73 protein-coding genes, 1 tRNA gene and 2 pseudogenes are annotated in these 94,249 nt (G+C 48.7%); 17 read left to right on the top strand and 59 right to left on the bottom strand.

What is annotated here, in order from left to right; genetic code table 11:
• Positions 1 to 205, top strand: a pseudogene (locus A3GK_RS11580) (group II intron reverse transcriptase/maturase); the annotation flags it as partial.
• A gap of 320 nt (positions 206 to 525) precedes the next feature.
• Here A3GK_RS11580 and recA read toward each other — a convergent pair.
• The 23 genes and pseudogenes from recA to A3GK_RS0100275 all read right to left on the bottom strand — a co-directional run bounded on the left by recA (position 526) and on the right by A3GK_RS0100275 (position 24,828).
• On the bottom strand, positions 526 to 1,554 hold the full coding sequence (gene recA / locus A3GK_RS0100390) for a recombinase RecA (protein WP_018027546.1): 1,029 nt from the start codon (positions 1,552 to 1,554) through the stop codon (positions 526 to 528).
• Complete coding sequence (locus A3GK_RS0100385; RefSeq protein WP_018027545.1) at positions 1,554 to 2,036, bottom strand: peroxiredoxin; 483 nt, start codon at positions 2,034 to 2,036, stop codon at positions 1,554 to 1,556. Before A3GK_RS0100385 ends, recA begins: the two co-directional genes overlap by 1 nt.
• Positions 2,033 to 3,229 carry a saccharopine dehydrogenase family protein gene (locus A3GK_RS0100380; protein ID WP_018027544.1) on the bottom strand — a complete coding sequence of 399 codons (1,197 nt, stop codon included), beginning with the start codon at positions 3,227 to 3,229 and terminating at the stop codon, positions 2,033 to 2,035. Before A3GK_RS0100380 ends, A3GK_RS0100385 begins: the two co-directional genes overlap by 4 nt.
• Before the next feature lie 72 nt (positions 3,230 to 3,301).
• The gene (locus tag A3GK_RS10200; RefSeq protein ID WP_018027543.1) at positions 3,302 to 4,195 is read right to left on the bottom strand and encodes an endonuclease/exonuclease/phosphatase family protein; all 894 of its coding nucleotides are present in this window, start codon (positions 4,193 to 4,195) and stop codon (positions 3,302 to 3,304) included.
• Between the two features lie 246 nt (positions 4,196 to 4,441).
• Positions 4,442 to 5,590, bottom strand: a complete 1,149-nt coding sequence (locus tag A3GK_RS0100370; protein ID WP_018027542.1) for a DegT/DnrJ/EryC1/StrS family aminotransferase — start codon at positions 5,588 to 5,590, stop codon at positions 4,442 to 4,444.
• A 9-nt stretch (positions 5,591 to 5,599) separates the two neighbouring features.
• Positions 5,600 to 5,782, bottom strand: a complete 183-nt coding sequence (locus A3GK_RS11790; RefSeq protein ID WP_018027541.1) for a Fic family protein — start codon at positions 5,780 to 5,782, stop codon at positions 5,600 to 5,602.
• Positions 5,783 to 5,906: 124 nt separating this feature from the next.
• Positions 5,907 to 6,488, bottom strand: coding sequence for a sugar transferase (locus A3GK_RS0100360; protein ID WP_018027540.1), 582 nt, complete (start codon positions 6,486 to 6,488; stop codon positions 5,907 to 5,909).
• A 4-nt stretch (positions 6,489 to 6,492) separates the two neighbouring features.
• Positions 6,493 to 7,497: a glycosyltransferase family 2 protein gene (locus A3GK_RS0100355; RefSeq protein WP_018027539.1), complete on the bottom strand. Its 1,005-nt coding sequence runs from the start codon at positions 7,495 to 7,497 to the stop codon at positions 6,493 to 6,495.
• A 4-nt stretch (positions 7,498 to 7,501) separates the two neighbouring features.
• Entirely contained in the window at positions 7,502 to 8,035 is a 534-nt protein-coding gene (locus A3GK_RS11745; RefSeq protein WP_018027538.1) for an acyltransferase, read from the bottom strand.
• Positions 8,036 to 8,048: 13 nt separating this feature from the next.
• Positions 8,049 to 9,110 (bottom strand): glycosyltransferase family 4 protein, encoded by a 1,062-nt coding sequence (locus A3GK_RS0100345; protein ID WP_018027537.1) that lies wholly within the window; start codon positions 9,108 to 9,110, stop codon positions 8,049 to 8,051.
• A gap of 3 nt (positions 9,111 to 9,113) precedes the next feature.
• Positions 9,114 to 10,211, bottom strand: a complete 1,098-nt coding sequence (locus A3GK_RS0100340; RefSeq protein WP_018027536.1) for a glycosyltransferase — start codon at positions 10,209 to 10,211, stop codon at positions 9,114 to 9,116.
• Between the two features lie 2 nt (positions 10,212 to 10,213).
• Positions 10,214 to 11,599, bottom strand: a complete 1,386-nt coding sequence (locus tag A3GK_RS0100335) for a hypothetical protein (protein WP_018027535.1) — start codon at positions 11,597 to 11,599, stop codon at positions 10,214 to 10,216.
• The gene (locus tag A3GK_RS0100330) at positions 11,596 to 12,672 is read right to left on the bottom strand and encodes a glycosyltransferase (RefSeq protein ID WP_018027534.1); all 1,077 of its coding nucleotides are present in this window, start codon (positions 12,670 to 12,672) and stop codon (positions 11,596 to 11,598) included. Before A3GK_RS0100330 ends, A3GK_RS0100335 begins: the two co-directional genes overlap by 4 nt.
• Positions 12,669 to 14,189, bottom strand: a complete 1,521-nt coding sequence (locus tag A3GK_RS0100325) for a lipopolysaccharide biosynthesis protein (protein WP_018027533.1) — start codon at positions 14,187 to 14,189, stop codon at positions 12,669 to 12,671. The genes A3GK_RS0100330 and A3GK_RS0100325 overlap by 4 nt, the downstream gene beginning before the upstream one ends.
• A gap of 469 nt (positions 14,190 to 14,658) precedes the next feature.
• A complete protein-coding gene (locus A3GK_RS0100315) occupies positions 14,659 to 15,699 on the bottom strand; it encodes an ATP-grasp domain-containing protein (RefSeq protein ID WP_018027531.1) in 1,041 nt (346 codons plus the stop codon).
• A 15-nt stretch (positions 15,700 to 15,714) separates the two neighbouring features.
• Complete coding sequence (locus A3GK_RS0100310) at positions 15,715 to 16,992, bottom strand: nucleotide sugar dehydrogenase (RefSeq protein ID WP_018027530.1); 1,278 nt, start codon at positions 16,990 to 16,992, stop codon at positions 15,715 to 15,717.
• Between the two features lie 38 nt (positions 16,993 to 17,030).
• Positions 17,031 to 17,999, bottom strand: a complete 969-nt coding sequence (locus A3GK_RS0100305) for an SDR family oxidoreductase (protein ID WP_018027529.1) — start codon at positions 17,997 to 17,999, stop codon at positions 17,031 to 17,033.
• Between the two features lie 57 nt (positions 18,000 to 18,056).
• Entirely contained in the window at positions 18,057 to 19,433 is a 1,377-nt protein-coding gene (locus A3GK_RS0100300; protein ID WP_018027528.1) for a Coenzyme F420 hydrogenase/dehydrogenase, beta subunit C-terminal domain, read from the bottom strand.
• Positions 19,430 to 20,887: an MATE family efflux transporter gene (locus tag A3GK_RS0100295; protein WP_211205451.1), complete on the bottom strand. Its 1,458-nt coding sequence runs from the start codon at positions 20,885 to 20,887 to the stop codon at positions 19,430 to 19,432. The genes A3GK_RS0100300 and A3GK_RS0100295 overlap by 4 nt, the downstream gene beginning before the upstream one ends.
• 118 nt (positions 20,888 to 21,005) lie before the next feature.
• Positions 21,006 to 21,143, bottom strand: a pseudogene (locus A3GK_RS11115) (NAD-dependent epimerase/dehydratase family protein); the annotation flags it as partial.
• A 13-nt stretch (positions 21,144 to 21,156) separates the two neighbouring features.
• Positions 21,157 to 21,609, bottom strand: a complete 453-nt coding sequence (locus tag A3GK_RS0100285; protein ID WP_018027525.1) for a hypothetical protein — start codon at positions 21,607 to 21,609, stop codon at positions 21,157 to 21,159.
• Positions 21,606 to 22,862, bottom strand: coding sequence for an AAA family ATPase (locus A3GK_RS0100280; protein ID WP_018027524.1), 1,257 nt, complete (start codon positions 22,860 to 22,862; stop codon positions 21,606 to 21,608). Before A3GK_RS0100280 ends, A3GK_RS0100285 begins: the two co-directional genes overlap by 4 nt.
• Positions 22,825 to 24,828, bottom strand: a complete 2,004-nt coding sequence (locus A3GK_RS0100275) for a nucleoside-diphosphate sugar epimerase/dehydratase (RefSeq protein ID WP_018027523.1) — start codon at positions 24,826 to 24,828, stop codon at positions 22,825 to 22,827. The genes A3GK_RS0100280 and A3GK_RS0100275 overlap by 38 nt, the downstream gene beginning before the upstream one ends.
• A gap of 689 nt (positions 24,829 to 25,517) precedes the next feature.
• On the opposite strand from A3GK_RS0100275, the gene A3GK_RS0100265 reads away from it, so the two are divergent.
• The 4 genes from A3GK_RS0100265 to ccsA all read left to right on the top strand — a co-directional run bounded on the left by A3GK_RS0100265 (position 25,518) and on the right by ccsA (position 32,227).
• Positions 25,518 to 26,822: a hypothetical protein gene (locus tag A3GK_RS0100265; RefSeq protein WP_026161603.1), complete on the top strand. Its 1,305-nt coding sequence runs from the start codon at positions 25,518 to 25,520 to the stop codon at positions 26,820 to 26,822.
• 50 nt (positions 26,823 to 26,872) lie between these two features.
• Positions 26,873 to 28,048 (top strand): imelysin family protein, encoded by a 1,176-nt coding sequence (locus A3GK_RS0100260; RefSeq protein ID WP_018027520.1) that lies wholly within the window; start codon positions 26,873 to 26,875, stop codon positions 28,046 to 28,048.
• A 326-nt stretch (positions 28,049 to 28,374) separates the two neighbouring features.
• The gene (locus A3GK_RS0100255) at positions 28,375 to 29,955 is read left to right on the top strand and encodes a di-heme oxidoredictase family protein (RefSeq protein ID WP_040575659.1); all 1,581 of its coding nucleotides are present in this window, start codon (positions 28,375 to 28,377) and stop codon (positions 29,953 to 29,955) included.
• 40 nt (positions 29,956 to 29,995) lie between these two features.
• Positions 29,996 to 32,227: a cytochrome c biogenesis protein CcsA gene (ccsA, locus tag A3GK_RS0100250; RefSeq protein WP_018027518.1), complete on the top strand. Its 2,232-nt coding sequence runs from the start codon at positions 29,996 to 29,998 to the stop codon at positions 32,225 to 32,227.
• A gap of 118 nt (positions 32,228 to 32,345) precedes the next feature.
• On the opposite strand, the gene A3GK_RS10915 is transcribed toward ccsA, so the two are convergent.
• Together A3GK_RS10915 and A3GK_RS0100240 are read right to left on the bottom strand one after the other, a co-directional pair.
• Positions 32,346 to 33,425 (bottom strand): hypothetical protein, encoded by a 1,080-nt coding sequence (locus A3GK_RS10915; RefSeq protein WP_018027517.1) that lies wholly within the window; start codon positions 33,423 to 33,425, stop codon positions 32,346 to 32,348.
• 51 nt (positions 33,426 to 33,476) lie between these two features.
• On the bottom strand, positions 33,477 to 35,828 hold the full coding sequence (locus A3GK_RS0100240; protein ID WP_081605290.1) for a TonB-dependent receptor: 2,352 nt from the start codon (positions 35,826 to 35,828) through the stop codon (positions 33,477 to 33,479).
• Between the two features lie 546 nt (positions 35,829 to 36,374).
• Here A3GK_RS0100240 and A3GK_RS0100235 point away from each other — a divergent pair.
• The 5 genes from A3GK_RS0100235 to sov all read left to right on the top strand — a co-directional run bounded on the left by A3GK_RS0100235 (position 36,375) and on the right by sov (position 44,886).
• Positions 36,375 to 37,391, top strand: coding sequence for a hypothetical protein (locus tag A3GK_RS0100235; protein WP_018027515.1), 1,017 nt, complete (start codon positions 36,375 to 36,377; stop codon positions 37,389 to 37,391).
• The gene (locus tag A3GK_RS0100230; protein WP_018027514.1) at positions 37,384 to 37,857 is read left to right on the top strand and encodes a Fic family protein; all 474 of its coding nucleotides are present in this window, start codon (positions 37,384 to 37,386) and stop codon (positions 37,855 to 37,857) included. Before A3GK_RS0100235 ends, A3GK_RS0100230 begins: the two co-directional genes overlap by 8 nt.
• A 162-nt stretch (positions 37,858 to 38,019) precedes the next feature.
• Positions 38,020 to 38,090: transfer RNA gene (locus A3GK_RS0100225), tRNA-Cys, on the top strand.
• A gap of 133 nt (positions 38,091 to 38,223) precedes the next feature.
• Positions 38,224 to 38,832: a Holliday junction branch migration protein RuvA gene (gene ruvA / locus A3GK_RS0100220; RefSeq protein WP_018027513.1), complete on the top strand. Its 609-nt coding sequence runs from the start codon at positions 38,224 to 38,226 to the stop codon at positions 38,830 to 38,832.
• Between the two features lie 15 nt (positions 38,833 to 38,847).
• The gene (sov, locus tag A3GK_RS0100215) at positions 38,848 to 44,886 is read left to right on the top strand and encodes a T9SS outer membrane translocon Sov/SprA (RefSeq protein ID WP_018027512.1); all 6,039 of its coding nucleotides are present in this window, start codon (positions 38,848 to 38,850) and stop codon (positions 44,884 to 44,886) included.
• Here the strand turns inward: sov and mnmA are convergent.
• The 12 genes from mnmA to A3GK_RS0100155 form a co-directional block, all read right to left on the bottom strand.
• The gene (mnmA, locus tag A3GK_RS0100210) at positions 44,875 to 45,948 is read right to left on the bottom strand and encodes a tRNA 2-thiouridine(34) synthase MnmA (protein ID WP_018027511.1); all 1,074 of its coding nucleotides are present in this window, start codon (positions 45,946 to 45,948) and stop codon (positions 44,875 to 44,877) included. The genes sov and mnmA overlap by 12 nt on opposite strands.
• 2 nt (positions 45,949 to 45,950) lie before the next feature.
• Entirely contained in the window at positions 45,951 to 48,005 is a 2,055-nt protein-coding gene (gene metG, locus A3GK_RS0100205) for a methionine--tRNA ligase (RefSeq protein ID WP_026161602.1), read from the bottom strand.
• Between the two features lie 1,105 nt (positions 48,006 to 49,110).
• Entirely contained in the window at positions 49,111 to 50,115 is a 1,005-nt protein-coding gene (locus A3GK_RS0100200; RefSeq protein ID WP_018027509.1) for an ROK family protein, read from the bottom strand.
• Positions 50,116 to 50,129: 14 nt separating this feature from the next.
• Entirely contained in the window at positions 50,130 to 50,726 is a 597-nt protein-coding gene (locus tag A3GK_RS0100195) for a nuclear transport factor 2 family protein (RefSeq protein ID WP_244860704.1), read from the bottom strand.
• A gap of 469 nt (positions 50,727 to 51,195) precedes the next feature.
• A complete protein-coding gene (locus A3GK_RS0100190; protein ID WP_018027507.1) occupies positions 51,196 to 52,017 on the bottom strand; it encodes a purine nucleoside phosphorylase I, inosine and guanosine-specific in 822 nt (273 codons plus the stop codon).
• Between the two features lie 14 nt (positions 52,018 to 52,031).
• A complete protein-coding gene (locus A3GK_RS0100185) occupies positions 52,032 to 53,315 on the bottom strand; it encodes an amidohydrolase (RefSeq protein WP_018027506.1) in 1,284 nt (427 codons plus the stop codon).
• Positions 53,308 to 54,687 carry a dipeptidase gene (locus tag A3GK_RS0100180; protein WP_018027505.1) on the bottom strand — a complete coding sequence of 460 codons (1,380 nt, stop codon included), beginning with the start codon at positions 54,685 to 54,687 and terminating at the stop codon, positions 53,308 to 53,310. Before A3GK_RS0100180 ends, A3GK_RS0100185 begins: the two co-directional genes overlap by 8 nt.
• Before the next feature lie 104 nt (positions 54,688 to 54,791).
• The gene (locus tag A3GK_RS0100175; RefSeq protein WP_018027504.1) at positions 54,792 to 55,469 is read right to left on the bottom strand and encodes an RluA family pseudouridine synthase; all 678 of its coding nucleotides are present in this window, start codon (positions 55,467 to 55,469) and stop codon (positions 54,792 to 54,794) included.
• A complete protein-coding gene (locus A3GK_RS0100170) occupies positions 55,469 to 55,972 on the bottom strand; it encodes a dihydrofolate reductase (protein ID WP_018027503.1) in 504 nt (167 codons plus the stop codon). The genes A3GK_RS0100175 and A3GK_RS0100170 overlap by 1 nt, the downstream gene beginning before the upstream one ends.
• The gene (locus A3GK_RS0100165) at positions 55,969 to 56,763 is read right to left on the bottom strand and encodes a thymidylate synthase (RefSeq protein ID WP_018027502.1); all 795 of its coding nucleotides are present in this window, start codon (positions 56,761 to 56,763) and stop codon (positions 55,969 to 55,971) included. Before A3GK_RS0100165 ends, A3GK_RS0100170 begins: the two co-directional genes overlap by 4 nt.
• Entirely contained in the window at positions 56,760 to 57,791 is a 1,032-nt protein-coding gene (gene thiL / locus A3GK_RS0100160; protein WP_018027501.1) for a thiamine-phosphate kinase, read from the bottom strand. The genes A3GK_RS0100165 and thiL overlap by 4 nt, the downstream gene beginning before the upstream one ends.
• 7 nt (positions 57,792 to 57,798) lie before the next feature.
• Complete coding sequence (locus A3GK_RS0100155) at positions 57,799 to 58,746, bottom strand: HU domain-containing protein (RefSeq protein ID WP_018027500.1); 948 nt, start codon at positions 58,744 to 58,746, stop codon at positions 57,799 to 57,801.
• Between the two features lie 164 nt (positions 58,747 to 58,910).
• Here A3GK_RS0100155 and A3GK_RS0100150 point away from each other — a divergent pair, with 164 nt between their 5' ends.
• A complete protein-coding gene (locus A3GK_RS0100150) occupies positions 58,911 to 59,414 on the top strand; it encodes a hypothetical protein (RefSeq protein ID WP_018027499.1) in 504 nt (167 codons plus the stop codon).
• 260 nt (positions 59,415 to 59,674) lie between these two features.
• On the opposite strand, the gene A3GK_RS0100145 is transcribed toward A3GK_RS0100150, so the two are convergent.
• From A3GK_RS0100145 to A3GK_RS0100080, 14 genes are all read right to left on the bottom strand, one after another.
• On the bottom strand, positions 59,675 to 60,688 hold the full coding sequence (locus tag A3GK_RS0100145) for a S24 family peptidase (RefSeq protein ID WP_018027498.1): 1,014 nt from the start codon (positions 60,686 to 60,688) through the stop codon (positions 59,675 to 59,677).
• A gap of 12 nt (positions 60,689 to 60,700) precedes the next feature.
• The gene (locus tag A3GK_RS0100140) at positions 60,701 to 61,078 is read right to left on the bottom strand and encodes a VOC family protein (protein WP_026161600.1); all 378 of its coding nucleotides are present in this window, start codon (positions 61,076 to 61,078) and stop codon (positions 60,701 to 60,703) included.
• Positions 61,079 to 61,096: 18 nt separating this feature from the next.
• Positions 61,097 to 61,588 (bottom strand): alanyl-tRNA editing protein, encoded by a 492-nt coding sequence (locus A3GK_RS0100135; RefSeq protein ID WP_018027496.1) that lies wholly within the window; start codon positions 61,586 to 61,588, stop codon positions 61,097 to 61,099.
• Positions 61,589 to 61,602: 14 nt separating this feature from the next.
• The gene (locus tag A3GK_RS0100130) at positions 61,603 to 62,496 is read right to left on the bottom strand and encodes a hypothetical protein (protein WP_018027495.1); all 894 of its coding nucleotides are present in this window, start codon (positions 62,494 to 62,496) and stop codon (positions 61,603 to 61,605) included.
• 12 nt (positions 62,497 to 62,508) lie between these two features.
• A complete protein-coding gene (locus A3GK_RS0100125) occupies positions 62,509 to 63,180 on the bottom strand; it encodes a DUF3256 family protein (protein WP_018027494.1) in 672 nt (223 codons plus the stop codon).
• On the bottom strand, positions 63,180 to 64,592 hold the full coding sequence (locus A3GK_RS0100120; RefSeq protein ID WP_018027493.1) for a glycoside hydrolase family 125 protein: 1,413 nt from the start codon (positions 64,590 to 64,592) through the stop codon (positions 63,180 to 63,182). Before A3GK_RS0100120 ends, A3GK_RS0100125 begins: the two co-directional genes overlap by 1 nt.
• A 1-nt stretch (position 64,593) precedes the next feature.
• Complete coding sequence (locus tag A3GK_RS0100115) at positions 64,594 to 66,006, bottom strand: PDZ domain-containing protein (protein ID WP_244860703.1); 1,413 nt, start codon at positions 66,004 to 66,006, stop codon at positions 64,594 to 64,596.
• Positions 66,007 to 66,088: 82 nt separating this feature from the next.
• Positions 66,089 to 66,616: a chromate transporter gene (locus tag A3GK_RS0100110; RefSeq protein ID WP_018027491.1), complete on the bottom strand. Its 528-nt coding sequence runs from the start codon at positions 66,614 to 66,616 to the stop codon at positions 66,089 to 66,091.
• Complete coding sequence (locus A3GK_RS0100105; RefSeq protein ID WP_018027490.1) at positions 66,613 to 67,203, bottom strand: chromate transporter; 591 nt, start codon at positions 67,201 to 67,203, stop codon at positions 66,613 to 66,615. Before A3GK_RS0100105 ends, A3GK_RS0100110 begins: the two co-directional genes overlap by 4 nt.
• 53 nt (positions 67,204 to 67,256) lie before the next feature.
• The gene (gene murI / locus A3GK_RS0100100) at positions 67,257 to 68,108 is read right to left on the bottom strand and encodes a glutamate racemase (RefSeq protein WP_018027489.1); all 852 of its coding nucleotides are present in this window, start codon (positions 68,106 to 68,108) and stop codon (positions 67,257 to 67,259) included.
• A complete protein-coding gene (locus tag A3GK_RS0100095; RefSeq protein WP_018027488.1) occupies positions 68,108 to 68,482 on the bottom strand; it encodes a YccF domain-containing protein in 375 nt (124 codons plus the stop codon). Before A3GK_RS0100095 ends, murI begins: the two co-directional genes overlap by 1 nt.
• Before the next feature lie 18 nt (positions 68,483 to 68,500).
• Entirely contained in the window at positions 68,501 to 69,436 is a 936-nt protein-coding gene (fmt, locus tag A3GK_RS0100090) for a methionyl-tRNA formyltransferase (protein WP_244860702.1), read from the bottom strand.
• Positions 69,437 to 69,443: 7 nt separating this feature from the next.
• Positions 69,444 to 71,258, bottom strand: a complete 1,815-nt coding sequence (locus tag A3GK_RS0100085) for a chloride channel protein (RefSeq protein WP_244860701.1) — start codon at positions 71,256 to 71,258, stop codon at positions 69,444 to 69,446.
• Entirely contained in the window at positions 71,233 to 71,817 is a 585-nt protein-coding gene (locus tag A3GK_RS0100080; RefSeq protein WP_018027485.1) for an L-threonylcarbamoyladenylate synthase, read from the bottom strand. The genes A3GK_RS0100085 and A3GK_RS0100080 overlap by 26 nt, the downstream gene beginning before the upstream one ends.
• A gap of 583 nt (positions 71,818 to 72,400) precedes the next feature.
• Between A3GK_RS0100080 and A3GK_RS0100075 the strand changes: the two genes are divergently transcribed.
• The 3 genes from A3GK_RS0100075 to trxB are packed head-to-tail and all read left to right on the top strand — an operon-like array spanning position 72,401 to position 76,565.
• Positions 72,401 to 74,968 (top strand): DNA translocase FtsK, encoded by a 2,568-nt coding sequence (locus A3GK_RS0100075; RefSeq protein ID WP_018027484.1) that lies wholly within the window; start codon positions 72,401 to 72,403, stop codon positions 74,966 to 74,968.
• A 2-nt stretch (positions 74,969 to 74,970) separates the two neighbouring features.
• Complete coding sequence (locus A3GK_RS0100070) at positions 74,971 to 75,585, top strand: hypothetical protein (RefSeq protein WP_018027483.1); 615 nt, start codon at positions 74,971 to 74,973, stop codon at positions 75,583 to 75,585.
• A gap of 29 nt (positions 75,586 to 75,614) precedes the next feature.
• Complete coding sequence (gene trxB / locus A3GK_RS0100065; RefSeq protein WP_018027482.1) at positions 75,615 to 76,565, top strand: thioredoxin-disulfide reductase; 951 nt, start codon at positions 75,615 to 75,617, stop codon at positions 76,563 to 76,565.
• 278 nt (positions 76,566 to 76,843) lie between these two features.
• Here the strand turns inward: trxB and A3GK_RS10910 are convergent, their stop codons facing one another.
• The 7 genes from A3GK_RS10910 to dacB form a co-directional block, all read right to left on the bottom strand.
• Positions 76,844 to 77,380: a 4'-phosphopantetheinyl transferase family protein gene (locus tag A3GK_RS10910; protein ID WP_018027481.1), complete on the bottom strand. Its 537-nt coding sequence runs from the start codon at positions 77,378 to 77,380 to the stop codon at positions 76,844 to 76,846.
• Positions 77,377 to 78,717, bottom strand: a complete 1,341-nt coding sequence (locus A3GK_RS0100055; protein WP_026161598.1) for a hemolysin family protein — start codon at positions 78,715 to 78,717, stop codon at positions 77,377 to 77,379. Before A3GK_RS0100055 ends, A3GK_RS10910 begins: the two co-directional genes overlap by 4 nt.
• A gap of 40 nt (positions 78,718 to 78,757) precedes the next feature.
• Positions 78,758 to 79,201 (bottom strand): single-stranded DNA-binding protein, encoded by a 444-nt coding sequence (locus A3GK_RS0100050; RefSeq protein ID WP_018027479.1) that lies wholly within the window; start codon positions 79,199 to 79,201, stop codon positions 78,758 to 78,760.
• 236 nt (positions 79,202 to 79,437) lie between these two features.
• Positions 79,438 to 80,796, bottom strand: coding sequence for a RagB/SusD family nutrient uptake outer membrane protein (locus A3GK_RS0100045; RefSeq protein ID WP_018027478.1), 1,359 nt, complete (start codon positions 80,794 to 80,796; stop codon positions 79,438 to 79,440).
• Positions 80,797 to 80,811: 15 nt separating this feature from the next.
• Positions 80,812 to 84,117, bottom strand: coding sequence for a SusC/RagA family TonB-linked outer membrane protein (locus A3GK_RS0100040; protein ID WP_018027477.1), 3,306 nt, complete (start codon positions 84,115 to 84,117; stop codon positions 80,812 to 80,814).
• A gap of 19 nt (positions 84,118 to 84,136) precedes the next feature.
• The gene (locus A3GK_RS0100035; protein WP_018027476.1) at positions 84,137 to 86,674 is read right to left on the bottom strand and encodes a zinc-dependent metalloprotease; all 2,538 of its coding nucleotides are present in this window, start codon (positions 86,672 to 86,674) and stop codon (positions 84,137 to 84,139) included.
• A gap of 48 nt (positions 86,675 to 86,722) precedes the next feature.
• A complete protein-coding gene (gene dacB / locus A3GK_RS0100030; protein ID WP_018027475.1) occupies positions 86,723 to 88,159 on the bottom strand; it encodes a D-alanyl-D-alanine carboxypeptidase/D-alanyl-D-alanine endopeptidase in 1,437 nt (478 codons plus the stop codon).
• Between the two features lie 55 nt (positions 88,160 to 88,214).
• Between dacB and A3GK_RS0100025 the strand changes: the two genes are divergently transcribed.
• A complete protein-coding gene (locus A3GK_RS0100025) occupies positions 88,215 to 89,381 on the top strand; it encodes an AI-2E family transporter (protein ID WP_018027474.1) in 1,167 nt (388 codons plus the stop codon).
• Positions 89,382 to 89,992: 611 nt separating this feature from the next.
• Entirely contained in the window at positions 89,993 to 90,490 is a 498-nt protein-coding gene (tpx, locus tag A3GK_RS0100020; RefSeq protein WP_018027473.1) for a thiol peroxidase, read from the top strand.
• Positions 90,491 to 90,566: 76 nt separating this feature from the next.
• On the opposite strand, the gene A3GK_RS0100015 is transcribed toward tpx, so the two are convergent.
• A complete protein-coding gene (locus tag A3GK_RS0100015; RefSeq protein ID WP_018027472.1) occupies positions 90,567 to 91,700 on the bottom strand; it encodes an AAA family ATPase in 1,134 nt (377 codons plus the stop codon).
• A gap of 1,345 nt (positions 91,701 to 93,045) precedes the next feature.
• Here A3GK_RS0100015 and A3GK_RS10185 point away from each other — a divergent pair.
• Positions 93,046 to 93,750: a lysophospholipid acyltransferase family protein gene (locus A3GK_RS10185; RefSeq protein WP_018027471.1), complete on the top strand. Its 705-nt coding sequence runs from the start codon at positions 93,046 to 93,048 to the stop codon at positions 93,748 to 93,750.
• The last annotated feature ends 499 nt before the right edge of the window (positions 93,751 to 94,249 follow it).

The raw sequence follows: 94,249 nt of genomic DNA, 5'->3' as shown, positions 1-94,249 counted from the left end.
TCCACACAAACGAGCCTGGGGACTACGCAAACTTGGTGTCTGCAACGACTTAGCCAAGCTTACATCCTACTGCGGAGACCGCTACGAATGGGTGGTGAGACGTACATGCGTGGTACGAGCTATATCGAAAGATGTACTTGCCCGCAGAGGCCTTGTAAGTTGTTTGGACTACTATGCGATTAGACACTCTTTGAAAACGAATTAAACCGCCGTATGCCGAACGGCACGTACGGTGGTGTGAGAGGGAAGGAAACGAAAGTAGGTCAGAAAACTTTCGTTTCCCGACCTACTCGATTTATCCTCTTAAAACGACAAAAGCTGTACTTCGCGTACAGCCTTTGTCGGTCATTCCACAATATATTAGGATGTTAGGTAAGAAAGATTGATTAGGTTATGCTTTTCTGACAACACAAAGGTCATCAAATCTTAACATCTTACCAAGTAAATCCCTATGCTTTATAACACTAGTTTCTTGAATATATATTTAATAAACGGTGGTATGTATAGCGTCGTTAATAAATATATTTACTTGACTTTTGCTCCAAGTTGCTCATGGATTTGATTCTCAATGAGTTCCAATAAGTCGGGATTTTCATTGAGGACTTCAATCGCTTTGTCTCTACCTTGTCCCAATTTGGTATCTTCATAGCTATACCATGAGCCGCTTTTGCGTATGATATCTAGGTCTGCACCTACGTCAACGATCTCTCCAACCTTGGAGATACCTCGGCCAAACATGATATCAAACTCAGCGCGACGGAAGGGAGGGGCAACCTTGTTCTTAGCCACCTTTACCTTGGTGAGGTTACCGATCACCTCGCCATCAGCATCCTTGATAGGAGTGCTCTTGCGGATATCTAGTCGCACCGAGGCGTAGTACTTCAGAGCATTACCACCGGTAGTGGTCTCGGGGTTGCCGTAGGCACCAATCTTCTCACGCAACTGGTTGATAAAGATACAGGTGGTCTTGGTACGATTGATGATACCGGCGAGCTTACGCAGAGCTTGGCTCATCAGTCGGGCATGAAGACCCACTCTATTCTCACCCATATCGCCCTCAATCTCACCCTTTGGGGTCAGTGCCGCCACGGAGTCGATCACGATGAGGTCCATTGCCGACGAACGGATTAGGTTCTCAGCGATATCAAGTGCCTGCTCTCCCGTATCGGGCTGAGATATCCAAAGCTTGGAGAGGTCTACCCCGAGTGCCTCGGCATAGCTGCGGTCGAATGCATTCTCCGCATCGATGATGGCAGCGAAGCCACCTTGCTTCTGGCACTCTGCGATAGCGTGGATGGCTAGTGTGGTCTTACCTGACGACTCTGGGCCGTAGATCTCCACAATTCGTCCCTTGGGGTATCCTCCTACGCCGAGGGCAATGTCAAGGTTGAGGGAGCCGGTAGGGATCACCTCTATATCCTCGATTTCCTGCGACGCCATATTCATGATGGAGCCTTTGCCGAAGGTCTTCTCAATCTTATCCAGCACCGACTTAAGTGCCTTCTCCTTCTGCTGTTGCTCTGCCGATTGCTCCTTTGTCTCTTCCTTTGCCATTACTCTTTATCTTCTTCTAATTGTTCGATCAATTTAAGTACCTGTGCGGCATGCTCCTTGGTCTTGATCTCCCGGCCGGAGAACTTACCTCTCACCACACCCTCCTCATCGATGAGGAAAGTGGTACGCTGCGTGCCCATATACTTTCGGCCATACATGCTCTTCTCCACCCAGACGCCAAAGTCTTGCTGTAGCTCAGTCTCGGTATCCACGATAAGGGGGAAGGGGAGGCTATGCTGCTCAATAAACTTCTGGTGGCTCTTGGCACTATCCTTGCTCACTCCTATCACTTGGTAGCCAGCATCCTGTAGGTCGGCCATGCCGTCACGGAAACTACACGCCTCGGCAGTGCAACCACTCGTATTATCCTTAGGGTAGAAATAAAGTACAAACTTCTGCCCTTTCAGTCCCTTGCGGGTGTACTCCTTACCATCTTGGTCCACACCAAGAACTTCGGGAATCTTATCGCCAATCTCTATCATAGCTCTAGATCTATATCGTGAAGCTCATGCCATGGGAGCCCTTGCTTTGCCACCTCCTCTAGGAATGGATCGGGATCAAACTCCTCGACGTTGAAGACACCATGCCCACTCCAGAGGCCTTTGAAAAACATCATCGCCCCAGTAGTAGCTGGCACGCCAGTGGTATAGCTAACGCCCTGAGCACCAGTCTCCTTGTAAGCTGCCTCGTGGCTACAATTATTATAGATGTAGTAGGTACGCTCCTTGCCATCCTTGATACCACGGATACGACAGCCGATAGAGGTCTGACCGGTATAATTCTCGCCTAGCTCCTTAGGATCGGGGAGTACCGCCTTGAGGAATTGGATCGGTACGATCTCCTTCCCCTCATAATTGATTGGCTCAATACTTGCCATACCGATATTTTGGATCACCCTGAGGTGGGTGAGGTACTCCTGCCCAAAGGTCATCCAGAAGCGTGCCCTCTTGAGGCTTGGGAAGTTCTTCACCAAGCTCTCCAGCTCCTCGTGGTAGAGGAGATAGCTCTCACGTGGACCTACCTCGGGGTAGGTGAGCGGCTTGTGGATAGATAGCGGTTCGGTCTCAATCCATTGGCCATTTTTCCAATACTTACCCCTTTGGGTCACCTCACGGATATTGATTTCCGGGTTGAAGTTGGTGGCAAAAGCCTTGTGGTGGTCACCAGCGTTGCAATCCACGATATCGAGATAGTGGATCTCATCGAAATGATGCTTAGCTGCGTAAGCGGTGAAGACACTAGTTACCCCAGGGTCGAAGCCACAACCTAGGATAGCAGTCAGCCCAGCCTCCTTGAAGCGGTCCTGGTAAGCCCACTGCCAGCTATATTGATATTTCGCCTCGTCCTTTGGCTCGTAATTGGCAGTATCGAGGTAGTTGACCCCGCACTCCAAGCAAGCATCCATAATGGTGAGGTCTTGGTAAGGAAGGGCTACATTGATCACCAACTCAGGCTTAAACTCATTAAATAGAGCTACTAGCTCCTCCACGTTGTCGGCATCCACCTGTGCGGTCTTGATCTTCGCCTCCTTGATATTATTGGCTATTGCGTCGCACTTCGCTTTATTGCGGCTAGCGAGCATAATGTCGGTAAAGACATCGCTATTCATCGCCACCTTCTTAGCTACTACAGTGCCTACACCTCCGGCACCTATGATCAGTACACGTCCTTTCATATTACTTTTATTCGTCTTAAGGGTGTTACTTACTAAATACTCATTCACTCAAAGATACCACTTTTTTAGCTATTATAAGGTGGAGCAAGTTGGCGCCATCATTTTTCTTTCCCTATTATATCCAAAGGTGACAACTACAGGGGTGTGGTCGGAAAGAAAGCATACCCCCTCTTCATTATTGGGGTGGATGCTCTGATAATTGATGGGTGCGAGTAGGGGTGAATAAAAGATGTAGTCGATCCGCTGACGCTCAGGCAGAGGGATTCGCCCAAAGTTGTGAAAACTCCAGCTGGGACCCTCCTTCACAGGGCTCTCTAGGTAACTATCAAGCAAGGGTAGAGGGTGCTGCATCAGCTCTTCACTCGGTGCCGCATTGAAGTCGCCCATCACTATCACAGCTATTTGCGCTTGGATAAAGGGCGCAATATGCTTAGTGAGGAGCGCTAGACTCTCTCTGCGAGCCACCTTTCCCACATGGTCCAGGTGGAGGTTGAAGCAGACCAATTCCTGCTGAGCCTCACGGTCATAGAAGTAGCCCCAAGTGACGATGCGAGCACAAGCTGCGTCCCAACCAATACTCGCCACCTCTGGCGTCTCCGACAGCCAAAAGTAACCGCCCTCTTTCAGCTGAAAGCGGCGTGTGTCGTAGAAGAGTGGGGCATACTCCCCTGCCTCCTTCCCATCGTCCCTTCCCACACCGATGAAGTTGTGGTGGGGAAGCATTGCGACAAGGTCCTCCAGCTGATTTTTCAGCACCTCCTGAGCGCCCAGTAGGTCCATGGTTTGGCTGTTGAGTAACTGTGCCACACCAGCTTTCCTGAGGCTCCACTGCTGTGCCGAATCCCCTTTATTGTCATAACGTATATTGAAGGTCATCACCCGTAGCTGCTCCCCCTCCGCCAAAAGTTGTGGCGATACGAAAAGCAGCAAGAGTGCCGCTACCATGATCGATCTTAGCTTCCTCATATCTTCCTTTTTTGTAGCAAATATAACCAAATTAGAGGTGGTATGGCTAGTGGCTTCTACATTGTATTCATCCGAGTGCCTATAGATAAGGACCTCCGCGAGGAGGTCCTATTTGTCGTAGCCCTCATTCGAGGCTCGCAGAGCCGAAGAATGGGGGTAAATAAGGCGACCAAAACCCACGACCCCTTGTGGGTCGGACAAAGCCATACCATGATCAATAGGCAGATCGCCTTCGTGCAACAGTCTCTATTTTCCAACAATCGTTGCAATCGCCCTATCCAGGTCGGCGGAGGTGAGGGCAGAGCCCGATGGAAGGCAGAGCCCCACATCAAAGAGTTGCTCCGAGATCGCCTTGCCCTCCACCATGCTGTAGAAGGGGCAGTCGGCAAAGACAGGTTGTAGGTGCATCGGTTTCCAAAGAGGGCGGCTCTCGATATTCTCCGCCTCCAACCGCTGGCGAAGCTCTTCACGGTCGTAGCCAGTCACCTTGCTATCTATCGTGATGCAGGTGAGCCAGTAATTGCTATTGAAATCGCTAGATGGGGCACTCATCACCTCAATCCCCTTCACCTTAGAGAGCGCCTCACGATAGTAGGCGTGGTGGCTCCTACGGGCATCGACATGCTCCTGTAGCACCTCCATCTGACCGCGACCGATACCGGCCGAGATGTTCGAGAGGCGGTAGTTGTAGCCGATATGCTCGTGCTGATAGTGGAGAGCTGGTTCGCGAGCTTGTGTGGCAAAAAACATCACCCGCTTTGCCTCCGCTTCGCTGTGCGTCACTAGTGCCCCTCCGCCCGAGGTGGTGATGATCTTATTACCATTGAATGAGAGTGCTCCATACTTCCCTAGCGTACCGCACTTACGCCCTTTGTAGGTAGAGCCAAGTGCCTCCGCAGCATCCTCCACTACAGGGATATCATACTCACGGGCGATCGCTAGGATCTCATCCATCTTCGCCGGCATACCATAGAGGTGCACAGGGATGATCGCCACCGGCTTCTTACCCGTCACCTTGATCCGATCCTCAATCGCCTTTCGGAGCGCTTTCGGACACATATTCCACGTCTCCGGTTCGCTATCCACAAATACAGGACTCGCCCCTTGGTACTTGATCGGATTGGCACTTGCCGAGAAGGTAAAGCTTTGGCAAAGCACTTCATCACCCGGCTTCACATCAAGCATCACCAATGCCAAGTGAAGTGCCGCTGTGCCAGCACTCAGTGCCACCACATGCACATCTTCATTGAGGTAATTGCGTAGATCCTGCTCAAAGGCATTGACATTCGGACCCAGCGGTACCACCCAATTGGTATCAAACGCCTCCTTAATATACTTTTGCTCCTCGCCCCCCATCTGGGCCAGCGATAGCCATATTCTCTTCTTCTCTTCCATATCACTATCTCACACTTTAGTCCTATACTTCTGTTTCGGGTGCCTCGGCATATCAGGGTACGTATACTCCAGTTCCCCTGCCTCCAACAACTCCTTTAGGTATTGGCTTTGTAAATATTTACTATCCCTAAGTAGCAGTCTGCTAAGATTCTCAGCCGAAGTCGGTCTAGCCCTACATATATCCAAAATCATCTCCCAAACAGTAGAGCAAAATTACCAATAACTTCCAAGCAACCCCAATCATTCTGGTCGCTAGAAGAGACATCATCGCCTTTCAAGTCCTTCAAAGCCCATTCCTCGTTCTCCCTCCACCTCCTTACCCCAGCACCGTCTTGAATATGATCCGGATATCGCCCCAAAACGACCACTCCTCCATATACTCCCTATTGATCCTCACCTTATCCGGGAAAATCACCTCATTATTGTAGCGGATCGGATCCTCCACAGAGGCGAGTATCTCCTCCTCATTGCGGTATTTCAGCGAAGCTGGTCCCGTGATGCCTGGTTTTAGTTGGAGTATCTCACGGTCCTCTCCCACCAGTTTGTCGGCATAGCCCGGCACATCGGGGCGTGGTCCCACAAAACTCATATCTCCGATCAGTACATTCCATAGCTCAGGGAGCTCATCGAGCTTGTACTTTCGGAGCTTAGCCCCTAGAGGCGTGATCCGCGACTCCCCCGCTACCGAGATAGAGCTACCACCGTGTGCTACCGTCATAGAGCGAAACTTCACCATCGTGAATAGTTCGCCATATTGTCCTACACGCTTCTGCCTAAAGAGTACTGGCCCACCAGGCATCTTAATCGAGACCAGTATCGCCACCACAGCCAGCAAAGGCGAGAGCACCACTAGCCCCACCAGCGCCATCACCCTATCAAATACCCACTTCACCCACATATTACTATCTATTGTATTGGGCAATAAATGACTTCTTCATGCGAATCCTTATGATCCCTTCAATATATCCTACTCCGTAATTGATATGAATTACAGGGTAGATATAGAGTAGCCAGAGGGCTACAGAAGGCCTAGAAATCTCTTTTGCTGCAAAGATGATGTCAAGTATCAAGTATAAGAATAATGGAATGGCGAACCAAACCGCAGCCGAAGGAAAGAGGCAACTCAAGAGTAAAAGTGCTATAAGGTAGAGCACAAAGAATAGTGGAATCATACGCCTGAGTGAGGTAAACTGCCCTAGCTTCTTATCCACTAGTGGATTGAATAAGCCATATTGGTAAAACATTTTCCCCGTCTTCTTGACAGAGTCACGAGCGAAGTAGTCAATCACCAAGTCAGGGATTAAGTAGATCGTGCCACCGTAGATCTTGAGTCGACTATTCAGTTCGTTGTCTTGGTTGCGGATCAGCTCCTCATCATACCCTCCAATCTTCTTGAATATCTCTCTCCTATAGCATCCAAAGGGCACGGTATCCACCTCTTTGATCTCTTTCGTACCCACCCGGAATTCAGAATTGCCCATACCAAATTTAGAGCTAAGGGCAATGGCTATAGCTACTGCCTCTGCCGATTCATTAGCTGGTAGTGTACGGCACACACCCCCCACATTGTCTGCGTGGGGTAGCGTGGTGATGTAGTGGATAAGCCGGCTAAAGTAGTCTGTAGGATAAGTGCAGTGTGCATCTAACCTAATGATATACTCCCCTTTCGCTTCCTTGATCCCGATGTTCATAGAGATTGGTACAATACGCTGAGGGTTATCAATGACCCTCACCTCAGGAAACTTTTCCTTGATGATCTCAACAGTCCGATCACTACTGTGACCGTCCACTACAATAATCTCAAGATAATCTTTATCGTAATCCTGCTGGTATACAGAGCTGAGAAAAGGCTCAATAAACCGCTCCTCATTATATACAGGAATTACTACCGAAACAAATGGTGTCATGATATTAAGGTCTGTTTTTTATGAATCTTGCAGGAACTCCTCCTACTATAGTATATGGGTCCACATCTTTTGTGACTACAGCACCAGCCGCAATAATAGCACCACTCCCGATATGGACCCCTGGTAATATCATTACACGTTGCCCTATCCATACATCATTTCCAATGGTAACTTGTGAAAAACTACCTCCTTGAAGTCTAATGGGAATATCTCTTCGTCTAAAATTATGGCTCGAAGTTAGTACAACTACATCTGGCCCCATTAATACGTTATCTCCAATTGTTAATGGGCCACGGACATACGCATTCACTCCTATTCCACTATTGTCGCCTATTGAAATATCGGATCCAGTCCCAAAATTTGCGCCTTTTTCAATATTTACATTCAATCCAATGTGCTGAAAAATATGACTGACAATTAATCTTCTAACTTTTCTAGGCCATTTAATATATTGTCCATTGGTCGCAGGTAAATGTTTGGCAAAACCATAATATAGGGCTAGCCAGATTAGCTTAATTAGACGTTTTTTCTTTTTCATAATATATCCTTTATTAGACAAAGTATTGCTTCAAGATTTTCCACGCTGACTCTGGTGTATAAAGAAGGCTTTCCTTTAATGCTTGTTTTTTGAGATACTTCAACTTCTCAGGGTTATTGATTAATAAGTCAACTTTTTTGCACAGTTCACCCTCTCCATTCTTAAAGGGGACAATGCATCCAGTTTCTCCATTTCTAACAAATTGCTTTGCATGTTGCCATTCTGTTACAATTACTGGAATTCCAGAGCGATAAGCATCTAGTATACTACCAGGAAACCCTTCCGTGTAATAATGAGTCGGAAGCACAAGCACATCATATTCGGACAGAGTCTGTACAATCTCTGAAGGATTCAATGCTCCCTTGTAATTCATTGTCAATGGATGACGTGAGAGCATCTCAGAAAAGAACGCTTTGTCACCTTCAAATAATGGTCCATAGAAATCTATTATTACCTTTCCCTTGGCATAATTATCTTCAATATGCGATGCTAATTTATCCATCCAATCTAGCCCCTTTTTTTTATTTATTCGTGCCATAAAAACTATTCGAAAAATGGAGGCTCTGTTTAAATCATGGGTTTTAGCAGAGGGTGGACTATAACTGTCTACTCTAAAGTTGGGAAATACCAACACATGATGAAATCCAAATTGATGAGTTAGATGTTCTTTATCAATTTCTGCTTCTGTTAGGATTACTTCGTAATTTGATACAGCGTATTTAGTGAGCGAATGCTTTTGTAGAAAGTTAGTTAGCCACCCACCTACAGTAACGTGAATAACTTTAAAATGAAATAGTATTGATAATATATAGAGAGGAAAGGCGAAATACTTTAGATTGTTTTGAGCAGGAATATAAACAAGTTTATGACATCTACAAACGAGCTTCAGCATAGTGAAAATGGAAGATTTGTTGTAGTGTAACTCTTCTGTGTCAAAGTATTTTACTGAGTTGGGGCGTAGTTTGCTGTTAAGTAAATGAAGTATGTTTCGAGTCTTAACCGTTTGGCCATCAAGCTGGTTTGTACGATAGCCAAAATATCCAAGAATAAGTGTTTTATATGTTTTATTTGCCATTTGTCAAAGTGATTCGATTAACTCTTCCCATTTTTTTATGATCACATTCGGGGAAAAAAGCATTTCTGCTTTCTTGAGGGAATTCTTTCCCATAATCATTATTTCCCTTTTTGAAAGATTTATTGCTATCTCAATTGCATTTTTTATGCTTAATTCATCATCCCATTCACATAGAAGTCCATTGTTGCGATCAACTAATATATTGTAATCGGAAACTCGACTCATAATAATAGGTTTCCCAAGCATCATGCCTTCACATATAGCATTGGGAAGACCTTCAAGTTGACTAAATAGAGCCACGAAATCAGCTTGTGACATTTTATTGTGAATGTCCTTTGTCGGTTTATGAAGGTGGACTACTTCTTCAAGATTGTTATGTTCAATAAGACTGCAGGCTTCTTTATATATATAATCTTTCTCTGCTATTCCTACATAGGTTTCACCATACCAATCAATCCTTAAACGTTGTTGCTCAGACGGAGATAGAAGTGATACTGCTTGAATAAGCTTGATAGGATTTTTTAGACGCTGGTAGCTAGCTGCTACTACGATATGTAGCTTTTCATGCTGTTTTGGAGTGTATGCATTGTAGGTTGGTTCTACTTCAACGGCATTATATATTATCTTTAATTTATTCCTATATTTCGGATAGTATTTCACCCACATATTTGTGGCGTTATAACTATTACAGACAATAGCATCTGAATAACGCTGAAACCAACCGAATATCCTTCCCTTCTTTGATATGAGAAAACTTTCTTTATTGCTTCTTTCACTAGTAACAACCTTCCAGTTTCTACGTGAAATAAGTGTAGAGAGGTTGTTGATGAAGTTTGGTGTGTCAAGAAATGATATCACGGTATCGTAATGACCCTTATGAATTTCTTTATAGATCAATAGTATTCTTCTAATGTAATTGGAGCTATAACATCTAATAATTGGGATGCCTAATGCTTCAAGATCTTTACTAAAAAAATCCTCAGGGCTGTATGTTAGGATAGTAACATCATGGCTGTTTCTTGCCATAAGAGTGGATAGTGTCTTGACTTGTCTTTGCGCCCCACCCGAACCAAGATTGTCAATTAAAAATAGGATCCTCATACTTACAGTAGCATTAATATGTATATAAATGATAGTGCAACTATTGCTCCCACGCTGAATAAAAAGTGCTTATTCCGTTTTTCTTGTGATTGGTTGTGGTATACGATTAAGAATGTAAGCATTATGATAGGATAGACATACATGATTCTTCTAGTCGTCATGTTTGAAACGTTGCTCGCAATGTATAAGAAGGATAAAATAAATAGGTGGAGTAAAAGTCTGTTTTTTTTATCAGATAGAAGATCCCATAATGGTTTGGCGAAGAAGAAGAGTCCAGATACAATAAAAAACCATCCAATATTTGATATGGTAGAGTAGGTAAGCATTAGATACTCCGTAGCATCTAAGCCCAAATCAATATGTCCCCAAAAAGGATAAGAGATCAATCCATTTAAGATAATAGCAACTTCTTTGATTCCAGTAGGTAAGCTGTATAGCTTCTTACCGACACCACTTGTCGCATCTACGAAAGCACTAGTTCGATCATTGTAGTTTTCTAATCTAGAGACGGTTGTAGAATATAAATCAGATATCCTAAGTGCAAAATAAAAGGAGCAAGCAATAAAAGCTATAATGCAGACATAGCGTACGATCTTAGATGCATTGCCATTAAAAAGGAAAATCGCCAACATTGCAATTAATAGAAATAGATTGACAATTCTCAGACCTGCAACAATTGGAAACATAATGATGATTCCAATAATTCTTGGCAGTGTGACTTTTCTAACAACCCAAAATAATACAATTGAAAATACTAGTGTTAAGTGAATATCACGCAAAAGGTACCCAGAGTATGCAATGATTGGTGTTGCTAAAGCAAGATATAGACTTGACTTAAATGATGAGCTGCGAGGCAGATATATTTTGACTGTGTGATAAAAAAAAGTTGGAATCAGAGCAGTAAAATAGGCTACTGAAAATAAAAGTGGAAGGAGGTTAACTTTCCCTGTAACTAGTCGATCAGTGTAGCCAAGAATGCCATTAAGTATATATATTGATTGATACTCACGGTAGTTGTCTAACACATACTTTATACATTTCGTTAGATTTTCTTGAGCTGATACTATCTTAGCCTGCTCATAAAAATGAATTTGGTCTGAATAAATAAACGGGACTCCATTTTTAATATAGTTCAAATAGTTGGCAAGTACTAATATAATACTTGCAGTTAAAGTGACTAAGAATGCTGCAATTGTATCTTTACTTTCCCTTCTATCTTTGTTAACGGCGGCAATTACAATTATTGTGGCTAATACACCTATAAAATAAAAAAGTAATACAGGGGTTACTAGCCAAGAGAGTACGAAGTGGCACGTCGCTATGGCACAAAAAAGTGCCATATTTAAGCTCTGTCTTCTGTTCTTGACTTTTAGAATAACATCTTTCATATTATGTCGTTAATTAGTTCTGCCCATTTTTTTGCGATAACGTCTTTATCAAATCTTTTACTGTTTATTAGACCATTGTTTGATAGATCTGATCTAACTTTATCGTTAGAGTGTAGATATAGGATGGCTTTTGTCAGTTTTTCTAAGTCTTGATTTGGAACCAGAATGCCGTCAATATTATTATTGATGATTTCAGCAGGTCCATAAGGACAATCAAAGCTAATTATTGGACACCCCATAGATTGTGCCTCTACAAGAATCATTGAAAAACTCTCCATTTCTGATGCGGAAATGAGCATTTCGGCTTTTTTATACCATGGACTTAAGTCATCCTGAAATCCTTCTAGTATCACAGAGCTCTGTAAGCCAAGATCCGCAATTAATGATTGGAGTTGTTGTTGATTCGCTTCATTACCACCACCTAAAATATGAAGTTTAAAATTAGGGGCTTCTTTTACAATGGCTTGCCAAATGCCAACTAATATATGTATCCCTTTTTCTTCATATCTATCTAAGCTTCCTACGCATATGACATATGCCTCTCTCTCCTTATTATTAATTGAAGGAGCTTTAAAATGGGATGGATTATGTATAATAGAGACATTCTTGTTAAGCTTTCGTAGCTCATTATAGTCGTGATGATTTAGGCAAACAATATGATTAATACGCTTGAAAACAAAACTTCTTAGCCAATTAATAATGGTTCCACGATCTCTAAAAACTCCATGCTCTGAAGCAATTTGAGGATATGAGCCTTTTATCGCTAAATAAACTAATATAGAGGTCTCTGTCATAAATGGAATAACGATATCTGGATCGTATGAATCAATGGATTTCCTTATTGATTTGATGAGGCTTAGTGTTCTTCCTATTTTAGTCCAATTGGTTTTCTTTTTTTTGAGTGTAAGTAGTTTTACATTGCTATCTAGAGTGTATGCCTGCGAACAATTGTCAAGTAAGAGTATTGAAATCTCCAAGTTGGAGTAAGTGGATAATTCATTTGCTAATACAGAGAGAACACGTTCTGCTCCTCCTCCTCTTAGAGAAGAAATAACAAATAATACTTTCTTCATAATGCCTTTATTTTATTTGTTATCATGCTTTTAACCGTTGCTCGCTCTGATGATGTTAGCCCTATCATAAATGAGACTAAGCAAATGATTATAAATGCTAACGAACTTGTTGCTATCCAGTGCATAGTATTAACTAATGGAACACAGCTGGCACAGTTGTATATGATAAATAGTACTACCACAACCTTTCCTATCGGGACGAGCACTATATTAAGGTAGGCTTGTATGTCAAAGTTAAACTCAATTCTTGCTACAAAGATAATTATAAAAGTGTTGATCAACTCTGTGCAGCATAGGATAACATAAACATAGTGGGGAGGTAAAGCGGACATTTTTGCAAAAAAGAAAGCAAGGATAACAGTAGAGGTCCGTATTATGAGTTCTGTTATTTGGTATTTTTTCAGTTTTGCTGTGGCAAAAAAGAGGGAGTTTAACGGACTATGGAACGTCCTCAAAAAGCCATAGGTTAGCATCAGAATAACCATTTCTTCCGTGTAGGGAGGAACCTCTTTTAACCAAAGATTAAGGATCGGTGAAGCACTTATTATTATTGGCAATGCAACAGCAATGTATATGTAAGTCAAACTACGAGAAGATTGAGAAAATAGTCTCATCATAGACTTAAAGTTGCCTTCTGCATAAAGTTTGCAAATCTGAGGATCAGAGGCGGTCATAATATTGCCAGTAAATGTAGAGACCCCAGACTGAACTTGTAAAGCTATACCTCTTGCCGCATTTAGTGCAACACCCCAAAACATATTAAGAATAAAATTTAATCCTTCACTTACTATGTAGAATGAGGTATTCCCTAAAAAGTTCCAGCCAGCGAACTTTGCCAACTCTCGAAGGATAAAAGAATCTCTTAGAGGGTTAAAGTTTACCTCAGGGCAGTGTTTTTTCGCATAAAGAACAACTGCCATTCTTATAAAGAGAACTAATACGGCATATGTGCAACCCCAAAATATGAGCTTATCTATGGACGTGTAAGGAATGCAAAGGGCTATAATTAATCTACCTACTACATCAATGATGGAAGTGAGTGCAAAAAATCCCATTCTCTCGTGAGCTATTATAGCAGCATCGAAAGGAGTGGTTAAAACACTAATAACAGAAGAGAGTAGAGATGCTAAGAAAATAACATTCGCCTGTGTAATTGCTTCATTTGGAATAGTGAGAACATTATTGATAAGATAGGTCCCTATTCCTCCAACAAGTAATAAGAATATAAGGGCAATAACTATATGTATGAATAAGCTATTAGAAAAGATTTTATAACTGTAGCTCTTGTCTTCATTTACACTTGCAACATTTAGGAAGCGTTGAGTAGAAGAGGCAAAAAGGCCTCTGAGGGAGCCCCATAAAACGATTACACTTCCTACTATACTATATATGCCAAAATTGGTCTCTCCTAAATTTAATAACAAAAGCCTACTAACATAAAAGCTCAAGAAGACAGTAAAAAGAGTTCTGCCTCCTAGTAGAATCGCATTTTTTGAAACTTTTCTTGTGTCAAGCATAAGTCTACTTTAGTATTACGTAATACTTGTCAGACAATGTCATTAATGAGATGTCTTCAAAGTGTTCAAGTCCAATGACACGAGATAGATAAGGGAGGGTAATCAGAGGTAAAATAAAGCTCAAAAGGTTCAAAGCTCTTAAAGAGATAAAATTCCCAATAAGAGCCTTAATATCCTTATTGTGACGTATCCTGTTTGTCAACAGATTGAGCTTGTTTTTTGCCATTGTTTAACGGAATATAACTCTGAGAATATTCTTAATTATTGCTTCTGTTTGTTTTCCTATATCAATCAGAGAGTTTAGTTCAACTGTATCAATAGACTTTACAAAGCTTACTTCTGGGACGCCTCTACTTGGAGCATGTTGTCTTCCTACTTATATTGATTGATCTACATGATATATCTCCTAGACCATTAACTAGATTCTTCAAAGAAGTAAAGCAGGAACCATCACGTAGAAGTGAAGGTATTAGCTCATTGTCCTTTTATTTCTGATCTCATTAATTACCTCCTCAATCATCCAGTATATACCGTTAAATGGTTCATTGTGGTATTGGCCATCTCTTGTCCAATAACCATGGTCAAACTCATCTTCATCTATTCCATAGCAGTATGAAACTTCGATGAGATAGAGTTCGTTAGTTGTTTTAGAACGAACAATATCTAATGCAACTGACTGTGCTCCTATTTTATCGTAACAGTCAAATGCAAATTTGATGACATCTTCTTGGATTAATGATGGGTCAAAACGGTCATCATGCCCTCCAGAAGCTCTGAAGTCATTATCACGACACATTCGTATTAATGCTATTGCTTTATTGTCGGATATCTCAATACGATAATCGAATCCTTCATTAGGTATAAACTCTTGAAAATATATGTATCCCCATTGCCTAAAGCTTTTACTGTTCCCATTTAGCCTCGGGAATAAAAAAAGGCCGATATATTTAGCGACATCGTAAAATCTACTTTTGCCTTTAATGAACCTCCTCCATTCTGTTTTTATAGAAAGCAAAGGGTTGCCAGGAGAGATCCCTCTTCCGAATGCTTTTCGCACAAAAGATTTCGCTTTCTTTTTGCTCTTTGCAAGTTTTACATTAGAGGATCCTGCCCCACCTCTCAACTTAAATACTTTGGGAAACTCTGCAGTGTCTATCCATTCGTAGGCGCTCTTCTTGTCATAGAAAGCCCATGCTTTAGCTGCTTTTATCCCTAAGGCCTCAAATAGATACTTCTGTCCAAGCTTGTCATCAAAGTGCCATCCAGTTCTAAAGTTTGGAAATACCACCTTTCCAGACTGCTCTAGTGAGAATAGTAGTTGTTTAGCAAATAGAGCATCTTTATAGATCCCATGATGGTGGTGCCACAGAAAGGCATCACAATCCTTTACTTGATCAATGATGTCAGAGTCATAGGGGTTGACCCTTATGAATGGTATGTTATTTTCTTCGCAGTAGGTTATCCAATAGTCGGAGTAGCTTCCCTTGCGATCTGCTATTGCTATCTTCATGGGGGCTAGTGCTGATTACAATCGTTTATCGTAATTGCCTTCTTGTAGGATCGCTTTGACATCGTAAACGACGGAGGTGTCCTTTTTGAAGGTGTCGATGTTGAGGGTCTTGAACTGGTCGTGAGCTACGGCGAGGATGATGGCATCATACTTGCCTTGAGGGCATTGGTTGTGGAGTGCGACACCGTACTCACGCTCTGCAATAGCTGGGTTGGCCCATGGATCGTAGATGGTGACGTTGGTATTGTAGTCAGTCAAGGTATGATAGATATCTACCACCTTGGTATTGCGTACGTCGGGGCAGTTTTCCTTAAAGGTAAAGCCAAGGATGAGGATATTGGAATTGAGTACTTGGATCCCCTTCTTTAGCATCAACTTCACCACCTGCTCCGCCACATACTCTCCCATGCCGTCATTCATCCGACGCCCAGCAAGAATAATCTCAGGATTGTATCCGTACCTTAGTGCACACTGTGCTAGGTAATAGGGGTCTACTCCGATACAGTGACCACCGACCAATCCTGGCTTGAAGGGTAGGAAATTCCACTTCGTGCCGGCTGCCTCCAATACATCTTGGGTGTCAATGCCCATACGGTTAAAGATCTTTGCCAGTTCATTCACAAAGGCGATGTTGATATCCCGCTGAGAGTTTTCGATCACCTTGGCGGCTTCAGCCACCTTGATAGAGGGGGCAAGATGGGTGCCAGCAGCGATCACAGAGCTATAGACGCTATCTACATACTCACCGACCTCTGGGGTGGATCCTGAGGTGACCTTTTTGATGTGCTCCACGGTATGCACCTTATCGCCTGGGTTGATACGCTCCGGGCTATAGCCAGCGAAGAAGTCGTGATTGAACTTTAGACCAGACACCTTCTCTACCACCGGTAGGCAGTCGTCCTCTGTGACGCCAGGGTATACGGTACTCTCATAGACTACCACATCACCACGAGCGATCACCTTTCCCACAGTGGTACTTGCACCAATCAGGGGTGTGAGGTCGGGGTTGTGGTTTTCATCCACTGGGGTGGGCACCGCCACCACGTAGAAGTTGCAATCCCTGATCGCTTCAATATCACTGGTGCAGATAAAGCCGTGACGCTCTATTGCCTCCTTCAAGATGGCATTATCTACCTCGAGGGTGGAGTCAATTCCCTTCATCAGCTCCTTGCACCGAGCTTCATTAAGATCGAAGCCAATGGTTTTGAACTTAGTACTAAAAAGTCGAGCTAGTGGTAGTCCTACATATCCGAGTCCTATGACTGCTATTTTTGTCTCTGATAAACTTCTCATGATCACCTATTATTGTCTTTATTTGATTTCCCTTTCTTTTATAGGTTTTCCCAATACCACTGGCAGCACTCCTTAAGCCCTTCTGCCATACTGTACTTAGGGTTGTAGCCAAGGAGTCGCTTTGCCTTGTCGATACAGGCCAAAGAGTGTGGAATATCTCCCACCCGATTAGGCCCATGTGTGGGTTCGATCTTTGCTATCTCTGGGTCAAAGATAGCTAAATTATCCTTTAGAGATGCTACAAGGTCATTAAGAGTAGTTCTTTCTCCAAAGGCGGTATTATAAACTTGATTCACTGCCTCGGGGTTGGTGGTAGTCAGGGCGAGCTCATTCATCTGTACCACATTGTCGATATAGGTGAAGTCGCGACTATAGGTGCCATCACCATTGATAGTGGGTGCTTCGTGAGCCATTAGCTTCTTCACAAAGAGGGGGATCACCGCTGCGTATGCTCCATGTGGATCTTGTCGGCGTCCGAATACATTGAAGTATCTAAGCCCTATGCACTCCATGCCATAGGTGCGAGCAAAGACATCGGCATATAGCTCATTGACGTACTTCGTCACCGCATAGGGGGAGAGCGGGCGACCTATCACCTCCTCTACTTTCGGTAGCTTCTCGCTATCACCATAGGTGGATGAACTGGCCGCGTAGACAAATCGCTTCACTTGGGCATCTCTCGCAGCAATCAGCATATTGATGAAACCAGAGATGTTTACCTCATTGGTGGTAGCTGGATCCTTGATAGAGCGTGGCACAGAGCCCAGTGCTGCTTCGTGAAGGATGTACTCTACTCCTTCGCAGGCTTTGCGACAATCCTCTGGTTTTCGGATATCTCCTACTACCAATTCAAATGTTTGAGGATATTGCTTGATGAGTGGGAGGATATTCTCGGGTTTACCGGTTGCGAAGTTGTCTAGGACACGGACGTGGTGGCCTTGGGTTAGGAAATGTTGGGCGAGGTTGGAGCCTATAAATCCGGCACCTCCTGTGATTAGTATCTTCATATCTATTATTGGTCTATCGTTTTAATGTTCATTGTCATGCTAAAGCAAACAAACTACCTATCTTGATTTTGAAACAATTGACTTTAGCTTATTGATCACTCTTGCTGGTAATCTATCATAGTGGTATAGCTCGGTGCTCACTGTGAGAGCTTTTCTGTACTTTTCGCATTTCTGCTCAAAGAGGGTGGCATCTTTGGTCTCCTTCCAAATCTTCAGGCTCATAGCTCTTGTTTGGAGCCTTTTCCTTTGGACGTTTTTGAAAAGGAGCTTTGCTGGAATATGATCGTGGCGCTTTGGCGGCACTGGCTGCCCTTTTCGCTTTGCTAGGTTGATCCGGTATTTAAGTCCGCTGTGTCGGTGATTGAAACTTCCTCTTTGCGACCGTAAGAACCTATCAAAAGGAAGCTCCTCTACACTTAAATCGCCATTAGAGATCCCTCTCCTAATGAGTTTATCAGCCGTTTTGCTCCTTGTAACGATCACATTATTACCTCTATCATCACTTTGGTACTCTGGTAGCCAAGCATCTCCTAGGGAGATGTCGGCCAGTTCGGTGGTAACATCATCACAAAAGTCGCATGCATTGGCCTTGAAGTAACCTGTTCCCCACATATCGCCGACGGTCCTCATTCGTAAAAAGCGCTTTTCGTCGGTGTGAGCATCTATACATGAATAGGAGTAGTCTAGTGCGTTACCGTTATCGGCTTTGACACGAAATTCAGGGTACTTGTAGCCCTCTTTACACCCCGCTTTATTTGCTAGGTAGTCGGAGAAGAAAGCGCTCTTCATCCCTCCACAGATGATGCCAATGGTAAAAGCTATTTTGTCTCTAAACGTGGGGTCATAGTATTGCAGCAATCTTATTGCTTTTATAAAGCAGCCAATTCCACTGATGGCCACTTTTCCTGGGTAATTCTTTATTTCTTGTAGGATCTCAGCATAGGTGACAGGGTAGTATTTTGTCTTAGACCCTTTGGTGAGCTTCTCTTGGTTTGTCACCAACTTAAATTGAAATCGATTGGAGCTGTCATCGAAAGCATGGACCATCGCTACTGCATCTACCACTCCTTGCTGTAAAAGCATTGACGAGAGGTAGGTGGCAATACCTCCGGATGATGAGGTCATTCGGAATTGATTGGAATATCCTACGTAGGTATTGATATACCTACCCACCTCAGCATGGTGGTGTGTGGATGTCTTGAGAAAGAGCTCAGCAATCTCATCTTCTGTACGGACCTCCTTTTCTGGGTCAATATTGAATGGACACACTTTCTCCTCCCCATTTGGTACGTAGGTGGGGGTGATTTGTGGGGTGAGGAAGCCATATTCATTCCAAGTCATTTTCAGTCCACTTGGATTGATTGCTGTACACGCCCCGCATCCCACACAGAGGTCGGCATTAAGAATGTTGAGTATTTTATTATCAGTCATCATCGCTTTAGCACTTTCATTTTAATAAATATCCGCTCCTGCTTTGTTAGACCAAGGAGGGCCGTAAAAGTTACTACTGTAATCACGGTACAGAAGAGCATGAGTAAGGAGGCATAGATGCTCTGCCTAGGTAAGCTGTGTTTTATGGCCAGAGAGGTAGCTACCGACGCAGTGGCTACCATCAAAGAGGGGAGGATAGAGTTGCTTACGAACTTTTTTGCTTTTAGTCCTACTAGGGGGGTAATAATCCTCAATCTAGAATATAGAGCAACCAAGGAGATAAGTATTGCCACATACATTGTCGCCATGGGGTCGGCACCTAATTTGAGAGCTACATAGGATAGTGGTAAATTAAGGATTAAGAGTCCGCCAACCACACTCTGATATACTTTGATCTTTCCTGATGCTTGAGCTGCTACCATTAGTGATCCTGAGAATGAATCAATACAGGATAGAGCCATTACCAATATGGTGAATTGTGTGGCATAAGTGGGAACCTCTTTCAGCCAAATGGACAGTAAAAATTCTGCCTCCATAGATACTGGGAGTGCCAATATGAAAACAAGGAAAAATGATAGCTTGGAGCCTCTGATGATGAGGTTATGCATATACTCTAGGTCTCCTGCTGCATAGGACTTTACGATTTGGGGGTTCATGGCTAGTTGAAAGTTGCCCACCAATTGATTGACCGCCCCTTGGACTTGGTATGCAATGGCACGAGCAGCGTTGACTGCAGGGCCAAAGAATAGATTGATCAGAATGTTGACCCCTTGATTCATAATCACCGCTGCGGCATTGCCCCAAAGGTTCCACCCCATATAGCCTATGAGAGTTTTGAATAAGGCTTTGTTTTTCTCCTTGATGTACTTTACATACTTGAACCTCGTGCGAGTGTAGATAATATACGCCGCCAAGGTGAGGAGCGCCACAAAAAATAGTAGCCCAGCATAGATAATTAGTTTGTCGTAGGGTGCCCATGGAAGTGCAATGACTATTAGGAGCTTTAGCAAGACTTCAGAAATGCTAATGTAGGCATAGGCGTCCATACGCTCATGCGTTATTATCATTGCGCCAAAGGGTACTTGCAGCATTGAGACAATGAATGTGCAGATGGCAAACTGATATACCCATATGGCAGCTGTGAGCCTCTCCTGAGGAATAACTAAGTAGTTCTTGACAAACCACAGCCCTACTGTCTCAGCGAGTAAAAAGATGAGCAGTGCCAATCCCCCTTGAATAACGAGAATGGTAGAGTAGTTGAGGCAGAGCTGTTGGGTATCATTTTGCCCAATGGCGTATGAGAAGAAACGCTGAGTGGAGGAGACCATTGCTCCATTGAAAAAACCCAGCATCGTGACGATACCTCCTACTACATTATATACACCATAGTCCTCAACTCCTAAGACCTCCAGTAATACGCGTGAAGTATATAGCGCTACACCTAGAACAAATATCATCCTAATGTATAGGACAATAGTGTTCTTTGCAATGGTTTTGGATCTATTTGTGGTGTCGGCTGCCATATAAATGCGTCGGGAGCTTTATTGTAAGTTGCTCATTAATCATGGGGTACTAATCAATGAGTGGGAGGATATTCTCGGGTTTGCCGGTTGCGAAGTTGTCTAGGACACGGACGTGGTGGCCTTGGGTTAGGAAATGTTGGGCGAGGTTGGAGCCTATAAATCCGGCTCCTCCTGTGATTAGTATCTTCATATCTATTGTTGGTCTATATCTCTTCTTGATAGGGTGTATTCTTGCTTATTACTTCTAATCCTTTGTGTTTGCACTTCTTTACAAGATCTTTGAATTCATTGCTTCTTAGTGCGGGGGTTCGTGTCTTCTTCAGAACGATTCTTGCTTTTGTAGTGCAATTATCTAGGCAGTTATTTGCGTTGAGATCGTCAAATGTGGATGACACTTGTTGGTATGCCCGCTTTATGTCACTTCCTTTGAGCTCTATAAGGTAAAGTATTTTATCTTCGATAAGATACAATGCGTCATCCACGCATGGGCGGTTATCAAAGAACTCCTGCTTGTCTAAGTGGTGGTATTCATGGCACACCTTCAGCTGAGAGTTGATGGCGATGTATTGCTTCCCTTTCTCTTTGAAGGAAAACCTAGACTTCTTTTGCTCCCTTTTGTTGGTAGGAACAATATTTATCGGGTCCAGTATATTCATCGCTCCAGTTCTCTATCGACCAATTGATCCCAGACATCGCCGATCTCCTCTGATACGGAGTCTAGCTCCTTGATGTCTATCCCTAGTGATGGGTCACTGGAAAGAATGTTGGTAGCAGTGCCATTTTCGAGGAGATAGGCAGATACCTTATCCCTATCCATCATTAGCTCGATGGGTATCAAGTCGGTTACATCTATTCCTTTAGCATGCTGCAGATAGTAGGCATATATATAATTGCCTAGAAAAGCTAGAATATAGGGGCTGTGAGTAGTAATAGTCAGTGCGTTGTCCTTTATTGAGTTGATCGACTTTATTATCTCCTTAAAAAGTTCATTCTGAAGTTTCGGGAATAGATTGAGTTCTGGCTCCTCTATAAAAAAGCTTGTTCCCTTAACCTTGGTAAGGTTTTCAAAACGGCGCTTGAGGTCATCAATATGCTTCCCCTCTATCTCTAGGCTCCCGTCTTTTTTGACTTCAAAAGATTCAACTTTTCCCATCTCATCATTTCCCTCATACGACTTTACATATTGTATCACGTCCGAAAGGTTTTGCTGATCAAGGAGAGAGTAGTGCCTTTGAAATAGGGTGGGTCTGCTAAAGTACGATGTTAATGCCGTCAGTGGTACAGAGGCTTGAAGCCCACTAGCAACGTATGGTAGCAGTAACTTCTTACCATCTGCAAACTCTATGAAGTCGCTAGGGTCCTCCTTCGTGGAGTAATACTTCGCGCCAAAGGGGAGCAGTGGCAGAGGGTTGCCTATAGAGTAAGTAAGCCTAGCATTTTGCCATGCACTCAGAAAGCTCCTAAGGTTGGTATTGGGAAGTTTGATCTCAAACCAATTGGGTATGGCTGCCACCATACTTCTCTCAGAAGGTACGTATAGAGTTTTTAGTCTGCAAAAGGAGTCGAGATCTCTACGAAGCGTATAGGAGAATGCTGTTTCGCCTTTTGCATTATCAAACTGGAAAGTAAGAAAAGCACCCTGATACTCAATATAAGTATCGGGCTGTAGGTAGCCATTTAGATTATGGTACTCTATCAGTTGATTGATATATGTGGTCGCTGTACAGATCTCCTTTGGTCTTTCTTCATTAGAGACGATCAACTCCTTTTCGAGCCACTGTGCATTACAAATCACCTTGGCAAGCGTTGACTTCCCCGTTCCTGAGTTGCCAATAAAGATATTGTACTTCTTTATCGGAAGTGCAATATCCTTAATCGGACCAAAGTTGCGTATTGTGATGTGTGACATGGTCTAAATATTTTACTTTTTTGTTGAGGGGAGCGTAGGGGGAGTTGGGGGCGGGGGTGTACTCTGGGATGAGGGAGAGGAGCTGTCGGATACAGGCGTCGATCTCAATTTTGCGAGCGTGGTCGCGTAGCGCCTCGTAGGTATCGTAGAGGTCGGCATAGTTGTGCTCCCGCACCTTGGCGATATGTATCTTGGGGATATTGGTGGGGATGGTGTTTTCACCATCGGCTAGCTTCTCCTCGTAGAGCTTTTCGCCTGGTCGTAGGCCGGTAAATTGGATGTCGATATCGCTGTAGGGCTCCATGCCGGCCAGACGAATCATATTCTCAGCTAGGTCTACAATCTTATGGGGTTCGCCCATATCAAAGACAAAGATGGTGGTCCCCTTAGCCACTGATGATGCCTCCAGTATCAGTGAGCAGGCCTCGTGGATACTCATAAAGAAGCGGTTGATATTGGGGTCGGTGACGGTTATCGGTCCGCCCTTAGCTATTTGGTCGCGGAATAGGGGGATCACCGAGCCTTGCGAACCGAGGACGTTGCCAAATCGGGTAGTGATAAAGGTGGTCTTTCCAGTCACCTTACCCTCTTCTACCGCTTTTCCGAGGGCTTGGACGTAGATCTCCGCAGCTCGCTTGGTGGCACCTAGCACATTGGTAGGGTTGACCGCCTTATCGGTAGAGACCATCACCATTCGCTCCACCTCGTACTTGAGGCAGAAGTCGGCAATATTCTTAGAGCCTTGCACATTCACTAGCACCCCCTCGCAGGGGTTCTCCTCTAGGAGGGGTACATGCTTGTAGGCGGCGGCGTGGAGCACAATATTGGGTCGGTACTTTGCAAATAGGGCGTCTAGTCTATTCTGGCTACGGATGTCCCCGAGGATCGGCACGAAGTCAAGGTTGGGGTACCACTCCTTGAGCTTTAGTCTCACATTGTGGAGTGGGGTCTCGGCGATATCGAGTAGTAGGAGTTGCTTGATCGGTAGCTGAGCTATCTGCATCACCAGCTCCGACCCGATACTTCCGGCGGCACCGGTGACCATCACCACCTTGTCGCGGTACATCTCCTTTACCTTTTCGGGCTCGTGGTGGATCACCTCCCGCTTGAGGAGGTCCTCCATCTCTATCTTCTGTACGCTATCACGAGCAATGTCGGTAGGCGAGGTTTCGCTGATCTCGGGGGCTAATAAGCTCTTCACGCCGAGAGAGGCGAGTTGGTAAATAAGGGTCTCTCGCTCTTTGAGGAGATCGCTACGGTCTGTGAAGATAACCGCATCGAGATTGAGCTCCTGTGCCAATTGCTTGAGTTGCTCCTCATCCTTGAGATGGTAGATATTATAATTGGAGACGGTTGCACCGCCCTTGACACTCCCTCTATTACAAAAACCTACCACCTTGTACTTGGGGCTCTCCTCCAGCTGCAAAGCTAGATCGCTACTGGCGTTGCTCACACCATAGAGGAGTACCCGCTCGCGTTGGTGATTGGTTGTGGAGACGCCCCAGAAAGCACGTGCTGCCAATACTGCTACCGATCGGTAGAGCACGAATAGCACGAAGAAGGTACCAAAGTAGGTGATGGCGATCATCAGGAGCATCTTACCACCGTAGCCCAATGGAATCCAGTAGTTGCCAGCAAGGAGTATCCCATAGAATAGCAGGGTATTCAGGAAAAACATCACCAGCAGTCGGCGCCCAATGGAGAAGTATTGGTACCTGAGAAGGGGTCGGTAGGTACCTAGTAGGTAGGAAGAGAGAAGGGTGGCGACGAGACCAGCTATTGCTATCGTAGCCAACATCTGTGGCGTAAAAGTCACTAGCCCTGTGACGGTGTAAAAAGCAAGTAGCGACGCTACTGCCGCTACAACGCCCACCACCATATCTACCAAAAGTATCAGATACCGACTGAGGGTTGGAGTCTTACGCTCCTTGTGTCGTGTGGAGGCTTCTATGTTGTTTTTAGTCATGATTACTGCCTAATTCTTTTATCCTTTTAGTAATATGAAATACTACTATTTCACGCTGTGAGCACTTGCAAATGTACCCTAAATATTTGATATTTGCTATGATTTGCATTAAGCTTTATTTGGACAGCTGTAGACAGGTCTGGAATGTGAAAAACACTGTTTTTTGGGGGTGGCTTATCGGACAAGTCGGACAGGTCAGACGGGTCGGACAAGTCGGAAAAACCGCTTTTATATCTTGCTATAAATCAGGGGGTTAGAAGGGCAAAAACTGAGATGCAACTAAGCAATTGCTTAGTTGCATCTCGGCAATTGCTTAGTTGCAACTCGCCGATTGCTTAGTTGCATCTCCACTTTTGCTCTGCTACGGGAGGGGCTTATCGGACGGGTCGAACGCCTCTGCCGGGTGGAGTAAGATGCCTTATCGGATAGGTCGGGCTTGCTCCTTTGTATCACAAGATGTAGGTATATTATTTTTGATATTATTTCCTTAATAATACAAAAGTGCTTGTTGTTCAGCTTGGAGTTGAGGGCGAAACTAATAGGGAAGTAGTGAGGTGGTAAGCGTCATGTTTGCCTTTACGGAGAGTTGGGAAAAGATTTTAAAAAGGCCTAAAAAATCATATCAATTAGGTATTGACAATGGGTACCCATCTCCATAACTTTGCATCAAAAATAACAATATAGATATGATGATAAGAAAGGTTTTATTCAAGACATCGTTACTCTTCGTGCTTTCTGTGAGTTCGCTAAGCTTTGCCAATGCACAATGTTGCAAGACGGATAGTGTAAAGCCAGCACGAAGTCGTCTAACGCTAGGAGGTTATGGAGAGGCCGTAGCAAGTCGCTACTTTTACTCTGATAATGTGAATCGGTACAGCAAGGCGGATCGCTACAAAGATGTGCCTAGCCGAGGTGCTGTAGATTTGCCTCATGTGGTACTGATGCTAGGCTATGACTTTGGACACGGCTGGTCGCTCAATACCGAGCTGGAGATAGAGCATGGCGGGGTAGAGAGTGCCATGGAGATCGAGGATGAGGAATTTGGCGAGTGGGAGAAGGAGATAGAGCGTGGAGGTGAGGTAGCCCTGGAGCAATTCTGGCTACAGAAGTCATTTAACCCCCACTTTAATATCCGATTGGGTCACGATATTGTACCTGTAGGCTATACTAATGCGCACCACCTGCCCAATGAGTTTTTCACGGTGTACCGACCAGAAGGTGAAAACCAGATACTGCCTTGTACGTGGCACCAAACGGGTATTTCGCTTTGGGGCAAGTGGCGTTTTATGCGCTATCAAGCGATGCTACTACCTGGGCTCAATTCGCTACTTTTCAGTAAGGATCAATGGATTAAGAATGGCTCTGCAAGTGCCTTTGAATTCACTCCCTCCAATAAATACGCTGTAGCTCTACGCCTCGATTTTTATCCCATTAAAGGACTACGTATCGGTCTGAGCGGGTATTATGGAGAGTCGTTTAATAACACACTTCAGAGCGATGAGCGAGGCAAATATCAGGGCGTGCGTGGTGCTGTAACCATCGGCTCTGCCGACTTTAGCTACAATGGCTATGGATTCCGTGCGATGGGTAGCTTTGATTATGGTCACCTAGGCGATGCCGGTATCATTTCGCAGCACAATCGCGCGCAGAGTGCATCATCGCCCTACAAGCGTACACTCGTGGGGGATCGGGCACATGCAGCCTCGATACAGGCCGGTTATGACCTCTTGTATCTATTCCCCTCTAAGCGAGATGGGCGTCAAAAGCTTTATCTCTTTGGTGCCTACGAAAATTATGATGCCTACCATCCAGTCAAGGGCAATAGCGATTACACTTGGACTGATAGACAGCGAATTGCGGCAGGATTCAATTACTACCCAATGAAGGAGCTGATGATCAAGGGCGAGTACAGCATTAGACTCTTGAAGAAGGAGTTTAATAATGAACCTAGCATATCACTTGGCGTGGCTTACTCGGGATTTTTCTTGAAGTAGCATAACCTCTTTATTCAGAAAACAAAATAATAAAATAAAAATATACAGCGATGAACAAGTTATTTTCTTATGCCTTAGTGGCATCAATCGGATTGCTCTTTATTGCACCCCTATCATCTTGTAATCATAGTGAGGTAACCATATCCGATGATGAGCAACGCGACAAAGCCTATCAAGAGATTGCCGAGACTTTCGTCAATAAGACGGTAGTCCCTACCTATACTAAGATGGCCATAAAAGCTGCTGACTTAGTAGAGGACTTACGGACTTATAGAAAGGACCCCACCCAGGAGCACCTCAATAAGGCGTGTGATGATTTTATCACCTCTCGTAGTTGGTGGGAGCGCAGCGAGGCATTTCTCTTCGGGGCAGCAAGTGATTTTGGTATCGACCCACATATCGACTCTTGGCCTCTTGACCTACCAGCTCTGCAAAAATATCTAGACAAAGCAGCAAATATCAAGGAGCTAGATGGAGAGGACTCCGACATAGTAGCAAGGACTAAGCTTGGTCAGGAGCTTCTCGGTTTTCACGGAGTAGAGTATATCCTCTTTGAGAAAGGCAAGCCTCGCACTGCTGGCTCTATATCTGAAGAGCACCTGATATATGCCATTGCCGTAGCTGGTGACTTGCGTAATAGCTGCTGGCAATTGCTAACCGCGTGGGCTGGTGAGGAGCATGCCTCTAAGCTCAATAAGGAGCTAGTGAAGCATATCCTGGAAGATGTGGAGCTACAAGTGCTAGTAGGTGGCCAGTTCTCCTATGGAGAGAATATGGTTAAGGCCGGACAGCCAGGTTCGATATACCGCTCTTGGATCAATGCTATGGAGGCCATTGTCTCTGGATGTAATGATATTTGCGATGAAGTAGGTACTTCTAAGATTGGTTCGGCGCACACTGGTGAGGATATATCCTATATTGAGTCGCCTTACAGCCAAAGGTCTATCCATGACTTTTATGACAATATCACCTCCGTAGAGAATGTCTACCTTGGTGGTATCGAGGGAAATCGTGGGGCTTCACTCCATCAGTATATGCAAACGCATAATAAGGAAATGGATGCTAAGGTGATCAAGGCGATAAACGATGCCAAGAAAGCTATTATAAGCATGAAGGCTCCTTTCGTTCTCAACTATAAGGATGCAGGATGTAAGACCGCTATGGATGCCTGCAAGGCACTCGATGAAACGCTTAGCGAACTCAAGCAAGAGCTGGCTAAGAAGTAGTATTGCTCTCTATGTGGTACCTCTTTTGAGACTGTTGCACGAAGGCGATCTGCTTCGTTGCTTTCGGAATTCGGCCTAGGTCACGTACGTGAGTACGCTCCCTTCGGCCTCACCCTCAGCGCCTTGCATATCATCCTTCGTGCAAAGTCTCGGCACATTTGGAACAAATGTGCGAGAATGGCACTTCGTGCAACATTCTCTTTTTATACCAGTGAGGTGCCAGCAGAATCTCATTGAGTGCCCTGGGAGAATAAGCAATTGTTCCCTGGGCACTCAATGAGCACTATTAAAATGAAACAACAAACCTACATATATCAATGAATCAAATGAGGTACAACACAAAAGCCCTATTCCTGTCTGCAGCAGGGATACTATTGGGATTACTCTCCACATCATGCCAGAAGGACCCTGGCTGTGACCCGAAAGGAGAGGAAGAACTAGCCGATGAGTGGTATGCTGGCGGACGATTGGGCACCACCTTTAATTCCACTGCTAGTGCATACGAAGACCCTACACCAGCCATCGAGGAAGCTGGGCTTGAGTTTCAATTCAAAATGGGCGAATTCTTTTTTGAGCGCCCCTTTAATTCAAGTCAACGGCCTTTCAATGGTCGAGGGCCACTCTACTCACGCCCTTCTTGCGAAACCTGCCATATTGGCTATGGTCACGGATGGCGTATCACCAAGTTCGACCCTAAGGAGTGGGGTAATTCTACGGAGCTGGAGATCTGTAATGCCGATGGCGACTTGCTCTCCTTCTTCAGCCCAAAATTCCAAGGTATGCCCCCATTCAAGTCTTATCTAGACCCCTCTAAGGTGGAAATTAATTGGCTGGAGTACACTGACGACTGGGGCAATACCTTCCCCGATGGTGAGAAGTATAGCCTCATCTATCCTGAAGTGAAAATACCTGAGGATGCTTACTATGTCAAGCCTTCGCACCATGGGAAGCCTGTCGCTGTAGAGGATATTATGATTCGGCTCAAGAATGCGATTCCTTTCTTTGGCAACGGCCTGATAGAGGCTATTTCTGACGAAGATCTCCTCGCCCAGTGGCAGCATGAGGCACAGTTTACGGAGCTGGACCCAAGCAGGTTTGCCAATGGCCAATGGACTGCTATTGACTCCATCACCATGCGTCCATTTAGGTTCGGACACTTTTTGGAGCTGAGCACCTTTACCTTTGATACCCAGCACTGGGCCAACTTCAATGTTACTCGCCCCGGCCTTACTTCGGTCAATGTAACGAAGGAATACGCCCTCACTGCGAGCAAAGACCCTGAGGTGCAGGCAGAGTTCTACCGCTATTACCCTGAATGGAATAAGACGGGTGACCCTGAAAAAGATATCTACAATTACTTTATGAGCAATGATCACCCCGAAGAGATGCAGCTAGAGGACTATGTCAATTACATGACGTGGCTGCGAGGCCTCGCTGTACCGGCTGCCCGACACATGGATGATCCAGTGGTGCAAAGAGGGAAGAAGCTCTTCACGGAGATTGGGTGTGCTACCTGCCATAGACCTTCGTGGACAACGGGTGAGGACCTACTTACCTACCCAGGCGAACCAAACTACACCCCCAACGACCCACGAATGCCACACTATCCACACCAGACCATCTGGCCATATACCGACTTGGTATCGCACCGTCTCTATATGAAAAACGATGTACGTAAAGGCTGGATCCGCACTCCTCCGCTTTGGGGTAAAGGGCTAATGAGGATATGTACTGGCCATGATGATCGGCTCTACGATGCTCGTGCCCGCAATGTGATTGAGGCCATTATGTGGCATGGATGCTCACGCGAGGGAGGTGTCTCTCAGGCTCGTTGGACCACTGAGAAGTTTAGGGAGCTGAAGCGAGAAGACCGTGAGGCAATTGTGAAGTTTATTGAGGCGATTTAACCCTCCCTAATTTATTACTTTTATTACTACATCGGATCTAATGAAGAGACGATTGACTATTATTTCTTTTGGGCTATTGATCTTGACCATTGTGGTCTTGATCATAGCCACTTTTATTGAAAAGGTAGAGGGAGCAGCCTTTGCCCATCAGTACATTTATGGGTCGTGGTATTTTGTTGGCCTCTGGTTGCTACTTGCCATCTCAGCATTGGCGCTACTACTGAGATACCATCGAAAGGGTTGCCACATGGGAGCTCTGCTCCTTCACATCGCTTTTGGCGTAATCCTACTGGGCTCCGGGCTCACTTATTTCTTTTCCCAAAGGGGCGACCTTTACCTCTATAAGGGAGAAGCCGCTAGCTCCTTTACCACTAAGGAGGGGAAGAGTGTGAAGCTCCCCTTTACCGTAAATTTGGAATCGTTTGAAATACTCTATTATACCGGTACACAGTCGCCTATGGACTTTGTGAGCTTGCTCCGCTTTGATTATGGTGGGGCAGAACGGGTCTCAATGAATCACATTGGACATCATCGGCAGTACCGTTTTTACCAAAGTGGCTATGATGAGGACCAAAAAGGGGTGCGGCTCAGCGTTGTCTATGACCCCTGGGGCATTGCTTTTACCTACTGTGGCTATGGGCTGCTCTTAGTGGCCATGATCCTAGTCTTGATAGATCCGAAGGGCGAATTCCGTCGGACGCTAAGGCAACTATCTCATGCACGAAAGGTGGTGCCGATGCTGCTCCTTCCTCTCCTATTGCTCTGTACTTCGCAGAGTGCTTATGCATCTAGTGACCGTGCCCTTCCAGGCGTGATGCCACCGACACAAGCGGAGCAGTTCGGTCAATTATATGTTTACCACAATGGGCGTATCTGCCCCATGCAATCGTTCGCTCGTGATCTTGTGACCAAGCTGTATGGCAAACCCTCTTACAAAGGCCTCACTGCCGAGCAGGTACTCACTGGGTGGCTACTCTATCCTTCCGATTGGATTGAGGTGCCTATGATTCGAGTGAAGGGCGCTCCGATGCGCTCCCTTTTGGGTACGGAGAAGAGGTATGTCAGCTGGCAAGATTTCTTTGATGAAGCAGGGGAAATGAAGCTATCTAAAGCACTCGAAGCACTCAATACAGGTCATCTACCCGAGTCTGAGGCAAGAGACGTGCTGGCACTCTACGAAAAGTACAATATTGTCGGCTCTCTACTCTCAGGGCAAGCGATAAAGATGTTTCCAATACCAGAGGGAGGAAGCATCCGATGGATGGCACAGGCCGACCGTTTGCCCACCGACCTCCCTGAGGAGGAATGGCTCTTTATCCGTCGCTCCACAGATTATCTCACCGAGCTTACCCGCACCCACAATTATGATGGACTCACTAAGACCTTAGAGAAGATACGTCTTTACCAGCAAAAGAAAGCGGGTGAGCTATTACCCTCTGAGGGTCGCTTCCAGAGTGAAAGGCTCTACAACCAACTATCCCACACGCTACCACTGGCGATTACCTTGATATTGCTAGGGGTTTTCTATTACATCCTTATATTGAGCAACCGTCTGAGGGAGCAAAATGCATTTCGGTTGCTGAAAAGGATAGGTCAGTCACTTATCGGCTTAGCAGCTCTATACTTGATAGTTTGCAGTACACTGAGAGGGGTATCAGCCGGACATATCCCTCTAAGTAATGGATTTGAGACGATGCAGTTCTTGGCACTCACTATCCTGCTTATAGCCTTTTTCCTCAGTTGGCACTCCGACCTCTTCCTCTCTTTTGGAATGCTATCCAGTGGCCTGGCACTTATGGTCTCTGTGATGGGGGAGAGCAATCCGCAGATGACCCCACTAATGCCAGTGCTCAGCTCTCCGCTCCTGAGTATCCATGTGATCGTGATGATGCTCTCCTACACTCTCTTCTGCTTCCTTTTCTTTAATGGGATTACAGGACTGGTGCTACTGAGGAAGGGAAAGCCCACCGAGCAACTGACTCAGCTCAGTCGCTTGCTACTCTATCCCGCACTCTTCTTGCTCACCGCCGGTATATTTATCGGAGCGGTATGGGCCAATATCTCGTGGGGTAGATACTGGGGGTGGGACCCCAAAGAGACCTGGGCACTCATCACGATGCTGGTCTATGCCTTACCATTACACCAAGGTGTCCTCAAAGCTTTCAGAAAGGAGAGATTCCTACACGCCTATCTAATAGTAGCGTTTATGACCATCCTGATGACCTACTTTGGCGTTAATTTTATCTTGGGTGGCCTCCACGGCTATGCCTAGCCCACACTTCACCCCCTCCCCACTAGAGTATATTGGAAGCCCGAAATAGAGCGAATAAATAAGTGCCCCCCTTTTCTAAAAGGAGGGCACTTACCATTATAAGCTATTATACCTCAATTTAGAGGTTAGAAGATACGTGTAGTGTGCTACCAGATAGCTGTCCTAGGATATCTACTACCGCTTGATCTAGTGTGCAGCCCCACGCCTTGGCATAACGACGTACATAGTCTCTTTGCTCATCAGTCTTGAGGTCGGCAAAGGTCTTCATACTATCATCCATGAGGTACTCCATACGGCTACTGAATACCACGAAGTGTATCTTCGTATCTAGATCCCATACATCCACTTGGAGCTGGGCTGTAGATGGCTTGTTGTAAGGTGATGGAGTTTCGGTCTTTGAGAAGGTCTTTTTAGGATCCTTCTTATTGGTAAGGGAGTGCATCAGTTTCACTTGGATATCACAAGAATAGGTCACGGGAATAACCCCTTCTTCAACCGGCTTAAATGGATTAAATTGAAGGATACCCTTAAAGCCACGTGGATCCTTGATGAATTTAGCCTCATCGTCAGATGCTAGCTTGTCGTGTGGGTCAGTATCCATATACCAGTACTTAAAGAGGTCAGTTACGCCATTTTCATCCTTTGGAAGGTTGGTCATCAGCTCCTCTTTATCAGTTGCATCCCAAGTTTTGATAGAGTTATTTACTGGGATAAAGAAGTGCTGGTGAATATGCTCTTGCCCATTAGTTACAAATTGATGGGTGATGTCTTCTCCTTTAGCATTATAGTACTTGATTACTAGGGAGTAGAAATTGCCGCCATTGCCTGGCTTTGAAAGGCTCTCTCCATAGTCAAGACCGGTACGTACATAGAAGGCCTTTGGGCTATCCTCTGCTGGCCCCCACTCTAGTGTTGGTCTCCCATTGCCATCCTTCCCCTTTTTCAGCTTATAGGTAATCTTCTGGAAGGTTTTGAAGTACTTAACTTGGTCTGACACCCCATTGCCGTGCCAAGTTGAAGGGCCGTGCGTGTGGCACTCTTGTAGGATAAACTCTGCAGTAGTAGGATCCTCATGAAGCTTTTTGAGCTTTTGGTCTTCAGGCTCTGGAACCTGATTGACAATCCCATTCTTGCATCCAGTAGCCATCATAGCTACCATCATAGCCACCATCACGGTGAATAAGCTTTTTAATTTCATAAAATTGTTGTCTATAAAAATGGTTATTGTGTTGAAAAATAGTTGTTGTGATCAGAATGTCCACATTAGGCGTAGCTTCACACTTCTACCTAGATTGTGGAAGTAGTATCTGAAGCGATTGGTGTAGTCTTTATACTCTGCGTTGGTGAGGTTTTCAATACTCACCTCCCCCTCTAGGCTTTTCCCGAAAGTGACAGGGGCTTTTGCCTTTAATGAGAGGTCGAAGAGTGTATAGGCTGGTGGGGTGAAGTCCACTAGGTCTAGCTCTGGGCTAAAGAGCGTTTGCTTTGCGACATAGGTCATCTCGAAGTTGCCTGATAGCTCTATAGAGGTGCCGGGAATGGTATACTCCGACTCTATCCAGTGACGCCACCTGAATGGGGCGATATTAGGGACATGTAGCATATTCTTTAGGTGTCCCACCGTGATGCCTGTTTGGAGCCCGTATGCAAGTAGTTTTCCTATGATATTGGCATTGGCTTTGAAGTCTGCACCGCAGAAGAAGGCGTTTTCTTGCCAGAAATCAAACACGGGGTACTCTCCTGCTTGAGTCTGAAAGAATGTGCCACGTTTAGTGGCCTGATAGATATATCCATTGACGTACTGTAGAAATCCTTCAATAGAGCAGGCAAGCTTGTCCCCACTGTACTCTATGGAATTGACCCACTTATAGCCAATCTCTGGGGTTAGGTTGCGGTCGCCTCGGGAGAATACTCCTGCTGCTTTATCTACTCCGAGGGAAAAGCGTTCGTACACGTGTGGTGGACGCTGGAGGATAGAGAAACTACTAATGACCGAAAGCTTGTCGGTAGGAGTATAGCCTACGCCTATTTGCCCTCCTAGTAGAGTGCGGTGATCGGCATCTGAGAAGTATTCACTTGCTAAGTCGTAGCCAGCTACTCCGATTGTATAATCTTCATACCTAAAACCCCAATCCATGTAGAAGTGCTCCCATACTTTTTTCTGCCAAGCAAATAGACTGAACGTATAGGCCTTATAGTTTGGAATCATTGGTTGCACACCGGTATCTTCGGGATTGTCATTGGTGGAGATTTGAATCTCCGCCCCCACTTCAGCTTCCGTACCTAGTAGGTTGTAGTGGTTCCAGGTTAGGAGCCCATCAAGTGTAGAGAGTCGCATGCTGTACTCTGGCACGTAGGATCGGTAATTGCGTCGATTGTGGTAATCCTTGTGTATATCTAGCTGGTAGGATAGATTGAGCCGAAGTACTTGCTCGGTGGTAAGATCGTAGCGAGTGCGCGAGTTGATAAGGTGATGCCACACTTTGGAGTAGGGGTATTGGATTTTCCTTGTGAATGGGTAGATAAGCTCTGGTTTCCCTATTTTCAGTCTCTGTTCAAAGAGATCACGACTTCCTATTTGCCAAGCAAACATGCTGGCTTCATGAGAGTGAAAAAAGGAGTAGTACAATTCGGAGGCGAATCGACTTCCACGCCTATAGCCCAATTGCGCAGTGGTACTCCATTGCCTACTACCCGTATTATTGAGTAGGTAGTGGGCAGTAGACTTATCGCCGTAGTTTTGATAAGAGGCGGCTATATTCCAAGCCCAATGATTATTGTGTGAGCCATTGATCCCGATGAGGCCAACCAGCCCACGCCCATTGGTGATATATGAGGTGGCAATCTTTCCCCCAATGCCCTTTTGTTGATATTCAAGCAATGGAGGGTCTATTTCTACTACACCACCTAGGGCTCCCGAACCATGCTTTACCACCTCTGCCCCCTTGAGTACTCGGACATTTTGCGCCATACTAAAGTCGATCTCTGGTGCCATATCGATGCCCCAGCCTTGACCTACGTGGCGTATGCCATTATTAACAATCATCACCCGATTACTGTGCATGCCGTGAATGACTGGTTTGCTCGCATTGGGACCCGTCGATAGCATAGATACTCCTTTTACTTTGGAGATGGCTTCAGCAAGCGAGCTCCCTAGATTACTAGAAATATCCCGGCTACTGAGTGTTTCTGCTACTGTAACACTCTTTGTAGTGGCTTTACTTTTTACCACTACTTCATTGAGCGAAAAGTTGGATGCATAGAGGGAGATATAGAGTGGGTGACCACTAGATGCCTCTTTCGTAGCATTCCTGATCTCAACGGCTTCATACGCAATGTGAGAGAACTTAAGGGTCGCACTGTGGGGCACCAATACGGTGATTTTTCCGCCCCTTGCAGTGACTCCTGTTTCACGGTCGTTGATTGATACAACCACTCCATCTATTGGTTCTTGCGTAATGGCATCACGCACGATGCAAGAGATGGATACTCCCTTGCTCTGCTCCTGTGCAAAAATGTCTGTCTTGGAAAATGTAAGCGATAATAACATCACTATACACTTACAGATGGCAAGACAACAAGGCTGATGACTCCTCATCATAAACTAGGATTAATGATTAAACTTGCAACTGGGTTGCAAAGGTAGCTAATGTTTTTTAGTTAGGCCATAAAAATGGGCAGCTAATCAGGGCTTACGCATTAGAATAGCCTTGTGAGTGGCTTTTATCGGGGTGTCTATGGATAAGGAGACTGTTACACGGTGTGAATAATTAACATCCACGGACAAATCCATCCCACAAATAAGGGTGCAGATGGTCTTTGAATAACAGCCTAAAAAAGCAACAGCTAAGTGACCAAAAGTTTAGTTGCAACTAAGCATTTGCTTTGTTGCATCTCGGCAATTGCTTAGTTGCAACTCGCCGATCGCTTAGTTGCAACTCAGTTTTCGCTTTTATATGGTTTTGAATATCAGCTTGTTATAAATTGGATTTTTGGGTCACTCCTTTCTCCTATTTTATAGGGTCATTAACTTATGCATTTACTCCTAATGCGTAACCCCTGCAGTACAAAAATCCAATGGCTGTCTGGTTGGAAAATAATATGTAAATTGCACTAGTAATTTGAAACTACGTAATCGTGAAGTGATATGAAAGATTTGACCATCTCAAACATAGAACGGCAGAATGTACTTAACAATCGTTTTGCGGTCAGTAAGGTACAAGAGCATCTTGATATAGAAGGAATGCTCTTTGAGGGCGAATACCGCTTTACAAAAAAAATGGTTGCCGACTTTTATCAAGTTGACACATCTACAATAGATCGTTACCTGCAATCAAATTCTGATGAATTGAAGCATAACGGATATATTTTATGTAAGGGTAAACAACTGAAAGAGTTTAAGTTAGAATTTGCTCACCTTATTAATGAGGCGAGCAAAACAACACAACTTGGACTGTTTAATTTCCGCTCTTTCTTGAATATGGGTATGCTACTTACAGAGAGTGAAAAAGCCAAGAAAGTCCGTAGCCTCATCTTGGATTTTGTGATTACCACTATCAATGAAAAGACAGGTGGAGGAACAAAATATATCAACCGCAGGGATGTGCATTACCTTCCTGCCGCAATTACAGAGGAAAACTATCGTAAAAATCTCACTTCTGCCATCAAACAATACGTGGAGGGACATCCCACATACAAATATTCTCAAATTACAGATTTCATTTACAAGGCTGTATTCAAGGAGAATGCTAAGGAATACCGGGAAGTGTTGAAGTTGGATTCCAAAGACAATGTTCGACACACGCTGTATTCAGAGGTTTTATTGGTTATTTCTTCTTTTGAAAACGGTGTGGGTGCAGTTATCAATGAACGATTCAAGGAAAACGGTGGCAGAAAACTTACTATTGACGAAGTGAAGCGTATTGTAAACGAACTTGCCGAACATCCCATGCAGAAACCTTATCTGAATGATGCCAGAACAAAAATGGCTTCAAGGGATTTTAGTTTCCGGGATGCGTATCATGGTAACATTGCAGACTATCTACAAGCTGTTACTCCTGAAGAGTTTGAACGATTCATCGGTGACCAGTCTATTGATTTTGACCAAATTTTAGCGGACAATAAAGATGTACTGAAACGCTTAAAACAGGCAGAGGATGAGTAAGGAAATTATTTACATAGATTACGATGAAACTCTAAGCATCTATAGCAAAATGATTGATGCCAGTGATGGTGGCTTTGAAGGAGTGCGTGATGAAGGCGGTATTCGTGCTATATTGGATTTTGTGCAAAACGATTTATACTATCCTACCTTTGCCGACAAACTGACCTATTTGATGTATAGATTTTGTTCCGGGCACTTCTTCAATGATGGGAACAAGCGTATTGCACTGAGTTTGGGTGCGTACTTCTTACATAAAAATAATTACTATTGGCACGCTTGTATCTGTATGCGTACATTGGAATCTATCATTTATCACGTGGCAGCATCGAACATCGACCAAGATTTGCTGCTACGCATCGTCAATAGCTTTCTAACCAGTAAAGATTATGACGAAGAGCTGAAAATAGATATTGCCAATGCCATGAGCAAAGGTGAGTTAGGAATACAAGGCGAAGATTACGAATAACTGAATATAATTATGGCGAATGTACTTGAAATCATAAAACGTAGATTTAAATTACTAGTGTAATTTACTTATTATTTTCCAACCAGACAGCCATTGGGGTCTTGTGGACTTTTTTTGTCAGTGTCAATATTTTTGGTATCTTTGCCAATGCTTAAGGCAAATGGTTCGTTGGCCGAGTGGTTAGGCAACGGTCTGCAAAACCGTGTACGGCGGTTCAAATCCGCCACGAACCTCTATAGTTTTTTCATAATAATTTAAGGTTTAAGTAGGTACCTTAAGTCGAGAGACTTGAGGTATTTTTTTGTATCTTTGGGGAATATGAGAGGTGGCACTTTTCTTTGCCACTAGTAATTAAGATAGAACGACATGATAGAATACTTGAGAGGGAAGGTGGTAGAGCGTACCCCCACGGCTGCGATAATAGAGGTGGGCGGAGGAATAGGCTATTTACTCGCTATCTCCCTCAATACCTACAATAAGATACGCGAGGGAGAGGAGGCGAAGCTCTTGGTGCATGAGGTGCTGAGGGAGGATACCCACGACCTTTATGGCTTTTGTGAGGAGGCGGAGCGGAAGCTCTTTCGTCTGCTGATTACGGTGAATGGCGTTGGTCCTGCCACGGCTCGTCTGGCTCTCTCCAGCTTTACCCCAAGTGAGCTCACCCGACTGATTAAGGAGGGAAATGAGGCGGGGTTGAAGTCGATCAAGGGGGTAGGGGTTCGTACCGCTCAGCGAATTATTGTGGAGCTGAAGGATAAGATCGAAGCGGAGATGGGCACCTTCAATATCGGTATTGATAGTAGTAAGGACCCACTTGCCACGGAGCACCAGGCTATGTACGAGGAGGCGGAGAAGGCGTTTATTGCCCTCGGCTATCCTGCTGCAGCTGCCCGTAAGGTGGTGGCAAAGCTGGCAAAGTCCGATCCCAATATGAGTATTAATGATATGATCCGCAAGGGTCTGCAGATGCTATAGCGTGTGTGGAGAGCGATGCGACGGTGCTACGTGGCATTGACCCTTGTACTACTCTTCTGGGGTAGTGGAAGGGCGCAATCTCTCCAGACCGATTCGGTGGGGTATCTCCCGGCGACGGGCTACTACCTCCTCTATAGCCGAGATAGCTTGGGGGCGTGGCAATTGCGGGAGCTACTCACCTCCGAGGAGTATTTCCGTGCGAAGGCACTACAGCAAACGGGTGAAGTCTTTTATGAAAAGGGGAAGCCTCCACTTCCCAAGCCCCTTCCCCAGCGTCCTAAGCTGGGATTAAAAGCCAATGGCTATCTCTCCCTCAATCTAAGTCATACCACTACTGAGGAGGATAATCCTCTGCTACCAGTGGGGCTACGTAAGCGAAGCCATTTCACCATTCTTCCAGAGATGAATATTCACCTCAAGGCCAACTACTCCGAGCGATTGCAGCTCGACCTTAGCTACACTACCGAGCCAGTGATGGCGGATCGCCGAAGTAGAGTGCGGCTGAGGTATGAGGGTGAAAACTACGACTTTGTGCAGCGACTACAGGCGGGCAATGTGCGAATGGAGAGTCACAATCCGTTGATTGATACCGGCGGGGAGCTCTTTGGCGTACGGGCGGACTTGCTGATGGGCCCTTTCTCGCTTCAGGTGGTGGCCAGTCGGCAGTATGCCGAGGAGCGTAAGATTGTGGTGCAGGGCGGACGACAATTGATCCAGACGGAGCTCAAGGGGAGTGACTACGACTTTGCTCAGCACTTCTTTCTCTCGGAGTTCTTTGCCGCCCAATATAGCGACGCACTCAAGCACTTGCCCCTTGTGGAGAGTGACCTCTACATAGACCGAGTGGAGGTGTGGGTCACCACCCCACGTCAGATGGATAATCGGAGCCGTTCGGAACCGATTACTGCCTTCAAAGGGGCTTCGACTGCTCAACAACTCCCTAGTAGCAACCTTTTTGAGGCAAGTGGTATCGAGATCACTTCTGCCCGAAAGCTTCCGCCATCGGCCTATACCCTCCACCCGACACTCGGATTTATCTCTCTTCAAAGTCGGCTCGGAGATGGGCAGATACTGGCGGTTGCCTACAGCTATCATTATAAAGGAAAGCGGTACCAGGTGGGGGACTTGGTGACTGCGGAGGGGGGTAGTCGGCGTGTAGCACTGCTTTCAGAGCAAGATCGCTCTCCTCACTCACCGCTTTGGGGGTTGATGATGAAGAATGGCTACTCTCTCTCGGGGGCAAGGCCAGATATCCAGAATGACGAACTACAGGTGTCGCTAGTTTTTAAGGACGAGGAGGCGGGGGTAGATAAACCGATTGTGGAGAGAGGAGCGGATAGTGGTCGCTCGTGGCTCGACCTATTTGCCTGGGACCGAGCCGATAGCTCTGGTCGGGGTGGGGCACCCGATGGGCTCTTTGACCTGATTGATGGGGTCACTTATCTCAAGGCGACTGGCACCCTCTTTCTACCTCAAAGGTATCCTTTTGTAGAGATACCTCGGGATGGCTACCCTACCTTTCAAGTACTTTATACCAAGAGCCAACGTGAGGCAAAGGAGGCTCAGGAGCTAGACCTCTTTAGAATTCAAGCGGAAGTGACGGGGAGCCAGACGCAGTCGGTGTCGCTAGGTCATCAGAAGATTGAGCCAGGGAGTGTGCGGGTAGAGGCGAGTGGTCGACAGCTCTCCGAGGGGGTGGAGTATGTGATTGACTACCTTTCGGGGAGGCTTACGCTGACCACCAATACCACGGAGACGATCGAGATTACGGTGAAGGAGCGAGAGCAGCAGCGACGCAAGGAGAAGTCTCTGGTGGGTGCGGAACTGAATTGGACGCCCTCACCGCGCCTCAATGTCGGCGGTACGTTGCTCGCCTATTGGGAGGATAGCCGACGGAATAGGATACGATGGGGTGAGGAGGTGCTACGCAACCATATGTGGGGGGTGCATGCTAGCTACCATTGGGAGAGCCCATCGGTAATTGAGTGGTTCAATGAGTGGAGTGGACTAGAGGTACGCGAGCCGCTGAAGCTCTCTCTGCAGGCCTCTTATGCGGAGTTGCTTTCCGATTATAATCGTTCGCGCAGTGGCAGTGATAAGATCGTAGTGGAGGACTTTGAGGAGGGCAATAGATACATTGAGCTCGCCTATCCGCAGGGGTGGTCTCTAGGGCATTTGGAGCGACCTGAGAGCCGTGCCCAACTGGCGTGGTTCAAGGTGGATGCTCTTCTGGTACGGGATGGTGCACCGCACCAACCAACACACTTAATGAAAGACCAAAGCCAGCGTCGCCACCCTTTGGTTCGAGAGGTGCCCCTCGAGGAGTTCTTTCCGCAGCGTGACCGTTCGCCCATCGGGCTACAGACGCTCTCCACCCTCAACCTCTCCTTCTATCCCTCCGAGCGGGGTCCCTACAACCCTCAGGCCCCCACTGCACCGCAGGAAATGTGGGGCAGTATCAGCTATCCCCTTTCGACCAATGACCTAGAGAATCGGCGCTACAGTTACATTGAGCTCTGGATGCTTGACCCCTTTACCCTTGATCCCGATGCCCCCGATGGGATGCTCTACCTGGATCTTGGGCGAATGAAGGAGGAGATTCTCCCCGACGAAGGTATCTACTACGAGGGAAGTGAGGCGAAGCAAGAGACGGAGTGGGGGCGGAAGGCACTCACCCCGCCACAGCTCTACGGCTTTGATACTACGGGAAAGGTACCGATCAATCAGCAAGATGTGGGGCTGGATGGACTGACCTCGGAGGAGGAGCGGAGCCACCCTCGCTATCAATTGTTTCGTGATGAAAAGGACCCCGCAAAGGACGACTATCGCTTCTTCTTGGGCGATGAATGGGACGAGGTGGAGGCCTCTATCTTGGAGCGTTATCGCTATATCAATGGTATGGAGGGCAATTCCACCCCTCGCATCATTCAAGGGGTGGAGAGTGCCCGGACGTGGGACCCCGATACCGAGGACCTCAATAGGGATATGATTCAGGAGCAGGAGGAGGGCTATCTGAGGTATGAGCTACCGATCACTCGTCAGGGACTGAGTGGTGAGCAGATTGTGGGGGAGAAGCGACTGAGCGAGCGAGAGCGGTGGGTGAAGCTACGGGTGCCTTTGCACTCCCCTTCAGAACAGATTGGGCAGCGAGTGTCGCTACAAGATGTGCGGACACTTCGGTTGTCGCTCACTCGTTTTAGCAAAGAGGCACAGCTCCGACTAGCACAGTTTAGGATCGTCTCTACCTCGTGGAGTAAGTTTCAGAGCAGCATCGAGCCGAGTGATATGCGTAGTGCCGAGATGCAGGTGAGTACCCTTTCGCTAGAGGAGGATAGCCAAAGGGCACCAATCCCTTACCTCTCTCCGCCCGAAGTGGAGCGAGATGAGGTGGCAAGTGACTGGGCAGTGCGTGCCGAGGATGAGCAGGCTTTGGCGATGAAGATAGCGTATCTAGCACCTGGCCAGCCGGTGGCTATCTACAAGGAGCAATCGCTCGACCTTCGCCACTATCAGCAGTTGGAGCTCTGGAGTCACTTGGAGTCGGAGCAGATGATTGCAAGGGGTGAGTTGGAGCTTTTTATTAGGGTGGGGCACGACTTTACTCGCAATTATTATGAGTACCGCCTGCCACTTGAGGCAACTCCCATCGGCGATTATTCGGCACTCGGTGAGGAATTGATAAGGTCCGAGGTGTGGCGACCCAATAACCTCGTCCAAATCTCCTTGGCTGATCTGACCGAGCTCAAGCACCAGCGACAGTTGGCAGGAGGCGAGGACCACATCCCCTTTGTGCAGCCCGACCCTGCCCATCGTGGGGCTACCATGGTGGTGAAGGGGCAGCCCACACTGGGTGAGGTGACGGCCGTACTGATTGGGGTGCGGAATAAAAGTGACCGCCGACTCTCTGCGGAGGTGTGGGTCAATGAGATGGCGGTGAAAGGAGCAAGGGCTGTGGGCGGAAAGGCAGCCCAAGGGGCGATGCAATTGCAGTTGGGAGAGCTAGCATCGCTTCATCTGGATGGGCAGTATCGGACCGCTGGCTTTGGTGCTATCACCTCGGATAGTCGCAAGTACGAGCTACAGGATATGCACTCCTTCCTCCTTCGCACCGAGCTAGAGCTGGGTATGCTACTGCCCAAGCGGTGGCAACTGAGGTTCCCTATTCGTTACTCTCTAGAGCGACAGAAGTCTACTCCCTTCTACGATCCCTTTGATAGCGACCTCCGCAATGAAGGTGGCATCGGTGCCACCTTTAGGCAACAGGAGAGCCTAGAACTCGCCGATATGCGTTGGCTCAATTCTGCTGATAAGAGGCGTCCGTGGAGCCTCTCCAATTGGCTATTCAGCTACCGCCTACATCGCCAAAAGGGGTATGCCCCCGACCTACTTGAGGAGCGAGAGCGTAGCTCCGAGAGCGAAGTGACCTACCAATTCGATACCTCGCAAGGCAGTTATATCCGCCTCAATAGTCTCTGGAATCGCTACTTCAAGTACCAGCAGTTCCCCTCCGACTACTCGGCCCTCACCACCCTTCGTAGTCGTTGGGACTGGGTCAGGGGGTTGCAAATCAAGCAGAGCTACAAGGGGCTCACCCTCTCCCTACAAAGCACCACGATGGCACTCATCCACGAACCATTTGAGGCACGCCACCGCGAGAGTCAAGCGAGCCAATTTGAGTGGATGACGCGGGAGATACTACGAGACCTTACCGCGCTCGGCAGCACGGAGCATTACTTCGGCCAGTTGGAGCTCGCCTACCGCCTACCGCCGATGTCGGCTCATTGGCTCCAGCCACTCACGGGGCAAGCGACATGGCGAAGCAATTATCAGTGGCAACTAGGGGCAAGGAGCGCTCAGTACCAGCAGGGCAACAGATCTGAGAATGGCACTTACCTCGACCTCTTGCTCCAGTATCACTTCAGCACGCTACCGATCAAAGTACTACAAGACTTCTCTCTGCACCTCCGCCGAACCACAGGTACTAGTTTGCCTGGGTTGCTCGCCGATGGGGGTAAGGTGATGGGGCTTGGCTTTGTCAACCGACAGCTGATGCCAGGATTCGCCTTCCGACTCGGTATGGACCACCCACTCTCCACCTTTGAAAAGATGCAGGAGCAGAGCCTCATTACCCAGAAGGGAGGCAGTCGCCAGCCTCTAACCACCTTTTGGCGAAATGAAATGGAGGCACGGCTGAGGTTCGAGCCTCTGAAGGGACTCGAACTCACCTTTACCTACGAAAACAACCGGCACCACCACACCTCGGTGACCCCTTACCAAACCGAAGGGGCCAAGATAGAGCGGGGCAACCTACGCTATAGCACCATCGCACGACTGCAGAAGCACCCCGAGGTAGAGCACTTTGCCCAGCAGTCGAGCCTCCTTTACCTTGAGCGTGAGGGGCTACCAAGCCTTTTGGCAACTCTGCCCAATTGGCAAGTGTCGCTCAATATCTCTCAGTGGCACTCGTGGCTAAAGGAGCATATCCCCACCCTCAAGCTGACCCATCAGTATCGGGCTTATGTGGAGGTGCCTACCTACTACATCACTGCCGAGCAGAATGACCTCCAAAGCCTAGTGGTGAGTGAGGAGCTGAGCCCGCTCATCGGGCTAGAAGTGAAGAGCCAGCTCGGCATCTCGCTAGAGGAAAGGTACAATCAGCGCCACTCCCAAACCCTCCAAACCACCGCCAAGCGGATACTCGACCAGACCGACCATGAACTCTATAGTCGGCTAGGCTATTACGTCACCTTCGCACCCCTCTTCACCAGTAAGATCAGCCTACTTAGGAGCGAGCGACAGAGCCTTCGCCTACAGCTCCACCACACCTATACCTATAGTCTTCTCCGGAATATCCAACAACAGGAGAGCGACCTTGCCCTACAAGGCATGAAAGCCCATACTCTGCAATTTTCAGCAGAGTATGGGCTTTCTGATGCCATTAGCGTTAGGGCGTTTGTGGAGCGTCAGCAACGCCGACCGCTCGTCTCCAATTATAGCTTCCCCTTCAAGCGAACCACCTACGGACTACTCTTCCGGCTGCAACTAAAGCCTTAGCCCACGGGCAATCACTCCCGAGCCGTAGCAGAGTTGCTGTGAACGGTCGTAGATAGTACAAAACTGCCCTGGGGCAATCCCTTGAATCAATTCAGTAGAGTGCAGAGTGTAGATTCCCTCAGCGTCCCGCTTCAGTTGTCCCACGGTAAAGTCGGGCGTGTGGCGTACCTTGAAGGTCACCTCTAGCTCCTCCCCCTCCATCGGGTCGAGCGTAATCCAGTGCATCTCCGGCATCTCCACCACATTGCCATACTGCGTCTCGGGGTCGTAGCCGCGGCTTACATAGAGCCTATTTTGCTCAATATCCTTACGGATCACAAACCACGGGCCACCCGATAATCCGAGCCCCTTCCGCTGACCGATGGTGTGGAACCAATAGCCCCGATGCTCACCGACCACTTTGCCTGTTTCCAGCTCAATGATTTCGCCCTTCTGAGTACCGAGATAGCGCTCCAAGAATTGATTATAATCTACCTTACCGAGGAAGCAAATCCCTTGGCTATCCTTTCGCTGTGCCGTGACTAAGTGCTCCATTGAAGCGATCCTCCGCACCTCACTCTTCGGCAACTCCCCAAGGGGAAAATAGGCCTTCAGTAGCTGAGGATAGGTGATCTGAGCGAGGAAATCGGTCTGGTCTTTCACTGGGTCTACCGCCGTGGCGAGGAACTCCTTATCGCCCACCACCTTTTTACTCGCATAGTGACCCGTTGCGATCTGATCGTAATCCCGCCCCGCATACTCATTGAAGTAGCCAAACTTGATGATCCGATTGCAGAGCATATCGGGGTGAGGGGTACGTCCCTCCCGCACCGTATCAATGATGTATTGCACCACATAGTCCCAGTACTCACGATGCAGATTGATCACCTCCAGAGGGCGACCGTAGTGCTTGGCGAGCCACTTCACCATCTCCATATCCTCCTCGCTAGGGCAGTCCTCATAGCCTGCCTCATTAGCTCCGATATAGATATAAAAGAGGTCGGGCGCCTCGCCACGCTCCATCATCAGATGGAGTGCCACGGAGCTATCCACACCGCCCGAGAGCAATAGTGCACGTCGCATAGTTAGGATACCTTACTGCCTGGCTTCACCTCCTTGCTCGTGGTGAGTACGGAGAGGGAGCCATCGGCCTCCATTACGGAGAGAATCATCCCTTGGCTCTCGATTCCTCTCATCTTACGAGGGGCAAGGTTGGCCACAAAGATCACCTGCTTCCCTACCAGCGTCTCAGGCTCGTAGTGCTTAGCCAGACCCGAGATGATGGTCCGCTCTCCAAAGCCATCATCGAGGGTAAATTGCAGGAGCTTATCGGTCTTAGGCACCTTGGTACAAGCCTTGACCGTAGCCACACGGAGGTCGATCTTCTCAAACTCCTCAAACTTAATCTCAGGGGCAATCGCCAGTGGTTTCGCCACCTTAAGCGCTGCCTCTGCATTGCTCTTCTTGATCGCTGCAAGGCGGTCGAGCTGAGCTTGGATTGTTGCATCCTCTAGCTTCTCAAAGAGTAGCTCAGGCTTCTCTAGCTGGTGACCTGCCTCCAATAGGTCGCTCCTACCGATCTCCGACCAGGTGAGAGCACCCTCCATATTCAACAGATGGCGTAGCTTCTTCATAGAGAAGGGGAGGAAGCTCTCCATTAAAATAGCCAGATTGGCACTGATCTGTAGTGCCACATTGAGGATGGTAGCTACCCGATCCATATCTGTCTTGGCCAACTTCCAAGGCTCCATATCGGCGAGATACTTATTGCCTAGGCGAGCCAAGTCCATGGCTCTACGCTGAGCATCACGGATATGGAAGTTATCAAGAAGGTTGGCCACATCGTCGCGGATGGTGCCAATCTCGGCAAGGACCGCCTTATCCTCCTCCTGAAGGGTGGTGATGGCAGGCACCTTCCCCTCAAAGTACTTGTGGGTTAGTACCAAAGCACGATTCACGAAGTTACCAAGCACTGCCACCAGCTCATTATTGTTGCGAGCTTGGAAATCACTCCACGTAAAGTCATTGTCCTTGGTCTCAGGAGCATTGGCGGTCAAGACATAGCGGAGGATATCCTGCTTGCCAGGGAAGTCGTGTAGGTACTCGTGGAGCCAAACCGCCCAATTCCTACTGGTAGAGATCTTATCGCCCTCGAGATTGAGAAACTCATTGCTAGGCACATTATCGGGGAGGATAAAGGAGCCCTCAGCCTTGAGCATCGCAGGGAAGACGATGCAGTGAAAGACGATATTGTCCTTACCGATGAAGTGGATCATGCGGGTCTCGGGATCTTTCCACCAGGTCTCCCAACTATCGGGGAAGAGCTCTTTGGTATTGGAGATATAGCCGATAGGGGCGTCAAACCATACGTAGAGCACCTTGCCCTCAGCGCCCTCTAGCGGTACCGGAATACCCCAGTCGAGGTCGCGGGTCACCGCTCTAGGCTGTAGCCCAAGGTCGAGCCAACTCTTCACCTGTCCGTAGACATTAGGGCGCCACTCCTTGTGCCCCTCGAGGATCCACTCGCGAAGCCACTGCTCGTACTTGCCGAGAGGTAGGTACCAGTGCTTGGTCTCTTTCATCACTAGCTCCGAACCGCTGATGGCCGACTTTGGATTAATCAGGTCGGTGGCATTCAGACTGCTACCGCACTTCTCACACTGGTCGCCATAAGCCCCTTCGTTGCCACAGATAGGACAAGTACCGGTGATGTAGCGGTCGGCAAGGAATTGCTTTGCCTCCTCATCGTAGTACTGCTGAGTGGTCTGCTCTATAAACTCGCCCTTTTCGTAAAGCGTGGTGAAGAAGTCCGACGCCATCTGGTGGTGCGTTTCGCTCGTGGTGCGAGAGTAGACATCAAAGGAGATGCCAAACTCCTCAAACGACTCTTTGATCAGCTGGTGGTAGCGATCCACAATGTCTTGTGGCGTTACCCCCTCCTTCATCGCTTTGATCGTGATGGGCACACCGTGTTCATCCGAACCACCGATAAAGGCCACCTCCTCGCCCTTCAGACGAAGGTACCTCACATATATATCTGCTGGGACGTAGACCCCTGCCAGGTGTCCAATATGGACCGGACCATTGGCATAAGGGAGGGCCGTCGTCACCAAAGTACGCTTAAATTTTCCGTTACTCATATCCTTCTTATTTCTATCCATTGTATATTTGGCACAAAGTTACAAAAATCAAATGACAGCGAGATAAATAGTGCCATTGGAGGCAGGGGTTCGCATTAGAAAGAACTTGCCGTATGGCATTCATAGGTGCGTCTATAGGAAAGGACCCCGGCTGAGGGGTCCGTGTTAAATAGGCACAGGTCAAGGCACGCAGTGCCGTAGACCTGTGTATAACGATGTGCAAAACACCCCTACGACCCCGGCTGAGGGGTCGGACAACCTTATCTAGGTCTGACCCCTCAGCCGGGGTCATTGAGGAAGGGAATATGCTCTTACACACAGGTCGTTCGGGGCTACGCCCCTCCGACCTGTGCCTATTTAACACGGACCTCTACCGAGGTCCTACGGATACTAGCCACCGCGTCAGAGGGGGCAAAGCCCCCGAACGACTGGGGGATTAATGGTTGTTTTTTTCCTCTCCCTCCCCTCCCTACCACCTCTACGACGTCTCCTCGCGGAAGGTCGGACAACTCAATGTGTCTACTCTTTCAGGAATAGAGGAGGCTGAGTGTCTACACTTTTAGGAATGCGATGATATACCGACCCCATATTCCGCATAGGGGGCGGAATGCATTCCGTATGCGAGCGGAACGTATTCCGTAGCGCTGCGGAATCCATTCCGCACGCATACGGAATATAGGGTTGATACAAGAAGAGACTGTTGCACGAAGGCGATCTGCGGCGTTGCTTTCGGGATTCGGGCTCGGTCACGTACGTGAGTACGCTCCCAGTGCCCTCACCCTTAGCGCCTTGCATCTCATCCTTCGTTCAAAGTCTCAGCACATTTGATTCAAATGTGCGAGAATGGCACTTCGTACAACATTCTCAAGAAACGATTGTAGAAGAAACGAATGGCACCACTTAGGGTAGGAGAGTCGGTTGAGATGCTTTCCCCATTTTTCGAGACTTGGTCTCGGCCAGTGCTTTAATAGTGTTTTGTATTTCAGTGGATTACAACTTGTCGTTATGGGTCATATCTAGGGTGATGACTCTTGGGTTGTAATAAAAAAAAATCACCTAGAGGGGAGCCCCTAGGTGATTTCAAGATGTATTGGTGAGGTTTTGGTTACTCTGTAAGCAGAGTGAGTAGCTTGCGGTCGGCCTCCCAGCCTAGTGCACTAGCACCGAGGACTGCGGCATCGCTCTCTTTGAGTTCGCTCACGAGGATCTTCACCTTGTCTTTGTAGATATTGAGGAGGTTTTGCTCCATGTGTCGCTTCACTGGCTCTAGTAGGATATTGCCAGCTTTGGTTAGTCCTCCAAAGAGGATTATTGCCTCTGGACTGGTGTAAGCTACGGCGTCGGCGAGTGCTTCGCCTAGGATGGCTCCAGTCGTCTCGAATACATCAAGTGCTAGCTTATCGCCTTGCACAGCAGCATCGTAGACATCCTTTGAGGTTATCTCATCGATATTGAATGTGCGAAGGAGACTATCATCTTCACGAGCGGTGAGGAACTCCTTAGCAGTGCGTGCTACACCTGTAGCGGAGCAGTAGGTCTCAAGGCAACCAAAGCGACCGCAACCACAAGAGCGCCCGTTGCGACGGATAATGGTGTGCCCGATCTCGCCGGCAAAACCATCGTGACCGTAGACGAGCTTTCCACCCACTACGATACCACTCCCTAGCCCTGTGCCGAGGGTGATCTCGATGAAGTCTTTCATACCACGAGCAGCTCCATAGGTCATCTCTCCGATAGCGGCAGCATTGGCATCATTGGTGAGTGCCACAGGGATGCCCTTGAGTGCTTCGCTAAGGAGGAAGGCCATAGGGATGCGACCCTTCCAAAGGAGGTTGGGTGCAAAGTCAATGGAGCCGGTAAAGAAGTTGCCATTTGGGGCACCTACGCCTACACCGTGGATCTGGTCGATTCCCCCTGCGTCATTTGCAAGGTCGGTGATGGCATCTGCCAATTCCTTGATATAATCCTCTACTTTGATATGATTGGTACTCTTGATCTTATCGCTTCTGATAATGGTACCTCTCGCATCTACAATGCCGAAAACGGTATTGGTACCCCCTACGTCTACCCCTACTACATAGGGCTTGTTGTCGCTTGTTACGATTGCCATGAATTATCTATTTATCAATTGTTTTGTACATACACTGACTTTACCATACGGGAATTGACCTGATTGGCAAGGTCTAGAAATACCCTCCACTCATCGCCTTCGCGCTTTAGCTTGAGACTTCTGTCGTAGCTACGAGTGGGCACGCCATCTTTCTTCACAGACTCCTTGATCTTATTCTGGATCTCCTCGGGTAGATCTTTGAGTCGGTGACTCTTCATTGAGAGGATGGTCTTGGCATCTTCTAGTGAGAGGTTGCCAATCTTCTCTAGGTCGGGCAGGTAGATGAAGTAGGTGACAGTGGCGGTTTCGCCATTAACGCTACTGGTAAACTTATCTACCTTGATGGACTCCTTCACCTCGGGAATCAATTCGATGGCATCTGCTAGCTCATCTGGGATGGTGTAAAAATGCTTGAAGTTTTCGAGCGTCATCGCATCTTTATCCTCCTGTGTGAGTAGGTCGTAAAACTGCTCGAGGTCGCCATTGAGCTCTGCTTTCACGGCTTCTTCGGCCACTTCCTTAGGGTCTTTTCCACCACACGAAGTGAGGGTAGCAAGCAATAGACCTATGAGCATTGCCACGCTAATGGATGAATAAAATCTTTTTGCCATAATCATCAATTTAATGTATTCGATTGTCGTACAGAGGGACCCCGTGGGGGCTGCCTCGCTATTTTACCGCAAGTTACAATTATTTTACGAATTGGGCAAAGGATTAGCCCATTCTTTGATTATTTGTACCTGTCCAAAAATAGTTTTGGGTGTTAGGATTGATAAATGTCAGTCATAACCCTAAATGGACTGCCAAAATAAATATAACGCACGAAATATCGCCTGTTTGCTTTCATTTTGTTACTATGGAAATCTTTTAACATAAAAAGAGAGGAGAATAGTTGCAAGTATCAAAAATAATGCCTACCTTTGCACTGTGGTTTTTTCATAATAGTATTAGATTATAGGTTTGAGATTGAGGGTGTCGTGAGACACTCTTTTTCTATTTTGGGGGAAGGAGTTCAAAGGAAAAGGGGCTATATCATCCAGCGATGATATAACCCCTTTTCGGTTAAAGCTCTACTTTAGATTAATAGAGTGACTTGATAAGCTCTGTGAATAGACGGCCCATCTTCTCAGAGGCGGCATTGGCGGCACGTATTACATCGTCGCCATCGTTGACGAAGTCATCTGTGAAGTGGTACCCTTCGTTGGTGATTACCGACATACCAAAGACGCGGATATCGCAGTGGCGAGCCACAATCACCTCAGGTACGGTGCTCATACCGATTGCGGTACCTCCGATGATGCCTAGGTACTTATACTCCGCTGGAGTCTCGTAGCTAGGACCTGTCCAACCGACATAGACGCCCTTATGAAGCGGGATATTGAGTTGGCGGCCAATCTCCTCTGCCTTAGCAATCAGTGGGCGGTCGTAAGCTCGTGTCATATCGGGGAAGCGAGGCCCAAACTCCTCCATATTCTTACCAATAAGAGGGTTGGGGAGCATATTGATATGGTCTCTAATGATCATCAGATCGCCTACTTTGTACTGGTCGCAGATACCTCCGGCGGCATTGGAGACAAATAGGTACTCTATGCCGAGAAGCTTAAAGACGCGTACGTGGAAGGTCACCTTCTCCATTGGGTAGCCCTCATAGTAGTGGAAGCGTCCCTGCATGGCGATCACTGGGCTACCATCGAGTTTGCCCACGATGAGGTTGCCTTTGTGCCCTAGTGCCGTAGACTTAGGGAAGTTGGGGATATCGGTATAAGGGATCACGCGAGCGTCTTCTATCTTATCGGCCAATTGACCCAAGCCAGAGCCTAGGGTAATCGCCACCTTGGTATCTTGTGGTATCAGCGGTCTCAGGTAGTCCGCTGCTTCTTGATATTGCTTGTACTCTACCATAATCTTATCAAATTCTATTGCTTTTGTTTCTTACTTCTTTCAAATAGGTCGCGGGCTACGGTGCGAGCTTCGGACATAATCGCCTCCTCGCCCGGTACGTGGCGACCACGCATCAGCACCCGACCATCAACGATAAGGGTATCCACCGCACTACCGTTGGCCGAATAGACCGCATTGCTCACCAGGTTGTGGCAAGGGGTCATCTCGGGAATATCTAGTTGCAAAAGGGCAAGGTCGGCAAGTCGTCCTACCTCAATTCGCCCTGCGGGGATACGGAGAATCTCCGCACCTGCAAAAGTGGCTGCCTTGAAAACCTCTCCCGCCTTGGCACTGGTTGGATCTCCCGACCACGCTTTAGCGAGGAATGAGGTGAGCTTCATGGCAGTAAACATATCTAGGTTGTTGGAACTAGAAGTGCCATCCGTGCCAATACCCACGCGGATACCCTTTTGCCACATCTCCTCGATCTTGAAGCGGTAACCACTAGCGAGCTTCATATTAGAAGCGGGGTTGTGGACACACGCCACACCATGGTCGGCGAGGATCTGAAGCTCCTCGCTATCCATCCAAAGCGAGTGGGCGAGGACCAGATTAGGAGAGAGCACTCCTAGTTGCTGCAGGTACCTCACAGGGGTGGTGCCGTGCTCCTTTACGCACTCCTTTACCTCACCCTCAGTCTCGGAGAGGTGTAGGTGTACGAGTAGATCATTGGCCTTGGCGAAGTCGTGGGTGTACTGTAGCATCGGACCAGTCACTGTGTAGATGGCGTGCGGACCAATGGAGAGTTGCACACGGTCGGAGTAGCGCTCAAATTCCTTTAGATATCGCTCCATATTCCGCTTGTCCAGCTCTGCCCGTTCCTTATCCCCTCTATCGAATACCGTGTAGGAGACATTGGCCCTCAGCCCCATTTCCTCTACCGCTCTTGCGGTGCCGTGAGGGAAGGAGTACATATCTAGGAAAGCGGTGGTACCGCTCTTGATCATCTCGAGGCAAGCGAGCTTGGTGCCGACATAGACATCCTCCTCGGTCATATGTGCCTCCACTGGCCAAATCATATTATTGAGCCAATCCATCAGGCGTAGGTCATCGCCATATCCGCGGAAAAAGGTCATCGCCGCATGCGTGTGGCAATTGATCAAGCCAGGGATCACCGCCATACGAGAGGCATCAATCACCTCAGCCCCAGCCTCCATTCCTTGGAGGTCGCCGATGGCTACTATCTTATTGCCCTCAATAAGAATATCCCTCCGCACCCCATCAGGGTGCAGAGGGTTTTTGATAAATAGCTTACTCATTGTGTCCGTATCTTGCGTAGAATTCAGCCACGGTACGGATACCGATATGGAAGTTGTAGAGAGGGAAGTTCTCATTTGGTGAGTGGATAGCATCGCTGCCAAGTCCAAAGCCCATCAAGATACTCTTCACTCCTAGTACGCGCTCGAAGGTAGCGATGATTGGAATACTTCCACCCGAGCGAACGGCTAGTGGCTTCTTGCCGAAAGTAGCCTCATACGCCTCCTCAGCCACCTTGTAGATAGGTAGGTCACTTGGGCATAGGTATGGGGTACCACCGTGTAGATACTCCACTTTCACCTCTACATGATCGGGAGTTAGCTTATGAACATAGTCGATAAAGGCTTGTGCAATCTTCTTCTCATCTTGATTTGCTACCAGACGGGTAGAGACCTTAGCAAAAGCCTTGCTTGGAAGGATGGTCTTGGCCCCTTCGCCTTGGTATCCACCCCAGATGCCACAAAGGTCAAAGCTGGGACGGCTACCAGTACGCTCTAGGGTATGATAACCCTCCTCGCCATAGAGTTCCTTCACCTTTATCCCGGCCTTGTAAGCTGCTTCGTCAAATGGGATTCTTTTAGTCATCTCCCTATCGGCCTCGGTCAGCTCTACCACATCATCGTAGAAGCCAGGGATAGTGATACGTCCCTTTTCATCCTGCATCTTAGCGATCAGCTTGCACAACTCATTGAGAGGATTACCCACGGCACCGCCATAGATACCCGAGTGGAGGTCGTGGCTAGGCCCCGTCATCTCTATCTGCCAGTAGCAAAGACCACGCAGACCGGTAGTCATTGATGGGTTCTCAACACTCAGCATACCGGTATCGCTCACGAGGATATGGTCGCTCTTCAATAGCTCCTTATGCTCTTGGCAGAAGGCCTCAAGGCTAGGCGAACCGATCTCCTCCTCGCCCTCTAGCATCACCTTCACATTGCAGCGAAGTAGATCCAGCTTAATAGCTGTTTCTAATCCCTTTACCTGGCACATTGTCTGCCCCTTATCATCATCAGCCCCACGAGCATAGATGATACCATCGCGTACCTCAGGCTCAAAAGCCTCCGACTTCCAGAGCTCTAGTGGCTCGGGTGGCATCACATCGTAGTGGCCATATACTAGCACGGTAGGGAAGGAGGGGTCGAGTAGCTTCTCGGCATACACCACAGGGTTGCCCTTAGTAGGCATCACCTCCGCCTTGTCCATACCACTCTTCAGCAGTAGGTCGCGCCAATGCTCGGCACAGCGGATCATATCAGGCTTGTGCTTGCTCTGCGAACTTACCGATGGGATACGAATGAGCTCAAATAGCTCCTCTAGGAATCTCCCTTTATTCTCCTCTACAAATTGATCAATCTTCGGATTGGATTTACTCATAGTAAATGGTCTCTCTTTAGTTTGGTTATTAAAATACTATCTACCTCAAAGATACCTATTTTCTGCCAAACTTTAGCCACCTCGCCGAAACAAGAAAGGGGGGGTTACTTGAAGTAGCCCCAAAGCGGATCGTCGGTGGGGTAGGGAGCGACCACAGAGATTGCTTCGCCCGAGACGGGGTGTGTGAAGCTCACCTCTCTAGCGTGAAGCGAGATCGAGCCGTCGGGATTACTCCGCTTGGCACCATACTTCAGGTCGCCCCGAATGGTGCAGCCGATGCCACTGAGTTGCGCACGTATCTGATGATGCCGCCCCGTCTCCAGTCGTACCTCGAGGAGCGTATATCGATCGCTCTCGCCAATCACTCGGTAGTGCAGGCGTGCCTCCTTGGCACCCTTGGTGCCAGTGGCAACGATATAAGACTTATTTTGCTTAGGATTCTTCTTGAGCCAATGCACCAGCGTCCCCTCTGGTGCTTTTGGGGGTTGCTCCACAATGGCGTGGTACACCTTCTCCACCTTGTCGTCGTGGAAGAGCCGATTCATCCTCGAGAGCGCCTTAGAGGTTTTGGCAAAGACCACCACTCCGCTCACTGGACGATCAAGGCGGTGAACCACCCCGAGGAAGACATTCCCCGGCTTTTGGTATTTCTCCTTGAGGTATAGCTTCACCTTTTCGGGCAAAGGGACGTCGCCGGTACTATCGCCCTGAGTGATCTCCCCTGCTCGTTTGCTAACAATAATCAGGTGGTTATCCTCGTAAAGCACCTCGAATGCTGCCATTATGCTTTTCGCTTCCAGGTGGTAAAGGAGTAGGGGAAAGCGTTACGCTCATCCGCCTCGTGGGGCTCATTTTGTGTGCACTCCCAAAGGTCGATATCAATGTCGGGAAAGAAAGTATCTGCCTCAGGCCATTGATGGTGAACCAGCGTCACATGCAGCTGATCGGCCAAAGCTATCCCCTGTCGGTACAGCTCCCCTCCACCGATGAGGAAGAGCTTCTCCCCCTCCGCTACCTCCATCGCCTCCTCGAGGCTATGAACCACTTCCGCCCCTTCTGCGTGGTAGGCGGTGTTGCGGGTGACCACAATATTCTGCCGCCCTGGAAGTGCCCCCTTAGGGAGACTCTCAAAAGTTTTGCGTCCCATCACAATCGGATAGCCCATAGTGGTCTCCTTGAAGTGACGCAGATCGGCAGGGAGTTGCCGTCCCCATGGCATATCGCCCTTCAGTCCTATCGCCCCGTTATCCGCAATAGCGACAATAATGTGTAGCTCTGATTTCATACCGATACCTCCGCTTTGATGTGTGGATGAGGGTCGTAGCCCACGAGTTCGAAATCCTCAAACCTAAAGTCGTCAATCGACGTCACCTCCCGCACGATATTCATCTTCGGCAAAGCTCGTGGCTCCCGACCCAATTGTATCCGTGCCTGCTCTAGGTGATTGAGATAAAGGTGGGCATCACCAAGGGTGTGGACAAAGGTGCCCGGCTTTAGCCCCGTAACCTTCGCCACCATCATTAGTAGCAAGGCGTAGCTGGCAATGTTGAAAGGAACGCCGAGGAAAACATCGGCACTACGCTGATAGAGTTGCAGGCTGAGGCGACCCTCCGCTACGTAAAACTGAAAGAGTAGGTGGCAAGGGGGCAAGTGCATCTCCTGCAGCTGCCCTACATTCCACGCACTCACGATGATCCGTCGGCTATCGGGATGACTCTTGATCGTTTCAATAGCCTCTGCCAGCTGGTCGTGCTCCTGCCCTTTGGCATCACGCCAATGCCGCCACTGTGCCCCATAAATCGGACCGAGATCGCCCGCTTCATCGGCCCACTCATTCCATATCCGCACCCCGTGCTCTTGTAGGTAGTGGACATTGGTATCGCCCTTGATAAACCACAAGAGTTCGTAGATGATGCTCTTCAGGTGTAGCTTCTTCGTGGTAAGAAGTGGGAAACCCTCCGAGAGGTCAAACCGCATCTGATACCCAAATAGGCTCTTAGTACCAGTGCCAGTACGGTCGCTCTTCTCCACCCCTTCATCGAGGATCTTCCTCAGTAGCTCTTGGTATTGTTTCATTCGTCCTCCTCCTCTCTATGATATCCTTGTGCCACAATTGTCGTTTCACTACCTCCCGAGGAGACTAGTCGCACGCTATCCTCTGCTTCGGTGATAAAACCGATCTGCCGAACATCCTCCATTGCATCCACCAGATCCTTTAGTCCGAGTGGAATGGTAAAGAGTAGCTCAAAGTCGTCTCCGCCATTCATCCCTACTAAGGTGGGCGAAAGCCCCAGCTCGTCTGCCATACCCACTGTCTCGTGGTCTATCGGAATCGCTTTTTCATAGATGCGAGCTCCTACACCCGAGGCGTGGCAGAGCTGAAGTAGGTCGCTCGCCAGACCGTCACGAACGCTGATCATCGCCGTCGGTTTGATGCCAGCCGCTTGTAACTGCCTCAAGATATCCAACCGAGCAATCGGCTTCATCTGTCTCTGAAGAATATATTCACGACCGTCAAATTGAGGAGCGAAGTCAGCTGTTCCATCAAAAGCCACCTTTTCCCTAATCAGTAGCTGCAACCCCATGTAGGCGGCCCCTACATTGCCGGTAAGGCAAAGGAGGTCATTTTTCTTCGCACCACTTCGGCGTAGCTCCTCCCCAATGGCCACACTGCCGAGTGCCGTCACCGCAATGGTGAGGCCTGTGTACGAACTGCTCACTTCTAGCCCTACCAAGTCAATATTATATAGTGCCAAAGCATCCTTCACCCCAAGCATCAAGACATCTACATCCTCCACCTTGAACCTCTGTGAAAGGCCAAGGGAGAGCGTTAGTTGTCGTGGCGTTCCACCCATGCCAATGATTTCTGCCACGGCCGAGGTGACAGCCTTAAAGCCTAAGTATTGAAGGGGAAAGTAGACGAGGTCGAAGTGGATGCCCTCTAGTAGCAATTGGCTCGCCACCAATTGTTGCTCCCCCGAGGTGGGGGCTACCAATGCGGCATCGTCCGTTAACCCCAATAGCGTAGAGGCATGGCAGGTCTCCTCCAGCCCCTCAATGATATGGTCGCGGAGTCCAAAGGCTCCCAACTTGCTGATCTCCATGGGTCATTTATTGCTTATGGATCCAGGCGGTGCTAAATGCCTCCTCCTTCGTTAGCTCACGGAGATAGGTTTGTGCCTCCTCACTTGTTTCAAAGCTAGCGGCATAGAAGCGGTGTAGCCCCCGGCTAGAAATCAGTACACCCCCCTCATCGGCAAAGCGAAGGTAGTTGCTATTTTCATTGATAAACTTATGAGCCATGGTCTCATTTGGAAGCGTTGCCACCACCACATAGTAGCGACCTGGCTGCTCGCTCCCCTCCGTGATACGGAAGCCTTCAAAAGTAGGTGCTTGTACCTCCTCTACCACTGGTGTGGGCTCCTCCTTCTGCTCCGCCACTTGCTCTGTGAGGAAGCCAGCTTGGTATTGCGTTACGTTGCTAGGTGACTGTAGCTTTTGATTGGGAATGAAGATCGCCATCGCCACCATTGCAGCAGCTACTGAGCCATATCCGAGGCTTCTTAGATTGATAGGTAGGTAGTAGATATGCCCCTTGAGACCAGCCCGTTGCTCTGGCACTTTTGTGGCTGCTTTGGGGCGAGGTAGCATTGCCACTGGGCGAAGACCGTAGTAGTCAATGGAGAAGGGGTGGTGTGGATTGGGGATAAAGGTGAGATTCATCTCCCCTTTCGACTGTACCAACTTGCCCACTTCGCCGATCTCCACTACTCCGCTAGAGAGTAGTTGGGCTCGGAGCTCCTCAATGTCCTTCTCCATAATAGAGAGGGAGCGGCGATAGCCAAAGGAAAAGGCATCGCTGTAGCTCTTCACCAGCACCCCATCATTATCCTTCAGTGCTGCATTGAAGGAAATGCGACAGCGCCCTGGATAGATTAGCCCCTTCTGTTCATCTGCCACTGCTGGCTCGTGATGCACCAAAAAACCACCGATCCCTGGTACCACTACGCACTCCTCAGTGTAGAGAAGTTGCTCTATTTGCCTCGTTAGTCGTCTCATAATTCTACCTTATAATTCATTCTCCTATCACACAAAGATACCTATTTTTCCATAAACCGATAGTGGCGGTTGAAGGAAAAGAAGGGAAAGATCTACCAATTTTCAAGAAAAAGAGTACCTTTGTGGTAGATAATAGTATCAGATAAACTAATAAATTAAATGTTATGAAGAGAAAATTAGCCCTCGCAGTAATGGCTGTCGTAGCTCTATTTGGTCTACAAGCCAATGCTCAGAATGTAATGCAAAAAGGCACTAGCATCGTATCTGGTAGCCTTGGTATCACTAGCAGTTCGCTCCCTATCTACGCCTCTTACGACTATGGTGTGGTAGATAATCTATTCCAAAGCCCTGATGCTGCCCTCTCTGTAGGTGCCCTCGGTGGTGTGGTCCTAGGCAAGCATACTCTAGGGTATGTCGTTGGCCCTCGTGTAGCGATGCACTACCACTTTATCCCTGAGCTAGATACTTACTTCTCCTTGATGCTCGGTGCTTATGGCTACCACTACAAAGACAAGAAAGAAGGGGTGGATATTAATAAGTGGACACATGACTTTGACTGGGGTACTCACATTGGTGCTCGCTACTTCTTTACTCCAACGGTGGGTATGTTCCTTGAGCTAGGATATGGATATTCTTATGCCAATGTAGGTCTCTCCTTTAAGCTCTAATCTTTAGAGAGCACTCTATAAACAAAAATAGGCCGAAGGGGCAATTGCCCTTTCGGCCTATATAATTTATTTATGGTACCTGTATAGGGGAGCAAAAGTGGAGTTGCAACTAAGCGATCGACGAGTTGCAACTAAGCAAATGACGAGATGCAACTAACCAATTGCTTAGTTGCATCTCAATTTTTACCTTGGTAGGGAGTTGGTTATCAGTTGGTTATAAGGGGGCTGAAATCCACCTGTATTGGAGGTGTATTTGGGTGTTAGTACTTCATGGAGCGGCTGACCAATTCCACTACGTTGTATACCCCTATGATGTCTTTTAGGTGAAGCACGATGTCGGGATATTCGGGGTTGAGGCTATGACAGGTGATGGTGTCATTTTCGAGGTCTTGGTCAATTACCTTTTTGATGATGATGCCCTCGGAGTAGGTGGCAAAGACAAAGTAGTACCAGTTCTTACGGTGTAGACCTAATGACCAATACTCCCGTGCCACTTCGCGACAAAGTACCTTATCCCCATCGCAAAGGGCGTTGGTGGTGCCGTCGTCCATAGAGGCACCTCGGACGGTGAAGATATAGTAGCGACCTTTGTACCTGCGATCGACTGGGACGGAAAGGGTCAGCAACCCTTCAGGATCGGGGTCTCCATATCCTGTGAGTCGGCCAGCTACAGCAGCATCTGGGATAATAGGAAACTCCATCATCTCCGCCACTTTGTAGGGCGTTGCACTCTCTACCCCAGGCTCTTGTAGCGGCTTGATATAGACCTCCCCTCGCCCCCACAGGAGCCATTCTCTGCCATATTGCGGGAAGCGCTCATAGATGAGCTGCATGGTATTGTTGCTGGGCCGTGTCTTATTTTGCAAAGCTCTATAGATAGTGCTAGGGTGGGTGAGACCAATCTCCTTTGCAAAGTCTTGCACGCTGTATCCCTCCTGCTCTACCACGTAAGCGACACGTTTCCAGCGGGCACCACTTGCCTCATCGGGATCCACCTCTAGCTTGGTCCTCATATTGCCGGTACCATCGTAGAGCCAGTCGCTTGAGTACTCCTTTCCATAGACCTCCAGAAATCGGTCTAGGAAGCGATGCGACAGATACTCCGAAGCAAGGCTAAAGGCCCCTCGTACGGTGGAGATATTCATCTCCAACTTCTCCGAAAGATCGGCATAGTTTTCAATCAGATCCCTGCTGACTAGGCTCTCGTATATCTTGAGGAGCCGACGCTTGATCTGTAGCTTGTGCTTGGGGTCGATAGGTGGTTTCTGTGCCATAGAGCTGAGTGGTTACTTGAGTGGAAGCACCTCAATCCAATACCCATCGGGGTCTTGGATAAAGTAAAGACCCATCTCGTGATTTTCGAAGCAGATACAGCCCATCTCGCGGTGATACTCTCGCCATTGGTCGTAGTCGCCCTCTACACGAAGGCAGAGGTGATATTCGAGGTCGCCAAGATTGTAGGGCTCCTTGCGGTCGCGTAGCCAAGTGAGCTCTAGCGTAAAGCTGGTGGTACCGTCACCGAGGTATACTAGGATAAAGGAACCGTCGGAGGCCTCCTTTCTCCTCACCTCCTTTAGGCCAAGTGCTTGCTCATAAAAGCGGAGGCTCTTCTCGAGGTCAAAGACATTGAAGTTGAAGTGATCGAATCGGCTCTTTAGCTCTATCATATAATCTGTGTTTATTTATTCATCAAATGTGGAGTCGCTCTCGTAAAGGCGGTAGCGGATACGCCACCTGGCGCGCTCAGGGTCGTAGGCATTGGAGTAGATCTCTACCCGCCCTATCTGCTGAGTGTGTGCCACATGGCTACCGATGCAGAGGCAGGTATCGTAATCGCCCACCTGCACAATGCGTACCGCCTCTGAGGAGTCGTGGGGGATGCGACTAAGGTCTACATCGTACTGCTCCGCCTCTTGGCGTGTGGTGGTGAGGTAGGTGACGGGTAGGTCTTGTAGGATTATCCTATTTACCTCCTCCTCGAGTAGCTGCGCCTCCTTGTCGCCCATTGGTTGGGTGGTGTGGAAGTCTAGCCGTGACTTCTTGCGCTCCACGTGGGCATTGATGCTCCGCCCGGTATCAAAGAGACGGCACATAGCCTGATTGATGATGTGCTCGGCGGTGTGCATCGGTGGGTATTCCTCCTTATTGTGGCTATTGTATTGTGGGTCTGGCATAGCTGGTAGAGTCCTTAGAGTGCAAAGGTAAATCGACCGATGATGTAGCCATCGGCAAAGATCTCTACACGATAGTTGCCCTCCACTAGATATTCCTCTATATCCCAGTACATAGTGAGGGTCGTTGCCTCGCCACCATACTCCACCTGTCGCTTGATAGAGTAGGGTACTTTGCCCCCTTCAAAATTGAAGTGACCGCTCTCGGCGGGCTTCTGTAGAAGTACCTCGTCGGGGGTGATGATACGCATATAGATGTCGCGGAAGCCTGGTTCGGCGGTGACATTCTTATCAATTGTAAAGCGGAATTCTAGCTGACGCATCTGCTGGATACGCTTGGTCTCCCGCCCTCTTGAATTGAGGCGCCGTACATTGAAGCTAGAGACAGAGAGCTTGCTAGCAAGGGTCACCTGCTCGGTTAGCTTCGCCTTTTCCTCCCGTAGCTGTGTCCGCTCTGAGGTCACTTGGCTTATCTGTCGCTTCACCTCTTGATTCTCTGTGCGTAGCTCGGCATTGGCTCTATTGAGGGAGTCAATCTGCACTACATAGTGCCTGAGTACCTTGCGGAGCGTCTCTAGCTCACGGCGTAGCTCGGAGATACGTGCTGCGTTGGTACTCTTCACTGTCCGAAGCTCCTCCATCAGGCGTTGTACCTTGGCCTGCTCCGACTCTAGCTGGTGGAGGATGGAGTCGTTGCTCACCTCTATCTTGAAGCCCTCGTACTGAAGTGCCACCTCGTTGTATTGCTCTTGTAGCTCTTGCTTCTCGATCTCAGCGATATTCTGAATGTCGGTGAGTTGGCGACGCTGGCGAAGGATGGTGTAGATGCCACCCGCTATCAGGAGTGCCAGTAGGATAGCCCCTACGATAATGAGTGCTTTCTTCTTGCGTTTTGCTTCTTCTGTAGACATACTATATCAGTTTTATTTTTGGCTCCTTAGTTGTCCCCTCTTCCATTGATAGGTCACCCCATCTGGCTTTATCCATTGTCCCGCTTCGGGATATAGTTTTTGGTAAAGCGGTAGGTCGAAAGTGGTGACTTTGGTTGATAAAAGTAGCTCCGTTGGTGACCATTGATAGCTGTAAGCGAGGGTACCGACTTCCGAGAGCACCCGCTTTGTATCGTTGCGATTCAGAAGCTCAGGGTCGGTCATCAACTGAGCTAGTGGCGGGAAGCGGAAGTAGCTCGAGGTATCAAGTCGCCGCCATTGCTTATCGTAAAAGATGAGCACTGACTGCCATGGCACTACCTCACTCGTCAGTACAATACTGATCATATAGCCTCGCCACCCCTTTGGTAGCACCTTTAGCTGCATACTACTCATCTCATCCAGCTGCAGATCCAGGTAGTCTTGGGTGAGCGTACGGATATTTGACGCTGTGCTGGTGAGGGAGTTGGGGATCTCCTTTAGGGTATAGATACGCCCCTCCTTATGGGCATCGTACTGAGCTAGTAGATCTATCTTACGTTCCTTGCTGAGGGTGGGCATCACGGTCTGTGGCATTGAGAGAAATAGCTGACGGATATCGACTCTCTGTGCTGTGGCAGAGAGAGCTATCAGGAGGGTCAGTAGGCTGAGGGAGAGTCGTCGCATCACTTGAGTTGATTGAGTAGGTCGAGTTTGCCCTCATCTACTAGTCGGAGGATCAGCTCTCCGAATAGAGAATTTTGCCATGCAAACCACTCGCGGGTGAAGTTGGTCGCATCATCCTTGTGGAAGGATTCGTGCATAAACCCAGTCCCAGCATCGGTGTCTAGTAGCATCTGTAGGCAATAGGCAATCTCTGCATCGTCCTTTGAGGTAAATGCCCTCATCATAATGCTCATCGGCCATACCATATCATACCCAATGTGTGGTCCGCCGATCCCTTCACCGGCACTCCCTTTGAAGAAAAAGGGATTCTGCTCACTCAGCACAAACCTGCGGGTATTCTGATAGATAGGGTCATCCAACGAGACATCCCCTAGGTAGGGCATTGCTAGTAGACTAGGTACATTGGCATCGTCCATCAAGTAGTGGTTGCCAAAGCCATCCACCTCGTAGGCATAGATCTTACCAAAGGTAGGGTGGTCGTAAACGGCATACTTCTGGAGTGCCTGCTCCACCTCATTGGAGAGGGCGGAACACTCAGCTGCAAGCTCAGGTAAATGGTTGACCGCGGTTAGGATCTCAGCCATCTTGCGAAGTGAGGTGACCGCCATAAAGTTGCTAGGCACTAAGAACTGGAAGTGGGTTGAGTCGTCGCTTGGACGAAAGGCACTTGCGATAAGCCCTACAGGGCAAACTGGCTCGCCCCATCCGATGTTGCTCTTACCGTCAGTACTACGGTCTGTAACCCTTAAAAAGCGGTAGCTTCCTCTCCCCTCCTTGCGTTGCTGATCACGGAAAGTAGCGAGGATATTCTCCACTGCCTTTATCCAAGTCGCATCGAAGATAGAGCTATCGCCCGTCGCCTTCCAATAGGCGTAGGCGAGGCGTATTGGGTAGCAGAGAGAGTCAATCTCCCACTTCCGCTCATACACACCAGGGAGCATCTGCGTTTCATCGCTCTCCGCCCACTTTGACATGATCGGTCCATCAAGAAAGGCATTGGCAAAGGGGTCAAGGTTGATTTGCTTCAGCTGCATACGGATCACCCCCTCTATCATTTGGCGGAGGTGGTCGTCTTCACCCACATACCTCAGGTAAGGCCACACTTGCGCTCCACTATCACGGAGCCACATAGCGGCGATATCACCTGTGTAGACAAAGGTCTCGGGCAATCCCGCGTCATCTAGCCGGAAGTGCACGGTGGTATCTAGGGTGTTGGGCAGACAGTTGCCAAACATCCAGCGAAGTTTGTCGTGCGTTATTAGCTCCTGAACCCTCACGATATCACGCTCTATCACAGGCGAGGAAAAGAGACGCTCCTGCTCCTGTGGACGCTGGCTATTATAGTCCGTTGCTGATGCCACTGAAAAAGTAACGAGTAGCAGGCAACATATCAGTATATTCTTCTTCATCATATTACATCAATTCGATATAGTCCTCCTTCTTCAGTACTGGCTTCATCGCAATTGGGATCACCTCATCACCTCGCTTAATCTCTACTACAATATCCTCAATGATAGGTTCGTGGACGTATGGGCGGTGGCTAAAGAGGTAGGTGAAGGCACCCTTGTACTTAGGGTTCTGCATCTTCTCAGCTATCTCCTTGTACTTATCTAGTCGCCAAAACTTATTGCCGTCAAAGCCATCGCTACTTGGGAAGCGAGTCTCCTCGTCGCGGAGCAGTAGGCTCTTCTTCAGAAAGGCGTGGTACCCATCGGTCATCGCCTTTACAGAGGCCTCTAGTGGCAAGCCATTAATGGTGAGGATACGGTCGCCCGGCAATAGCCCTGCTCGCTCTGCTGGACTTCCCTTCTCCACCCAGAGGAGTCGCTGTAAATCGTCGGCATCAAGGTAGATACCGATAGAGCGATAGGTGTTTTTGTGCATGACAAAGGTAGGGTTGGAGATATAGCGTAGAAAGGGGAAGTTGGAGAGCAATAGCGGTGCAAAGTTGTCGGCATAGGTCTCCACACTATAGGCACTATTGAGCCGCTCCCTTGCCTGCACACTCCAAATCAACTTCTGTTGCTTTGCATCGGAGATCTGTACCACCATCGTCAGTAGGTGCGACCCTGTGAAGCTAGGCGCGTTGATGCTATGGAAAGGGTACTGCTGGATATCCCCAGTGTGCGCATTGAAGCGGTAATTCTTAAGGCCCTTCTCCACGTCACTCTCAGCCCCTTCACGGTAGTTGGGGTTAACGGCGAGGTCAGCTTGCACTGCCACCACCAAGTCTCCTCCCTTCTCCTGATACTTCAGACCTTTACGTACCAGCTCTTCGTAGATGCTACGCTCCAGCACCGTCGGTTTGCGACCAGTAGCAAAGCTAAAGCTACGATACTGTGCAAAGTCAATACGCTCGGGAGCACGGTAGTTAAAAGGCATAGTAAACCGGCGAGTAGTCACATCCTCCACACTATACATATTGAAAGCCCGAGCCAACATCGCTTCCGAGATCGCCTGTGCAGGGACACAATGCTTGCGGATAGTGATCGGCTTCTTGCGGTACCCGAAATTGGTCACTTGTAGCTGCACATTTCCCGCATTGGGATCTAGGAGCACACGATTGATCTCCTCTTCGCTCATCTCTTGTGTATTGACCCCATTGATGGTCTCGATAATATCCCCAGGTTTTAGCCCCGCTTTGGCAGCAGGTTGATCGGGTACCACCTCCACCACTACCGCATAGGAGTCGCCCCAATTCGCCTGATAACTGATCTGATAAAGTAGCCCTACTTCACACCGGCTACTCTGTACACCCACCTTCTGAGCCATCACTGAGAGGGCACTCAGTAGGCAAAGGGCAGTCATTATAATTATTCTCTTCATTGCTCTAGTCATTTTCAATAAGTTACTGATACCTCAAAGATACTAATTTTCAGCCACATTACGGAGTAAAAATGGGCCTTAGTTAGATGTAGATAAAGTATCCAGCGATACCGCCGAGGATAATCACGAGGATAGGGTGGATCCACCTCATCACCACTGCCACAAAGGCTAGGAGGAAGAGGATCACACTAGTGAGGTCCACGAAGTTTTCTTTACTCAGAAGAAGCAAAAAGGCAGCTCCGATCAGCCCAACAGCAGCAGGGCGGATCCCCACAAAGAGAGCGTTGAAGTGCCGATTATTCTGAATGCGTGCAAAGGAGACGGAGATGAGTAGCACCAGCACAAAAGAGGGGATCATCACCGAGACGGTGGCAGCAACAGAGCCCCACACAGAGCCGGTAACGGTATAGCCTATATAGGTGGCGCTATTGATACCGATAGGGCCAGGGGTCATCTGCGAGACTGCCACAATGTCGGTAAACTCTTGCATCGTGAGCCAACCATAGTTGGTCACCACCTCCTCCTGAATTAGGGAGAGCATCGCATACCCTCCACCAAAGCCTACCAAACCAATCTTGAGGTAGACCAAAATAAGCTGTAGGTAGATCATTTCTCCTCACCTCCTTTCGACCGTACTATATATATGGTGTAGAACCAGCCCAAAAAGGCCGAAATAAAAATCACCGCTACAGGGCTCACCCCCAGTAACCAGATGCTCAGCGCCACTACAATAGGGATCCACACCCACTTCCACCCAAGTCCCAAAGCCTGCCATACCGTGATGGTAGGGGCGGCAATGAGGGCAACCACTACTGGGCGTATCCCTTTGAAGATCGCCTCCACCGTGGGGTTGTCCTTTACATCACTGGCAAACATCGCCAGCAACAAAATGATCACAAAGCTCGGCATGGTACCGAAAAAAGCACAGACCAGCGCCCCCAAGAAGCCCTGAATGCGGTACCCCACAAAGATAGCAATATTCACCGCCAAGATTCCTGGAAGTGACTGTGCCATTGCAAAGAGGTCGATAAATTCTTTATCCTCTAGCCAACCATACTTATCCACCACTTCGGTGCGGATCAATTGGATCATAGCCTGACCGCCCCCAAAGGTAAAGCCACCAATGAGGAAAAAGGTCTTCGCCATTTGCAATAACTGGCGCCAATCGCGTCGCTTCTGTAGCCCTTTCTCTTTCATATCTACAAAGATACCATTTTATCTCTCCCTATCCTCCCCAATAAATGCCACAGCTAGGTGAGGGAGATGTGGGTGACTTGATCGGGGGAAACCGTCTCCTGCATAAAGTAGTCGGCCATGGTGGCAAAGCGGTGGTCGGCCTCGGTAGTGGCGTAGCGAGCCTCGCCGTTGGTGGTGAGTCGCTCCTCCATCTCTGGGTGTCGCCGTAGGTAGTCGAGGAGAGAGTGAGCCACGATCTCGCCCTGGGCGATCACTTGGATCTCCTTAGGAAGTGCTTGCTTTATCCTAGGGAGCAGAAGCGGATAGTGAGTGCAGGCGAGGATCAGTGCCTCCATCTTTGGTGCTGCACTCTGGAGAAGCGAGAGGTCACGCTGAATAAAGTAATTGACCCCCACATTGTCATCAATCTCTCCACGCTCCACAAGGGCCGCCCAAAGGGGCGTTGCCTTTTGCACCAGGTGGGCGTTGGGAGCATACTTTTCCATCTCAATCTGATAGGAGTGGCTCGCAACGGTTGCTTCTGTTGCCACCAGTCCCACCTGCATCGGTTGTTGCTCAGTACATCGGCCGAGGTACTCCACCGTCGGACGTATCACCCCAAGGATCCGCCGCGTAGGGTCGGAACTATTGGGAAGGTCGCACATCTGCAACTGCCGGAGGGCTCGTGCCGAAGCGGTGTTGCAGGCGAGGATCACCAGCGGACAGCCTTGACTAAATAGATAAGCCACCCCTTGGCGAGTGTAGTGGTAGATTAACTCAAAGGAGTGTGACCCATAAGGGGCACGAGCATTATCCCCGAGGTAGAGGTAGTCGTACTGGGGCAACCACTTACGTAGCTCCCCAAGTACGGTGAGCCCTCCATATCCCGAGTCAAAGACCCCTATGGCACCTTTGCTCCGCAACATCAGGGGTTAATAATGATTTCGCGTCCGAAAGGAGCCAAAGCCACCTTAGCCATCTTGAAGTGCTTTGTTCCCCAAGGAATACCTACGATGGTGATACAAAGGAGCAGCCCTATTGCTACGTGGGTAATAGCGATCCAGATGCCCGCAAATATTGCCCAAAGGATATTACCAAGTAGCCCAATTGGGTTGCGACTTGAAGGCGTTACCTCACTCCCGAAGGGAAAGAGCATCACCATCCCTAGTTTGAAAGATTGCTTGCCGAGTGGAATGCCAATAATGGTGACGCAAAAGATCAATCCTGCGGTGAAGTACTCCAAGGCCGAAGCCAATCCGCCACAGATCCACCAAACAATGTTGAGAAGTAGATTAACCATATTCTAATGTGTAAATAACTAAATAAATCGCCCGCCCTCGGGAAGACTATTGCCGAGGAGGTAATCATGGATAGTGGTGCGTCGCTTATTGGGAAATTGTACCTCCCACAGCTCCACAGCCCCTTCAGTGCACTGCACCACCACCGACTCCTTCGTCACCCGATACTCCCCGGGCTGTAGCCCTTGTAGCGAAGGGCAAGGGGTTGCCTTGAAGACCTTGATCTCCTCCTCCCCCAGTGTGGCAATCGCCGAGGGGTAGGGGCTCATAGCCCTAATCCGTAAAGCTATAGCGTGTGCCGACTCTTGCTGAAAGCTGAGGAGCCGGTCCTCCTTAAATATCTTAGTGGCATAGCGAAGCCCCTCCACCTTTGGTTGAGGCTTAGGGGAGAGGGTTCCTTGCTCCAATCCCTGTATGGTTTTGAAGGTCACCTCCGCACCCAGTTGCATCAACTTATCGTGGAGCGAGCCCCCTGTCTCCTCGGGAGTGAGGGGCACCTTTTCTTGTAGTAAAATATTGCCCTCATCAATGCCCTCATTCAGGAGAAAGGTAGTCACCCCCGTCTCCTTCTCGTCATTAAGGATCGCATGCTGAATAGGTGCCGCCCCTCGATACTGCGGGAGTAGAGAGGCGTGGAGGTTAAACGTGCCCAAGCGGGGCATCGCCCACACCTCACGGGGGAGCATCCTAAAAGCAATCACAATAAATAGGTCGGCTCCGAGTGCCTTGAGCTCGGCATGAAACCCTTCGTCACGTAAGTTCTCAGGCTGTAGGATAGGCACGTTAGGGCAATACTTCATCGCCACCTCCTTCACTGCCGAAGGACGTAGCTTATGCCCTCGCCCAGCCGGCTTATCGGGATTGGTCACCACTCCTACCACCTCTGCCCCTTGCTCAAGGATATACTGTAGGATATAGCTGGCAAAGTCGGGAGTTCCGAAATATACTATCTTCATCTTATTCTTAATCTCCTCCAAAGTTATCATTCAGTACCTCGCGGTATTGGTTGAATATCTGCGACTTAGAGACAAAGCCGAGGTACTTCCCCTCCTCGTCTTCCACAGGGAGGTTCCAAGCCCTCGTATCATCAAAGAGCTTCATCACCTCATCCATACTCATCCCCACCACCACACGTGCTTCGGGCGAAACCATAAAGGTCGCCACCTTGAAGCGGTCGTAGAGCTCGGGTCGGAACATGATGTTGCGGATATTATCCAGTAGCACCATCCCCACCATACGTCCCTTGTCATTCACCACTGGGAAAATATTGCGCTTACTCTCGCCAAAGATACGCACCGTATCGCCCAGCGTCATGTCGGGCGAAAGGATACTAAAGTCGTTTTCAATCACGTGATCCACCTGCATCAGCGTCATCACCGCCTTATCCTTATTGTGCGTCAGCAGTTTCCCCTCCTCCGCCAACCGTAGCGAGTAGATACTGTGGGGTAGGAAGAGCTTAATCGTACCATAGGCAGTGGTGGAGACCACCAGAAGGGGGAGAAATAGATTGTACCCACCTGTCAGCTCAGCGATGAGGAAGGTACCCGTCAGCGGGGCATGCATCACCCCTGCCATTACCCCCGCCATGCCCATGAGGGCAAAGTTGTCGGTAGGGAGGTAGATATTGAGACCCGAGATATTCATTACATAGCTAAAGGCAAAGCCCACCAGTGCACCCACAAAGAGACTAGGCGCAAAGACACCGCCGGCTCCGCCACCCGCATTGGTCGCCACCGTGGCAAAAACCTTTGCCAGTACCGCTAATGTCAAGAAGAGGGGAAGTGCCCACGTGGTGCCGGTCAACTTCTCAAAGAAAGAGCCTTGCATCACCCGCTGTGGCTCGGCACTAATCAGCGTGCTGATAGAGTTATACCCCTCACCGTAGAGTGGGGGAAGCAAAAATATTAGCGTGCTGAGGATCGCCGCGCAGACCAGAAACCTCTCCCAATAGTGTGTCATCCCTTTCAGCTTGCGCTCCAGCCCAAAGGAGATCTTGGTGAAGTAGAGCGAGGCGAGTCCGCAAAGAGCTCCTAGTACGATCACCCACGGCATCCTACCGAGTGTAAAGGCCTCTGTCGCTTCGTAGGCAAACTGTGCCTCGGTACCAAAGATCAGGTAAGAGAAAGAGGCAGCGGTTACCGAGGAGATAAGTAGCGGTAGTACAGAGGTGAGGGTGAGGTCCATCAGCAACACCTCCACCACAAAGATAAGTCCCGTGATCGGTGCCTTGAATATCCCCGCTACCGCCCCCGCTGCACCGCACCCCAAGAGGAGCATTAGGTTTTTATGCTCTAGGTGAAAAAAGCGACCGATGTTGCTCCCGATCGCCGAACCAGTCATCACAATAGGCGACTCTGCACCTACCGAACCACCCATGCCGATGGTGATAGAAGAGGCAACAATAGAACTCCACATATTGTGTGGCTTCAGCCGGCTCTTACGCTGGCTAAGGGCATAGAGAATCTTAGTGACGCCGTGGCTGATATCATCACGCACAATGTACTTCACAAAGAGGTAGGTAAGAAATACACCCACCACCGGCGTGATCAGGTAACCGATATAGAGGTCGTCGACCTCCGAAATGGAGGCGGCATGGTCTGCAATCCAATGGATCGACCCCTTCAGGATCGCAGCTGAAAATGAGCAGAGTACCCCAATCACGAAGGCAAGTATCAGGATAAAGATCTGCTCTGGAATGTGCTTTTCGCGCCACTCCAAAATCCTTAGCACCGACTTATGCTCCTTGCTCATCCTATCTGAGTACCTTGAATTGTCCATCCACCTCCAGCTTGATGATGCTCGAGGCAGTGGCAGGCCTCCTATCGCCTTGTCGATATTTCACTACATAGTCCACCCCCTCGAGTATCTCTTGAGAGATCTCTCCAAAGTGTGCCGGACTAGGTGCGCCTGAGACATTGGCAGAGGTGCTCACAATTGGCTTCTTAAATCTTAGGCAAAGATCCCTACAGAAAGGCTCACGCTCCACCACTCGGATCCCCGCACTCCCATCCTCTGCCAAAAGGTTGGGTGCCAATCCATGCACCCCAGGGTAGATCACCGTGAGTGGGGTAGGGCTTGCCTCAATCAGGTCGTAAGCGATCTCAGGCACCTCCGCCATAAGTCCTTGCAACTTGGCCGAGCTATCTACAATAGAGATCAGTGCCTTGGCACTTGCTCGGTGCTTTAGTTCAAAGACCTTCCGCACCGCTTCCTCGTTTGTCGCATCACAACCAATGCCCCAAATCGTATCGGTAGGGTAAAGGATCACCCCACCCGCCTCCAGCACCCTCAGTGCCTCGGCTAAGTCCTCCCGCTCGTATCGTTCGTCTACCTCCATACTGTTCCTCTGATTTTGATAGCGAAGTTACCACTTTTCTAGGTAAACTCCTAATCAAGCGAAGCTGTGATGAAAGGGCAACGCATTCAAGAGGGCTCCCGTATAGTTTTTAGTGGGGTATCTAAAGGACCTCGGCAGAGGTCCTTACGCTAAGTGGTGTCGTTCGTTTATTTAATAATCTCTTCTGGTATCAACCCTATATTCCGTATGCGTGCGGAATGGATTCCGCAGGGCTACGGAATACGTTCCGCACGCATACGGAATGCATTCCGCACCCTATGCGGAATATATGGACGGTATATCATCGCATTCCTGAGTGTGTAGACACTCCGTCTCCTCTATTCCTGAAAATGTAGACACATTGAGACAAAATGATGGGTTCTAGATTTGGTTGTCCGACCTCCCCTGCGGGAGGTCGTAGGGTTGGGGTGGTCGCCTTATTTACCCTCCTCCCTTCCATTCATCGGGCTCGGGGCGGGTTGCCCTGAAATGGGGCTACAGCAAATTTTTGCGGAGCGGGGGTGGGGTTATTGTGCTAGGATTTGGGTAAGTTTGCAGAGTATAATATTATTGTATTGAGTTGATGAGCAAGAAGAGGATCGTTAGGGAGAAACCGGTGGAGAACCGCCGTAGTCGGTCGGGTGAAGAGATTGAACTAGGGGGTAGTCTGAGGGAGCGAGCAGGTCGTTTCTTCAGGGGCATGATGGGTAAGGAGCGTATGCTCCCCGTCTCCATTGGTTTGCTACTCTTTGGTCTGGGTCTTTTTATGCTCTATGCCTTTGTCACCTATCTCTTTGAGGGGTCTGCGGACCAGAGTGTGTTGCTCGATCCCGACCTTGCCGATGTGGCAGCTCAGGCCGAGGCGATGCAGGGAAGTAGTGGGGTGGTAGGGATGCATCTGATGCATCTTATGGTGAATGAGTGGGTAGGGATAGGGGTGATTTTTGTGATCATCCTTCTCCTCGCTATGGGTCTTGGCTTGCTAGGGCCTGCAAAGGTCAATTACCCGAAGTTGATCATCTTTTCCACTATTGCTACCTTTTGGACGTCGCTCTTCTCTGCTACTATATTCCGTCCTATCGCAGCTAGTTTTTTCTTTTACCCAGGTGGCATTTTAGGGGAGACGGTGCGGGTTTGGCTAGAGATGAGGGTAGGAGGTTTTGGCCTTTGGCTGGTGATTATCCTGACCCTCTTGCTGGTGCAATTTCTATTTTTCCAGGGGATTCGTGCCAAGTACAACCGTTGGGCAGAGGCGAAGCGCACTGGTGTGAAGAGTGACGAAGCGCCTAAGCGAAAGGGGCTGCTATCGTGGTTTCGACGCAATAAGTCGGTGGACGATGGCGATGACGAGGGAGAGCTCCTTGAGGATATTCCTGAGGATCCCTATGTAGCCCCTTCTGAAACGAGTGAATTGGCGGAGGAGGAAGAAGAAGAGACGCCTCAAGCCCCTATCACGATTACCTTGGAGCCAGAGGAGGCACCAGCACCTCCGATGCCTCGGCCTGCCCCTATCATCCACAGGAGTGAAGCGGGAGATGGGGTGGATATGGTGGTGATGGACAACCGTAGCATGCAGGACGAGGTGACCAGCGCCGAGCTACGTGCCAAGCAACTGGTGGAGGAGCAGGGGGAGTATGACCCTACCCTAGAGCTGGCTGGCTTTGAGATGCCTTCGGCCGACCTCCTCAAGAAGTACGAGCAGCAAAATGAGGAGATAGATACGGAGGAGATAGAGCAGAATAAGCGGCTGATCACCACTACTCTGGAGAGCTTCAGGATAGGGATTAAGTCGATTAGTGCCACGGTGGGCCCTGCCATCACGCTCTATGAGGTGGTGCCAGAGGAGGGCATCCATATCTCTCGTATCCGTGGACTGGAGGATAATATCTCTATGAGCCTTTCGGCGATGGGGATTCGTATCATTGCACCGATGCCGGGCAAGGGGACGATCGGTATGGAGGTGCCAAATAAAAAGCCTCAGGTGGTGAGTATGCGTTCGGTGATTCTCTCCAAGAAGTTTGCCGAGAGTACCGCGGCCTTGCCAGTGGCGCTCGGGCGTACGATCACTAATGATGTCTTTGTCTTTGACCTTGCCAAGACACCGCACCTTCTGGTGGCGGGAGCAACGGGCCAAGGTAAGTCGGTGGGTCTGAATGCTATTATCACCTCTTTGCTCTACAAGCTTCACCCTTCGGAACTGAAGTTTGTGATGGTGGACCCTAAGATGGTGGAGTTTAGCCCTTATCGGCAGATTGAGAAGCACTATATGGCGAAGCTACCCAATGAGGATCAGGTGATCATCACCGACCCTAAGCGAGTGCAAGGGACGCTGGAATCGCTCTGTGTGGAGATGGACGACCGCTATGAGCTACTCTCGTCGGCGCATGTGAGGAATATCAAGGAGTACAATCAGAAGTTTAAGCAACGGCTGCTCAATCCGGAGAAGGGGCATAAGTTCCTTCCCTACATTGTGCTGATCATTGATGAGTATGGCGACTTGATGCTCACGGGAGGTAAGGAGATCGAGGCACCGATCACCCGCTTAGCACAGAAGGCGAGAGCGGTGGGTATCCATGCGATTATCGCTACGCAGCGACCCATGGCGTCAATTATTACCGGTGCTATTAAGGCTAACTTCCCAGGGCGACTTGCCTTTAAGGTCTCTTCGGGTATTGATTCTAAGATTATCCTAGATGCTCAAGGGGCTAATCGTCTGATTGGCCGTGGGGATAGCCTTTTCACTACGGGCAACGACCTCACCCGTGTGCAGTGTGCCTTTGTAGATACCCCTGAGGTGAATAGCTTGGTGAAGTTTATCTCTGACCAGAGAGGGTTTAGGGAGGCGTATGAACTACCCGAGGTGAAGCCTGAGGGTAGTGTCCTCGCTGGTTCTCTGGCTACTGGCGAACTAGATCCTAGTAATTGGGACGAATTCTTTGAGGCGGCTGCCCGTAGGATTGTGCTGGATAACCGCCCTTCGGCGAGCTACATTCAGCAGATATTTGGAGTGGGTTACAACCGTGCCTCTCGTATTATGGTGCAGTTGGAGCATGCGGGTATTATCTCGGGTGCTGATGGCAATAAGCCACGTGAGCTTCTCATCACTACGGAGGAGCAGTTGGAGCAGTTTTTTGAAGACAATAGAAAGTAAGGATGATGGGTATAAGGAGATGGCTACTGGCGTTACTTCCACTGTTATTTGCCTTTTCGGCCGAAGCACAGGAGCAGACGCTACAAAAAGCAAAGCGATATTTAGATGCCTCTAAAGGGCTACAGATAGAGTATCAGCTGACGATTGGCGAGGATAGTGAGCAGGGAAGTTACTATGCACTAGGCGAGGACTTTTGCCTGGAGAGCCCTTCGATACGTGCGTGGCACCAAGGGGGTAACCTGTGGGTCTACATTCCGCAGAATGGGGAGGTCAATCTTACCCAGCCTTATAGGGAGGACCTACTAGAGCTCAATCCTCTGCTCAACCTTAACCGTATTTCTGCCAAGACCTTTAACCTCAAGGAGTCGACTACAGGGGCGGTGACGACCATCAAGGCGACCCCTAAGCAGAAGGAGGAGATAGAGTGGCTAGAGGTGCACCTCAATAGCCAGTGCGAACCGCTCTCTATGCGTGTGAAGCAGAGGAGTGTATCGGTGCCGATTGTGCTGAAGGTGACTAAGCTACGGCAGAGTGCCACGGCTCAGATGAAGCAGAAGGGCTTCTTTCGCTTTGATGCGAACAAACTCCCAGGGGTGGCGGTTATAGATTTAAGGTAACTGTTTAATGACTAATAAGATATAGAGATATGGAAACAATCAAGACGAAGCTACTCATCATAGGGGGCGGACCAGCAGGATATACTGCGGCGATCTATGCCTCAAGGGCCAATCTTTCTCCCGTGCTAGTGGAGGGAATGCAACCAGGCGGGCAATTGACTACTACCACTGATGTGGAGAACTTCCCTGGCTATCCCGAGGCGGTGAATGGCACTCAGATGATGATGGATATCAAAAAGCAGGCAGAGCGCTTCGGCACCGATATGCGTGATGGTGAGGTGACAAAGCTCGACCTCTCAAAGCGTCCGTTTAAGGTGGAGATCAATGGTGGCGACTCTGAGATTATTGCCGAGAGCATCATCATCGCCACTGGTGCAAGTGCCAAGTACCTAGGTCTGCCCGATGAGCAGAAGTATATGGGTATGGGCGTTAGCGGTTGTGCCACCTGCGATGGTTTCTTCTACCGTGGTCAGGATGTGGCTGTGGTAGGTGGTGGAGATACCGCTTGCGAGGAGGCTCTTTACCTCTCTCAGATCTGTAAGAAGGTCTACCTCATGGTGCGTCGTGATGAGCTACGTGCCTCAAAGGTGATGCAGGACCGTGTGCTGAAGAAGGAGAATATTGAAGTGCTCTGGAAGCAACAGGCCGAAGGACTTTATGGGGAGAATGGCGTCGCTGGTGTCCATGTGGTGAAGAACAAGGGCGAGGCGAATGAGGAGCGTTATGACCTACCAGTCCAAGGCTTTTTCCTCGCCATCGGGCACAAGCCTAACATCGACTTCCTCGGTGGGCAGATTGAGCTCGATAAGCAAGGGTATATCCTCACGAAGGACGGTATGCCTAATACCAATGTAGAGGGCGTCTTTGCTGCTGGTGATGTGGCTGACCCTCACTTCCGCCAAGCGATTACCGCTGCAGGTAGTGGCTGTAAAGCTGCGATGACGGCGGAGCGTTTCCTCGGCGAAAACCCACTGAAGTAACGACTTTGCACGCTGGGTTCCACTGCAAAGGACCTCGCAGAGGTCCGATTTGTCGTAGCCCCCATTCAAGGGCGTAGCCCGATGAATGGGGGAGAAATTGAGGAGCGTTATCTTACGACCCCTTGCGGGTCGGACAAGTAATCCTAGAAAAGGCTGTCCGACCCGCAAGGGGTCGTTTTATATATATGGTGTCTATTACCCCCGGTCGTTCGGGCTATGCCCTCCGACACGGGGGCTACAACAAATCGGACCTCCAAGGAGGTCCTTATCCTTTGAATTTAGACGGTTCGGAGCTCTATCTCAATGTCGGTGGCGACGGTGAGGTAGAGCTTTTCTATTGCTAGGTATTGGGAATGGACGGATTGAGGCAACTGCTCTCCGCTGTCGGTGGTAGCGATGCAGAGGGTAGGGGAGACCATCTCTATCTGGTTGATGCCTTTGGAAAGCTGCTCCGAATGGGCTTTGTAGACCGCTTCTTTGGCGGTCCAGAGTTGTATTGGTGGAAGTCCGTACTTCTTTAGAAGGGTTTGCTCCTCAGCGGTGCTATAGCGTGGCAAGGTCCGCTCAGCCTGCTGGGCCTTCTCCTCTACATCAATGCCTAGTGGTGTTCCTAGCGGTCCGATAGCCACTGCCAGCCAGTGCTGAGAGTGCGAGATTGAGAGGGCACAATCGGGGTGCTCCTCCAGCCTTGGTCGCCCCTTAGTAGTATATGAAATAGGAGAGGAAAGTACCCGTTGTTTCGCCCTTTGCACCGCCTCTCCTCGCTCCAATTCCTGCTCTATCGGCGTGAGAAAGATCAGCACCTTCGGGCTCATTCCTCTGCTTCTGCTTCGCCCTCAGTGTCGGGATAAAACTGCACCTTGCTAATACGTCGGCGCCCCATTTCACGCACCACAATGCGGTGTTTGCGGATATAGATCTCCTCACCCACTGTAGGGAAGTCGCCCTTTGCCTCCAGTAGCATTCCACCAAGGGTGTCCACCTCCTCCATCTCCTCCTCGATCTCCTTGTAGTCGGGCACTCCGGTGATACGCAGGAAGTCCACAATCCCTATCTTGGCGTCGAATAGAATACTCCCATCAGGTTGCTCCGTGTAGAGCACCTCCTCATCGGTATCGTATTCATCTTCAATCTCCCCCACGATCTCCTCAAGTAGGTCCTCCATGCTCACTAGTCCGCTAGTGCCACCAAATTCATCCACCACTATGGCGAGATGAATCTTTTCGGTCCTAAACTCTTCTAGTAGACTATTGATCCGCTTGCTCTCTGGCACAAAGAAAGGCTCCCTAATCAGCGGTTGCCACGCAAAGTCATCGCCCTCCGAGAGGTGCGAGAGTAGGTCTTTGGCATAGAGGACTCCCTTGATATTATCGATCCGTTCATCGTAGACAGGCATTCGAGAGTACCCTTTTTCCACAATCAGCTCCTTGACACTCTGAAAGCTATCCTCAAGGTCTACCGCCACAATATCCATACGGGGAGTCATCACATCATTGACCGTCTTGCGATGAAAACGGACAATCCCATGGAGGAGTTGTTGCTCCTCTTGGTCGTCGGTGGTCAGGGCAATAGCCCGCTCGAGATCGCTCTCCGTCACCTTGCTCTCCTTACTGATAAAGGGCTTAGTGGCTCCGGCTCCTATCTTCACTAGGAGGTGGACGATTGGCTGAGTCACCTTCATCAGGTGTCGGAGCGGACCAATCATAAACTTCGTAGCCGCAAGGGCGTGGTTTTGGAAGTAGACCTTAGGGATGATCTCACCAAAAAGGAGGACCAAAAAGGTGATACCGATCACCTGTACTATAAAGCCCAAAGTCTGTGCCTCGCCGAAGTCAAAGAGTCGGCTCACGGCATAGCTCGTGAGCATGGTGATGGCAATATTCACGAAGTTATTCATCACCAAGATAGTGCCGAGTAGGTAGTCCGAATTGGCAAGTGCCTCTAGCACCTGCTTCTCTCGCTTCTCTGAGTTCTCCTCGAGCTGCTCAATATCCTTGGGGCGGAGTGAGAAAAAGGCCACCTCCGAGCCTGAAAAGAAACCACTCAATACCAAGCAAATAAGTGCTAGGATGAGTGCAATGATCACTGGTGTGGTGATGGGATAGGTCACTACACCTTCGAATAAACTGGATAAATAACTCGGGTCGTCCAAAATATCTATTGGTCTATATTATTAGCGGTTGTGTGCTCAATCAAAAGGGTAGCCCATCGGGATTTTTCTCTAGCTCCTCAAAGAGGTGGCCGTATCGCTCTTGTACCTTCTTCTCCGTTGGGGTAGTAGTGGCCACCTCCTTTCTCTTAAGAAGGGCGATCTCCTTGGCGATGATAAAGGTATGCGTGGTAAACTGCCCCTGCTTATTGTAGCTACGTGTATAGGTCAGCCGCCCCGACACCTCCACCAGATCCCCAGGGAGTAGCTTGGTACCTACCTCCTCTGCGAGTGCCCGATAACAGATAATCCTATGCCAATCGGTCACCTCTCCGCTACACTCCAGTGCCTCCTCGGTGAGATGGGTAGGGGCATGTGTAGCGAGTGAGAAGCGTACAGCACAGGTGGTAGGGTCGTACCACCGTATGTTGGGCTCCTTCCCCACATAGCCTACCAGACGGATAGCATTTACTGTTTGGTCGTCCATTCAATTGGTATCCTTTGTTTTACGCCTCAAAGATACCTATTTTTTGATAATTGGAGTGTTTCCCCCCTGACGATTGCATTGTTGTTAGTCCAGCTTTATGTTGACTTTAAACCTTTAGTCCTGTGCGGTGCCCCCCGAATGGAAGCCTCCTCACAGGACTAAAGGAACAATACTCGGGTACCTATCCAATTTTTTACCTTCAAGGTGCTCCTCTCTATCTATCTTCTGTATACTGTTTACTTAACTAGCTGGGGATTAGCTTCCTGAGCTGAAAGCGGAATGCGGAGTACATAGCGAGCATCGCCTTGCTGGAGATGGTACTCCTTACCCTCTACCACCTTGGAGAGTGCTGGCTGAGTTGTCCGCTTGTAGTCGTACCACTCATGACCCTCTACGCCTAGCTCCTTTTGGCGCTCTAGTAGAATCTCTTGCACCAGAGCCTCTCCAGTGAGGGGCTGTAGCTCCGCCATACGGGTTGCCAGAGCCTCTGCCGTGTATCGCTTCGTGAGGAGGGCAGAGAGATATTGCTTGGCCTCCTCCGCCTTGCCCAGCCTTGCTGCTGCCTCTGCAGCATTGAGGTAGATCTCTGCTCGGCGGATTGTAGGGCGGTAGTCCTTCCCTAGTATCTTATTCTGCCCAGGCTTAGACTCCCACGTATTCATATCCGTGAGCTCCGTGAAGTAGTACTTCTTCCTAAGGTCGCCCTCTGTAAAGCTATCAAAGTACCCCTGCTCCACAAAGGCAAATTCACGGATGGTCTGACCAAATAGCTCCTCCAATGCCCAGATGTTTTCTGAAGATTGGTAGTGCGTAGGTAGCAAGAACTCCTTTGCTTCGCCCTTATTAAGGTCGGCGAGATCCTTGCTGATTCCCAGTACCTTTTGGCACTCCTCTAGCACTTCCGACCACTCCCCTTTGTAGATCGATATCCTTGAGGCGATGGCAAAGAGGGCCTCTCTAGAGCCCCTGTACTTGTACCTTGGCTCACTCCATTGAGTTGTCTTGAGGTACTTCTCTGCTTGCTTTAGGTCCGCCTCAATCTGGTCGTATAGTTCACCGAGCGTTGCCTTCGGGAAAGTCTGCTCAATATCTATCGTGCTATTGATGGGCACCACCTTAGTGTTGCGTGCTCCTTCACTGTACTTAGGACCATACATATTGGTCAACTCAAAGTAGGAGTAGGCGCGTAGAAGATAGGCCTCCCCTACGATCTGTGACAGCACTTCATCCTTCGGGGTTACCTCTTGGATAATAGAGTTGCAGTAAAAGATCACTGTGTAGAAGCTCCCATAGGCATACTCCTCCGTTTGCCCTTTAGTATCCGCTCCATCCTGCCAAGTGTAGATATTGCGGTAGGCGGGGAAGCCCGAGAGACCATAAGGGTCGATATTCGGTGTCACCTGCAGTCCACGCATCGTGAGTAGCTCCTTGTGGCGTGGAAAGGCATTGTAGCCCTGATTGAGCAGAGCTCGCTGCTCCTCCGTCGTCTCCGGAATCACCTGCCCACGAGGCACGATATCCAAGTACTTGTCGCACGAGCTCCAGAGCATCGTGAGTAGCAGTAGTATTGGTAAGTATTTTAGTTGCTTATTCATATGCTTGAGTTACTATTAAAAGGTGATATTGATACCCACTGAGTAGGTTCGTGCTACTGGCTGTGAGTATATATTTCCGTAGGTCTCTGGGTCGAAATAACCTGAGTAGTCGCTGCTAATCACAAATGGATTACGTATCTCGGCGGTCAGACGAATCTGCTGGAAGAGGTCACTTCCTACCTCCTCGCCTTGGAGCGTGTACCCTAGTCGGATACTGCTGAAGCGCCAGTAGCTGATCCGCTTCGCCCAAATATCGTACTGAGAGTAGGTAATAGCTGGGTCGTAACCTCCCATCCACTCCCGTGCGTACTCCTCCATCTCCGTCGTGGTGCCACTGCCGAGTAGCTTCGGATATTGGCCAGGAGTATGATCTGGACTCCATACATCTAGGATGTCACGGGAATAATTCACCCCTGGGTCCACCTTTGTAGGATGGTAGAAGGGGGTACGGGTCACCCAACGATTGATGAAGAAGTTGGAATAGATCGATAGATCCACCGACTTGTAGCGAAGCGTGCTGCTCAAGCCACCAGTGAGCTTAGGGTCGCGGTCTCCCACATAGCGGAAGAGGCTCCGGAACTCTGCTGGAGTGATATTACTGATCACATCACCAAAGGCCCCCTTTGAGAGTTTGAATAGCTCTTGATAATTCTTTACTTCACCATCGGCACCCCTAAAGGTCATCAGTCCATTCTTGTCGATTCCAGCGGTTGGAATTACAAATAGGGCATTAACAGGATACCCCTCCAGTGATGGCGTATAGTCATTATCGCGTACATTATACCTCAGTACCTTTGAGCGGTTTTGTGAAAGGTTGAGGGTGGTGGTCCACGTCCAATCCTTTGTCTTGATATTGGTGGTGGATAGTGCCAACTCCCAACCACGGTTCTCTACTTCACCCCAGTTGAGGTTAACGAAGTCAAAACCATTCTCCCTCGGTAGACTGCGAACGCTGATGAGGTCGTCACTATTGCGGTAATAGTAGTCCAGAATTAGTGAGATGCGGTTATCGAGTAGCCCAAGGTCCAGACCTATATTGCTGGTGGTCGTCTTCTCCCATCTTAGCTTTTGATTAGGGGGAGAGAGCACGGTGATGATATCCTCATTGATCCCGTTAAAGAAGGAGGTGGTACGCCACTCACCCTTCACAAAGGGAGAGGTATTCTTATCCACATTACCTTGAATACCATAGGAGGCTCTTAGCTTCAGGTTGGAGAGCCATGTGAGGCCTTGCATCCACTGCTCACGATTGACGTTCCATGCACCTGAGAACGACCAAAGTGGTAGGTACTTATACTTTGGATCTACGCCAAAGAGGTTCGAGCCATCGTAGCGTAAACTAGCAAAGAGGGTGTACCGATTGTCGTAGGTGTAGGAGAGGGTAGAGAAGAATGATACAAAGGCGTTTTCATAGATCTGCTTGCGGTAAGGTGCAAATCTAGAGTTATTGGCCGTAGAGGCCGAAAGCCCCTCGGGGAATACTACCGGCTTAGTGGTTAGCGTACGCTCATCATAGCCAAAGCCCTTAGAGTGAATGCCAGTGGTATTATTGCGTCTCAGCTCCATGCCTGCCATTACGTCGAGGTCGTGGCGATCTTGGAATCGTTGTGAGTAGAATAGCTGATTCTTCCAATTGTATTGGAAAAAGGAGTCGTGCCAGTTTTGGATAATCCCACCCTCTGGCAAGAAGCTCTTACCCTTGTACATCGCTGAATTATGATAGCTACGTGCAAAGAACGACTCCTTTGTGCCACTCTTCTCAGTGGTATTGCTCTCTATCTGAATACCCAGTTGGCTAGTAAAGCGAAGGGGTTGCAGAATCTTCCACTCCAGATCTGCCACTGCCTTGAGGGATTGATTCTTGAGCGTGTAATTGGTATTATTGAGTTCCTCCATGTAGTTGAAGGGGATCTGCTTGTCGTCGGAGAGGGTTACGTCGGGGTCGTATATGTAGTTACCCTCACTATCGTAGAGCTCTCTGTAGGGATTGACATTGCGGGTATACCGCTGTGGATTGGAGAATTCACTCTCGGCGAGATAGGAGTTGCGGTCGGTCTGATTGGCAAATAGACTGAGACCAACGGTGACCTTCTCTGATAGCTTATAGTCGGTATTGGCAGTGACGTTGTAACGCTTAAAGGCGGTGCCTTTGGTGGTTCCCTTCTCATCGTAGTAGCCGAAGCTGGTGTAGTAATTAAATCGTTCGGTACCTCCAGAGAGGCTTAGTCCATATTGTTGGTTGAACGTTGGTTCGTAGATCTCCTTAAACCAGTCGGTCTGCTTACCCCTAAGGGCATCTATCTGCTGAGCAACCTCTGGTGACAGTGCCGAGAGCCCCTCTGCTTTGTATGCGTCGGTGAGCCCAGCTGCCTCTATGATCCGAGCCACATCGCCATGATTGGAGCGATAGGAGTGAAGTGGGTTTTTGAGGAGGTCCAGCTCCAGTGACACCTTCTCATCGCTATTGAGGAGGTTGAGTCGAGAGCCATCAGGACGAGCAGTAAAGAAGGCATCGGCATTAAAGTTGATGCGCATCCTCCCCTCCTTTCCACGCTTGGAGGTGATGACAATAACGCCATTGGCCGCTCTAGCCCCATAGATAGCCGTCGCTGCTGCGTCCTTAAGAATCGTGATATCTGCAATGTCGGCCGGATTGAGCCCTGCGATAGAGCTATTATGTAATTGGTCTAGGACATCTTGGTCGCCAATATTCTTCGGTACCATGTCGCCATCAAGTGGGATTCCATCGAGTACCCATAGTGGCTCAGAGGAGCCACTCAGCGATACTGTACCACGGATACGTACTTGAGCCTGTGCACCAGGAGCACCCGACATAGGCGTTACCACCACACCGGCGGCTTGTCCGAGGAGCATTTGATCCACACTTGGCACCCCTACCTGCTTTATCTCATCGGCATCTATCGTTGTGATAGAGGAGGTCAGTTTGCGCTTCTCTATCTTTTGGTAGCCAGTCACCACTAGCTCTCCTAGGGTTTGGCTATCCTCTTCGAGGACAATATTGTAGACATTTTGTCCTGGAGTAAGTGTGATGACTTGCTCTCTAAAGCCAATGAAGCTCACGATTACCTCCTTTACCGAGGCGGGGAGTGTAAATTTATAGTCTCCGTCTATGTCCGTAACCACTCCTTGAGGGTTGTAGTCCTTAGCTTGAGTCTGGCTAGGTGCGATAAAGACACTGGCCCCTATGAGTGGTTCATTGGTGCCGACCTCTGTAATCTTACCACTGATGGTACGCAATTGCTGTGCCGATAGTGGTAGTGTAGCGAGTAGCAATAAAGCTAGTGCTAGTATTCTTTTCATGTTTTGCTTGGTCTTTGAGTTATTGCTCTAAGGCATTATCTATTCTGATGATAAGATCCTGGTAGTGTCCTCTGAGGGTAGGGTCTTTGGTCTGGCTCTGACGGCCGATGGTCTTGCGTATCCTGAGGAGTAGCTCTCTCTTGATAGAGATTGCGTCGGAGATGCGATCGGCTAGGGAGCCATTGAAGTTGATACTCCTTACCGACTCTGTGGCAAAGCGAGCCTCTTCATCTGTGAGGGCAAGGCTATTTTTCTTAGTTACCTTACTTGTGGAGACACTCTGTAGCAGCGCATCTACCAGTCCTTTCTGTACAAATCGGTCACGTACGTCCAGTGCTTCTCCTCGCTCACTCTTTCCGAATACTGCTTTGTAGAGCATATCGGTCAGCTCTGTAGCCTTGAAGGCTTTATTCCCATGGATGTACTCATTCTCACTCATACGTATGAGGCGGTTATCGGAGAGCATATCCCAAAATATGTAGCTCTGTGCGTTCTTCAGAACCAGCGTAGGAGATTGCTCAATATAGCCGCTCGGACTACTCTTGATGGGGAAGGTATAGCGTAGAAGTGGGGCATTGAATAGCCAGTCGGTGGAGGTGATACTCTCACGGATCAAAAACTCCGCTGCCTCTCTCTGCTTCTCCTTTGGCACAAAGTTGTAGCTATTCTGAGTCTGCTGCGAGCGATCTGTCTCCTCGAGGTAGATCCCTCCGATCAGTGCCATTGGGTGGTAGATAAAGGTATTCCACTGATTCATCAGGGCATTATAGAGGATTCCCACCTCCCGATACCCTTGGTGGGGGTCTTGGCTCTTAGTGATCTTGAGTAGCTGAGGCATTAATCGCTTGAGATTGGCAATGCCGAGAGTGGAGGCGGCCACAGGGTCATCACCGAGGTCCTCGGTCTGTGCTCTAGGGTCTATTGCATCACGGGTGTCCTGAGCTTCACTGTATCGGTATAGTGGTCCGGTGTGCTTGGCGAGTAGCTGCTGTAGAGCTGCTACTTCGCTGCGTGCACCCCCTTCGCCATACCAGCGGTAGCCATACTCTATAGCGAGTAGGTCGTAGGGTCCTATCTCTGGAGAGAAGTGTGTGACGCCATCCTCTGGCTGTGCGATGTAATTGAAGCGGGCATAGTCCATAATGGAGGGGGCGGTTCCATTTTTGGCGGTGAATTGTGGGTCGCGCAATTGCTGAATGGTATAAGCACTTGAGGCGATCATATTGTGCCGTAATCCCAGAGAGTGCCCCACCTCGTGACAAGCGACAAAGCGCATCGCATCACCGAGTAGATCCTCAGGTAGGTCCCAGCTTGCTGCCTTGAGATTTTGTGCCCCAGTCTGTAAGATAATCCAATTACGTAGCATCTCCAGTACATTGTGCCACCAGATGATATCGGCTTGGATAATCTCGCCACTGCGGGGGTCGTATACAGAGGGTCCCATGGCATTTTTCATCTCCGAAGCAATGTAGGTGATGGAGGAGTAGCTGAGGTCGTCGGGATTGATCTCCTCCGAGCTTTCCCTAGCGATAATGGCATTCTTGAATCCAGCCCGCTCAAAAGCCACTTGCCAAGCCTCTATCCCTTGCTTCATATACTTTCTCCACCGCTCGGGTGTGGCGGGGTCGATGTAGAAGACAATGGGCTTTACTGGCTCTACGAGTTCGCCACGTAGGTAGGCCTCCTTATCCGAGGGCTCTAATCTCCAGCGGGTGATCAGTTCGCGGTGGGTGATGCTATTTTGTGCATCGGCGTAGTAGCTCACTGGCACTGTGAAGTAGCCCACCCTAGGGCTTAGGTAACGCCCTGCCATAAGTTGCTCTGGGAGCAAAAGGATGGAGGAGGCTACCTCTACTGTGAGGTACACTGGGGTACGTAGCTCTACCACCTTGGTAGTGAGCTCCGAAACTACGGTGATATTATTCTTGAAGGCAGTGGCTCTTTTGATCTGAGAGAGCTCTGTATCGGGGCTACCGCCTACGCTAATGAGGTCGAAGAGATTATTAAATAGTCTTGAGGAGCCGTCATATAGCTTGGTCACCTCCACCAGTACCGATGTGCTGTCGTTGCTGAAGCTACTTACCTTCAGCTTTCCCATAATAGGGGACACGAAGTTTTCGGCTATGGAAAGTCCAAGCTTATCTCCCTCAGGAGCCTTGGGCTGTGGCTGAATATGGCGGATCACGAGTTGCTTCTTATCCTCTGCTAGATCCAAGCGAATGAGGGTATTCTCGTAATTGATCCCTTTATTGATACCCGCTTCATTGAGCTGTGGGGGCACGGTGAGGATGCGATTGACGATGAGCATATCTCGCCCTATCAGTTCTGTGGGGATATCGAAGTAGTACTTTCCCTCCTTTTGGTAGATCCCGAATAGCTCGTCACTTGAAACGGCATACTGCTCATGGCCTGTGATTTTTTGGTATTCAGAGGAGGTGGTAGATACCTTCTCCGCACGTGCTCGTTTGGTGATCTGTGCCGACTTACAGCCCGATAGAGTAGCGACGAATAAGAGTGCTATGGTTAGTGCTAGTTGCTGGTAAGAGTTTCTAGTCATGTACTTGGTTCTTATTGTTTTAGTATATTCATTCATTCTTACTTTTGTTTAGTAGCCAAAGGCCTCGAGTAGAACCTCTTCCATCGCCTTGCGGACGGTAGAGGCTTTGCCGTAGAAGTTATTGACCATCAGGGCGACGGTGTAGGTTTTGCCACCCATTTCTACATAGCCAGCGTAACAGACCACATTACGGAGTGTGCCACTCTTGAGGCGGGCTTTGCCCTGAAGGGGAGTGCCCTTGAGAAACTGCACGAGGGTGCCCTCCATTCCTGCACGTGGGAGTAGGCTTTGGTAGCTACCAGTGGGGTCGGCTCTGTGTACCTTTCCGAGCATAGTGGCAAGAAAGTAGGCAGAGACCCTATTTTCAGGCGAAAGCCCCGAGCCGTCCATCATCTCCAGTTCGCGGGTATTGATGCCTCGGCTAGTCCAGTAGCGGTGTACCTCATTGACGGCCGTTTGGGTGGCATTTTGCCCTGGAAGGGGAGTTTTGCCCCAAGTGAGCTGCCGGAGCAACCCTTCGGCAAAGAGGTTGTGGCTATAGTGCAGGGTAGTCTGCACAAGCGTGCGGAGGGGTGCCGATTGGTAGGTGTAGAGGAGCTGGCTCTCTGCAGGCGTGGTGGGGACTACCCGAGCTTCGCCTTGGGTGGCAATGCCTTGTGCCTTGAGCACCTCCTGTAGGTGGTGGGCTACAAATAGTGGAGGATTGGGGAGGGCACCTCGGATCCGCAGCTTCTCTACTCGCTGAGGGTAGGTGCCTGTGATATCGTAGCTGCCATCGGGGTGAGGAAAGGCCGATATATAGAGAGAGTCGCGGTGGCTACTAGAGGTGACTTCGTAGGCTTTCCGTAGCTCGAGCTGAGGCACGGTGGGGGTAGTGTGGTAGCTCTCCCCATGCTTGGTAAAGTGGAGAGAGTAGCTATTATCGTAGGCATTAAGGCCCCAGAAGCCGGGTGCGTAGGCATTACCCATATCGTAGGCAATCCAGCGGGGGTTATTGGCTTGGAAGTCACTTGAGGGCGAGAGGGCAATGATATTGCCAGTGATCTGGGTGATCCCTTTTGACTTAAGCGCTTTGGCCACCTCTTTAAAGAAAATGTCTTGGTCGCTATTCCAAAAGTACCTTGAGCCGATGGAGGGGTCGCCGTGCCCCACAATGTAGAGGTCGCCCTCCAGCTTCCCTTGAGCAATAGTGCCAGTGGTGCGTATCTCTGTTGGGATGCGTAGCCCGCCGCCTCTTTGGCTCCAAAGAGTAGCCGTGGAGACCAGCTTCATGGTACTCGCGGGGGTGGCGAGGTGGTGGCTTCGGATGCCTACCAGCTCTTTGCCACTCTCTGCCTCTTGTATTGAGAGGGTCCAGAAGGAGCGAGCTAGAGCAGCTGGTTCGCTTGGAGTCTTGACCCCTTGTGCCTTGGTCACTAAGGGGAGTAGCAGTAGCATGAGGGTGATGCTACTTAGTCTGTGGAATGTTGGTCGGTATTTCGTCATAATTATCTATCTTTGTGCAAAGATAACCAAAATAGGGGTGACCCCTTCGATTTTTATGAAACCAAGACAGATAGAGGTGTTCTTTCGGACACCATTTACTCGCGACCGTATTGCTCGTATCGGCTTCGGCCTATTGATATTTGCAGCTTTGGTATGGCTGATTGCCCGCATAAGCTATTTCCTAATTCCACTCATCATCGCGTGGCTAATGGCCTACCTAATGCTACCACTCCTTCACTTTTTGGAGGATAAGTGTAAGATACGCAAACGGTGGCTCTCCACCACGATTGTGCTGCTCGTGACGATTGGGCTGGTGGTAGGTCTGCTCGCCGTCCTTATACCAAGTATCACCAATGAGGTGAGTAAAGGGTGGGAGATGCTGAAGCGGTATGATATCGGTGCCTATCTGCTGAGCTTGCTACCAGAGGAGCTCTCTTCCCGTAGTCAGCTGATCCAGAAGCTAGAGGAGCTGATGGGTAGCATCAATATGCAGGAGCTCTTTGGCTCTATCGAGCAGATATTCACGAAGGGGTGGGGACTGATTGAGAGTACCTTTAACCTCATTGCTGGTGGAGCAGTGATCTATATCTTCCTCTTTTACTTGGTCTTCTTGATGCTCGATTACGAAAAGATACAGAAAGGGTTTATGGAGATGATGCCAGTGAGTATTCGCCCCTTTATGGAGGAGCTGGGTGAGGTAACTGGTCACTATGCCAATGCTTACTTCCGTAGCCAAGCACTGATCGCGATGATTTGTGGAGTGGTGATGGCGGTGGGCTTTTATATCATTGGGCTACCGATGGGGATTACCCTAGGGCTCTTGATAGGGCTACTCAATATGATCCCCTATATGCAGACGTTGGGCTACCTTCCACTCGTGATACTGGTGGGACTACAGTCGGTGATGACGGGCGATAACTTCTTTATCCTCCTCCTAGCTGGCGTTGGCGTGATTGTGCTGAGCGATGCACTTCAGCAAGTACTCCTCACCCCTCTTATCCAAGGTCAGTCCCTAGGAATCCACCCTGTAGCTATCATGCTTTCCCTCACCGTGTGGGGCTCGCTATTCGGATTCTTCGGAATGCTCTTTGCTCTGCCACTCACCATGATCTGCTACCACTTTTATATGAAGTATGTGGTGGGCACTCCAGTGCCCCTCTCAGGTGGCAAGGGCAAGATGCCTGACTTCCATTTCGGTCATAAAACGAAGGAGGCGGAGTAAAGATAAAAGGCTAAAAAATGACCTTTGTAACTAATTGATATACAGGAGTCTATTTTTGTGTTAGATGAGTTGCAACTAAGCAAAAGCTTAGTTGCAACTAACCAATCAGCGAGATGCAACTAAGCTTTTGCTTTGTTGCATCTCAGTTTTTGTCTAGTTAACCCATCGGTTAGTCGGAGGGTATATGATTGAAATTTCTAACTATAAAAGAGAGTCCCAACCCAAATAGGCCAACGGCGAACCAATCTCGCCGAGGTGACCTATCTGGAATCAGGACTCTTCACAAAGCTAGTGATAATATCTGTATTGCACAAAAGTAATCAACCTCGTCTCTTTTGATTTTTTAGAGTGAGATGGACTAGCACCTATAGGGTCTTGACTAATGGGTGCTGTGAGATTGATGCACTCCCCATTGAAGTGGTCGCGTAGGGAGGGGGCGAGGGTGAGGTCACTAAGCCACGCAGCGTTTGCGGTCTGCTCTTTCTGGGCCTCTTAGCTTGGGAGCCCTCTGACTCGTCCGATTAGGCACCCAACTTTGAACCAATTGATAGCGATGGTTGTTTTATCTATAGGTACAAAATAATTCAATAACCAATTAATTAATAGTCAATATGGCACAAGTAACATTAGGCGGTAACGCCGTCCATACTGTAGGTGAGCTACCAAAGGTAGGCAGTGTAGCTCCCGATTTTACCGTAGTTTATGGTGACCTCTCTGAGGGAAAGCTCTCTGATTTCAGAGGTAAGCGTGTAGTGATCAACATCTTCCCAAGTATTGATACAGGGGTATGTGCACAGAGTGTTCGCACCTTTAATAAGCGTGCTTCTGAGGCCGATAATACTGTAGTACTTGGCGTGTCTCAAGACCTTCCTTTCGCTCTAGCTCGTTTCTGCGGTGCCGAGGGAATTGACAAGGTAAAGACGGGATCACTCTTCCGTAGCGACTTCGGCAAGGAGTATGGCGTAAAGATGTCCGATGGTCCTCTTGCTGGTCTCACCGCTCGCTCTATCGTAGTGGTAGATGCTGAGGGCAAGGTGATCTACACCGAGCTGGTACCAGAGATTACCACGGAGCCAAATTACGATGCAGCTCTAGCTGCCCTCAAGTAATTTGAGTCTATAGTCTGAAGAATAAAGGGCTCTACGGCATTCGCTGTAGAGCCCTTTTGCTATGTGATAAGGGGTCTTATCTATAGAAGAGGTAGCGACTTAGCCACAGGGTGAACACTGGGTCGGTGATATAGGTGTGGCCGTTATCGGTATCGATGAGTTCTTTATTGGTGAGTGCATTTTTCACTGCGTTTGCATTTGCGGACGAATTGAGGTTGTAGTCGTCAATAATCCTTTGGCTTGTGAAGGAGTTGTTATTTCCATCGACAATGGCTCGGAGGAGACTTAGCTGGTGGCTTGTTAGCTCTTCAGTTTGTTTTTCAAATAGAGGTCTATTTTGATTAATCAAGTCTTCAATAGCTCGCTCTAAATCATCTTCTGTAGCCCTCTTTTCGGTCCGCCCCCATACTAGCCACGCGAGTTGTTGGACGTATGATGAGTGGTTATCTACTGCCTTTGCGATCTTTTTAGCTAGCTCTGTAGGGATCTCCTTGCCAGTGGTTAAAAATCGCTCAGATATGTAGGTAACCCAATCCTCTGTGCTAATCTTTCCGAGGTAGATCATATCTCCAAACTTATAGAAGGGGTAGTCTTTTCGGCCAAATAGCTCATCCATTAGATGTTTTTTGCTACCAAATAGACAGTAAGAGACCTGCTTTTGGTGCTGCCAAATGGTTCGTAGTTTTTTCTGAAAGGTAAGTGAATTGGCGAACTCCCCTATTTGTTGAAATTCATCAATGCAGATGACTATTCGGCAATTATGCTTCATTGCATACTTTTCAGGAAACTCCAAAACTTCTTCCAGCCCTCTCTCAACGCCCCTTAGGTCTATAGAGAGCGACATTTCTGCCGTAGGGTCTACCCCTAAGGTTACCCTCGGGCTAACTCTTGATAGAAAGTCCTGAATATTTCTCAACCACTCCTCGGCACGAGTGGAAGTCTGTTTTAGAACTGCTGTAGCAAAGGCATTGCAAAACTCCTCCTCAGTACGGCAAGCGAAAATATCAAGGTAGACGATACGTAGCTCTTTAGTCGTCGCCAAAGTAGAGGCCTTTTTGACTAGAGAGGTTTTGCCCCACCTTCTTGGAGAGATGAGAATAGTATTGATACCGTGCTGGAAGTTGGCGATTAGTCGCTCTGTCTCTTTTTCCCTATCTGTGAAGTGCTCGCCAGAAGTGGCTATGCCGAATTTAAATGGTTCTATACTCATATTGCTTGTGTGTTTGTATGCCTTTAGTTGCTACAAATATACCTATAATCTCAAAACTAAGAGGTCTCTTAGTAAGAAGGTTCTTAGTAAGAGACCTCTTAGTAATTTACAAGGTGGGGGTAGGAGTCATTTGGTGGGTTATTTATTACACTATAAGTATAAAATATATTAAATGGCATCTTGGGAGAGGGGGTTTTGAAGCGATTTGAACTGCTGTTTGTATGGTATTGTGAACCAATAGTTTAGGAAGGCGCTTTTTGAGTTGCATCTCAATGATCGGCGAGTTGCAACTAAGCATTTGCTGAGTTGCAACAAAGCGATCGGTTAGTTGCATCTCGGCAAATGCTTTGATACGGTCTCAGATGATGCCGAGATAGGATCTTCGCTTTTTCTGATATATAATGTTGGTTATCAGTTAGATACAATAGTGAGTACCCTTTTCCCCTGTTGTCTTGTTGTTTTTGGTTTATTTAACAATCTTGACGTTAGAAAGCACCCGACAGGGTGCCACTCAGCAGCCCCCGCGTCGGAGGGGGCATTTGCCCCCGAACGACCGGCGGGGAGGCGAAGTACATCAACCATACGACCCTTGTGGTCGCACAACCTATTGGGGGTGCGACCACAAGGGTCGATTGATATAATCATACTATTTCCCCGCCGGTCTTCGGCTCTATGAGCCTCGACCGGGGGCTAGCTGAATGGCACCCTGTCGGGTGCTTTTTTTGGAATCTCCTGAGGAGGTCCTTACCATAGATATTCCGATTAATGCCACGTAGTAAGACATCGTCTAATTTGAAACATCTGGCAAGGGCACAGGTATTCAGGGGTTACGCATTAGAAGAGACTTGCTACGAGACATTCATCAGAGAGTCAATGGGTAAGGACCTCCGCCCGGAGGTCCTTAACAGCCTGTTATTTGTTGGTGATTAGTGAAAACCCCGAAGGGGTTTCATGGTGTATTAACCCAAGCTTCCCCCTGAAGGGGAGCGATAGCGAGCCCGAAGGTGAAGCTTGGGTAGGCAAAGGACTATAAATAAGCTACCCCGAAGGGGTTGCATATACACCATCGCTTCTGGATGTAAAAGTGCAACCCCTTCGGGGTAGTTGATGATGCCTTGTTCCTCTCCCCAACCTTCTCCTCCGTAGGTACGCTTCGCCTACCTACGGAGGGGGAAGGCTGGGTTAGTAGACCATGGAAGCCCTTCGGGCTTCTGCTATTCCTGCTTGAGTAGCTGAAAACTATACGGCAAGTCCTTTCTAATGCGTTAACCCCGGGGATATCTATTGATTGCCAACGTAGAATTGGGTATCTTTGGGCAGTTTTATCTGCTAAAAGCTCAAATAGATGATTATAAAGCGTATATTGTACACACTGTACACTATTCTTGTGGTGCTGCCACTCTTTTTTGTTCTGACGATTCTCACCGCTATAATTGCGGCTTTGGGAAGTATCCTTGGTGGCGAGCGTGTCTTTGGCTACTGGCCTGGTAAGATATGGAGTATCGTGACGCTGGCACTGCTTTTGATCCCTGTAAAGGTGAGGGGGCGTGAGTACTTGCCCAAGAGTCGCCCCTCAGTGGTGACGCCCAATCACACCAGTGCAATGGATATCTTTCTACTCTACGGATATGCTGGTGTGCGTTTTAAGTGGGTATTGAAGGGGTCGCTTCGCAAGCTCCCTTTTGTGGGTTGGGCGTGTGAGAAGCTTGGCTTTATCTTTGTGGAGAATACCCCATCTGGTGCTATTCGTGTGGTGAAGGATTGCGAGAAGGCGATTGCCAATGGGTATCATATCTTTATGTTCCCAGAGGGGAGCCGTACCCTTACTGGGCATTTGGATAAGCTGCGTAAGGGGGCTTTTAGGGTGGCTACTGAGATGGGTGCCCCTATCGTGCCTGCCAAAATCTCGGGTGGGTATGAGATCCTTAAGCGTGGTACCTATCTCCCCAAGTGGGGTCGGCTGGAGCTGCAGTTTTTCCCTGCCCTTGAGACAACCGAAGGGGCCTCTATTGAGGAGCTGATGCAGAAGGTAAAGGAGTGTATCCAGTAAGAGACGTCCAAAAGGGTTTATACATAAGAAATAGACCGATAGGACCTCGGCAGAGGTCCCTCTTAAATAGGCACAGGTCGGAGGGGCGTTAGCCCCGAACGACCTGTGTACAAGGAGCATATTCACCCCACCTACATGACCCCGGCCGAGGGGTCAGACATAGATGAGTTTGTCCGACCCCTCAACCGGGGTCGTAAATGTGTTTTGTCCCTCTTTATACACAGGTGTGGTTTCCTGAAAAAGGTTGACTCGGTTAATGTTACGTTGTTATTAATCCTGCTTTATGTTGACTTTCTAGCCTTTAGTCCTGTGAGGGGTTGACTGGAGGGCGTAGCCCGGAAGGAAACCCCTCACAGGACTAAAGGTACCAAAACTTGGGCACCTATCCTATTTTTTGATTTTCAAGGTACTCCTCTCTATAGCTTTTCCACCTCTTGGGGATTTTCCCTTTGCACTTTGAGGCTTCAACAGGTGTCTTATAGTCGAGACTCATGTGAGG

The organism is Porphyromonas somerae DSM 23386, from assembly GCF_000372405.1.
Taxonomy (GTDB): Bacteria; Bacteroidota; Bacteroidia; order Bacteroidales; family Porphyromonadaceae; genus Porphyromonas_A; species Porphyromonas_A somerae.
Note: the sequence above shows the minus strand (reverse complement) of the source record. Positions and strands in the feature narration are given on the sequence as shown.

Bases quoted from the DNA above. Each gene is read 5' to 3' on its own strand.
- recA (WP_018027546.1), bottom strand. From the start codon at position 1,554: ATGGCAAAGGAAGAGACAAAGGAGCAATCGGCAGAGCAACAGCAGAAG.
- A3GK_RS0100385 (WP_018027545.1), bottom strand. From the start codon at position 2,036: ATGATAGAGATTGGCGATAAGATTCCCGAAGTTCTTGGTGTGGACCAA.
- A3GK_RS0100380 (WP_018027544.1), bottom strand. From the start codon at position 3,229: ATGAAAGGACGTGTACTGATCATAGGTGCCGGAGGTGTAGGCACTGTA.
- A3GK_RS10200 (WP_018027543.1), bottom strand. From the start codon at position 4,195: ATGAGGAAGCTAAGATCGATCATGGTAGCGGCACTCTTGCTGCTTTTC.
- A3GK_RS0100370 (WP_018027542.1), bottom strand. From the start codon at position 5,590: ATGGAAGAGAAGAAGAGAATATGGCTATCGCTGGCCCAGATGGGGGGC.
- A3GK_RS11790 (WP_018027541.1), bottom strand. From the start codon at position 5,782: ATGATTTTGGATATATGTAGGGCTAGACCGACTTCGGCTGAGAATCTT.
- A3GK_RS0100360 (WP_018027540.1), bottom strand. From the start codon at position 6,488: ATGTGGGTGAAGTGGGTATTTGATAGGGTGATGGCGCTGGTGGGGCTA.
- A3GK_RS0100355 (WP_018027539.1), bottom strand. From the start codon at position 7,497: ATGACACCATTTGTTTCGGTAGTAATTCCTGTATATAATGAGGAGCGG.
- A3GK_RS11745 (WP_018027538.1), bottom strand. From the start codon at position 8,035: ATGAAAAAGAAAAAACGTCTAATTAAGCTAATCTGGCTAGCCCTATAT.
- A3GK_RS0100345 (WP_018027537.1), bottom strand. From the start codon at position 9,110: ATGGCAAATAAAACATATAAAACACTTATTCTTGGATATTTTGGCTAT.
- A3GK_RS0100340 (WP_018027536.1), bottom strand. From the start codon at position 10,211: ATGAGGATCCTATTTTTAATTGACAATCTTGGTTCGGGTGGGGCGCAA.
- A3GK_RS0100335 (WP_018027535.1), bottom strand. From the start codon at position 11,599: ATGAAAGATGTTATTCTAAAAGTCAAGAACAGAAGACAGAGCTTAAAT.
- A3GK_RS0100330 (WP_018027534.1), bottom strand. From the start codon at position 12,672: ATGAAGAAAGTATTATTTGTTATTTCTTCTCTAAGAGGAGGAGGAGCA.
- A3GK_RS0100325 (WP_018027533.1), bottom strand. From the start codon at position 14,189: ATGCTTGACACAAGAAAAGTTTCAAAAAATGCGATTCTACTAGGAGGC.
- A3GK_RS0100315 (WP_018027531.1), bottom strand. From the start codon at position 15,699: ATGAAGATAGCAATAGCAGATCGCAAGGGAAGCTACTCCGACTATTGG.
- A3GK_RS0100310 (WP_018027530.1), bottom strand. From the start codon at position 16,992: ATGAGAAGTTTATCAGAGACAAAAATAGCAGTCATAGGACTCGGATAT.
- A3GK_RS0100305 (WP_018027529.1), bottom strand. From the start codon at position 17,999: ATGAAGATACTAATCACAGGAGGTGCCGGATTTATAGGCTCCAACCTC.
- A3GK_RS0100300 (WP_018027528.1), bottom strand. From the start codon at position 19,433: ATGATGACTGATAATAAAATACTCAACATTCTTAATGCCGACCTCTGT.
- A3GK_RS0100295 (WP_211205451.1), bottom strand. From the start codon at position 20,887: ATGATATTTGTTCTAGGTGTAGCGCTATATACTTCACGCGTATTACTG.
- A3GK_RS0100285 (WP_018027525.1), bottom strand. From the start codon at position 21,609: ATGAATATACTGGACCCGATAAATATTGTTCCTACCAACAAAAGGGAG.
- A3GK_RS0100280 (WP_018027524.1), bottom strand. From the start codon at position 22,862: ATGTCACACATCACAATACGCAACTTTGGTCCGATTAAGGATATTGCA.
- A3GK_RS0100275 (WP_018027523.1), bottom strand. From the start codon at position 24,828: ATGACTAAAAACAACATAGAAGCCTCCACACGACACAAGGAGCGTAAG.
- A3GK_RS0100265 (WP_026161603.1), top strand. From the start codon at position 25,518: ATGATAAGAAAGGTTTTATTCAAGACATCGTTACTCTTCGTGCTTTCT.
- A3GK_RS0100260 (WP_018027520.1), top strand. From the start codon at position 26,873: ATGAACAAGTTATTTTCTTATGCCTTAGTGGCATCAATCGGATTGCTC.
- A3GK_RS0100255 (WP_040575659.1), top strand. From the start codon at position 28,375: ATGAGGTACAACACAAAAGCCCTATTCCTGTCTGCAGCAGGGATACTA.
- ccsA (WP_018027518.1), top strand. From the start codon at position 29,996: ATGAAGAGACGATTGACTATTATTTCTTTTGGGCTATTGATCTTGACC.
- A3GK_RS10915 (WP_018027517.1), bottom strand. From the start codon at position 33,425: ATGAAATTAAAAAGCTTATTCACCGTGATGGTGGCTATGATGGTAGCT.
- A3GK_RS0100240 (WP_081605290.1), bottom strand. From the start codon at position 35,828: ATGATGAGGAGTCATCAGCCTTGTTGTCTTGCCATCTGTAAGTGTATA.
- A3GK_RS0100235 (WP_018027515.1), top strand. From the start codon at position 36,375: ATGAAAGATTTGACCATCTCAAACATAGAACGGCAGAATGTACTTAAC.
- A3GK_RS0100230 (WP_018027514.1), top strand. From the start codon at position 37,384: ATGAGTAAGGAAATTATTTACATAGATTACGATGAAACTCTAAGCATC.
- ruvA (WP_018027513.1), top strand. From the start codon at position 38,224: ATGATAGAATACTTGAGAGGGAAGGTGGTAGAGCGTACCCCCACGGCT.
- sov (WP_018027512.1), top strand. From the start codon at position 38,848: ATGCGACGGTGCTACGTGGCATTGACCCTTGTACTACTCTTCTGGGGT.
- mnmA (WP_018027511.1), bottom strand. From the start codon at position 45,948: ATGCGACGTGCACTATTGCTCTCGGGCGGTGTGGATAGCTCCGTGGCA.
- metG (WP_026161602.1), bottom strand. From the start codon at position 48,005: ATGAGTAACGGAAAATTTAAGCGTACTTTGGTGACGACGGCCCTCCCT.
- A3GK_RS0100200 (WP_018027509.1), bottom strand. From the start codon at position 50,115: ATGGCAATCGTAACAAGCGACAACAAGCCCTATGTAGTAGGGGTAGAC.
- A3GK_RS0100195 (WP_244860704.1), bottom strand. From the start codon at position 50,726: ATGGCAAAAAGATTTTATTCATCCATTAGCGTGGCAATGCTCATAGGT.
- A3GK_RS0100190 (WP_018027507.1), bottom strand. From the start codon at position 52,017: ATGGTAGAGTACAAGCAATATCAAGAAGCAGCGGACTACCTGAGACCG.
- A3GK_RS0100185 (WP_018027506.1), bottom strand. From the start codon at position 53,315: ATGAGTAAGCTATTTATCAAAAACCCTCTGCACCCTGATGGGGTGCGG.
- A3GK_RS0100180 (WP_018027505.1), bottom strand. From the start codon at position 54,687: ATGAGTAAATCCAATCCGAAGATTGATCAATTTGTAGAGGAGAATAAA.
- A3GK_RS0100175 (WP_018027504.1), bottom strand. From the start codon at position 55,469: ATGGCAGCATTCGAGGTGCTTTACGAGGATAACCACCTGATTATTGTT.
- A3GK_RS0100170 (WP_018027503.1), bottom strand. From the start codon at position 55,972: ATGAAATCAGAGCTACACATTATTGTCGCTATTGCGGATAACGGGGCG.
- A3GK_RS0100165 (WP_018027502.1), bottom strand. From the start codon at position 56,763: ATGAAACAATACCAAGAGCTACTGAGGAAGATCCTCGATGAAGGGGTG.
- thiL (WP_018027501.1), bottom strand. From the start codon at position 57,791: ATGGAGATCAGCAAGTTGGGAGCCTTTGGACTCCGCGACCATATCATT.
- A3GK_RS0100155 (WP_018027500.1), bottom strand. From the start codon at position 58,746: ATGAGACGACTAACGAGGCAAATAGAGCAACTTCTCTACACTGAGGAG.
- A3GK_RS0100150 (WP_018027499.1), top strand. From the start codon at position 58,911: ATGAAGAGAAAATTAGCCCTCGCAGTAATGGCTGTCGTAGCTCTATTT.
- A3GK_RS0100145 (WP_018027498.1), bottom strand. From the start codon at position 60,688: ATGGCACAGAAACCACCTATCGACCCCAAGCACAAGCTACAGATCAAG.
- A3GK_RS0100135 (WP_018027496.1), bottom strand. From the start codon at position 61,588: ATGCCAGACCCACAATACAATAGCCACAATAAGGAGGAATACCCACCG.
- A3GK_RS0100130 (WP_018027495.1), bottom strand. From the start codon at position 62,496: ATGTCTACAGAAGAAGCAAAACGCAAGAAGAAAGCACTCATTATCGTA.
- A3GK_RS0100125 (WP_018027494.1), bottom strand. From the start codon at position 63,180: ATGCGACGACTCTCCCTCAGCCTACTGACCCTCCTGATAGCTCTCTCT.
- A3GK_RS0100120 (WP_018027493.1), bottom strand. From the start codon at position 64,592: ATGATGAAGAAGAATATACTGATATGTTGCCTGCTACTCGTTACTTTT.
- A3GK_RS0100115 (WP_244860703.1), bottom strand. From the start codon at position 66,006: ATGAAGAGAATAATTATAATGACTGCCCTTTGCCTACTGAGTGCCCTC.
- A3GK_RS0100110 (WP_018027491.1), bottom strand. From the start codon at position 66,616: ATGATCTACCTACAGCTTATTTTGGTCTACCTCAAGATTGGTTTGGTA.
- A3GK_RS0100105 (WP_018027490.1), bottom strand. From the start codon at position 67,203: ATGAAAGAGAAAGGGCTACAGAAGCGACGCGATTGGCGCCAGTTATTG.
- murI (WP_018027489.1), bottom strand. From the start codon at position 68,108: ATGTTGCGGAGCAAAGGTGCCATAGGGGTCTTTGACTCGGGATATGGA.
- A3GK_RS0100095 (WP_018027488.1), bottom strand. From the start codon at position 68,482: ATGGTTAATCTACTTCTCAACATTGTTTGGTGGATCTGTGGCGGATTG.
- fmt (WP_244860702.1), bottom strand. From the start codon at position 69,436: ATGAAGATAGTATATTTCGGAACTCCCGACTTTGCCAGCTATATCCTA.
- A3GK_RS0100085 (WP_244860701.1), bottom strand. From the start codon at position 71,258: ATGGACAATTCAAGGTACTCAGATAGGATGAGCAAGGAGCATAAGTCG.
- A3GK_RS0100080 (WP_018027485.1), bottom strand. From the start codon at position 71,817: ATGGAGGTAGACGAACGATACGAGCGGGAGGACTTAGCCGAGGCACTG.
- A3GK_RS0100075 (WP_018027484.1), top strand. From the start codon at position 72,401: ATGAGCAAGAAGAGGATCGTTAGGGAGAAACCGGTGGAGAACCGCCGT.
- A3GK_RS0100070 (WP_018027483.1), top strand. From the start codon at position 74,971: ATGATGGGTATAAGGAGATGGCTACTGGCGTTACTTCCACTGTTATTT.
- trxB (WP_018027482.1), top strand. From the start codon at position 75,615: ATGGAAACAATCAAGACGAAGCTACTCATCATAGGGGGCGGACCAGCA.
- A3GK_RS10910 (WP_018027481.1), bottom strand. From the start codon at position 77,380: ATGAGCCCGAAGGTGCTGATCTTTCTCACGCCGATAGAGCAGGAATTG.
- A3GK_RS0100050 (WP_018027479.1), bottom strand. From the start codon at position 79,201: ATGGACGACCAAACAGTAAATGCTATCCGTCTGGTAGGCTATGTGGGG.
- A3GK_RS0100045 (WP_018027478.1), bottom strand. From the start codon at position 80,796: ATGAATAAGCAACTAAAATACTTACCAATACTACTGCTACTCACGATG.
- A3GK_RS0100040 (WP_018027477.1), bottom strand. From the start codon at position 84,117: ATGAAAAGAATACTAGCACTAGCTTTATTGCTACTCGCTACACTACCA.
- A3GK_RS0100035 (WP_018027476.1), bottom strand. From the start codon at position 86,674: ATGACTAGAAACTCTTACCAGCAACTAGCACTAACCATAGCACTCTTA.
- dacB (WP_018027475.1), bottom strand. From the start codon at position 88,159: ATGACGAAATACCGACCAACATTCCACAGACTAAGTAGCATCACCCTC.
- A3GK_RS0100025 (WP_018027474.1), top strand. From the start codon at position 88,215: ATGAAACCAAGACAGATAGAGGTGTTCTTTCGGACACCATTTACTCGC.
- tpx (WP_018027473.1), top strand. From the start codon at position 89,993: ATGGCACAAGTAACATTAGGCGGTAACGCCGTCCATACTGTAGGTGAG.
- A3GK_RS0100015 (WP_018027472.1), bottom strand. From the start codon at position 91,700: ATGAGTATAGAACCATTTAAATTCGGCATAGCCACTTCTGGCGAGCAC.
- A3GK_RS10185 (WP_018027471.1), top strand. From the start codon at position 93,046: ATGATTATAAAGCGTATATTGTACACACTGTACACTATTCTTGTGGTG.